The 113,569-nt window shown below is 65.9% G+C and carries 110 protein-coding genes, 2 tRNA genes, 1 pseudogene and 1 riboswitch (1 of these 114 cut by a window edge); of the genes and pseudogenes, 56 read left to right on the plus strand and 57 right to left on the minus strand.

Features of this window, described 5'->3' with window-relative positions:
- Positions 1-204: 204 nt before the first annotated feature.
- On the minus strand, positions 205-666 hold the full coding sequence (locus tag EH199_RS09790) for a transcriptional regulator (RefSeq protein ID WP_124809080.1): 462 nt from the start codon (positions 664-666) through the stop codon (positions 205-207).
- 350 nt (positions 667-1,016) lie between these two features.
- On the opposite strand from EH199_RS09790, the gene EH199_RS09795 reads away from it, so the two are divergent.
- Both EH199_RS09795 and EH199_RS09800 read left to right on the plus strand, forming a co-directional pair.
- The gene (locus EH199_RS09795; RefSeq protein ID WP_124809081.1) at positions 1,017-1,229 is read left to right on the plus strand and encodes a hypothetical protein; all 213 of its coding nucleotides are present in this window, start codon (positions 1,017-1,019) and stop codon (positions 1,227-1,229) included.
- Entirely contained in the window at positions 1,226-1,882 is a 657-nt protein-coding gene (locus EH199_RS09800; protein WP_073977371.1) for a lytic transglycosylase domain-containing protein, read from the plus strand. Before EH199_RS09795 ends, EH199_RS09800 begins: the two co-directional genes overlap by 4 nt.
- 87 nt (positions 1,883-1,969) lie before the next feature.
- Here the strand turns inward: EH199_RS09800 and EH199_RS09805 are convergent, their stop codons facing one another.
- Positions 1,970-3,241, minus strand: coding sequence for a site-specific integrase (locus tag EH199_RS09805; RefSeq protein ID WP_073977366.1), 1,272 nt, complete (start codon positions 3,239-3,241; stop codon positions 1,970-1,972).
- A gap of 520 nt (positions 3,242-3,761) precedes the next feature.
- Between EH199_RS09805 and EH199_RS09810 the strand changes: the two genes are divergently transcribed.
- From EH199_RS09810 to EH199_RS09820, 3 genes are read left to right on the plus strand one after another with little or no spacing between them, the layout of a single operon-like run.
- Positions 3,762-4,349 carry a TadE/TadG family type IV pilus assembly protein gene (locus EH199_RS09810; protein WP_124809082.1) on the plus strand — a complete coding sequence of 196 codons (588 nt, stop codon included), beginning with the start codon at positions 3,762-3,764 and terminating at the stop codon, positions 4,347-4,349.
- Positions 4,349-4,945: a TadE/TadG family type IV pilus assembly protein gene (locus EH199_RS09815; RefSeq protein ID WP_124809083.1), complete on the plus strand. Its 597-nt coding sequence runs from the start codon at positions 4,349-4,351 to the stop codon at positions 4,943-4,945. The genes EH199_RS09810 and EH199_RS09815 overlap by 1 nt, the downstream gene beginning before the upstream one ends.
- Before the next feature lie 14 nt (positions 4,946-4,959).
- On the plus strand, positions 4,960-6,543 hold the full coding sequence (locus EH199_RS09820; RefSeq protein ID WP_190287205.1) for a TadE/TadG family type IV pilus assembly protein: 1,584 nt from the start codon (positions 4,960-4,962) through the stop codon (positions 6,541-6,543).
- A gap of 74 nt (positions 6,544-6,617) precedes the next feature.
- Here EH199_RS09820 and EH199_RS09825 read toward each other — a convergent pair whose 3' ends face one another.
- From EH199_RS09825 to EH199_RS09840, 4 genes are all read right to left on the minus strand, one after another.
- Positions 6,618-8,027 (minus strand): DUF1254 domain-containing protein, encoded by a 1,410-nt coding sequence (locus EH199_RS09825; RefSeq protein ID WP_124809085.1) that lies wholly within the window; start codon positions 8,025-8,027, stop codon positions 6,618-6,620.
- Positions 8,028-8,049: 22 nt separating this feature from the next.
- Entirely contained in the window at positions 8,050-10,014 is a 1,965-nt protein-coding gene (locus tag EH199_RS09830) for an alkyl/aryl-sulfatase (RefSeq protein WP_124809086.1), read from the minus strand.
- Between the two features lie 116 nt (positions 10,015-10,130).
- Complete coding sequence (locus tag EH199_RS09835; protein WP_124809087.1) at positions 10,131-10,436, minus strand: hypothetical protein; 306 nt, start codon at positions 10,434-10,436, stop codon at positions 10,131-10,133.
- A 163-nt stretch (positions 10,437-10,599) separates the two neighbouring features.
- The gene (locus EH199_RS09840; RefSeq protein ID WP_124809088.1) at positions 10,600-12,909 is read right to left on the minus strand and encodes a TonB-dependent receptor; all 2,310 of its coding nucleotides are present in this window, start codon (positions 12,907-12,909) and stop codon (positions 10,600-10,602) included.
- A gap of 207 nt (positions 12,910-13,116) precedes the next feature.
- Here EH199_RS09840 and EH199_RS09845 point away from each other — a divergent pair, with 207 nt between their 5' ends.
- Entirely contained in the window at positions 13,117-14,094 is a 978-nt protein-coding gene (locus tag EH199_RS09845; protein WP_223806593.1) for a LacI family DNA-binding transcriptional regulator, read from the plus strand.
- A gap of 1 nt (position 14,095) precedes the next feature.
- Here the strand turns inward: EH199_RS09845 and EH199_RS09850 are convergent, their stop codons facing one another.
- A complete protein-coding gene (locus tag EH199_RS09850; RefSeq protein WP_223806594.1) occupies positions 14,096-15,412 on the minus strand; it encodes a sugar MFS transporter in 1,317 nt (438 codons plus the stop codon).
- A 146-nt stretch (positions 15,413-15,558) separates the two neighbouring features.
- Here EH199_RS09850 and EH199_RS09855 point away from each other — a divergent pair, with 146 nt between their 5' ends.
- Together EH199_RS09855 and pgmB are read left to right on the plus strand one after the other, a co-directional pair.
- A complete protein-coding gene (locus tag EH199_RS09855) occupies positions 15,559-17,754 on the plus strand; it encodes a glycoside hydrolase family 65 protein (protein WP_190287206.1) in 2,196 nt (731 codons plus the stop codon).
- Positions 17,751-18,392 (plus strand): beta-phosphoglucomutase, encoded by a 642-nt coding sequence (pgmB, locus tag EH199_RS09860; protein WP_124809090.1) that lies wholly within the window; start codon positions 17,751-17,753, stop codon positions 18,390-18,392. The genes EH199_RS09855 and pgmB overlap by 4 nt, the downstream gene beginning before the upstream one ends.
- 4 nt (positions 18,393-18,396) lie before the next feature.
- Here pgmB and EH199_RS09865 read toward each other — a convergent pair whose 3' ends face one another.
- From EH199_RS09865 to EH199_RS09875, 3 genes are all read right to left on the minus strand, one after another.
- A complete protein-coding gene (locus EH199_RS09865) occupies positions 18,397-19,317 on the minus strand; it encodes an AEC family transporter (RefSeq protein WP_190287207.1) in 921 nt (306 codons plus the stop codon).
- 100 nt (positions 19,318-19,417) lie between these two features.
- Entirely contained in the window at positions 19,418-19,885 is a 468-nt protein-coding gene (locus EH199_RS09870) for a GreA/GreB family elongation factor (RefSeq protein ID WP_124809092.1), read from the minus strand.
- Complete coding sequence (locus EH199_RS09875) at positions 19,882-21,204, minus strand: Hsp70 family protein (RefSeq protein ID WP_124809093.1); 1,323 nt, start codon at positions 21,202-21,204, stop codon at positions 19,882-19,884. The genes EH199_RS09870 and EH199_RS09875 overlap by 4 nt, the downstream gene beginning before the upstream one ends.
- Before the next feature lie 216 nt (positions 21,205-21,420).
- On the opposite strand from EH199_RS09875, the gene EH199_RS09880 reads away from it, so the two are divergent.
- A complete protein-coding gene (locus EH199_RS09880) occupies positions 21,421-23,166 on the plus strand; it encodes an amidohydrolase (RefSeq protein WP_124809094.1) in 1,746 nt (581 codons plus the stop codon).
- Between the two features lie 37 nt (positions 23,167-23,203).
- A complete protein-coding gene (locus tag EH199_RS09885; protein WP_223806595.1) occupies positions 23,204-24,562 on the plus strand; it encodes an amino acid permease in 1,359 nt (452 codons plus the stop codon).
- Positions 24,563-24,572: 10 nt separating this feature from the next.
- Here the strand turns inward: EH199_RS09885 and EH199_RS09890 are convergent, their stop codons facing one another.
- The 4 genes from EH199_RS09890 to EH199_RS09905 form a co-directional block, all read right to left on the minus strand.
- Positions 24,573-25,961, minus strand: a complete 1,389-nt coding sequence (locus EH199_RS09890) for an aspartate aminotransferase family protein (RefSeq protein ID WP_124809095.1) — start codon at positions 25,959-25,961, stop codon at positions 24,573-24,575.
- Between the two features lie 78 nt (positions 25,962-26,039).
- Positions 26,040-27,527, minus strand: a complete 1,488-nt coding sequence (locus tag EH199_RS09895; RefSeq protein WP_190287208.1) for a bifunctional 3-(3-hydroxy-phenyl)propionate/3-hydroxycinnamic acid hydroxylase — start codon at positions 27,525-27,527, stop codon at positions 26,040-26,042.
- Positions 27,528-27,531: 4 nt separating this feature from the next.
- Positions 27,532-28,374: a fumarylacetoacetate hydrolase family protein gene (locus EH199_RS09900; RefSeq protein WP_124809097.1), complete on the minus strand. Its 843-nt coding sequence runs from the start codon at positions 28,372-28,374 to the stop codon at positions 27,532-27,534.
- Positions 28,371-29,390, minus strand: coding sequence for a VOC family protein (locus EH199_RS09905; RefSeq protein WP_124809098.1), 1,020 nt, complete (start codon positions 29,388-29,390; stop codon positions 28,371-28,373). The genes EH199_RS09900 and EH199_RS09905 overlap by 4 nt, the downstream gene beginning before the upstream one ends.
- A 118-nt stretch (positions 29,391-29,508) precedes the next feature.
- Here EH199_RS09905 and EH199_RS09910 point away from each other — a divergent pair, with 118 nt between their 5' ends.
- Positions 29,509-30,156 carry a TetR/AcrR family transcriptional regulator gene (locus EH199_RS09910; RefSeq protein ID WP_190287209.1) on the plus strand — a complete coding sequence of 216 codons (648 nt, stop codon included), beginning with the start codon at positions 29,509-29,511 and terminating at the stop codon, positions 30,154-30,156.
- Here EH199_RS09910 and EH199_RS09915 read toward each other — a convergent pair whose 3' ends face one another.
- Genes EH199_RS09915 through EH199_RS09935 form a run of 5 tightly spaced genes read right to left on the minus strand, consistent with a single transcriptional unit; the run spans position 30,157 to position 35,206 of the window.
- On the minus strand, positions 30,157-31,587 hold the full coding sequence (locus EH199_RS09915; RefSeq protein WP_124809100.1) for an efflux transporter outer membrane subunit: 1,431 nt from the start codon (positions 31,585-31,587) through the stop codon (positions 30,157-30,159). It lies immediately after the preceding gene.
- Positions 31,584-32,513 carry an HlyD family secretion protein gene (locus EH199_RS09920; protein ID WP_124809101.1) on the minus strand — a complete coding sequence of 310 codons (930 nt, stop codon included), beginning with the start codon at positions 32,511-32,513 and terminating at the stop codon, positions 31,584-31,586. The genes EH199_RS09915 and EH199_RS09920 overlap by 4 nt, the downstream gene beginning before the upstream one ends.
- Before the next feature lie 28 nt (positions 32,514-32,541).
- Positions 32,542-32,751 (minus strand): DUF1656 domain-containing protein, encoded by a 210-nt coding sequence (locus tag EH199_RS09925; RefSeq protein WP_124809102.1) that lies wholly within the window; start codon positions 32,749-32,751, stop codon positions 32,542-32,544.
- Entirely contained in the window at positions 32,748-34,736 is a 1,989-nt protein-coding gene (locus EH199_RS09930) for an FUSC family protein (RefSeq protein WP_124809103.1), read from the minus strand. Before EH199_RS09930 ends, EH199_RS09925 begins: the two co-directional genes overlap by 4 nt.
- Entirely contained in the window at positions 34,733-35,206 is a 474-nt protein-coding gene (locus tag EH199_RS09935) for a MarR family winged helix-turn-helix transcriptional regulator (RefSeq protein WP_124809104.1), read from the minus strand. The genes EH199_RS09930 and EH199_RS09935 overlap by 4 nt, the downstream gene beginning before the upstream one ends.
- 200 nt (positions 35,207-35,406) lie before the next feature.
- Between EH199_RS09935 and EH199_RS09940 the strand changes: the two genes are divergently transcribed.
- On the plus strand, positions 35,407-36,291 hold the full coding sequence (locus EH199_RS09940; RefSeq protein ID WP_124809105.1) for an alpha/beta fold hydrolase: 885 nt from the start codon (positions 35,407-35,409) through the stop codon (positions 36,289-36,291).
- Here EH199_RS09940 and queA read toward each other — a convergent pair.
- From queA to EH199_RS09965, 5 genes are all read right to left on the minus strand, one after another.
- Positions 36,255-37,289: a tRNA preQ1(34) S-adenosylmethionine ribosyltransferase-isomerase QueA gene (gene queA, locus EH199_RS09945; protein ID WP_124809106.1), complete on the minus strand. Its 1,035-nt coding sequence runs from the start codon at positions 37,287-37,289 to the stop codon at positions 36,255-36,257. The genes EH199_RS09940 and queA overlap by 37 nt on opposite strands.
- A gap of 16 nt (positions 37,290-37,305) precedes the next feature.
- Positions 37,306-37,983 (minus strand): peptidylprolyl isomerase, encoded by a 678-nt coding sequence (locus tag EH199_RS09950; protein ID WP_124809107.1) that lies wholly within the window; start codon positions 37,981-37,983, stop codon positions 37,306-37,308.
- Positions 37,984-38,125: 142 nt separating this feature from the next.
- A complete protein-coding gene (gene coaD / locus EH199_RS09955; RefSeq protein ID WP_124809108.1) occupies positions 38,126-38,638 on the minus strand; it encodes a pantetheine-phosphate adenylyltransferase in 513 nt (170 codons plus the stop codon).
- Positions 38,639-39,526, minus strand: coding sequence for a polyprenyl synthetase family protein (locus tag EH199_RS09960; protein ID WP_124809187.1), 888 nt, complete (start codon positions 39,524-39,526; stop codon positions 38,639-38,641). It lies immediately after the preceding gene.
- A gap of 56 nt (positions 39,527-39,582) precedes the next feature.
- Positions 39,583-39,837 carry an exodeoxyribonuclease VII small subunit gene (locus tag EH199_RS09965; protein WP_124809109.1) on the minus strand — a complete coding sequence of 85 codons (255 nt, stop codon included), beginning with the start codon at positions 39,835-39,837 and terminating at the stop codon, positions 39,583-39,585.
- A 137-nt stretch (positions 39,838-39,974) separates the two neighbouring features.
- On the opposite strand from EH199_RS09965, the gene purL reads away from it, so the two are divergent.
- Positions 39,975-42,131 carry a phosphoribosylformylglycinamidine synthase subunit PurL gene (purL, locus tag EH199_RS09970; RefSeq protein WP_124809110.1) on the plus strand — a complete coding sequence of 719 codons (2,157 nt, stop codon included), beginning with the start codon at positions 39,975-39,977 and terminating at the stop codon, positions 42,129-42,131.
- Positions 42,132-42,167: 36 nt separating this feature from the next.
- On the opposite strand, the gene EH199_RS09975 is transcribed toward purL, so the two are convergent.
- Together EH199_RS09975 and EH199_RS09980 are read right to left on the minus strand one after the other, a co-directional pair.
- Complete coding sequence (locus EH199_RS09975) at positions 42,168-42,749, minus strand: GNAT family N-acetyltransferase (protein ID WP_124809111.1); 582 nt, start codon at positions 42,747-42,749, stop codon at positions 42,168-42,170.
- A gap of 20 nt (positions 42,750-42,769) precedes the next feature.
- The gene (locus tag EH199_RS09980) at positions 42,770-43,603 is read right to left on the minus strand and encodes a ubiquinone biosynthesis protein COQ4 (protein ID WP_223806596.1); all 834 of its coding nucleotides are present in this window, start codon (positions 43,601-43,603) and stop codon (positions 42,770-42,772) included.
- Between the two features lie 111 nt (positions 43,604-43,714).
- Between EH199_RS09980 and EH199_RS09985 the strand changes: the two genes are divergently transcribed.
- The gene (locus EH199_RS09985; RefSeq protein ID WP_124809112.1) at positions 43,715-44,305 is read left to right on the plus strand and encodes a hypothetical protein; all 591 of its coding nucleotides are present in this window, start codon (positions 43,715-43,717) and stop codon (positions 44,303-44,305) included.
- Here the strand turns inward: EH199_RS09985 and serB are convergent.
- Positions 44,295-45,179 (minus strand): phosphoserine phosphatase SerB, encoded by an 885-nt coding sequence (gene serB, locus EH199_RS09990; RefSeq protein ID WP_124809113.1) that lies wholly within the window; start codon positions 45,177-45,179, stop codon positions 44,295-44,297. The two genes, EH199_RS09985 and serB, sit on opposite strands and share 11 nt — an antisense overlap.
- Between serB and miaA the strand changes: the two genes are divergently transcribed.
- From miaA to EH199_RS10015, 5 genes are all read left to right on the plus strand, one after another.
- Positions 45,172-46,161 (plus strand): tRNA (adenosine(37)-N6)-dimethylallyltransferase MiaA, encoded by a 990-nt coding sequence (miaA, locus tag EH199_RS09995; RefSeq protein ID WP_124809114.1) that lies wholly within the window; start codon positions 45,172-45,174, stop codon positions 46,159-46,161. The genes serB and miaA overlap by 8 nt on opposite strands.
- A gap of 258 nt (positions 46,162-46,419) precedes the next feature.
- Positions 46,420-48,168 carry an acetolactate synthase 3 large subunit gene (locus tag EH199_RS10000; protein ID WP_124809115.1) on the plus strand — a complete coding sequence of 583 codons (1,749 nt, stop codon included), beginning with the start codon at positions 46,420-46,422 and terminating at the stop codon, positions 48,166-48,168.
- Between the two features lie 43 nt (positions 48,169-48,211).
- The gene (gene ilvN / locus EH199_RS10005) at positions 48,212-48,727 is read left to right on the plus strand and encodes an acetolactate synthase small subunit (RefSeq protein ID WP_124809189.1); all 516 of its coding nucleotides are present in this window, start codon (positions 48,212-48,214) and stop codon (positions 48,725-48,727) included.
- 149 nt (positions 48,728-48,876) lie between these two features.
- Positions 48,877-49,896 (plus strand): ketol-acid reductoisomerase, encoded by a 1,020-nt coding sequence (gene ilvC / locus EH199_RS10010; RefSeq protein ID WP_124809116.1) that lies wholly within the window; start codon positions 48,877-48,879, stop codon positions 49,894-49,896.
- 204 nt (positions 49,897-50,100) lie between these two features.
- On the plus strand, positions 50,101-50,490 hold the full coding sequence (locus EH199_RS10015) for an I78 family peptidase inhibitor (protein ID WP_124809117.1): 390 nt from the start codon (positions 50,101-50,103) through the stop codon (positions 50,488-50,490).
- An 18-nt stretch (positions 50,491-50,508) separates the two neighbouring features.
- On the opposite strand, the gene EH199_RS10020 is transcribed toward EH199_RS10015, so the two are convergent.
- Positions 50,509-51,642 (minus strand): epoxide hydrolase family protein, encoded by a 1,134-nt coding sequence (locus tag EH199_RS10020; protein ID WP_124809118.1) that lies wholly within the window; start codon positions 51,640-51,642, stop codon positions 50,509-50,511.
- 254 nt (positions 51,643-51,896) lie between these two features.
- Between EH199_RS10020 and leuA the strand changes: the two genes are divergently transcribed.
- The 3 genes from leuA (at position 51,897) to EH199_RS10035 (ending at position 55,811) form a co-directional block, all read left to right on the plus strand.
- Positions 51,897-53,567: a 2-isopropylmalate synthase gene (leuA, locus tag EH199_RS10025; RefSeq protein ID WP_124809119.1), complete on the plus strand. Its 1,671-nt coding sequence runs from the start codon at positions 51,897-51,899 to the stop codon at positions 53,565-53,567.
- Positions 53,568-53,687: 120 nt separating this feature from the next.
- Complete coding sequence (locus EH199_RS10030; protein ID WP_124809120.1) at positions 53,688-54,737, plus strand: amidohydrolase; 1,050 nt, start codon at positions 53,688-53,690, stop codon at positions 54,735-54,737.
- A gap of 93 nt (positions 54,738-54,830) precedes the next feature.
- Positions 54,831-55,811 carry a nitronate monooxygenase family protein gene (locus EH199_RS10035; RefSeq protein WP_124809121.1) on the plus strand — a complete coding sequence of 327 codons (981 nt, stop codon included), beginning with the start codon at positions 54,831-54,833 and terminating at the stop codon, positions 55,809-55,811.
- A gap of 3 nt (positions 55,812-55,814) precedes the next feature.
- Here EH199_RS10035 and EH199_RS10040 read toward each other — a convergent pair whose 3' ends face one another.
- The 4 genes and pseudogenes from EH199_RS10040 to EH199_RS10055 all read right to left on the minus strand — a co-directional run bounded on the left by EH199_RS10040 (position 55,815) and on the right by EH199_RS10055 (position 58,891).
- Positions 55,815-56,321, minus strand: a complete 507-nt coding sequence (locus EH199_RS10040; protein WP_223806597.1) for an AHH domain-containing protein — start codon at positions 56,319-56,321, stop codon at positions 55,815-55,817.
- Complete coding sequence (locus tag EH199_RS10045; RefSeq protein ID WP_124809122.1) at positions 56,312-57,052, minus strand: hypothetical protein; 741 nt, start codon at positions 57,050-57,052, stop codon at positions 56,312-56,314. The genes EH199_RS10040 and EH199_RS10045 overlap by 10 nt, the downstream gene beginning before the upstream one ends.
- A gap of 109 nt (positions 57,053-57,161) precedes the next feature.
- Positions 57,162-57,640 (minus strand): annotated as a pseudogene (locus EH199_RS10050) (NAD(P)H-dependent oxidoreductase).
- A gap of 6 nt (positions 57,641-57,646) precedes the next feature.
- Positions 57,647-58,891, minus strand: a complete 1,245-nt coding sequence (locus tag EH199_RS10055) for a hypothetical protein (protein WP_223806598.1) — start codon at positions 58,889-58,891, stop codon at positions 57,647-57,649.
- Between the two features lie 188 nt (positions 58,892-59,079).
- Here EH199_RS10055 and recJ point away from each other — a divergent pair, with 188 nt between their 5' ends.
- From recJ to EH199_RS10070, 3 genes are all read left to right on the plus strand, one after another.
- Positions 59,080-60,855: a single-stranded-DNA-specific exonuclease RecJ gene (gene recJ / locus EH199_RS10060; protein ID WP_124809123.1), complete on the plus strand. Its 1,776-nt coding sequence runs from the start codon at positions 59,080-59,082 to the stop codon at positions 60,853-60,855.
- A gap of 80 nt (positions 60,856-60,935) precedes the next feature.
- A tRNA-Glu gene (locus tag EH199_RS10065) sits at positions 60,936-61,010 on the plus strand.
- A gap of 60 nt (positions 61,011-61,070) precedes the next feature.
- A tRNA-Glu gene (locus tag EH199_RS10070) sits at positions 61,071-61,145 on the plus strand.
- A 59-nt stretch (positions 61,146-61,204) separates the two neighbouring features.
- Here the strand turns inward: EH199_RS10070 and EH199_RS10075 are convergent.
- On the minus strand, positions 61,205-61,390 hold the full coding sequence (locus EH199_RS10075) for a hypothetical protein (RefSeq protein WP_124809124.1): 186 nt from the start codon (positions 61,388-61,390) through the stop codon (positions 61,205-61,207).
- Positions 61,391-61,558: 168 nt separating this feature from the next.
- On the opposite strand from EH199_RS10075, the gene EH199_RS10080 reads away from it, so the two are divergent.
- Positions 61,559-62,014, plus strand: a complete 456-nt coding sequence (locus tag EH199_RS10080; RefSeq protein ID WP_124809125.1) for a carboxymuconolactone decarboxylase family protein — start codon at positions 61,559-61,561, stop codon at positions 62,012-62,014.
- 141 nt (positions 62,015-62,155) lie between these two features.
- Here EH199_RS10080 and EH199_RS10085 read toward each other — a convergent pair whose 3' ends face one another.
- Genes EH199_RS10085 through EH199_RS10095 form a run of 3 tightly spaced genes read right to left on the minus strand, consistent with a single transcriptional unit; the run spans position 62,156 to position 64,329 of the window.
- Positions 62,156-62,683, minus strand: a complete 528-nt coding sequence (locus EH199_RS10085) for a carboxymuconolactone decarboxylase family protein (RefSeq protein ID WP_124809126.1) — start codon at positions 62,681-62,683, stop codon at positions 62,156-62,158.
- 38 nt (positions 62,684-62,721) lie between these two features.
- A complete protein-coding gene (locus tag EH199_RS10090) occupies positions 62,722-63,486 on the minus strand; it encodes an SDR family oxidoreductase (protein ID WP_124809127.1) in 765 nt (254 codons plus the stop codon).
- Between the two features lie 42 nt (positions 63,487-63,528).
- Entirely contained in the window at positions 63,529-64,329 is an 801-nt protein-coding gene (locus tag EH199_RS10095; protein WP_124809128.1) for an SDR family oxidoreductase, read from the minus strand.
- A gap of 124 nt (positions 64,330-64,453) precedes the next feature.
- Between EH199_RS10095 and EH199_RS10100 the strand changes: the two genes are divergently transcribed.
- On the plus strand, positions 64,454-65,395 hold the full coding sequence (locus EH199_RS10100; RefSeq protein WP_223806599.1) for a GlxA family transcriptional regulator: 942 nt from the start codon (positions 64,454-64,456) through the stop codon (positions 65,393-65,395).
- A gap of 52 nt (positions 65,396-65,447) precedes the next feature.
- On the opposite strand, the gene EH199_RS10105 is transcribed toward EH199_RS10100, so the two are convergent.
- From EH199_RS10105 to EH199_RS10120, 4 genes are all read right to left on the minus strand, one after another.
- A complete protein-coding gene (locus EH199_RS10105) occupies positions 65,448-66,008 on the minus strand; it encodes an rRNA large subunit pseudouridine synthase E (protein ID WP_124809129.1) in 561 nt (186 codons plus the stop codon).
- A 77-nt stretch (positions 66,009-66,085) separates the two neighbouring features.
- Positions 66,086-67,195: a dihydropteroate synthase gene (folP, locus tag EH199_RS10110; RefSeq protein ID WP_124809130.1), complete on the minus strand. Its 1,110-nt coding sequence runs from the start codon at positions 67,193-67,195 to the stop codon at positions 66,086-66,088.
- Positions 67,196-67,227: 32 nt separating this feature from the next.
- On the minus strand, positions 67,228-68,373 hold the full coding sequence (locus tag EH199_RS10115; protein WP_370449681.1) for a site-specific DNA-methyltransferase: 1,146 nt from the start codon (positions 68,371-68,373) through the stop codon (positions 67,228-67,230).
- Positions 68,374-68,589: 216 nt separating this feature from the next.
- Positions 68,590-69,210, minus strand: coding sequence for a ribonuclease HII (locus tag EH199_RS10120; RefSeq protein ID WP_124809131.1), 621 nt, complete (start codon positions 69,208-69,210; stop codon positions 68,590-68,592).
- Between the two features lie 10 nt (positions 69,211-69,220).
- Between EH199_RS10120 and EH199_RS10125 the strand changes: the two genes are divergently transcribed.
- From EH199_RS10125 to EH199_RS10155, 7 genes are all read left to right on the plus strand, one after another.
- Positions 69,221-70,384, plus strand: a complete 1,164-nt coding sequence (locus EH199_RS10125; RefSeq protein WP_124809132.1) for a PQQ-dependent sugar dehydrogenase — start codon at positions 69,221-69,223, stop codon at positions 70,382-70,384.
- A gap of 32 nt (positions 70,385-70,416) precedes the next feature.
- Positions 70,417-71,094, plus strand: a complete 678-nt coding sequence (locus EH199_RS10130; RefSeq protein WP_124809133.1) for a pyrimidine 5'-nucleotidase — start codon at positions 70,417-70,419, stop codon at positions 71,092-71,094.
- A gap of 77 nt (positions 71,095-71,171) precedes the next feature.
- Complete coding sequence (dapD, locus tag EH199_RS10135) at positions 71,172-72,008, plus strand: 2,3,4,5-tetrahydropyridine-2,6-dicarboxylate N-succinyltransferase (protein ID WP_124809134.1); 837 nt, start codon at positions 71,172-71,174, stop codon at positions 72,006-72,008.
- A 13-nt stretch (positions 72,009-72,021) separates the two neighbouring features.
- Positions 72,022-72,375, plus strand: a complete 354-nt coding sequence (locus EH199_RS10140; RefSeq protein ID WP_124809135.1) for a hypothetical protein — start codon at positions 72,022-72,024, stop codon at positions 72,373-72,375.
- A 38-nt stretch (positions 72,376-72,413) separates the two neighbouring features.
- Positions 72,414-72,854 carry a cupin domain-containing protein gene (locus tag EH199_RS10145; RefSeq protein ID WP_124809136.1) on the plus strand — a complete coding sequence of 147 codons (441 nt, stop codon included), beginning with the start codon at positions 72,414-72,416 and terminating at the stop codon, positions 72,852-72,854.
- The gene (locus tag EH199_RS10150) at positions 72,851-73,267 is read left to right on the plus strand and encodes a DoxX family protein (RefSeq protein WP_124809137.1); all 417 of its coding nucleotides are present in this window, start codon (positions 72,851-72,853) and stop codon (positions 73,265-73,267) included. The genes EH199_RS10145 and EH199_RS10150 overlap by 4 nt, the downstream gene beginning before the upstream one ends.
- A gap of 8 nt (positions 73,268-73,275) precedes the next feature.
- Positions 73,276-74,028, plus strand: a complete 753-nt coding sequence (locus EH199_RS10155) for a sulfite exporter TauE/SafE family protein (RefSeq protein WP_124809194.1) — start codon at positions 73,276-73,278, stop codon at positions 74,026-74,028.
- Between the two features lie 3 nt (positions 74,029-74,031).
- On the opposite strand, the gene EH199_RS10160 is transcribed toward EH199_RS10155, so the two are convergent.
- A complete protein-coding gene (locus EH199_RS10160; RefSeq protein WP_124809138.1) occupies positions 74,032-75,246 on the minus strand; it encodes an MFS transporter in 1,215 nt (404 codons plus the stop codon).
- A 138-nt stretch (positions 75,247-75,384) separates the two neighbouring features.
- On the opposite strand from EH199_RS10160, the gene EH199_RS10165 reads away from it, so the two are divergent.
- Both EH199_RS10165 and EH199_RS10170 read left to right on the plus strand, forming a co-directional pair.
- The gene (locus EH199_RS10165; RefSeq protein WP_124809139.1) at positions 75,385-75,687 is read left to right on the plus strand and encodes an alkylphosphonate utilization protein; all 303 of its coding nucleotides are present in this window, start codon (positions 75,385-75,387) and stop codon (positions 75,685-75,687) included.
- A gap of 269 nt (positions 75,688-75,956) precedes the next feature.
- Complete coding sequence (locus EH199_RS10170) at positions 75,957-76,232, plus strand: hypothetical protein (protein WP_124809140.1); 276 nt, start codon at positions 75,957-75,959, stop codon at positions 76,230-76,232.
- 97 nt (positions 76,233-76,329) lie between these two features.
- Here the strand turns inward: EH199_RS10170 and EH199_RS10175 are convergent, their stop codons facing one another.
- Positions 76,330-76,896: a 2'-5' RNA ligase family protein gene (locus EH199_RS10175; protein WP_124809141.1), complete on the minus strand. Its 567-nt coding sequence runs from the start codon at positions 76,894-76,896 to the stop codon at positions 76,330-76,332.
- Positions 76,897-77,006: 110 nt separating this feature from the next.
- Here EH199_RS10175 and EH199_RS10180 point away from each other — a divergent pair, with 110 nt between their 5' ends.
- On the plus strand, positions 77,007-77,756 hold the full coding sequence (locus tag EH199_RS10180) for a GGDEF domain-containing protein (protein ID WP_124809142.1): 750 nt from the start codon (positions 77,007-77,009) through the stop codon (positions 77,754-77,756).
- Between the two features lie 5 nt (positions 77,757-77,761).
- Here the strand turns inward: EH199_RS10180 and EH199_RS10185 are convergent, their stop codons facing one another.
- From EH199_RS10185 to EH199_RS10200, 4 genes are all read right to left on the minus strand, one after another.
- A complete protein-coding gene (locus EH199_RS10185) occupies positions 77,762-78,157 on the minus strand; it encodes a nuclear transport factor 2 family protein (protein WP_124809143.1) in 396 nt (131 codons plus the stop codon).
- Positions 78,154-80,016 carry a phosphomethylpyrimidine synthase ThiC gene (gene thiC / locus EH199_RS10190; protein WP_124809144.1) on the minus strand — a complete coding sequence of 621 codons (1,863 nt, stop codon included), beginning with the start codon at positions 80,014-80,016 and terminating at the stop codon, positions 78,154-78,156. The genes EH199_RS10185 and thiC overlap by 4 nt, the downstream gene beginning before the upstream one ends.
- A 31-nt stretch (positions 80,017-80,047) precedes the next feature.
- A riboswitch (TPP riboswitch) is annotated at positions 80,048-80,163 on the minus strand.
- Positions 80,164-80,262: 99 nt separating this feature from the next.
- A complete protein-coding gene (locus tag EH199_RS10195; protein WP_124809145.1) occupies positions 80,263-81,789 on the minus strand; it encodes an NAD(P)/FAD-dependent oxidoreductase in 1,527 nt (508 codons plus the stop codon).
- Between the two features lie 384 nt (positions 81,790-82,173).
- Entirely contained in the window at positions 82,174-82,782 is a 609-nt protein-coding gene (locus EH199_RS10200) for a DUF2585 domain-containing protein (protein ID WP_124809146.1), read from the minus strand.
- A gap of 91 nt (positions 82,783-82,873) precedes the next feature.
- Here EH199_RS10200 and crtY point away from each other — a divergent pair, with 91 nt between their 5' ends.
- The 8 genes from crtY to EH199_RS10240 all read left to right on the plus strand — a co-directional run bounded on the left by crtY (position 82,874) and on the right by EH199_RS10240 (position 90,227).
- Positions 82,874-84,085: a lycopene beta-cyclase CrtY gene (gene crtY / locus EH199_RS10205; protein ID WP_124809147.1), complete on the plus strand. Its 1,212-nt coding sequence runs from the start codon at positions 82,874-82,876 to the stop codon at positions 84,083-84,085.
- The gene (locus tag EH199_RS10210; protein ID WP_124809148.1) at positions 84,082-85,560 is read left to right on the plus strand and encodes a phytoene desaturase; all 1,479 of its coding nucleotides are present in this window, start codon (positions 84,082-84,084) and stop codon (positions 85,558-85,560) included. Before crtY ends, EH199_RS10210 begins: the two co-directional genes overlap by 4 nt.
- Positions 85,557-86,138 (plus strand): TIGR00730 family Rossman fold protein, encoded by a 582-nt coding sequence (locus tag EH199_RS10215; protein ID WP_124809149.1) that lies wholly within the window; start codon positions 85,557-85,559, stop codon positions 86,136-86,138. The genes EH199_RS10210 and EH199_RS10215 overlap by 4 nt, the downstream gene beginning before the upstream one ends.
- A 38-nt stretch (positions 86,139-86,176) precedes the next feature.
- On the plus strand, positions 86,177-87,139 hold the full coding sequence (locus tag EH199_RS10220) for a phytoene/squalene synthase family protein (RefSeq protein ID WP_124809150.1): 963 nt from the start codon (positions 86,177-86,179) through the stop codon (positions 87,137-87,139).
- 113 nt (positions 87,140-87,252) lie between these two features.
- Positions 87,253-88,104, plus strand: coding sequence for a cytochrome b/b6 domain-containing protein (locus EH199_RS10225; RefSeq protein WP_124809151.1), 852 nt, complete (start codon positions 87,253-87,255; stop codon positions 88,102-88,104).
- Positions 88,101-88,850: a molybdopterin-dependent oxidoreductase gene (locus EH199_RS10230; protein WP_124809152.1), complete on the plus strand. Its 750-nt coding sequence runs from the start codon at positions 88,101-88,103 to the stop codon at positions 88,848-88,850. Before EH199_RS10225 ends, EH199_RS10230 begins: the two co-directional genes overlap by 4 nt.
- Before the next feature lie 266 nt (positions 88,851-89,116).
- A complete protein-coding gene (locus EH199_RS10235) occupies positions 89,117-89,695 on the plus strand; it encodes a hypothetical protein (RefSeq protein ID WP_124809153.1) in 579 nt (192 codons plus the stop codon).
- Between the two features lie 235 nt (positions 89,696-89,930).
- A complete protein-coding gene (locus tag EH199_RS10240; RefSeq protein ID WP_190287210.1) occupies positions 89,931-90,227 on the plus strand; it encodes a virulence factor in 297 nt (98 codons plus the stop codon).
- 132 nt (positions 90,228-90,359) lie between these two features.
- Here the strand turns inward: EH199_RS10240 and EH199_RS10245 are convergent, their stop codons facing one another.
- The gene (locus EH199_RS10245) at positions 90,360-91,265 is read right to left on the minus strand and encodes an IS1595 family transposase (RefSeq protein ID WP_124809155.1); all 906 of its coding nucleotides are present in this window, start codon (positions 91,263-91,265) and stop codon (positions 90,360-90,362) included.
- Positions 91,266-91,421: 156 nt separating this feature from the next.
- Here EH199_RS10245 and EH199_RS10250 point away from each other — a divergent pair, with 156 nt between their 5' ends.
- Complete coding sequence (locus EH199_RS10250) at positions 91,422-91,733, plus strand: hypothetical protein (RefSeq protein ID WP_124809156.1); 312 nt, start codon at positions 91,422-91,424, stop codon at positions 91,731-91,733.
- A gap of 108 nt (positions 91,734-91,841) precedes the next feature.
- Here the strand turns inward: EH199_RS10250 and EH199_RS10255 are convergent, their stop codons facing one another.
- The 4 genes from EH199_RS10255 to pgi all read right to left on the minus strand — a co-directional run bounded on the left by EH199_RS10255 (position 91,842) and on the right by pgi (position 96,650).
- Positions 91,842-92,858, minus strand: a complete 1,017-nt coding sequence (locus tag EH199_RS10255; RefSeq protein WP_124809157.1) for an aldehyde reductase — start codon at positions 92,856-92,858, stop codon at positions 91,842-91,844.
- Between the two features lie 25 nt (positions 92,859-92,883).
- Positions 92,884-93,606 carry an SDR family oxidoreductase gene (locus EH199_RS10260; RefSeq protein WP_124809158.1) on the minus strand — a complete coding sequence of 241 codons (723 nt, stop codon included), beginning with the start codon at positions 93,604-93,606 and terminating at the stop codon, positions 92,884-92,886.
- A gap of 56 nt (positions 93,607-93,662) precedes the next feature.
- Positions 93,663-95,018, minus strand: coding sequence for a glutathione-disulfide reductase (gorA, locus tag EH199_RS10265; protein WP_124809159.1), 1,356 nt, complete (start codon positions 95,016-95,018; stop codon positions 93,663-93,665).
- 111 nt (positions 95,019-95,129) lie between these two features.
- A complete protein-coding gene (gene pgi / locus EH199_RS10270; RefSeq protein ID WP_124809160.1) occupies positions 95,130-96,650 on the minus strand; it encodes a glucose-6-phosphate isomerase in 1,521 nt (506 codons plus the stop codon).
- Between the two features lie 159 nt (positions 96,651-96,809).
- Between pgi and lepB the strand changes: the two genes are divergently transcribed.
- From lepB to EH199_RS10305, 7 genes are all read left to right on the plus strand, one after another.
- Positions 96,810-97,706, plus strand: a complete 897-nt coding sequence (lepB, locus tag EH199_RS10275; RefSeq protein WP_190287211.1) for a signal peptidase I — start codon at positions 96,810-96,812, stop codon at positions 97,704-97,706.
- Positions 97,679-98,401: a ribonuclease III gene (gene rnc, locus EH199_RS10280; RefSeq protein ID WP_370449682.1), complete on the plus strand. Its 723-nt coding sequence runs from the start codon at positions 97,679-97,681 to the stop codon at positions 98,399-98,401. The genes lepB and rnc overlap by 28 nt, the downstream gene beginning before the upstream one ends.
- A 124-nt stretch (positions 98,402-98,525) precedes the next feature.
- Positions 98,526-99,461, plus strand: coding sequence for a GTPase Era (gene era, locus EH199_RS10285; protein WP_124809162.1), 936 nt, complete (start codon positions 98,526-98,528; stop codon positions 99,459-99,461).
- A complete protein-coding gene (locus EH199_RS10290) occupies positions 99,458-100,351 on the plus strand; it encodes an SGNH/GDSL hydrolase family protein (protein ID WP_190287213.1) in 894 nt (297 codons plus the stop codon). The genes era and EH199_RS10290 overlap by 4 nt, the downstream gene beginning before the upstream one ends.
- A 205-nt stretch (positions 100,352-100,556) precedes the next feature.
- Positions 100,557-102,155 (plus strand): glycosyltransferase family 39 protein, encoded by a 1,599-nt coding sequence (locus tag EH199_RS10295; RefSeq protein WP_124809164.1) that lies wholly within the window; start codon positions 100,557-100,559, stop codon positions 102,153-102,155.
- Positions 102,156-102,271: 116 nt separating this feature from the next.
- Entirely contained in the window at positions 102,272-103,720 is a 1,449-nt protein-coding gene (locus EH199_RS10300) for a mannosyltransferase (RefSeq protein WP_190287214.1), read from the plus strand.
- Entirely contained in the window at positions 103,717-104,340 is a 624-nt protein-coding gene (locus tag EH199_RS10305; RefSeq protein ID WP_124809166.1) for a hypothetical protein, read from the plus strand. The genes EH199_RS10300 and EH199_RS10305 overlap by 4 nt, the downstream gene beginning before the upstream one ends.
- Before the next feature lie 24 nt (positions 104,341-104,364).
- On the opposite strand, the gene topA is transcribed toward EH199_RS10305, so the two are convergent.
- The 6 genes from topA to plsY all read right to left on the minus strand — a co-directional run bounded on the left by topA (position 104,365) and on the right by plsY (position 111,012).
- Positions 104,365-106,956, minus strand: a complete 2,592-nt coding sequence (topA, locus tag EH199_RS10310) for a type I DNA topoisomerase (protein ID WP_124809167.1) — start codon at positions 106,954-106,956, stop codon at positions 104,365-104,367.
- A 121-nt stretch (positions 106,957-107,077) separates the two neighbouring features.
- Positions 107,078-107,761: a glycerophosphoryl diester phosphodiesterase membrane domain-containing protein gene (locus tag EH199_RS10315; RefSeq protein WP_190287215.1), complete on the minus strand. Its 684-nt coding sequence runs from the start codon at positions 107,759-107,761 to the stop codon at positions 107,078-107,080.
- A 20-nt stretch (positions 107,762-107,781) separates the two neighbouring features.
- Positions 107,782-108,786, minus strand: coding sequence for a hypothetical protein (locus EH199_RS10320; RefSeq protein WP_223806600.1), 1,005 nt, complete (start codon positions 108,784-108,786; stop codon positions 107,782-107,784).
- 113 nt (positions 108,787-108,899) lie between these two features.
- Entirely contained in the window at positions 108,900-109,247 is a 348-nt protein-coding gene (locus EH199_RS10325) for a hypothetical protein (RefSeq protein WP_124809169.1), read from the minus strand.
- A gap of 29 nt (positions 109,248-109,276) precedes the next feature.
- Complete coding sequence (dprA, locus tag EH199_RS10330; protein ID WP_223806601.1) at positions 109,277-110,422, minus strand: DNA-processing protein DprA; 1,146 nt, start codon at positions 110,420-110,422, stop codon at positions 109,277-109,279.
- The gene (gene plsY, locus EH199_RS10335; protein ID WP_223806602.1) at positions 110,419-111,012 is read right to left on the minus strand and encodes a glycerol-3-phosphate 1-O-acyltransferase PlsY; all 594 of its coding nucleotides are present in this window, start codon (positions 111,010-111,012) and stop codon (positions 110,419-110,421) included. The genes dprA and plsY overlap by 4 nt, the downstream gene beginning before the upstream one ends.
- Before the next feature lie 128 nt (positions 111,013-111,140).
- Between plsY and murI the strand changes: the two genes are divergently transcribed.
- The 3 genes in view from murI to hemA are tightly spaced (at most 27 nt apart) and all read left to right on the plus strand, a layout consistent with a single transcriptional unit that may run on beyond the window.
- Positions 111,141-111,968 carry a glutamate racemase gene (murI, locus tag EH199_RS10340; protein WP_124809198.1) on the plus strand — a complete coding sequence of 276 codons (828 nt, stop codon included), beginning with the start codon at positions 111,141-111,143 and terminating at the stop codon, positions 111,966-111,968.
- Between the two features lie 27 nt (positions 111,969-111,995).
- Positions 111,996-113,018: an MBL fold metallo-hydrolase gene (locus EH199_RS10345; protein WP_124809171.1), complete on the plus strand. Its 1,023-nt coding sequence runs from the start codon at positions 111,996-111,998 to the stop codon at positions 113,016-113,018.
- Positions 113,015-113,569 carry the beginning of a 5-aminolevulinate synthase gene (gene hemA / locus EH199_RS10350; protein ID WP_124809172.1) on the plus strand. Its footprint extends 666 nt past the window's final position, so only the first 555 of its 1,221 coding nucleotides appear in the window; the start codon lies at positions 113,015-113,017; the stop codon falls past the right edge of the window. The genes EH199_RS10345 and hemA overlap by 4 nt, the downstream gene beginning before the upstream one ends.

Here is a 113,569-nt window from a genome sequence, read left to right on the forward strand (position 1 = left end):
CTCAAAAGGTCCATGTCGATCACTCCTCGTTCCCCCGACCTGTCAGCCAGGGGGAAGGTCAAAACATGGGTCACTTCTCAGTGGAAATTTACGCCCCTCCCGGGTCAACTCTCAGCAGAAATCAACAGTGTGCGCTTCATCCAGTGTTGCATTCGGCATTGTTGATCTCATTCGCTTGGGTTCGGTCCCCTCCGAACTCTCAGGCTACCGTGACAGTGGCATCGTGATGTCTCGGCCCACGAAATCATCGATGTGCTTGGCAAGCATTCGTGCCACAAGCTGTGAGGTGCCGTTGGCCCACCGAGGCCGCAGATCCTCAATCCGCCGTCCGAGGGTCCGCTGAAGATGGACTGGGAGGCTAGTGAAGAACTCTTCGAGAAATTCGCCCATCTCGCCATGCATCCACTCGCAGGCGAGATCTTCCTGCCCGGCGAGTGCGAGGATCATGGATGCGCGGGGATGGGCTCCACAGGCGGAGAGCACACGTGCTGCTTCGTCGAGCCCGATAGGCCGCTCGCCGCGCGCAAGGCGAAGCAGGGTCTCGCGATGCATGCCGCATTCATTGGCAATCCGGTGGCGAGGTTTGCCAGCGGCTTCGATCGCATGGGCGAGCACGCGTGCCAGGCTTTCATTGGCCGGTCTGGCGGCGGCGGTTGGATGGTGCATGGTTGTCTCCTAGGTTCTGCACTGGTGCGACTCGCAGGCATAACGCGAAGCATCCCATGTAGGAAAACGAAAAGAACATAAACGGAACATCTCGTTTAGAGGCGAATCAGTTCCTTTATCCGAGTCGTCGCCAAATCCCGCCTCCCGGGACGGCGTTCACCGACACAAAATGACTGATGGTACGCCTTTATCGTCGATTTTATGCGTTGAACGGGAAAAGATGCGTCCGCATCCTTCCACCTCCAGGCGGTATTGCCGCTGAACACTTTCCTACGACCATTTCCTAGATGCATGTGGAACACACAGCGAACGCAAGAACGCTGTGACCACCCCTCCAACCGGAGCTTCACATGCAGTCTCTCACACTCCCCAGGCGCGCCAGCGTCAAGGGTCTCGGCAAGACCCTCAACATTGCCATCCCGGTCGCAATCGCGGCGCTTGCGGCGAGCGCCGCCTATGCCGGCGCTGACACGACCTTCACCCCTGCCCTCACGAAGTTCACCTACGTCATATGTTCTTTATATGTTCTCACTCGATTCGGCTATACAAGGATCGAGAAATGACAATGAAAGCTATCTTGATCGCAGGCATCGCGATCACCTCTGCTATCCCCGCCAGAGCCCAGGATTTGCCTGCGCCAGCCACAATCGAAGTGCCCGCCAGCCACACCGAAGGGTTTCGGATTGCTGAAACATCGAACGGCTTCCAGCTGGTCGAACATGGGCTCTGGCGATCTGCCCAAGACGACCCGGCACTTGTTATGACTGGGCCGCAAAATGCTCGGGTCAACCTGCCCTACAGATACGAGCCAAAGGCCCAACCTGGCCCATCCGGCTTCAGGCGAGCAAGCTACCTGCCCCACATCTATGCGGCGGAAGCGAAGTATTCACTGCCCGCAGGCCTGCTCGATGCACTCGTTTGGACGGAATCTCGCTACAACCCTTTGGCCGTCAGTCCGGCAGGCGCCGCGGGGCTTGGGCAGCTGATGCCCGCAACGGCAAAGGACCTCGGGGTCTTCAATCGCTTCGATCCAATGGCTAACATTTTCGGCACTGCGCGGTATCTGCGGCAGATGCTCGACAAGTTCGGCGTGGTTCACCTCGCGGTGGCTGCCTACAATGCTGGTCCAGGGGCGGTCGAACGCGCAGGCGGCATTCCCCGCAATGGCGAGACGCCTGGATATGTCCGCGAAGTCCTTCGCCATTGGCGCTTCTAGAGATCGGCTCGAAATGGCTGGAGCAAGGTCCATAGTCCTGCGTTTTCTGGCTGGGTGTTTTTTTAGCGGATTCAATCCCCTCTGAGATTAACCGTCTTTGGCCTCGGCTGGGTACTTGGCTGCGATCTGCATTACCTCCTTACCCCACAACGCCAGCGCCTCGCGTTTCTCGTTGGTATACTGGTGACGGTGATAGACCCCAGCGACGCCAGCCATAGCTGATCCTGACTGGTGATTGAGGACCGCCTCAGAAACGACCAAGGGTATGCCAAGACGCTGGAGACCGGTTGCCACCGTCCGTCGAATATCATGCATTGTGAAGTGACCGGCCTCATAACCGAGCTTCTCGTCCACGCTTGCCCTGATCCGCTTCCACGCCTTCGATAGTCCGCTGACGCTGTTCGTATTGGTGACCTTCGATGCTAACAGGATCTGGGATTGCTTGTGGGCCTCGTCGGGGTCGATGCCAGCCGCCATGAATATCTCGGTGATGACTGCCAGGGCTTGCGCGGATAGCGGCACCACATTCGCCTTGCCGTTTTTCGCTCGGTCGCCCGGAACTGTCCAGACTTTCGCCTTGAAATCAAACTCGTCGCACGCTGCATCGAGCACCTCGCCCCGGCGCTGAGCCGTAAGGACAAGCATCTGCACAAGATGACCGAATGGATAGCCATCCTCGACGGCAGACTGCCATAGTGCCGCTAGCTCGCGGTCGCTCAGTACACGATCTCGAGGTTCATTCCGCTTCGGGCGCCACGCATCCCGGCAGGGGTTGGCTGGCATATGCTCGAGTCTGGTGAGCGCCCACGTGTAGAAGGTCGAAAGATGGCGATACACGATGCGCGCCATCGTCAGGGTTTCCTTGCCCCGCTCGAACGCAATCTTCTCAACGAAGCGGCTCACGTCACTTCGGGTAATGGAGTCCGCGAGCCGGTCTCCAATCTCCGGCTCAATGTACTTTCGGAAGACCCGATCGAACTCCCTCGCGCTCCGTTTTTTGCCCTCGATCTGCTGAGCAAGGTACGTCTCGTAGAGCTCCGCGACTGTCCCGACGCCTTTTGATCCCTTCCTTTTTGCGCCCGCTTTTCTGGCGATGCTCTTGCCCTGCTCGACATCAACAAGCAGATCGCGCGCCTTCTTGCGGGCGTGGGCCAGGGTGAAACCCGGACCATGGCGTCCGATCGTCACATTCAACCACTTGCCCTGAACCCGCTTGCGCAGAATGTACGTCTTGATACCACTGGCACCCATGCGGAGCCTAAGGCCGGGGACGATACCATCGGCGAGCTCAATCTGACCCGCAGCCGGCGCCTTCAGTCCTGCGATCTTAGCGTCCGTCAAACCTACTTTGTTCGCCATATATACCCGCTACCTTAGGTAGCTTTTTGTAGTGGATACTGGCGAACATTTCAAGAACAATGCGGACTCTGAATCGCAGAATTCCGCCATTTTCGGACACATGCGGACATGCTAGGACCCTCTGATCATGGCTCTTAATCAGCGGGTCCTAGGTTCGAGCCCTAGTGCGTCCACCATCTTCCGCTCTTTAACCGACGGACCGCAGCGGTTTTCCCGCGCGTCCCGCCCCGGCACCAGTTGGTACGCCAACGTTAACGGCCCGCAGAGCATGGTTTCGAACCACCCTTCCTCCGCAGCGGCCAGAACGAAATCTCAACACGCATTTGCCGAAACATGATTTTCCGCTCCACCGCAGGGCACGGCGCGGCCGGATCGGCATGGCAGCCTAGCATCCGGCAGGCATTATCCGCGCCATGCCCCTCCCCTCCGAAACGGCCCTTATTCGCCGCCCGCAAGTTTACCACGCCTTAAGGCTGACCCTCTAATGTGAGCCTGCATTACTGGGCTCGGAGAATGGGGAATGGTCCGCGGTTGGACAATCGGACGGTGGCGTGGCGCGTTTCGCGCGGCGGTTCTGCGCGATGTGCGCGGGGCAACCGCGCTGGAGTTCGCGCTGGTGGCGCCCGTCCTGATCGCGATGATCGTCGCCATCTTCGAGATCGCGGTGATGTATTTCGCGCAGCAGGGCCTGGAAACCGCCACCGAAACATCCGCCCGCCTCATCCTGACCGGGCAGGCGCAGCAGAACTTCACCGGGGTCAAGGACGCGCAGGGCAACGTCACCAAGACGCCGCAGCAGCAGTTCAAGGAGGCCGCCTGCGCTTCCCTGCCCACGTTCCTGCAGTGCAGCCGGCTCTATGTCGACGTGACCAACGTCACCAATTTCTCCTCGGCCAACACCGCGTTGCCAACCTTCACCTACGATTCCAACGGCAACATCACCAATACCTTCGCCTATACCCCGGGGACGCAGGGCGCGGTGGTGGTGGTGCGGCTGATCTACAACTGGCCCACGCTGGCCGGCCCGCTGGGCTTCGACCTGTCCAACCGCCCCGGTTCGCAGCGCATGCTGCTGGCAACCTCGGTCATGAAGACGGAGGGTTACTGATGCGCCCGATGCCGCTTTTGCGCCGCCTGCACGCTTCGGTACGCCGCCTTGCCCGCGATGCGCGCGGCGTGGCGCTGGTGGAATTCGCCATCTGCCTGCCGGTGCTGATCCTGCTGTATCTGGGCGCCTACGTGATCAGCGACGCGATCACCTGCAACCGCAAGGTCACGCGGTCCGCCCGCGCGGTGACCGATCTCGTCTCGCGCTATGGCGCCGTGTCCTCGGCCGACCTGCAGACGATCATGGGATCGAGCGCGATGGTGCTCAGCCCGTATGACAACGGCATCGCCCAGATCCGCGTGAGCGAGGTGCAGGTCGTCGATGCCAACACCGCCAAGGTGGTGTGGAGCAAATCGACCACCAACTGGACACCGCTGACGGTGGGCAATTCGGTTACGCTGACCACCAACCTGGTGCCCCAGGCGATGCTGCCCGACAAGACGGTGACACCGAACAAGCCCGGCGCCTATTTCCTGATGGGCGAGGTTTCGTATCCCTACACGCCGCAATTCGGCCTGGGATTCATCTCAACGATCACCATGAACGATCGGATTTTCATGCTTCCGCGCCTGTCCGATCAGATTCCCCTCCAGTGATGAGGCTGCCCCCCATGCGACTGTTCCATTCGCTGCGCGAAACCGCGCGCCGGCTGCGCGATGACAGCCAGGGCAACGTGCTCATCATGATGGCCGCGCTGCTGATCCCGATGCTGTTCGCCGTGGGCATGGGCATCGACTATGGCCGTGCGCAAACGCAGCAGACGCGCATGAACGCGGCGGCGGACGCGGCGGCGCTGGCCGGAACCAACGCCACGCTGATGCAGCAATCGACCGATACCGCGCTGGCGGCCGCCCGCCAGATCTTCATTTCGCAGGTCAGCGGGCTGCAGGACATCCAGTTCAACGCCTCCACCGATCTCACCGTCAGCCTGGTCGATACCGGCGCGCTCAACAGCGGCCGCACGATCGTGGTGAGCTACACCGCGAAATCGGTGAACCTGTTCGGCGGCATCCTGGGCTATGCCACGCTGCCCATCGCCGGGTCCTCGACCGCCAACGCGGCGCAGGCCCCGCACATCAACTTCTTCCTGACGATGGACAAATCGCCATCGATGCTGCTGCCCTCGACCTCGAGCGGCCTTACCTCCATCCGCACTGCCACCGGCTGCGCCTTCGCGTGCCACGCGCAGGACCCGCGTGCCGACGGCATCAACATCAAGACATCCAACAGCCGTGACGTATTCCTGGACGGGAATTACTATAATTCGGGCAATACCGGGTACAAGACCTGGTATCAGATCGACAGTTCCAAGAACCTGTACGATCAAAACGGCACCAAGATCGGAACATCCGTTTCGGTAGCCAGCAACAGGTTCTCGTTTACGTACAAGAATCTCAGCAACCAGTCGAAATCCATCACCGGGTTTTATGCCGACGGTTACTGGCTGACGCACAACTATACCACGCTCTATCCCACCGCATCCCCCATCCCGCTGCGCATCGGCGCCGAGACGCTGGCGGCACAGGACCTCATTCCCTTCGCGCAGAACATGGCGACGAAGAACAACGTTACCTACAAGATGCAGGTATTCAGCTTCGACTGGACGCATCCGGGCTATTCGACACCGGTCACCACCCACACCTCGATGACGGACGTCCAGAACATGACGACGTCCAACATCCCCGATCTCGATAGCACGACCGACTTCTGGTACGCCAACGGCAAGCCGACATCGTCGACCAACATCAACGACAAGGCGACCGAGTTCAACAATATGCTTACCGCAATGAACTCGACGATGCCCAATCCGGGCGACGGGACCACGACTGCCAAACCGCAGGAAGTGCTGTTCATCATTACCGACGGCGTGACCGACGAGCAGATCGGATCAAGCCGCTGGAACCGTGAGCTGACGACCGCGCACTTCACCAACTGCACCGCCATCAAGAACCGCGGCATCAAGATCGCAATCCTCTACACGGAATACCTGCCCGATGCGCTGACAGGGGATTCCTGGTCGCAATCCAATGTCGCCCCCTATCTGACCAACGTGCTGCCGGCGCTCCAGAAGTGCGCCTCCGCAGCGCGCGACGGAACGCCGCTGGTCTATACGGTATCGACCGACCAGAGCATTTCCGACGCGCTGACCGCGCTGTTCGCGCTGACCATCCAGAGCGCGCACCTGGTGAAATAATCCGACCGATCGGAGCCGGCGTTCGCCGCTGTGACAAGCAGCGATCGCCGGCGCAATCGGGCCGGCGTCGCTCCTCAGGGCAACCGTTCCACCACCGGCATCGGCCAATCGCCGGACAGCGCTTCGGGCTTCGGGCTGTAGAGCCGCAGGTTCATGTCGAACGGCCCGCGCGGCACCGGCAGCCAGTTGGAGCGCTTGTCCGCCCCAGGATCATCCGCCTGGAGATAGAGGTCGAGCGAGCCGTCGGTGTTGAAGGACAGCTTGTCGCGATCGCCGATGGCATAGCGGTCGATCGCGTTCGGATCGGTATAGCTTTCCTTGTTGTACGCCGTCAGCGACCAGAACGCGCGGACCGGCGGCAACTGGCCGGCCTTGAAATGCACGACATAGCGGTTAGCCCCGTCCAGCGGCTTGCCATCCTTGTCGGCCGCTGCGCGTGGGTAGATGGCATCGACGGGGTGGTTGGCACCCAGGCCGGTCAGGGCCACCGCCGCGCGCTGGTCGTAATCGACGCCATAGGAGCCGATCGAGGTCGTCATCGTGCGCCAGCCATCGCGCTGCCGTCCGGCCTGTCCGACATAGCGGAGCAGATTGGCCGGCCCTTGCGCCTTGGCCTGGGTCAGGGCCTGCTGCACGGACGGCACAAGACCAGCGAAGCGGAACCCCTGCCCGGCCCGCAGGCCCACCATGCCCAGCCGCGCCAACTGGGGCTGGTCGTTAAAGTGCGGCGGATTGTCCACCATCAGCCGCATCGCCGTTTCGTAGAATTCCGCCGCGCTCATCGCGTTGACGATGGCCACGGGCGATTTGTCCGCCGGAACGGGCACATCAGCCGCGCGCGCAGGTCCCTTCGCGCCGGGGTTGAGCGGGGCCAGCGCGAACGCCTGCTGGATACGGTGCACGAAGGGATAGTCGGCAGGGCCGTTCGTCTGCACCCGGCCGATGATCCAGACATAGCGCGTGGGGGAATCGATCCGCTCCACGCCCTTGGGCAACGCGCCCTTCCAGCCGGGCGCGACTACGGCAAACCGGCCGCCTTCCGGTGCCAGCGTCTCGCTGCCCGGCACCGCGAAGGTATCGGTCCACATGTCGTAGAGCGGTAGCATGTAGTACCGCCCCTGCGTGTTCCCGATCGTCAGCAGGATCGGGCCATCCGCCAGATCCAGCCAGGCGCTCGAATAAAGCGTATCGAAATTGGGCCGCACCACCGCGCGGAAATCGCCCGGCGGGAACGCCTGGTTATGATGGAACGTGTTGACCGGTGCGCCCATGCCGGTCGCGCCCTTCTGCGTCGCCTGCCGCCGCGTCACGTCCATCACCACCAGCGGGTAAAGGTAGCTGTAGGCTTCCCGGGCGATCTCAGCCTCGCGGGCCGGCGCAGCGGTAGCGGCCGGCGCGGCCTGTGCAAGCACGGCGGCGGAGGGAAGCGCGAAGGCCAGCGCGGCGGCACATGCTCCAACGGCACTCTTTCTGCGAACAGTCATCATCCTTCTCCTTCCGGTGCCGTCATGGCGTGACGATCGCGAACGGCGGCGTCGGTTTGTCTATCCAGCTCACCAATTGCGCGAACGCGGCCATTTGCCCTTCGATCCTGGCTTCGCCCGAGGCGATCTTGGGCGCGAGCGGCTGGCCGCGGAGCAGCGCCGCGACGAGATCGGCGTACTTGATCGTCAGCGTTGCATCGGGCGTACCGACCACGCCCGGCCGGTGGACCAGCACGCCGTTGGCGACCGTGACCGTCACTTGCGCATTCCGGTCGGGGAACACGAACGCCAGACGCAGCTTCGCATCGCCGGCCTTCTCGGCCGCAAAGCGGACCGAGAGCACATCGAACAACTGGTCCGGCGTCAGCGAGCCGGCGATTCCGGGCGAGATGGCGGATGCGGCCGGAGGCTGCGCCCCGCGCAATTCGCTCGCGCCCGTCAGGTACATGTTGCGCCACAGCGAGTTCTCGCTCTGCCACGCGAGTTGCTGATAGCAGCGCGCCAGCAAATCGCGCGCGGCGGTGTCACCGGCATCGGCAAAGACCGCGCGGTTGAGCAGTTCCGCTGCCCAGGCATAGTCACCCTTGTCATAGGCCGCCTGCGCCAGCTGCCGCACCCGCGCCGCGCCGCCCAGCGCCTCGACATAACGGCGGCCGCCTTCCTCGGGCGGCAACGGAGCGAGATGCACCGGGTTGCCATCGTACCAGCCCATGTAGAATTGATAGACCGCGCGCGCGTTGAAGCTGAGCGAACCGTAGTAGGGCCGGTCGTACCATTCCTGCTGCAACGCCTTCGGCAGCGTCAGCTTCGCGGCGATCTCATCGCCCGTCAGGCCTTGATTCATCAGCCGTACGGTCTGGTCGTGCAGGTACGCATAGGCATCGCGGTGCTTACCGAGAAAGTCGGTGATTTCCGCCGCCCCGAAGCGCGGCCAGCCGTGGCTGGTAATCATCACGTCGGCACCGGCGAAGAAATCGATCGCCTCTGTCAGCCCCTGCGCCCACGCCTTGGCGTTGCGCACCACCGCACCGCGCGGGGTCAGGATGTTGTGCTGGGTGACATTGGCGTTTTCGGCAAGATCGGCCACTTTCCAGTCCGGGAAGCCGATGTTCATTTCGGCCGGGGCTTCCGTGCCCGGCGTCACCTGAAAGCGCAGCTTCACCCCGTCGAGCACGATCTCCGTGCCGGTTTTCGCGATTTCGCGATTGGGCGGAACAAGCCCCTGCGTGCCGGGTGCCACGGCCATGCCGATCCCCGAACCCATGTTGCCGGTGGGTCCCTTGGGCAGCGTCAGCCCGAACTGATAGATCGCGCGGCGCGCCATGGCCGGGCCGGCGATCACGTTTTCACCCACCGCCGCGTCGGTGAAGCCTTGCGGCGCCAGGATCGGCACGTCTGGCACCGCGAAAGGCAGAATGCCACCCGCGCCGCCGAAGTGGTCGATATGCGAATGGGTATAGATGATCGCGCTGACTGGCCGCTTGCCAAGTTGTTCGGTCACGAGATCATAGGCCGCGCGGGCTGTTTCGTCCGCCGTCAGCGGATCGATCACGATCCAGCCCTTGTCGCCCTTCACGAAGGTCACGTTGGCGATATCGAACCCGCGCACCTGCCAGATGCGGTCGGAAACCTTGAACAGCCCAGCGCGCGAAAGCACCTGTGCATGGCGCCACAGGCTGGGGTTGACCGTATCCGGCGCCGGGGCTTCGACGAAGCTGAAGGTATTGAGATCCCACACCACACGCCCGTCGGCGGCGCGGATCAGCGGGTCCTTGCGCGTCGCCACGAAACCGCGCGCGGCGAAGTCGTAATCACGCCGGTCCTGAAACGGCGCGGCGGCGCGCGCGGCCTCATTGACCGCCCTTGTCGTCGCGCTGGGCGGATCGGCAGCCCGGGCGGCGGCCGTCTGGGCGAATGCCGCCGAACCACCCGAACAGCACCCCGCCGCCAGCACCACGGCCAGCCCTTTCAGCATCCTGCGCCCCATACTCTCCACCTGCGTCTTGTTATCGCATGTCGAGCCTAGAGCACAGGTTATGGCAATGAAAGCGCCAATTGTTTCCGCACCCGATAGGGGCATCATCAATGGGCTGTCGGACGCCCTTACTGGATCGCGGCGAGTTCGCTTTGCGTCTTGGCCAGCATTTCGTCGGTGATCTTGCCGCTGGAATAGGGCTGCAGCGCCTTGAGGCTGATTGCCTTGAACATCTCGTATTCCGGCCGCGCGGTCAGGCCGGGGAAATTCCGCTCGATCACGGCCTTGCCCTGCTCGTTGGCCACGATGTCCTGAATCGGCGTATCGATCGTGAACTTCGCCGCGGTCGTCGCCGCAACCGCACCCGTATCGGCGGCATTTGCCGCAACCGGCGCCACCAGCGCCAGAATCATAGCCAACGCAACCTGCTTCATCGCAAACTTCCTTGCTTCGAATGCGCCCCCTGCGGGGCATAACCGGGCGGCGGCTGGCTGGCTATCCGCATCTCCGTCAAAAACACGCCGCAAAAGAAACGGGGCCGGAACCGAGGGAGGTTCCAGCCCCGAGAGGGGAGGGAATTGATGGCCAGGGTTTACGTCAGAAATCGTAACCCAGGCTGAACAGCACCGAACGCCCCAGGATCGGGCGGCCATTCGGCGTCGCCGGATTGCGCGGATCGCCTTCCGTCAGGCCATGGCTGTTGTTGAGGTTGTCCGCCCGCACCGAGAAGAACAGGCCGGAATCGAGCTTCGCCTGCGCGCCGAGATCCAGCTTGGTGTACGCCGGCAGGCGCGAGGAGTTGGCCAGATCGCTCCAGCGCGCCCCGATGAACGACGCCGCGCCGAACAGGCTGACCTTCACCGCGCCGACGGTCACGTCATAGCTGGGCGAAAGGCGGACCTGGTACTTCGGCTGGCGGAGCACTTCGTTGCCCACCTGTCCGGGGGTCGACGAAGCGGTGACCTTGGCGTTCTGCAAGGTCGCGAGGGTTGCGAACCCGAAGGCGCCGAGGCGCAGGTTGCCGTCCAGTTCGAGGCCATAGGCCCGCGTCTTGAACTGCGAATTCGCCACCACCGAACCGACGGTGGAGTCGAAATTGTTGTTCTTGTTATAGAAAACCGTGGCGTAGAGCGACAGGAGCTGGCTGGAATACTTCACCCCGCCTTCCAGCTGGCTGACACCGAACACGTTCGGATTGCCGTTCCGCAGATCATCGAAGTTCGGGTAGCGATAGCCCTTGGAATAGCGCAGGAACACGCCAAGGTGCGGGTCGAACGCATAGTTGGCCGCCGCCGAATAGGCGAACTTCTTCGCGGTGACGTGGTTGCGCTGGTTCACCGTGCCGTCCGGATAGCCGTAGGTTCCGGAGTCGTTGGAATCGATCACGTAATCGAGCGCCAGCCACTGGTGCCGCACGCCCAGATCGATCCGCAGCTTGTCCGTCACCTGCACGCTGTCGGCCAGGTAGATGGCGTTGACCTGCGCATCGCCCGACGAGCGGATGCCATAGTGGAAACAGCTCGATCCCGATCCCGCGCTGGCCAGCATCCCGCAGGTGATGCCGCTTTGCAGCAGATCGCCGTTCTGCACGTTCTGGACCGGCACGGCGTTGCCCAGCGTCCAGAAATCATCGGCAGACCAGTCCGCGCGATAGTAACCCGCGGTGAAGTTGTTGATGCCGGAATGGAAATTGACGCTGAGATCGTTGGTGAACGATTCGATCTTCTTCTCGACCACCCAGTGCCCGTAGTTCTGGATCCAGTCGTTGGCGTTCAGCGTCGCGCCGCCGGCCGTCTTGATCGTGCCCAGGCCCGGGTTGGCCGCCTGCAGGGCGCTGACGCGGATAGGCGAGCCGTCCGGCACGAAGCCGAGCGTATCGGCATTGCCGTTGGTGTAGGACAGGTTGTCGCGCACCGACCAGCCGCCGCCCAGATCGAACTTCAGGTTCAGGCCCGAAAGGCTGCCCTTCCAGCCGCGACCGCGCGCGAAGTCATAGGTCTTCGTCTCGTTCGGCCCGACCTGCAAGGTGGCATAGCGCGTGGCGTTGCCGAGCTGCGAGAACGTGCCCAGATCGTTGCCGGTGTTGAGCGCCATCGGCAGGTACCACTGGCCGTGATCGTCCGTCACGCGGGTCCAGATGCTGATTTCGCCGTTGTCGAACTTCTTGGTCAGCTGCGCGCTGATCTGGCGCCCCTTCTCCGACTTGAACTGCGCATCGCGGATGCCCGGCGATTGCTGCACATAGCCGCCGATCATGTAATAGAGATCGTGGCCCAGCGGACCGGAAATGACCGCATCGGCCCGCGCCGAGCCGTAGTCCGTGGCCGAAAGCTTGACCCGGCCCTCGGTGGTTTCGCCGCCCTTCTTCAGGTTGAAATTGAGCGTAACGCCGACTTCGCCGTTGGAGAACACCGCGTTCGGTCCGCCGTGCGCGGCTTCGGTGGAGGCGATCGTCTCGTCGGTGCGGAAGATCGAGCTGTTGTCCATGAACGACAGCGATTCCGTGCCGTAAATCGGCGCGCCATTGAGCGACATCGTCACCCACGGCGCATCGCTGCCGCCCGGCAGACCGCGCACGTCGATGTTCGCACCGGCCACGCCGCTGGAGCTTTCGGCCCAGACGCCGGGAACGAGCGTGAAGACTTCGGCCGTGCTCTTGGGCGAAATGCGTTCGAGCGCGGCTTCGTTGATGGTGGTAATGGCGTAGGAAGCATCCTGCTTGCGCACGCCCGCGCCGCCGGGGGTACCGATCACGACGATGGCGTTGGCATCGTCAACGGTTTCGGAAGCGGCCGCGTCCTGCGGGGCTGCGGCGTCCTGGGCCTGCACGGCATTCGCCGCGAGCGCCAGCGCGATCGCGCCTGCCGCCACACCGGAACGCACCATGCCATTCATGGAAAGTCTCATGCACCTCTCTCCCTTGATCATCGCCTTTGCGGCGAGTGCATGACAGCCCTTTAACGAGTCATGAAATGCATTTCAAGGGCAAGTTGCAGCTGTTCATTTTTAACCGGAACCCTGCAATAACGCGCGCGCAACACAAAAGGGCGGGAGCAACGGGTGGCGGACGAAGCGGGTATCCGGAAAAAACGGTCACGATCGATGGGGGTCAGCATGGCAGACATCGCCCGCATCGCGAACGTATCGAAGCCCACCGTCTCGCGCGTGCTTAGCGGCAGTCCTCTGGTGACCCAGGCCACGCGCGATCACGTGCTCGAGGTGGCCCGCGCGCACGGCTATGCGGTGAACCGCAACGCGCAGAAACTGCGGCAGACCCGCACCGACACGATCAGCGTGGTGCTCGACTTCGGCTCGCACCGGGGCGGCCGAATCGCCGACCCGTTCATCTTCGAACTGCTGGCCGGCGTTGCCGAAGCGCTGGCCGTCCGGAAGCTCGATCTTCTGCTTTCCCCGCCCGCGGCGCAGGACGAACGCGCCTATCAGGACCAAGTCAACGCACGCGTGGTCGACGGCTTCATTTTCCTGGGCCAGGGCGAACGCGATCCGATGCTGCGCGATCTGGCCAAGCTGGGCGTGCCGTTCGTGGTGTGGGGCGCGGTCGATCCGACCGAGCCCTATTGCGCCGTGGGCAGCGATAATCGCCTGGGCGGACGGCTGGCGGGCGAATACTTCCTGCGGTCGGGGCGCAAGGACTGGCTGTTCATCGGCGATACCAACCATGCCGAAATCGCGATGCGCCACGATGGGCTGAGCGAGGCGACGCACGGCAAATCCGCGTCCATCCGGGTGCTGCGCACGGGCGACATGTCGTACACCTCCACGCTCAACGATACCGCCGCCTACCTCGCCACGCATCCCGCGCCCGATGCCGTCTTCGCCTTTTCCGACACCGCGGCCATGGCGGTGATCGCCGCATTCAAGGAACGGGGATTGCGCGCGCCGGAGGATTTCGCGCTGGTCGGGTACAACAACATTCCGCCGGCGGCAGCCTTCACCCCGGCGATCACCACGGTGGAGCAGGAAACCCACATCGCCGGCGCGATTCTGGTCGAAAAGCTGATGCAGAAGATCGAAGGCGGCCGCGCCGCGTCCACCGTGCTGCCCACGCGCCTGATCGTGCGCGAGACCTAGGTCAGTCGACAGACACCCCTTCCTCGGCCAGCCTCTTCAGCACGATCACGCCGGCTGCGAGCAGCGCGATCGGCACCAGCAGGCTGTACAGAACGCGGGCGTCCGGAATAGCGGAGAACAGCTCGGCGACAATCCGCGATCCGGTGGTACCGCCCAGCGCAGAGAACACCACGATCAGGCCGATCAATCCCGGCTGCCGCGCCTTGGGCACGCTGCTCAGGATCACCGAGTTGAGCGTGGGATAGATCGGCGCCATGAAGAACCCGATCGCGGGCAATAATAGCGCCGGAAGCGGGATATCGCGCCATGACGTGACCAGCGCATGGGCATCCGTCCCCACCATACCTGGCACCGCCAGCAGGATCGCCGCCATGCCCGTCAGGCAACCGAGCATGAGCGGAAACCATCCTACTCGCGTCACCAGCAGGCCCGCAACGAGCCGCCCCAGCGCGATCGACATGGCGAAAGCCGACGCCGCCTGCACCGCGATCTGGCCATCGAGCCCCAGCACGCGGTGGTTGATCGTGGGTAGCCACGTCCCCACGCCCTGCTCGATGAGCACGTAGAGAAAGATCGCGGCGATGAAGACCTGCGTCAGCCGCAGCCGCAACAAGGCGAGCATGGCCGGAAACGCGCGCGGCGCGGCGGCATCGCCTTCCGGCTTCGCCACCAGCCCCCGCTCATCGATGCTTACGAAAGCAGCAGCCAGGGCTGCGACCAGGCACAGGCCGGCAAGAAGCCAGTAGGTATTCAGCCACGAAGGCGACGACGGATCCGTGGGATCGATGAAAGCCGCGAAAATCCAGGAGCTGGAGACGACCGCGGCCATGAAGCCGGATTCGATGATCCCCAGCAAGCGCGCATGGCCGGATGCCGATCCGGTCAGCAGGCCGACCGACGAATAGACCGCCACTTTCATGAGCGCGAAGCCAAGCCCGGTGGCGAAGAACATCAGCCGCATCGCCCAGAAGGAATCGCCCAGCGGCACCGCCACGCATCCCAGCCCGGCGATGAGCAGCGCGGCAACCATCGAACGCCGGATGCCAAAGCGCGGCAAGTGCGATGCCAGCGTGAACGAGGCCACGGCGATGGTGATATCCTTGAACGCTTCCAGCGTGCTGGCCGCGCGGTTGTCGACATGGAAATAGCCCGTCGACTGGAGAATCGCCGTTCCCACGCTGTTCAGGAGAATCGCGAACGTGGCGTAGCCGAGGCACAGCGCGAAGGTCACGAACCAGCCCGCCCGGGCTGCGGCGGCACCGCCGGCATTCCCCGCGGTTTCTTCCGGTTTCTGCGCACTGATTCCCGCAAATGCCACGCCTGCCTCTCCCTTATTGCGCATCATGCCGTCATGCGGCTTGAACGGAAGCTAGCATTTCGGTAATGAAATGCATATCATTAATGTGTTTCGGACCGTGTTCCGGCGCTTTCGTAGGCGCCTCAGGCACCCATGGGAGAGATGGAATGCACCCTGCCGACGGGGCTCGCGCAGACTTTTCGCAGGCCCGGATGATTCGCGACGGCTGGACCCTGGCCGCCCCGCTGGATCTGGGGCCGCAGGTTCCGGCGATCTTCGCGATCGGCAATGGCTTCATCGGCATTCGCGCCGAAACCGGCACGGACGATCTGCCGCGCGTCTATCTCAACGGCGTCTATGACCGGGTACCGATCGACTACCACGAGGGCGCGCATGGCTTGCCGCGCGGTGGCGACGTGCGCCTTTCCGTTGCCGACGGAACGAAGATCGCGATCGGCATCGACGGCACGCCGATCGCAATCGACGCGCCGCTCGAACTCGACATGAAGCGGGGCGTGCTGCGCCAGACGGTGCGGCACGGCGATGCGACGATCACGCTCACCCGTTTCGCCAGCATGGCGGAGCAGGCGCTGGCGGGCTGCGTCGTGGATGTCGTCGCCGGCGAGCGTGCCATTGATCTGACGATCAGCGGCGGGATCGAGGCCCCCCGGCTGGCCACGCCGCCGGCGGATATCGACGATCCGCGGATCACGCAGGCGATGGCCGACCCCTGGCACGAAGTGGCCGTGCCCGCCGATCCCCTCCCCTGCCGCGCCGACCGGCTCGAACGGAGCGGCTTCACCGTGGCCGTGGCCCGCAGCGCGCCGGTGCAGGTCCGCATCCCGGCGGGCGAGGCACAGCGCATCCCGGTGCTGACCGCCTATGTCGCCGAAAGCGATGCACCCGCCGACGAACTGGCGGCGCGCGCCCGCACGCTGGTCGGCACGGCCACAGCCGTCGGCGCCGACGCCCTGCTGGCGGAACAGGAGCAAGCCTGGAGCACAATCTGGGCTGGAACCCGCTTCGCCCTGGCCGATCCGGTGGCCGAAGGCGCGCTGCGGCATGGGCTGTTCCAGATCGCCCAGGCGGTCCGCCGCGACGGGCACGGCTCCATCGCCGCCAAGGGCCAGACCGGCGAAGGCTATGAAGGGCACATCTTCTGGGATGCGGAAACCTATGCCCTGCCCTTCCTGATCCATACCCAGCCCGCCATGGCGCGCGCGGCGCTGGCCTGGCGCGTGGCGGGGCTGGACGCCGCGCGCCAGAACGCGCGCGATCTGGGGCACGAAACGGGCGCGGTGCTGCCCTGGCGCACCATCGGCGGACGCGAATGTTCGTCCTATTTCCTCGCCGGATCGGCGCAGTACCACATCAACGCCGATGTCGCGCACGCGCTGCGGCTCTACGTGGAATCCACCGGCGACCTCTCGATCCTGCGCGAGGGCGGGGCGGAGCTGCTGGCCGAAACCGCGCGCATCTGGCTGGCGACAGGTTGGCACGATCCGGCGCGCGGTGATGCCTTCGTGATCAACCGCGTGACCGGTCCGGACGAATACACCGCGCTGGTCGACAACAATCTCTACACCAACCTGATGGCGGCCGAGCACATGCGCTATGCCGCCTCGCTCGAACAGCGCCACGGCATCGATCCGGGGCTTTCCCCGGCGGAGCGGCAGGCCATGCTGCGCGCCGCCGACACGATCTTTCTGCCCTTCGACGAAGCCCGGCAGGTCTTCGCGCAGGATGACGCGTTTTTCGGCAAGCAGCCATGGCCGATCAGCGACACGCCAACAGACAAGTTCCCGCTGCTGCTGCACTACCATCCGCTGCACATCTACCGCCATTGCGTGTGCAAGCAGGCGGACGCGGTGCTCGCCGTCGCGACGCTGCCCCACCGCTTCGCGCCGGATATGCGCAAGCGGATGCTGGATGTGTATGAGGCGCTCACCGTCCATGATTCCACGCTCTCCGCCAGCAGCTTCGCGGCGGCAGCGGCGCTGGCCGGCGAAACCGAACGCGCCGCGCGGTACTGGACCGACACGGTGCTGACCGACCTGCTCAACCTCCACGCCAATACCGCGCACGGGCTGCACATGGCCGCGCTGGGCGGTGGCTGGAACGCGCTGGCCTTCGGCTTCGCCGGGCTATCGACGCTCGACGGAGCGCTGGCGTTCTCCCCCCGCGCGCATCCCGTCGCCGGCGATTACGAACTCGGCGTGCGGTTCCACGGCCGCGCGGTTACGCTCACGGTCGCGAACGGCAAGGCCCGCTATGCGATCGAAGGCGAACCGCTGACCTTGTCCCATTGGGGCGAGACGGTGACCGTTGGCGCCACGCCGGTCACGCTGGATCTGCCGGCATGAGCGCGATCAAGGGCCTCGCCTTCGACCTGGACGGCGTGATCGCCGACAGCGCCACCCTGCACTTCGCGGCCTGGAAGCGGCTGGCGGACGAACTCGGCATCCCGTTCACCGCCGAGGACAACGAAGCGCTGAAGGGCGTCGACCGGATCAATTCGCTGCGGCACATCCTGAAGCTGGGGCAGCGCGCGTTGCCGGACGACGAGATAGAGCGCCTGGCCGCGCGCAAGAACGGCTTCTACGTCGATGCGATCTCCACGCTGACGGCGGACGCCCTGTTGCCCGGCGCGACCGCGCTGCTCGATGAAGCGGCCACGCGTGGATTGCGCATCGGCCTCGCTTCCGCCAGCCGCAATGCTCCCGCCCTGCTGGAACGGCTGGGCGTGGCCGAGGCGTTCGAGTTCATCGCGGATCCCGCCGATCACCTGCCCAAGCCGGCGCCGGACCTGTTCCTGGCCTGTGCCCGGGCCTTCGACTTGCCGCCGCAAGCGATGATCGGCTTCGAGGATGCCCCGGCCGGGATCGAGGCGATCCGCGCGGCCGGCTTCCGCGCGATCGGCATCGGCGAAACACCCCTGCCCCGCGCCGACGTGCAGTTCGCGACGCTGGCCGACATCGACCTCGCCGCCCTGCTCGCCTGACCGTTCACACGGGCGGGAACAGCGCGAACACCACCGGCGTTGCCGCCACCGAAAGAAGCGTGGTGATCGCCGACGCCTGCGCCGGCCCCATCGGGTCCACGCCATTGGACCGCGCCAGCAGCGTGGGCACCGCCCCCGTCGGCAGGGCGGATAGCAACACCGCCGCGCTGGTCCACACCGGCGGCAATCCGCATAGATGCGCCGCCAGCGCGGTCAGCGCCGGTTGCAGCACCATCTTGCCGGACACCACCATCCAGACCGCCAGCGATCCCGCGATCCGCGCACCCGCCATCGCCGCACCGACCGAGATCAGCGCGCAAGGCGTCGCCGCGCCGCCCAGCAGCGACAGCATATCGTGCAATGGCACCGGCATCGGCAGGCGCAGCAGGGACCAGCCGATCCCCAACACCGCCGAGACGACCAGCGGATTGCGGAACGTCACGCCCGCCAGCTTGGTCGAAAGCCCAGCCCTGCCGTCCTGCGATGGCAGCAGCACCAGCGCGGCCGCCACCACCGTCAGCAGAAGTATCATGCTGGCCAGCATCGCGGCGGAAATTCCGATCTGCCCCAGCAAGGCCCCGGCCAGAGGCAGGCCGAGAAACGCGGTGTTGGCATAGGACGCGCTCAACGCCCCGACGATCGCGCCCGACCGGTCGTGCGGGGACAGGCGCCGCAGCACCATCAGCGAAAGGGCGAAGGCCAGCATTGCCGCGCCCCCGAAGGCCAGCAGGAACCCCGGTTCGAACACCGCGTGCCAATCGGTATCCGCCCCCACCTTGAACAGCAGCGCGGGAAAAAACAGGTACATGACCGCCGTGTTGATCGCGGAAAGGCCCTCGACGCCCGGACGAGCCACTTTCCCGAAACCGAAGCCGAGAGCGACCAGTCCCAGGATCGGCAGACACGCGAACAGACTTTGCAGCACGGGAAACTCTCGGCAATCGGGAACGGCCGCGGACGCGTGGGCCATGCGGCGCGGTTAGCCAAGCGCAAAATGATGCCAGCGATTGCCTTTCCGCAGGAGATCAAGCAGCCGGAACGCGGATCTCCTGAATTTCGATCGCATCGGCCTCGCCGCCGAAGTCCGCGAAATCGCCTTCCTCCGCGCCCATCATCGCGCGGCTGAGCGGCGCGGAAAACGAGACAAGCCCATCTGCCGGGGCGGCCTCGTCATCGCCGACGATGGTGATCGTCTTCGCCTTGCCCCGCAGCGCGAAAGTCACGGTACAACCGAACTCCACCGTGGCGCCACCGGGCTGCGGCGCCAGTTGCGCGGTCGCCTGACGGGTGCTCCAGTACCGCAGTTCCCGCCGCACCTTCTTCACCTCCGCCTCGTCCGTCAGCGGCAGCAGCGCCGCCTCCAGCTCGGCCACCTTGCCGGCGATCAGCGCCAGGCCCCGCGCGGTGACGAGATTGGGACCGGGCGGGATCGGGATCTCGAATGTCGGTTCGAGATGCTCGTCATCGCTTTCCCTGCGAAATGCCACGCTCATGCCGGTTCCTCGTCCTTCACCGTCCAGATCGACAGATCGGGCTCCTGCCCGATCAGCGCAAGCCCGTGCGCGATCGAGGTCAGCTCCTCGCCGCTATCGATGCGCCCCGCATCGAACCGTTCGGTGAACAGGCGGCGCACGGCGGGAATGAGCGAGGAACCGCCGGTGAGGAACACATGGTCGATGTCCTGCGGCGCCAGCCCGGCGCTGGCGAGGGCCGCATCCACGGTTTCGCCGATCCGGGCCAGATCGGGCGCGATCCATTGCTCGAAATCCGCGCGGCTAACGTCGGCCTGCACTTTCAGGGCCGGGCTGTCGAACCGGAAGGTCGCCTGCTCCTCGCTCGACAACGCGCGCTTGAGCCGGCCGACCGCATCGTACAACGGATAGCCCAGCTCGTTTTCCACCACCGCGATCATCCGCCCGATCGCCTGCGGATCGCTGGCAGCGCGGCGCAGGCGCTCCAGTTCCTCCAGCGTCCGCCGGTTGCGCATCAGCGCCAAGCGCGACCAGTCGCCGAAATCGGTGAAGTGCCCGGCCGGGATTTCCAGCACCTTGTCGAACGAGCGATAGGTGCCGCCCTTGCCCAGCATCGGCAGCACAAGATGGTCCATGATGCGGTAGTCGAACCGGTCCCCGGCGATGCCGATACCGGCCGATCCCAGTGGCACGCACCGCTGCGCCGCGCCCGGCGCTTCCACCCGCACGATGGAAAAGTCGCTGGTGCCGCCGCCGAAGTCCGCCACGAGCAGCGTCGCGGGTTGGGTGAGACGCGCGGCAAAGCTGAAGGCGGCGCCCATCGGCTCGTACACGTAGTGTACCTCGCGCCCCAGCAGCGCGAACATCGCGTCGTACCGGGCGCGCGCCAGTGCGGGATCGGGTCGTGCCCCGACATAGCGCACCGGGCGGCCGACGATGATCCGTTCCGGCAGATCGTGCAGCGCGCCGGCGGAACGGGCGCGCAGGTGTTCCAGGAACACCTTGCCGAGATCCTCGAACCGCAGGCGCTTTTCGAAGATCGTGGCGTGTTCGAACAGGGCGTTGGCGGCAACGGACTTGAACGACTGGATGAAGCGGCTGCCATCGGGCATGTCGAGAAATTCGGCGATGGCCCACGGCCCGGCCTCGTGCGCCAGCCCGCCGCGCATGGCGCTATCTTCCCAGAAGCACAGGGCCGAACGGAAAACCGCGCTGGTCCCGTCGGGCGCGTCGAAGCGGACGAGCCCCGCCTCCCCAGCGCCGGCCGTCGTGGCGATGACCGAATTCGTGGTGCCGAAGTCGATGCCGACAGCGCGCGCGGTGGGCGTGCCAGTGGCCATGGAGGATTCCTTTGCAACGGGGTCGGGAAGCGGCCGGCGCCTATGGCAACGCCTGCCTATAATGGCAACCATTCGTTCGCGGGCAAACGGGAATGCGCGGACGGCAAACAAAGGTGGACGGGTGGATTGAACGGGGCGCGGATGCTGATAGCATTCCGGACAGTTGTTCAGTTTTTTGGTGTTCAGTTTCTGAGCGCGAGACGGGGGCATAGGGAAATGACGCATTTGACAAGGCAGCGGTTGCGCCTGCTCGGCACGGCTTTGGCGATCACCGCGGCATGGGCTGCGCCGGCCCTGGCAAAGGAGAAGGTCGATCTCCTGCTGCGCCACGGCCATGTGCTTACCGTCGACCCCTCGTTCTCGGTCCGCTCGGCGGTGGCCGTCCGCGATGGCCGCATCGTCGCCGTGGGGGGCGAGGAACTGGCGGATCGCTACACGGCCGATCGCACGATCGACCTGGCCGGCCGCACGCTGATGCCCGGCTTCACCGACACGCACCTGCACCCCAAGCCGATGGCGCCGAACGACATTGCCGTCCAGAGCGCGCACAGCGTGGCCGAAGTGCAGGACATGCTGCGCAAGAAGGCGGCGCAACTCGGCCCCGGCAAATGGATCACCGGCTATGGCTGGCAGGAATCGAACCTTGCCGAAAAGCGCAACCTGACGCGCGCCGACCTTGACGCGGCCACGCCGGACAACCCGGTGATGCTGGTGCGCGCCGGCGCGCATTCGGCGGTCAGCAATTCCGCCGCACTCAAGATTGCCAAGATCGATCGCACCACGCCCGATCCCAAGAGCGGTCTGATCGAGCACGACGCGGCCGGCGAACCCAACGGGATCATCCGCGAACGCTTCGATCTGGTCAGCGCATTCATCCCCACGCCCAGCTGGGAATCGATGCGCCCGGCCTATATCGGCTGGCTCAAGAACATCCTCTCGCTCGGCATCACCAGCTTTCATGACGCCAGCGGCACGATCGACGACGAACCCGTCGGCAAGGGCGGCGCGGCCGGCACCGATCCCGGCGCCTCGTGGGCCGGCGCCAACATGACGTTCCGCCGCGCGCGCGAAATCTATGCCGAAATGGGCGACCAACTGCCGCGTATTACGATGTACATCATCTACCCCGGCGCGGAGCGGCTGAAGGCGTTTCCCTATCACACCGGCTATGGCGACGAGCACGTCCGGCTCGGCGCAATCGGGGAGAACGCGGTGGACGGCGGCTTCACCGGGCCGACCGCCTGGCTGCTCGCCGACTACAAGGGCCAGCCCGGCTTCCGTGGCAAGGGGCGCTATACCGACGCGGAATTGCAGGAGATGGTGGATACTTCTGCCCGCCTCGGCTGGCAGATGGGCCTGCACTGCATCGGCGATGCTGCCATCGTCCAGACCATCCAGGCCTATGACAAAGCGCTGAACGCCATTCCCGATCCGGCGCACCCGATGGCCGACCGCCGCTGGTTCACCGACCATTTCACGATCATGCCGCCCGACGCGACGATGGCCACGATGAAGCGCGACAGCATCATGATCGCGCAGCAGCCGAACTTCCTCTACAATCTGGAGGACCGCTACATGCAGGTGCTCGACGACTGGCGGCTGGCGCACAACAACCCGCTGACCACGCCGGTAAAGAAGTTCGGCCTGTTCATGGCGTTCGGCAGCGACAACCTTCCGGTCAACCCGTTCGTGGGCCTTTACGCCGCGATCACCCGCAAGGGGCCGAGCGGGCAGGTTCACGGTGCGGACGAGGCGATCCCGCGCGAGGACGCGATCCGCATGTACACCGCGAATGGCGCCTACCTTTCGTGGGAGGAGAAGACCAAGGGCACGATCGAGCCGGGCAAGCTGGCCGACCTGATCGTGCTGCCGTTCGATCCGCTGACGGCCAGCCCCGAGACAATCCTGGCGGGGCAGGTTGACATGACGTTCCTGGGCGGCAAGCTCGTGTTCCAGCGCTGACCGGCGCATCCCCCGCCCTGACCCTCCCGGAGACTCCGTGTCCGCTGAAAACCCGCGCAGCCTCAGCACCGCCCTGAAATCCCGCCACGTCTCGATGATCGCCATTGGCGGCATCATCGGGGCGGGCCTGTTCGTCGGCAGCAGCACCTCCATCGCGCGCGTGGGGCCGGCGGTGATCGTCAGCTACGGCATTGCCGGGCTGGTGATCCTGATGGTCATGCGCATGTTGAGCGAGATGGCCAGCCAGCACCCCGGCGCCGGATCGTTCACCGAACTGGTGCGCATCGGTCTGGGCCATCGCGCCGGCTTCGTCTGCGGGTGGCTCTACTGGTACTTCTGGGTGGTGGTGGTCGCGATCGAGGCAATCGCGGGGGCGGTGATCCTGCACGGCTGGATAGACTTGCCGGTGTGGACGATCGGCGTGTTCCTTCTCGCCGGGCTGACGGCGGTGAACCTGATGTCCGCGCTATCCTATGGCGAGTTCGAGTTCTGGCTGTCGCTGACCAAGGTCGGCGCGATCCTAGCCTTCATCCTGATCGCCGGGCTGTGGGCCAGCGGCATCACCTCGCCCACCGGGCCGACGTTCGCCAACCTCGTCTCGCACGGGGGCTTCGCGCCGAACGGATGGGGCGCGGTGATCGCGGGCGTGACCAGCGTGATCTTCGCGCTGTGCGGCGCGGAGATCGCGACCGTGGCGGCTGCGGAATCGCAGGAACCCGCCAAGACCATCGCGCGCATCACCGGCAGCGTGGCGCTGCGCATCCTGCTGTTCTACCTGCTCTCGATCGGCCTGATCGTCTCGGTCGTGCCGTGGACCTCGATCGTGCCGGGCAAGTCCCCCTTCGCCGCCGCGCTCGATTACATGCACATCCCGCACGCGGGCGACATGATGAACCTGCTGGTGCTGGTGGCCGTGCTGTCGTGCCTCAATTCGGGGCTCTACGTCACCTCGCGCGTGCTGTTCGTGCTGTCGGAAAAGGGCGATGCGCCCCGCGCACTCGTCGCGCTGAACCGGCGCTCGGTGCCCGCGCGCTCGACCATCTTCGCCAGCCTGTTTGCTTATCTCGCGCTCGCCGCCTCGGTGCTTTCGCCGGAACTGGTGTTCAGCTTCCTCGTCAACGCCTCGGGCGCGCTGATGCTGTTCATCTACCTGTTCGTCTGCTTCGCGCAGGTGCGCCTGCGCAACCGCAACCAACAGGAAGGCGTGGCACCGCCCATCCGCATGTGGCTGCACCCCTACATCAGCTATGCCACGGCCGGGGCGATCCTCGCGGTGCTGGGCGCGATGGCGTTCAGCCCCAGCGCGCGCATCGAACTGGTCAGCAGCCTCGTGGTGCTGGGCATCGCCACCGCCGCCTCGTTCCGCAGCGATACGCGGGCGAGGGCCGCCGCCTAGAACCAGGCGCCTAACGCATCGCGGCGCGAATATCCGGCATCGCCAGCAACTGGTCCAGCGTGCGGTCGATCCGCGCGAAAATCTCGTCCATCTCGTCGTGCGAACAGCACAGCGCCGGCGCGAAGCCGATCGCGCCGTTGGCGAAGCAGCGGACGATCACGCCGTTGTCCCACGTCAGTTGCGCAAGCCGGCCGGCGACATCAAGCTCCGGCGCGAAATTGGTGCGCGCCTGCTTGTCCGAAACCAGTTCGATCGCGCCGAGAAGCCCGCGCGAACGCACGTCGCCTACCAGCGGATGGTCCTTCAACCGCTCGAAATGGGCGGCGAACGTGCCGCCCACGTCCACCCCGTTCGCCAGCAGCCCGCCTTCCTGATAGAGCCGCAGGCATTCCAGCGCCACGGCGGCGCTGACCGGATGGCCCGAATAGGTATAGCCATGGCCGATCGGCAGGGCTTCGGCGCCACCATCGGCGATCCCCTGATAGACGTGATCGGCCATCATCACCGCACCCATCGGCACGTAGCCGGAGGTCAGCCCCTTCGCCATGGTCATCAGATCGGGCGAGACGCCTTCCTCCAGACTCGCGAACATCGGCCCGGTGCGGCCGAAGCCGGTGATCACCTCGTCCACCACCATCAGGATGCCCAGCCGCGTGCAGGCTTCCCGCATCGCCTTGAGCCAGCCGCGCGGCGGCACGATAACCCCGCCCGATCCCTGGATCGGCTCGCAGAAGAACGCCGCGACGTTCTCCGCGCCCAGTTCCGCGACCTTGGCCTCCAGCGCACCGACACTGGCGGCGATCAGCGCGGCCGGATCGTGCCCTTCCGGGTGGCGATAGGGGAACGGCGAAGCAATATGGTGCTGCCACGGGCGCGGCAGATCGAAATTGCGGTGGAAGTGCGGCAGCGCGGTCAGGCCGGAACCGAGGCTACTCGACCCGTGATAACCGTTCACCTGCGCAATGAAGTGCTTCTTTTGCGGCTGCCCCACCGCGTTCCAGTAATGCACGATATAGCGGATGGCGCTGTCGACCGCGTCCGATCCGCCCAGCGTGAAATAGACATGATCCAGCCCTTCCGGCGCCAGCGCGCAGAGTTCTCCGGCCAGCCGGATCGCCGGTTCGCAGCCATAGTGGAAGAAGCCTGTGGCGTAGGGCAGCTTGCGGAGCTGTTCGGTCGCGGCTTCGACAAGGCTTTCCTGCCCGTAGCCGACATTGACGCACCACAGCCCGGCGAACGCATCGATCATGCGGCGGCCATCGATATCGGTCAGCCACATGCCCTGCCCGGATTCCAGAATGCGCGGCCCGTGCTTTTCGTGGCCGCGAAACGAAACGACGGGATGGATCAGGTTGTCGCGATCGATGTCGACAAGCGAGCGATTGGATAACGAGTTCATGCGCCGGACACTACGTCGACAGGCCCCGCCGATTAAGCGAAATGTGCGAGCAATCCGCCTCCTTTTTTGCGCGTCGGCCTATCCCCCGGCGGAAACCGCGTTCCGCCACGCTTGCGCCAGCACGGCGGCATCGCCGGTGCCGAACACGTAGCGATCCGGCCGCACCAGCACGGCCGGCGCGTCATGCGCATCCAGCCATGTTTCCAGCGCTTGCCGGAACGGGGCGAGCGCAGGATCATCCAGTCCCGCCGAACGAATGCCCTCTTCCCCGGCAGCGGTACCCCGCGCCAGCAGCCACGCCCCGGCTCCCAGCGCATCGTCAAGCCGCGCGCCGTCGGCAGTCGCCTGCGGGAAATAGCTGCCGGCACCCGCGCTTCCCGCCAGGACAACGCCGGTATCAAGCGGCGGATAGGCCGGCGCTCCATCGGGCGACTGGCCTGCCGCGCGGGCTGCCAGCATCTGCCGGTCGCGCTCGGCCGCCGCTGCCGGATCGGTGATGCAGACCGTGCGCCCCATCATGATCGCCATGCCGATGGTCGCGCGCAGGTTGGGCTCGCGCTCCGGCTGGTAACTGTCGAGCAGACTGTCCGGCGCGCCATCGCGGAGGATCGCGGCCAGTTTCCAGGCAAGGTTCGCCGCGTCGCGAATGCCCGAACACAGGCCCTGCCCGGCGAAAGGTGGCGTCTGGTGCGCGGCGTCGCCCGCCAGCAGCAGGCGGCCCTTGCGCCACTGTTCCGCAATCCGGGCGCGGAACGTATAGACCGCCTTGCGCTCCAACGTGACCGCACCATCCACTTTCCACGGCGCCATCAATCGCGCGATGGTGGCGTCCGCACTGATCTCCTCCGGCGTTTCCCCCGGCCTGATCATGAATTCCCAACGATGCCGCCCCTCGCCCATCAGGACGCAAGTGGTCGGGCGTTCCGGATCGCAGATCTGGAGGTTCACCGGCGGCAGGCGCGAAAAGTCCTGCACGATGGTATCGACCACCAGCCAGGGTTCCTCGAACCCAAGATCCTCGAAGCCGATCCCCGCGGCCTTGCGCATCGGGCTGCGCGCACCGTCCGCCCCCACCAGATAGCGCGCGCGCACCTCCTGCTGGCCATCGGGCGTGTCGATCTGGGCGATCACTCCATCGGCGTCTTCCGCGAACGACAGCACGTCCCAGCGCGTCTCCAGGCGGGCCGCCGGGTAATCCGCCAGCCTGTCCCGCAACACCCGCTCCACCGATGGCTGGTGGATCATGTTCGCGGCGGGCCAGCCACCCGGCCCGATCCGGTCCGATCCGGTGAACCGCAACAGGATATCTCCCGCCGCGTTGAGGAAATCGTAGCGGCTCGATTGCCGGCTCGAACGGACGATGGCTTCCGCCGCGCCCACTTCCTGAAACACGCGGATGATCTCGTGATCGAGATGCGCGGCGCGCGGCAGCGGATAGACCTCGGCTTCCTTCTCCGCGACAATCACCGAAACGCCCTGCCGGGCCAAAAGGAGGGCCAGAGTCACGCGGGTCGGGCCGCCGCCGGCGATGAGAACGTCACATTCGTGGATCGCGGCGGCGGCCATCGGCTCAGCCCTCCGCCGCCATCGTGCCCTCGATCGCGCCAAGGCCATCGATCTCGCACCGCACCACATCGCCGGGCTTCAGGAACTGGCGCGGGTCCATTGCCGCGCCCACGCCGCCGGGCGTGCCGGTGAAGATCACGTCGCCCGGCTCCAGCGTCATCGCCTGCGAAAGATGCTCGATCTGCTGCCACAGGTTGAACACCAGATTCCGCGTGTTCGAATCCTGCCGCTTCTCGCCATTGACGAAGCAGCGGATGCCCAGCGCGTGCGGATCGGACACGTCATCGGCGGTGGTCAGCCACGGCCCCATCGGCGCGTGCGTGTCGAAGCTCTTGCCAAGCGACCATTGCGGGCCGGCGTGCTGCCACATGCGCTCGGTCACGTCGTTGCCCACGCAATAGCCGAACACATGCTCCGCCGCCTTGTCCGCCGGGATATGCTTGCCCCCCTTGCCGATCACGGCGACCAGTTCGACCTCGTAGTCGTTGGTGACCGTGCCCTTTGCGATCAGGATGGGATCGAACGGCCCGTTCACGGACGTCTGCGCCTTGGTGAACCATACCTGCCGTTCGGGCGTGCCCATGTTCGATTCCGCGATGTGATCGGCATAGTTGAGGCCGATCGCGAAGATCTTGCCCGGCCGCTGCACGGGCGACGCCAGCCGCACCGAAGCCAGCGGGACGCCACCGCCCGCGGCGGCCTTCGCGGCCAGCCCATCCTTCACCGCATCCCAGTTTGTGATCAGATCGATCATCGATCCGGCGATGCCGGTATCGATCAGCGTTTCGTCCACCACGATCGCGGTGCGGATCGCGCCATCGGTGGCGTGATAGCTGGCAAGTTTCATGCGGCTTGTCCTTTCGGGTTGCGGCGGAACAGCCGCCGGATGCGCAATTGCAGGGCCATGACGAAGGCGAGTACCCCAGGCTTCGGCGCCATACGCCCCGCCAGCATCGGATGCGGGCTGCCCCATTGCACCGCCAGCAGGCTCGCGAACGGCATCTTTTGCGGCGGATCGGCCGCCGTCAGCAAGTCGCCATCGGTCCAGTGTTCGAGTTCGTGGCCCCAGGGGTCTTTCCAATAATCGAAGATCTGGCTCCCCATGATGTGCCGGCCCACGCCCCATGCCGCCGTGCGCTTGCGCGCCTTGAGGTGCGCGTGCCCCAGCATCAGGTCGTCGAAATTGGATACCTCGAACGCGGCGTGCAGGAAGCCCGGCTTCTGCGGCAGTTGCGCCAGGAACAGCGTGTGGTGATCGGCCGGCTTGTCGCCCCGGTCGCAGCGCATGAACGCGCCCAGCGGCAGGTTCGGCGCGGCTTCCACCTCGTCCGACGTCAGGAAGCCGAAACGCTGCTTGTACCACGCCTCCGACGTACGGAAATCCGCCACGTTGAGCACGCAATGGCCGATGCGCCGGACGTGCGCCGGCCCGCCTTCCAGCCGCACGAGCTGGCGAAAGCGCGGCTTCGCACTGGCGGTGTTGCGCACGGGATCGGCCATGGCTGGGCTTTCCGATTCCTTCGACTGGCCCGCCACCACTTCCACCATGAAACCATCGGGATCGCGCAGGCGGACGACCGAGCCGCCGCCGGGTTCATCGAGCGGTTCAACCGCCAAGCCTTCGGCACGCGCCAGCGCTTCCAGATCCTCGATCCGCTCCGCCCGGAAGCCCACGCCGCGAAAGCCAGGCTCGCCCGGTTCGGTCACATGGAGGAACGGCCGACCATCCTCGCCCCGGGCATAGAGCCGCCCATCCTGCTCGAAGCAGGCCAGTCCGAAATCCTCCAGAAAGGCGCGCATGGCTTGCAGATCGGGCGCGGCAAAGCGCACGTGGGCAATATCCTCGACGCGGATGATGCTCATCGCCATCGTCTCCCGGCATCCTCTGTCCGGCCGCGGTCTGAAGGCCGCGACTCAAACTTGACTTTTTAGTCAAATATCATGAATGACCAAACGGTCAAGAGCGCTGATGGACCGGACCATGATCGAACCCACGCTTTCCCCCCGCGCCGCGCGCACCCGCTCCGCCCTGCTCGCCGCCGGGCTGGAACTGCTGGCCGAACGCCCGGTGGACGCGATCGCCATCGACGAAGTGGTCGCCGCAGCCGGCGTCGCCAAGGGATCGTTCTTCAACCATTTCGAGGACAAGCACGATTTCGCCGGAGCGATCTCGCGCGCGATCCGCGTTGACGTGGAAGCCCTGGTGGGGCGCACCAATCGCGACATCGCCGATCCGCTGGAACGGCTGGCCGGAGGCATGATCGCCGCCGCCGCCTTCGCCCTGGCCGAGCCCAAGCGCGCGGCCGTGCTGACCCGGTCCTCCTCCGGCACCGTGGTCGAGGATCACCCGCTCAACCGGGGCCTGCTGGAAGACATGCGCGCCGCGCTGGCCGACGGCCTCGTTTCACCCGAAGGCGGGCGGGCGGGCGTGCTTTACTGGCTGGGCTGCTGCCAGATCGTCATGGCCAGCAGCGTGGTGCAACGGGCCTCGGTCGATCACGCGGCCGGCTTCGTTGCCGACATGCTGGCGCTGGGCTTGCGCGGCCTTGGAGCATCGGCCAGCGCGGTGGCGCGCATCGCCGATCCAGAACGTGTGCGGCGGCACCTCCGCGCGATCACAAGCGCCTGATTACACTGCGTCGGCCTGCCAGCCACCGCCCAGCGCGAGGAACACCGCCACCTGATCGCTGGCAAGCGCGGCGTCCGATGTCGCGAGCGTCATTTCCGCCGCCGAAAGCGTGCGCGCGGCGTCCAGCCCGGTCAGCGCGTTCTCGCGCCCGGCCGCGCGCATCCGCTGGACCTTGGCCAGCGCCGCCGCCGCCTTGTCGCGCGCCTCGCGCAACGAGGCGTTGCGCTGGAGTTCGTGGGCATAGGTGGTCAGCGCGCTTTCCGTCTCGCGCAGCGCGCCCAGCATCACGCCGTCGAAGCGTGCCAGCGCCGCATCGCGTTCGGCTTCGGCCGCCGCGATTTCGGCATGGGCGATCTTGCGGTTGGGAAAAGTCCACGACAGCAGCGGCCCCAGGCCGAACGAGAAGCCGCGCGGTGTTCCCGGAAACTTGAACGGGCTGACGTCCTCCACGGAAGCGCCGAAGCGCACGGTGGGATAGAGCTCCGATCGCGCCACGCCGATCCGGTCGAGCGAACCCGCGACCGTTCGCTCCGCCGCGCGCACGTCGGGCCGGCGCCGCAGCAAGGCGGCACCATCGCCCACCGGCAGCACGCTGGTCACGCGCGGCGGTTGCACGCAGGTCTGGATCTCCCTGGGAAAGTCGGCCGGCGGACGCCCCAGCAGCGTCGCCAGCCGGAACAGCGCGTTTTCCTGCGCTGTATCGAATCCCGGCATCTGCGCCTCCAGCTGCGCCACCAGCACTTCGGCGTTGTCGCGATCGAGCGGCGTTCCGCGTCCAGCCGCGATCAGCCGGTTGGTGAAGTCCAGATTGCGCCGCAGCAGACCAAGGCTATGCTGCGCCCGCGCGCGCAGCATTCCCGCAGCACAGGCATCGGCATAGGCCCCGGCCACGCCCGCCGCCACGTTGACGCGGGTCAGGTCGTAAGCGGCCTGCGCGGCATCGCGGTCATGCCCGGCCGCAGCCGTCAGGCTGCGGATGCGCCCGCCGACGTCGAAATCGTAGGTGAGCGAAGCACCGCCGCTGACCAGCGGATAACCCTGAAAACTTTCGAAGGCGACCGGATCGCGGTTGACCGTCGCCCCGGCGTTGAGGTTCGCCAGAACCGTTCCCTGCGCATGGGCCTGCCGGATCATGGCACTGGCGCGGTCAATGTTCGCCGCCGCCACGCGCAAATCGGTGTTCGCCTTGAACGCCTCCTCGATCAGACCGTCGAGCTGGGGGTCGTCGTAGAGCTTCCACCACTGGCCCGGCACAGGATCATCCCGGAATGGTCCCTTGTCCATGCTGACGAAGGGCGCATTGGCGGCCGGCGCTTCGGAAAGCGCGGTCTGGGTCCGGTCGCGCTCCATCGGCACATGCACACAAGCGGACAGCACCAGGGTGGGCGCGAGCAGCACCGCCAGGCGAGTCAGGCAACCGATCCGGTTCACGACCGGCCTCCCGCATGGACGGTGCGCCCGGCGCCATCGATCACGTCGACGGTGGCGGTCCTGCCGGCGATCAGGCGGATATCCTGCGGCACCCTGACCAGCGCGATCCGCACCGGCACGCGCTGCGCCAGCCGCACCCAGTTGAACGTGGGATTCACGCTTGCCAGCTGGTTGCTGGCATTGGTCCGCTCGCGATCGTCGATGCCCGGCGCGATGCTTTCCACCCGCCCTTCGATCGGGCTGGTTTCGCCCATCAGCAACACCCTTGCGCGATCGCCAACGTGGATGCGCGGCAGCTTGGTTTCCTCGAAATAGCCGTCGATCCACATCGTATCGGCATCGACCACGGCCAGCCCCTGCGCGCCAGCGGCCAGATAATCGCCGGGCTTGAGCAGCAGGTTGGCGACGTAGCCGTTCACCGTCGCACGGACGAGCGTGCGCTCCAGGTTGAGGCGCGCCACGTTGACCGCGACCCGCGCCGCCTCAAGGCTGGCGCTCGCTGTCTCCGCCTTGGCTTCCAGCGCCTCGCGCTCCTCTGCGGAGACGAGATCGCCCAGCATCCGTGCGCGGCGCAACTGGGAATGCGCGTCGGCGGCAGTCGCCTGCGCGCTTGCCACGGCGGCCTGCGCCTGGGCCAGCGCCAGCCGGTAGCGGGGCGTGTCCACCTCGAACAGCACCTGCCCCTTCGTCACGCGGTCGTTCTCCCGGACGAGCACGCGTGTGACCAGCCCCGGCACGTCGGACGAGACCTTGACGACATCGGCGCGCACGCGGCCATCGCGCGTCCACGGATCGACCTCGTAGCGCTGCCACATCGCGCGCCCGGCCACGAACGCCAGGACGACCACCGCCAGCGTGATGGCAACGCGCAGGATGCCGATCAGGATCGGCCGGAACGAGGCAGGAGCAAGGGATCGGGGAGACATTTGGGGTTCGCCTGATGGGAAAGGAGTTTCAGTGAATGAAGGTTAGCGGAAGGCCGGAGACGGCGCCGGTCAGCGCCACGAACAGCGCGATCTCGAACAGCGAGCGGTGCCAGACGAAGCGGTAGAGCCGCCACCGCCGCATCGCGATCTGGATGAACAGGAACGGGACCAGCGCCACCGCCGCAGTCGCGAACAGGTGCGGGAAGAACACGCCGTAAAGATGCAGTTCGGGCGTCATGCGGCTTCGGTCCTGACGTCTGCGGGAACAAGCGTGCGGTCCAGCCCGGTCAGCGCCAGCAGCGCCTCGCGCCGGGCAGGCGTGGGTGGCGTGGCGGCCACTTCGCGGATAGCCTCGGCAATCCGGGCGTGCAGATCGCCCTCGCCGCGGCCGCGCCAGTAGCGGCGGAGCGCATCGAGCAGGCGCCCCACGGCCGGCGCATCGGCGCGCGGCGGCCCCACGCGGCGCAGCGTCAACAGGTTGAGACCGACCCGCATCGTCCGCAGCGTCTGCGCCACCAGATCGTCCGGATCGCCCCGCACCGCCACGCGCGCGCCCAGCAGGCCCACGCGGTCCACCATCAACCCGGTCCAGGCCGGCACCGCGAGCGGCGGTTCGGTCCGCGTCTGGCTGGCAAGATCCCGTTCGGCGAGGCGGACGATCCGCCGCGCCGAGAAATCGGCCCCCACCGATCGCACCAGCCGAGTCACCAGCGAGGCTGTCAGCACGCCCACGACCGAGGCCAGCGAACTGTTCACGAAACCGGCAAAGCTGGGGGAGAAGCCCTCCTGAATGCCCAGCGTGCCGTTGATCCCCATCGCCAGGGGCACCATCCGCATGGTCCATCGGGGAATAGCCATAAAATAGCCGATGACTAGGAACGTGGGCGCCAGCACGAGCATCAGCGTGGAGAAATCGTGAACCTGCGGCACGATGCCGAACAGGTAGATGCCGGTGACGACGGTGGCATAGCTCCACCAGATCGCCACCTTGTTGATCTCGCGCGAGGGATCATCCATCCCGGCAAAGAAGCTGGCGAAGATCGACGCCATCATCACCGCCGTACCGCCATCGGGCCAGCTCGTAGCAATCCAGAACCCGCAGAGCAGCAGGATCGCCAAACTCGCGGTGAGACCCGACCACACCGCCATGCCGTAATCGCGGTGCAGCCGGCGCGCGCGCTCGTCGGCGAGCACCGCGCGCAAGGGCGCCGGTGCAGTTCCGCCATCGCGCAAATGCCGCGCCAGCACCGCGCAATCGCGCCAGGCCTCGATCATTTCCGCGAGCCGCGCATGAAAACTGGCGCGCAGCAATTCATCATCGGACGGCATTTCGCCCAACACCGGCTCCAGCCCGCGCGCGCGCCGGGATAGCGCCGCGGCGAGATCGAGCGAAGCCGTATCCGCCGCAACCACCCACGCCCTCACATCGGCAATTAGCCGGTCGCTGGCGGGCGAGAGCACGCCCCCCCCGTGCCGCAACGCATCGAGCCGGTCCCCCACCGATTGCGCCAGTGGCAGCAGCATCGCCATACGTTCCGCCAGCTTGCCCACCTCAAGGCTGCGATCGTGGTAATGCGACGTGTCGAACGGCAGATGCGTGGCCAGGATGTGCAATTCGGTGATGTCGCCAGCCAGCTTGTGGACATCGCGGTTGTGCGGATCGTGAACGCCGGCCAGCGCATCCAGCACCCAGGCCTGCGCATCGTGCAGGAACCCGTCGATCCGCGCTTCGAGCGTGCCGGCAATGCCGCGCGGCAACACCACGCTGTGGATCAGCGTGGCACAGGTGATGCCAAGGCAGATTTCCTCGACGCGGGCCACGGCGGTGGTGAACACCGTGCCTGGCGCGCTGACCGAAGGGAAGCCGATCAGCGCGGCGGTATAGCCGCTCAGCATGAACACATAGGCGCGGGGCGTGCGGTCGAGCAGCGAGATGGCGAGGCACAGGCCGACCCATACCGCCAGCGTCAGGCTGAGCAGTTCCGGCGCGTCCACCAGCAACGGCACCGCGCCGACCGCAACGGCCGCGCCCACCACCGTTCCGATCACACGATAAAGCGCCTTGGAACGGACCGACCCGGCCTGAGGCTGGCTGACGATATAGACCGTCATCGCCGCCCAGTAGGGATTCATCAGCCCCAGCCCCAGCGCGATGAACAACGCCAGCACCGCCGCCGCGAAGCTGTTGAGCGAAAAGACCATGCGGGAAGCATGCGCGTTCAAGCGCCAGCTCCCTCATCGTTTGACAGGAAGGCGCTGGCCAGATCGAGCCGGTCGAGCGCGGCACCAACCTTGTCGACCACCGACAGGAACACCGTCACGTCCTCATCCGTCACGTCTGCCATGATCACGTCGCGCAGGCGGTCAAGCGCTTCCTCAAGCTGGAACACCAGCGCCTCGCCCTTGGCCGTGAGATGCAGCCGGCGCAGGCGCTTGTCCTCTTCGTCGATGTGGCGCGTCATCAGGTTCATCGCCACCAGCCGGTCCACCACGCGCACGAGCGCCGGCCCGCCGATCCCGCTGCGCTCGGCCAGCTCGTTCTGACTCAGCCCGCCGCCGGAGCGCCCCAGGTAGATCAGCGGCGCCCCCAGGGATTCGGACAGGCCGAACGGGCGCAACGCATAGTCCACCGCTCTCCGCCAATTGCGGGCAAAGGGCAGCAGGGAGCCGGTCAGGATGCGTCGATGGTTCATGGGAAATCTCGCTCTCGCCAATTAGTTCGTTTGTAAACGAATTACAACGAGTCGGGCCGGCTGACGAGATGCAATGTGAAGCCGGTCAGTTGCAGAAAACGCGCGTGAGGCGATGATCGTGGCCGAGGCCGCCCTTCCATCGGCGAGAAGAGTTGCTACGGCCGCTTCAGCCCGCCCGGGCGGGGTTGGCAGGAGCTGATATGACCACAACGCTGTTTACCGCGTCCGGCGTAAGGCTACGCTGCCGAGGCAGGCAGGCAGGCCTCCTCAACTGGCTGTTTCTGCCCGGTGGCCCGGGAATAGGTTCGGAAAGTCTCGAGGAACTGGCGTCGGCGCTCGACCTGCCGGGTGCCGTATGGCTGGTGGACCTGCCCGGCGATGGCTCCAACCGGAAACCTCCGGGCGCTCCGGCCGATCCCTATTCGGTATGGCCGCAGGTCCTGGTCGAGGCGGCGATGGCATTGCCGAACGTTGTCTTCGCGGGGCATTCCACCGGCGGCATGTATCTCCTCGCTACGCCGCAGCTTGAACAGCACATATGCGGTCTGGTGCTGCTCGACAGCGCACCGGACGCGGCATGGCACGCAAGGTTCGTCGGGATGACGCAGCGGAACCCCCTGCGCGCGGTGGAGGCAGCAACAGCCGTTTACGAGGCTGATCGCTGCGACGAGAACATCGCCGCCATCGCGGTCGCATCCGCTCCATGGAATTTCACCCCGTCTGCCATTCCCGCCGGACAAGAATTGCTTTCCCGCATGCCATACAACAGCGCCGCGGTTGAGTGGTCCGACGCTCACTTCGATCATACCTATCGCGCGGCATGGTGGCCCCGGACGCTGCCGGTGCTGGTACTCGCGGGTGCGGAAGACCGGATCGTCTGGCAAGGTGGCAGGGATTCCCCGCGTTATCGCGGCGCCAACGTCAGCCATGCTTCAATCCGGGCAGCAGGGCATTTCCCGTGGATCGAAAACGCCCAAGCCGTATCGGAAGCATTCAGCGCCTTTTCCGCAAGGCTGGCTAAAACGTCCAGCGAGGATGCCGGGTTGCCTCATCCCTCCGGCAGCAGCAGGCTCGAGTCCCCGTAGCTGTAGAACCGGTATGCGTTGGCGATGGCATGGGCATAGGCCGCTTGCATCGTCTCCAGCCCCATCAGCGCACTGACCAGCATGAACAGCGTGGAGCGCGGCAGGTGGAAGTTGGTCATCAGGCCGTCGATCGCGCGGAAGCGGTAACCGGGGGTGATGAAGATCGAGGTATCGCCCGCAAACGGGCGGATCACGTTGTCTTCGCCCGCCGCGCTTTCCAGCAGGCGCAGGCTGGTCGTGCCCACCGCGATCACCCGGCCGCCGGCGGCGCGCGCGCGGTTCAGGCGATCGGCGGTATCCGCCTCGATCCGCCCCCATTCGGCGTGCATCCGGTGATCGGCCGTGTCTTCCGCCTTCACGGGCAGGAAGGTTCCCGCGCCGACATGGAGCGTCAGCGTCTCGTGCGCGATGCCCGCCTGCGCCAGCGCGGCCATCAGCCCGTCGGTGAAATGCAGCGCCGCCGTGGGCGCGGCGACCGCGCCATCGCGCGCGGCGAACATCGTCTGGTAATCGCGCCGGTCTTCCTCGTCGGTGGGCCGCTTGCCCGCGATATAGGGCGGCAGCGGCATTCGGCCAGCACGCTCCAGCAGCACCTCCACCGGCTCGTCTCCGGGGAAGAACAGGGTCCAGCTGCCGTCATCATGGCGCTGTTCGGCCGTGCCGGACACATCGGCGCCAAAATCGATGACATCCCCTTCGCGCAGACGCTTGGCATTGCGGACGAAGGCCTGCCAGCGGCGCAGGTCGATCCGCTTGTGCAGCGTCGCCCCGATCTTCGCTTCGCCGCGCCGTCCTTCGAGTTGGGCGGGGATCACGCGCGTATCATTGAACACCAGCACGTCGCCCGCCCGCAGCAGGGCGGGCAGATCGCGCACGACATGGTCGGCCAGCGTGCCGTCACCCTTGGCCAGCAACATCCGCGCCGCATCGCGCGGCCGCGCGGGACGCAGCGCTATCCGTTCGGGCGGCAGCTCGAAATCGAAGAGATCGACGCGCATCGCCCGGGGCAGCGGATCAGTTGGACTGCGAGTGGCTCAGCATGTCGGCCGTGATCGCCGGCGCGGCAACGGGCGCGGCAACGGCCGGCCGGGCCTTGTTGTCGGCCGCGATCGAGGCCTGGACGACCTTGGTCGGATTCGACGGCGGTTCGCCGCGCTGGATCGTGTCGACGTATTCCATGCCGGAGATCACGCGACCGAAGTTGGTGTATTTGTGATCGAGGGCGAAACGCGGATAGAACACGATGAAGAACTGGCTGTTGGCCGAGTTCGGCTCGTTGGTGCGGGCCATCGATACGGTGCCGCGCAGATGCGGCGCATCGTTGAACTCCGCCTTGAGGTCCGGCAGCTTGGAACCGCCCTGCCCTGTGCCCGTCGGGTCACCGGTCTGCGCCATGAAGCCATCGATCACGCGGTGGAAGATGACCCCGTTGTAGAAGCCCTGCCGTGCCAGTTCCTTGATCCGCTCGACATGGTGCGGCGCCCACTGCGGCATCAGCCGGATCGCCACGCGGCCACCGTTCGACAAATCCAGCAGCAGGATATTATCGGGATCGTCGTTCAGCGAGGTATCGACCGCGTACTGCATGGGCGGCGTGTCCGGCTTCACCGACAGTTGCTTCTTCTTGGCCATGGCGGGGGTGGCGAGAACCACGGCGCCAAGCGCGATCGAGGCAAGGAAGCGCGAAACCATCTGCAAGACCACCTTCAGCGTTCATCCGGGCAGAATAGAATGCGGGCCGGAAACCGCATCCGTGGCCGATAGGCCGGGCGCGCTGTCACTGCAATGAACGAATTGCAGTTCCGCACAGGACCAGCCCATCGGAACGGGGCGATCAGTAGTCGCCCAGCCGGCCCGTCGTTTCGATGCGGGCGATCACATCGTCCCGGACATCCGGCGTCACGAAGTCGGAAATGTCGCCGCCAAACATGGCGATTTCCTTGACCAGCTTCGACGCGATCGGCTGGAGGCTCACGTCCGCCATCAGGAAGATCGTCTCGATCTGGTCGTTGAGCTGCTGGTTCATGCCGGCCATCTGGTATTCGTATTCAAAGTCCGCCACGGCGCGCAGGCCGCGCACGATCACGGTGGCGCCCTGCCGTTCGGCGAACTTCATCAGCAGCGCGTTGAAACCCACCACCGAAACGTTCTCGATCCCCTGTGTCGCCATTTCGCGCTCGACCATGGCGATGCGTTCGTCCGGCGTGAACATGGGGTTCTTCGACGGATTGGTGGTCACCCCGATAATCAGCCGGTCGACCAGCTTGGCACCGCGACGGATGATGTCGAGATGCCCCAGCGTGATCGGATCGAACGTGCCGGGGTATACCCCGATCCTCTCCCCCATTTAATGATCCCTTTCGACGATGAAGCGCGCCACGGCACGAAGCACGTCCGCCTCCGGTCCGTAAGACGCAAGGTGCTGCACGGCTTGTTCGACCAGCATTTTCGCCTGTTCGCGCGCGCGCTCCACGCCCAGCAGCGAGACGAAGGTTTCCTTGCCGCGTTCCGCATCCTTGCGCAGCGCCTTGCCGGCCACCGCTTCATCGCCTTCGGTATCGAGCAGATCGTCCGCGATCTGGAAGGCCAGGCCGATATCGCGGGCATAGCCGCGCAGGTGCGTGCGCCCTTCCGGCGGAACGCGCCCGAGAATGGCCCCCATCTCGACACCGGCTGCCAGCAAAGCGCCGGTCTTCAACTGCTGGAGACGGGTAACCGTCGGCAGGTCGAAGCTGGCGGTTTCGGCGGCGATGTCCATCATCTGGCCACCGGCCATGCCGTTCGCGCCGCTCGCCATGGCCAGCGTGCGCACCAGTTCGATACGCACGAACGGATCGCCGCTCATCGCGGGATCGGACAGCACTTCGAACGCAAAGACATGCAACCCATCGCCAGCAAGCACGGCAGTAGCCTCGTCGTAGGCGATATGCACCGTGGGCTTGCCGTGGCGGGTCGCGTCGTTATCCATGCACGGCAGATCGTCGTGGATCAGGGAATAGACGTGGACCGCTTCCAGCGCCGTCCCGGCACGCACCGCGCTGGCGCGATCGACGCCAAACATGCCCGCGGTGGCGGTCAGCAGCAGTGGCCGCAGCCGCTTGCCACCGCCAATCGCGGCATAGCGCATGGCCTCGATCAAGCGATCGCGCGGGTCGCCGGCCACGGCCAGCAGGGCGTCGAAGCTGGCGTCGATATCTTCGGCGATCTGCTCCAGCGCGGGCTTGAGCACAGCCATCGTGCCGCTTTCGTCGGCGGAGTTCTGTTCAGCGGCATCCTGGTCGGAAGTGGTCGTCATGCCGATGCTGCCTCGTCAAAGGGGCGGGTGCCGGTGGGGCGGCCGTCGCGATCGGTGACGATCGCCTCGATCCGTGCCTGCGCCGCATCGAGCCGGGCCTGGCAATGCGCGCGCAGCTTTTCGCCGCGCTCGTAAAGGTCCATCGATTCGTCGAGCGGTGCCTCACCGCTTTCGAGTCGGCGCACAACGTCTTCCAGCGCCTTCAGCGCCTCCTCGAAACTGAGCGACGCGATATCGGGATTAGTAGCCATCGCACCCAGCTTTGGCGGCGGGAACGGCACCGGTCAAGCTCGGAACGGGACTTGCCCGTCAAGGCAAATGTTTCCGCCGCACGGCAACCGCCACGGCGGGGCTAGCGAGACTCGCCGCGCGCCGCTAAGGGCCGCGCATGGCCGAAAGCACCGCACCGCAGATCACGCCCGATGTCGTCGCCGCGCACGGGTTGTCCGAGGATGAATACCAGCGCGTCCTGAAAGCGCTGGGCCGCGAGCCCAACCTCGTGGAACTGGGCATCTTCTCGGTAATGTGGTCCGAGCACTGCTCCTACAAGTCGAGCCGCCTCCACCTGAAGAAGCTGCCCACAGAAGCGCCATGGGTGATCTGCGGCCCCGGCGAGAACGCCGGCGTGATCGACATCGGCGACGGGCAGGCCGCCATCTTCAAGATGGAGAGCCACAACCACCCGAGCTACATCGAACCGTACCAGGGCGCGGCAACCGGCGTCGGTGGCATCCTGCGCGATGTGTTCACGATGGGCGCGCGGCCCATCGCCAACATGAACGCGCTGCGCTTCGGCCGCCCCGATCACCCGAAGATGAAGCATTTGGTGCAGGGCGTCGTCGCCGGCATCGGCGGCTATGGCAACTGCGTGGGCGTGCCGACGGTGGGCGGCGAGACCAATTTCCACAAGGCTTACGACGGCAACATCCTGGTCAACGCGATGACCGTGGGCGTCGCCGATACCGACCGGATTTTCTATTCGGCCGCCACCGGCATTGGCAACCCGATCGTCTATGTCGGCTCCAAAACCGGCCGTGACGGCATCCACGGCGCAACCATGGCCTCGGCCGATTTCGACGAAAAGTCGGAAGAAAAGCGCCCGACCGTGCAGGTGGGCGATCCCTTCACCGAAAAGCTGCTGATCGAGGCCTGCCTCGAACTGATGGCGACGGACGCGATCGTGGCGATCCAGGACATGGGCGCGGCAGGGCTGACGTCCTCATCGGTCGAAATGGCCTCCAAGGGCGGCGCGGGCATCCGGCTCGACATGAACAAGGTGCCCTGCCGCGAAGAGGCGATGACGCCCTACGAGATGATGCTGAGCGAGAGCCAGGAGCGCATGCTCATGGTGCTGCAGCCCGGCAAGGAGCCGATGGCCGAAGCGATCTTCCGCAAGTGGGAACTCGATTTCGCGGTGATCGGCGAAGTGACCGATACCGGGCACATGGTGCTGGAATTCGATGGCGAAGTGGTTTGCGACATTCCGCTCGCCCCGCTGGCCGACGAAGCCCCGCTCTATGACCGCCCGCACGTGCCCACGCCCAAGCCGGCGCCATTGGCGAACGTGCCCGAAAGCGCGGACATCGGCGCCGATCTGCTCAAGCTGATCGGCTGCGCCGACCTTGCTTCGCGCAAGTGGATCTGGGAACAGTACGACAGCCAGGTGGGCGCGGACACCTTGCAGAAGTCGGGCGGCGATGCGGCCGTGGTGCGGGTCCACGGCACCGAAAAGGCGCTGGCGATCAGCACCGACTGCACCCCGCGCTATTGCTTCGCCGACCCTTACGAAGGCGGCAAGCAGGCGGTGGCGGAGACCTTCCGCAACATCTGCGCGGTCGGCGCCACGCCGCTCGCCATCACCAACTGCCTCAACTTCGCCAACCCGCAGCGTCCGGAAATCATGGGCCAGGTCGTCGGCTGCCTCGAAGGCATGGGCGATGCCTGCCGCGCGCTCGATTATCCGATCGTGAGCGGCAATGTCTCGCTCTACAACGAATCCAAGGCCACGGGCGGCGGTTCGGCCATTCTGCCCACCCCCGCGATCGGCGGCGTCGGCCTGATGCTGGACCATGAAAAGATGGTCACCGTCCGTTTCAAGGCACACGGCGACGGCATCTGGCTGGTCGGCGGCGAAGGCACGCACCTGGGCCAATCGCTGTGGCTGCGCGAGATCCACGGGCGCGAGGAAGGCGCGCCACCGCCGGTCGATCTGGCCGACGAGCGCGCCAACGGCGAACTCGTGCGCGAATGGATCAGCGACGGGCGCGTGACGGCGGTGCATGACGTGAGCGATGGCGGCCTGCTTGTCGCGCTGGCGGAAATGGCCATGGGCAGCGGCCTTGGCTGCACGCTCGACATCCCGCTTACCGCCGCATCGGCGTTCGGCGAGGACCAGGGGCGCTACATCGTGACGGCGCGGCCCGGCGTCATGCTGGAAGGGGCGGTTCGCATCGGCACGGTCAATGGCAGCACGGTCGCGGGCGTGGAAGTGAAAGCGCTGAAAGCCGCCAACGAGGCGTTCTTCCACGACTGGATGGAAGCCTGACCCTGACGGATTGCGAGCGCGGCCGGTTTGGGGCGATCAACCCGCCGGCCGCAGCATCGACCAGAATCGCGGCCCTCCGCCCGACACCGTCCACGTGTCGATGACCTCGAAACCAAGCCTGTTGTAGATGCCGATGTTTCCTTCGGTGGCGGTTTCGAGATAGCAATCCTCCGTCCGCCCGAAGCGATCGAGACCCGCGCGGATCGCGCCGCCGCCCAGCCCCTTGCCCTGCGCCGCCGGATCGCATCCGGCGATGTGCAGATACCAGAATCGCCCGCTTGGCATGTGGCTTTCGATCGCGTGCGACACCCGGATCGCGCGCGCCACCGCCGGGCCGAGCGCGGCCAGGAAGGCGGGCGCGCCCGCGACCGTTTCCATCAGCGGCACTTTCGTTCGGCCGGGCGCGCGCCACAGCGTCGCCGCGCGGTAGCCCTCGTATGCGAAGACCGTTCCCGCTCGCGCGTCGCTGGCATAGAGCAGCCGGAACAGGTGCGGCATCCGGCGCGCGCGCACGGCGGCGTCGGGGAAGATGAACGCCATCGCCGGATCAACCGCGAAGGCGCGGGCCAGCATCGCGGCGATGGGATCGCGTTCCCCAAGACCCGCTTCGTGGAACATGGTCTGGGGCTGGACCGCGATCAGGCCGCCTGCTGGGCAGCCGCCAGCAGATCGTAGGGGTCGATTCCGGCCGCACGCCACTTGGCATGCGCTTCGGGATAGTAGCGCGCCGCGCGAATGCCGAGCATCCGGCGGGCTTCGTCCAGCGGCATCGCCAGGACATCGCGGATCGGCATTTCGGCCAGCCGTGAACACGCCTTGCCCATCTTGTGCCCTTCGCGCACCGCGCGGAAGATAGGCACCTTGACCCGGCCGCGCCGCGAAATCTCCATGGCTCCGGCATAGCCGAGGAACAGGTGCGCCAGCGCCGGCTGCTGACCATAGGTGAACGCCAGCACGCACTGTTCGCCCAGCGCATCGCGCCCATAACCGGACAGCACGTGCATCAGATCGTGCGTATCGCGCAGGCGACGCATATACCAATCGACCTGATCGTCGAACCGCGAATTGGCCGGGCGGTACTTTTCCAGTTCGTCGACCAGCCCCTGCGCCGACAGACCTTCCCGCTCCATGAAGTCGCAATAGACCTGCCCGACAGACCCCGCCGGCAGCTTGCGCAGCGCTTCATGATCGTCGAGAATCGTCACCAGCGACGGCTCGCTCGCCCGGATACGCTGACCGCGATCCGTCGACAGGAACGCGCGCGCGGCATCGTAGACCCCGCGCCACGGCAGCGCCTCGAAGATGGGGAACACTTCGGCGGTGTTCTCCTTGTCCTTCACCAGTTCCCGGAAATGGCGCCACGCCTTCGCGAAATCGTATCGCATTTTCGGGCGGCCGGGCAGCATGAACGGAAGATCGTTGGTCCCGCGCGTCGCGGTATCGGTCATCGAGGCGGTAGCGAGCGTAGCCATTCATGCACCTGCGAGTTACTTACACCACTGTCATTTAGCAATCTTGCCTCGCTATGGCAAATAGGTTTCAAATCGACTACCTAAATTCCGACAAAATACCGGGAGGGATCGATGAAGCAACGCTGGCAGGTGCTGCTTGGCATATCGCTGGGGCTCGTGGCGCTCGCGGCGGGCCTGCTGGCCGGGCGCTCGTCCACGGAAGGCTGGCAGCTTGCGGCGCGCTGGACCGCACGCGCCGGCTTTCCGCTGCTGATCCTGACCTACAGCGCATCCTCGCTGGCACGGCTATGGCCCGGCCCGCAAACGCGGGCGCTGCTGCGCGAACGGCGTTTCTGGGGCCTTGGCTTTGCCGCCTGCCACATGATCCACCTGGCGGCGCTGATCACGTTCCTGCGCCTGTCCGGCACGCAACGGCCCTTGCAGACCCTGCTGGGCGGAGGTCTGGCCTACGTGCTCCTCTTCGCCATGGCGCTGACCTCCACCGACGCCGCGATGCGCCGGCTGGGCAGGTGGTGGAAGCGGCTGCACACGGTCGGCATCCACTGGCTGTGGTTCATCTTCGCCTTTTCCTACGTGGGGCGCATCGCGCGGCCGGAAACGCGGATGATCGGGCTGATCGGCGGCGGCATCGCCATCGCCGCGCTGGGCCTGCGGATCGCGGCGCGGGTCAAGACCCGCCGCCCCGCTGCCCTCAGTCGTTGACCCATTCCTCGCGCGGGATGCCGAACAGCAGCAGGATCGCGGTGAGATCGCCGCGATCAATCCAGCCATCGGCCGCCGCGCGCGCCTTGGGCTTGGCGCGATAGGCAAGGCCCCAATGCGCCGCCTCGATCATCGGGATGTCGTTGGCACCGTCCCCGGTCGCGAGGCTGGTAGCCCCCTCGCCCAGCCGCGCGGTTTCCTCCAGCAGCACGGCTTTCTTCACGCCGCTGTCGGTAATTCCGCCGACAAGCCCGCCGGTCAGCGCGCCATCGCGGATTTCCAGCCTGTTCGCCACGACGCGCTCGAACCCAAGTTGTTCGGCCACGGGATCGGCGAAGCTGTGAAAGCCGCCCGTCACCAGCACGGTGTGGCATCCCCGCGCCTTGAGCGTGGATACCAGCGTCCGCGCGCCCTGCATCGGCGCGATCCGTTCGGCAAGGCACTGGTGGATCGCGGCTTCGGGCAGGTCACGCAGCAAGCCCACGCGCTCACGCAAGGCGGCCTCGAAATCCAGTTCGCCCTGCATCGCGCGTTCGGTGATCGCGGCGATCTGGTCCTTGATCCCCGCGAAATCGGCCAGTTCGTCGATGCATTCGGCCTGAATCATCGTCGAATCCATATCCGAGACGAACAGGCGCGGCGCCTCGATCGGGTGGAGCGACAGCAGCAGGTCGCTGTCCGGGAAGTGCGCGTCGAGAATGCGGCGGACTTCGGCCGGATCGCCCTCCAGCACTTCGAGTTCGAGGACCTCCTCGCACCCTTCGAGCATCCCCGCGCCGGCCACTTCCCAACCGCGTTCCTCGATCGCTTCCATCGCGCGCGCAAGATTGTCACCAAGCGTCTCAGGCTCTGCTATCAGGCGGGCGATGAGCACCGATAATTCCCTTTCATTCCACGATACCGACCTGGACGCTGGCGAGCGCTCGCCGGCCAAGCCACGGCTGGCGCTCATTGCAGGGCCGACGGCCAGCGGCAAGAGCGATCTGGCGATAAAGCTGGCGCTGCACGAACGCGCACAGGGGCGCAAGGCCGTGGTCATCAATGCCGACAGCGCGCAGGTCTATCGCGATCTCGCCGTGCTGAGCGCGCGGCCGACCGAGCAGGAGATGCAGGACATACCCCACCGCCTGTTCGGCGCGTGGGACGGCGCGGTGGCCTGCTCCGCCGCTGACTGGGCCGACGTGGCACGCGCGGAAATCGCGCAGGCCCATGCCGACGACGCCCTGCCGATCCTGGTGGGCGGAACCGGGCTTTACATCCGCACCCTGCTCGACGGGATCGCGCCCGTGCCACCGATCGATCCCGCCATCCGCGCGGCGGTGCGCGCGATGCCGGTCGCGCAGGCGTGGGAAGCGCTGCGCGCCGAAGACCCCGAACGCGCGGCCCGGCTGGCCCCGGCCGATACCACGCGGGTCGCCCGCGCGCTGGAAGTGGTGCGCTCGACCGGCCGCCCGCTGGCCGCATGGCAGGCCGAGCGCAGCGGCGGCATCGGCGGCGAGGTCACCCTGGCCCCCGTGATCCTGCTGCCCGATCGGCAGTGGCTCTATCACCGCTGCGACCTGCGCTTCCGCCGGATGTGGCAAGGCGGCGCGATCGAGGAAGTGCGGACGCTGCTCGCGCGCGGGCTGGACCCGGCCCTGCCCGTGATGCGCGCCATCGGCGTGCCGGAGATCGCGGCATTTCTGCGCGGTGAAAGCGATGCCGAGTCGGCCATTGCGGCCGGACAACAAGCCACGCGAAACTACGTCAAACGGCAGTTCACCTGGCTGAAACACCAGAATCCGGCGGAATGGCCCGGCCTTGCGAACGAAAATTACCTTGACAGACGCGATATAGCAGGATTATTTCAAACATAGCTGCTTGACATGGCATTTTATATCAAGTAGCAGGCCGTCAACTGCCCGACTTGTGTCGGGTGCCCGGAAGGGAGAGACGGCCCGGCGCAGCCAGCTCTGCGCCGGGCCATAATTTTTCGGCCGACAGTGTATTTCCGGCCCCGGTCGGAGCAAGTGCCGTCCTCTTCCGGGGATGGAAAAACGATACGTTGGATTGTTCGCAGAGTTGCAAGACAGGCGAAGCTGGAACCCAGATCGCCCAACAAGGGACGAAGTACCGTGAAAACCGAGCGCAGCGGCGCGGAAATCCTGGTCGAAAGCCTGGTCGCCAAGGGCGTCGAATTCGTGTTCGGCTATCCCGGCGGTGCGGTACTCCCGATCTATGACGCGCTGTTCGGCGATGAACGCATCCGCCATATCCTCGTCCGGCACGAAGCCGGCGCCGCCCATGCGGCCGAAGGCTATGCCCGCGCCACCGGCAAGCCCGGCGTGGTGCTGGTGACGTCCGGCCCCGGTGCGACCAACGCGGTCACCGGCATCGCCGACGCGTTCATGGATTCGATTCCGCTGGTCGTCATCACCGGCCAGGTCGCCACCGCGCTGATCGGCTCGGATGCCTTCCAGGAAGCCGACACCATCGGCATCACCCGGCACTGCACCAAGCACAACTATCTGGTGAAGGACCCTTCGCAGCTCGCCGCGACGATCGACGAAGCGTTCCGCATCGCCACCGAAGGCCGCCCCGGCCCGGTCGTGATCGACATTCCCAAGGACGTGCAGGTCGCCTCGGCCACGTGGACCGAGGTCGCGCCGCAGCAGCGCAACCGCTATGCCCCGCAAACCGAAGGCAACCGGCAGGACATCGCCGAGGCCATCGCGATGATCGCGGCCGCGGAAGCGCCGATCTTCTACACCGGCGGCGGCGTGATCAATTCCGGTCCCGAAGCCACGCGCCTGCTGCGCGAGCTTCAGGCGCTGACCGGCGCGCCCGTCACCTCCACGCTGATGGGCCTGGGCGCGTTTCCGGCCGATCATCCGGCGTGGCTGGGCATGCTGGGCATGCACGGCACGTACGAGGCCAATCTGGCGATGAACCGGGCCGACCTGATCGTCGCGGTGGGTGCGCGCTTCGATGACCGCGTCACCGGGCGCCTCGATGCCTTCGCGCCCAAAAGCAAGAAGATCCACATCGACATCGACCGCGCCTCCATCAACAAGACGGTGCGCGTGGACCTGCCGGTCATCGGCGATTGCGGCAAGGTGCTGGCACAGCTGATCGAGGCCTGGAAGGCTGGCGGCCACCAGAAGGCGGACCTTCAGGAATGGTACGCCCGCATCGACGGCTGGCGCGCGCGCAAGAGCCTGTCCTATCCGAAGCGCAGCAAGGATATCATGCCGCAGTTCGCGATCGAGCGCCTCTATGCGCTGACCCGTGATCGCGATCCGATCATCGCCACCGAAGTCGGCCAGCACCAGATGTGGGCGGCGCAGTACTTCCACTTCATGAAGCCGAACAAGTGGCTGACCTCGGGCGGGCTCGGCACGATGGGCTATGGCCTGCCGGCCGCGATCGGCGCGCAAGTGGGCTTCCCCGATGCGCTGGTGATCGACGTGGCGGGCGATGCCTCGATCCAGATGAACATCCAGGAACTGGGCACCGCCACGCAATACCGCCTGCCGGTCAAGGTCTTCGTGCTCAACAACGAATGGATGGGCATGGTCCGCCAGTGGCAGGAACTGACCTATGAAAGCCGCTATTCCAACTCGTACTCCGACAGCCTTCCCGATTTCGTGAAGCTGGCCGAAGCCTATGGCTGGAAGGGCATCCGCATCGAGGACGAAAGCCAGCTAGACGCCGGCATCCAGGCGATGATCGACCATCCCGGCCCGGTCATCGTCGATTGCCTCGTTGCCAAGGAGGTGAACTGCTTCCCGATGATCCCGAGCGGCGCCGCGCATACCGAGATGCTGCTTTACGGCGATGCGGTGAGCGGCACGATGGACGATGAAGCCAAGGCGCTGGTCTGACGGCGCGGACCGACGATTGCGCCCAGAGGAAAACCTTACAGTGATGAAGATCAAGGAACAGGCGTCCGAACGCCACGTCCTGACCGTCATGGTCGACAACGAAGCCGGCATTCTTGCCAAGATCGCCGGCCTGTTCACCGCGCGCGGCTATAACATCGACAGCCTGACGGTGGCGGACATCACCGACGAGCACGACGTGAGCCGCATCACCATCGTGACGCACGGCCCGCCGGAAATCATAGACCAGATCCACGCCCAGCTGGAACGGCTGGTGCCGGTTCACAAGGTGACCGACCTGACCGAGGTGGGGCCTTACGTCGAACGCGAACTGGCGCTGATCAAAGTGGCCGGCACCGGCGACGCGCGCGTGGAAGCGCTGCGGCTGGCCGACGTGTTCCGCGCCAAGGTGGTGGACACCACCACGCACAGCTTCGTGTTCGAACTGACCGGCACGCCGGACAAGATCAACACGTTCGTGGGCCTGATGCGCGAACTGGGGCTGGTCGAGGTCGGCCGCACCGGGATCGTCGGCATGATCCGGGGCGCGAACGCCGCCTGAACGTCAAACCGATCCTGCAACGGACATTCTGAAGAACTACGTCACCCCGGCTTGTTTCGGGGTCCATTTTTCCCGATAGGGCGGCGCTGAACGGCCCCGATGGATGCTGAACCCGCTTCAGCATGGCGAACTGGACGAGGGAAAGCACAATGAAGGTTTATTACGACGCCGATACCGACCTGAACCTGATCACGGGCAAGAAGATCGCCATCCTGGGCTATGGCAGCCAGGGCCACGCCCACGCGCAGAACCTACGCGATTCGGGCGTGAAGGAAGTGGCCATCGCGCTGCGCCCCGGATCGGCCAGCGCCAAGAAGGCCGAAGCCGCCGGCTTCAAGGTTCTGGCGAACGCCGATGCCGCCGCCTGGGCCGACGTACTCATGATCCTGGCTCCGGACGAACACCAGGCCGCGATCTACGCCGCCGACCTGCACGCCAACCTGAAGCCCGGCGCGGCGCTCGCCTTCGCGCACGGCCTCAACATCCACTTCGGCCTGATCGAACCGCGCGCCGACATCGACGTGATCATGATCGCGCCCAAGGGGCCGGGCCACACCGTGCGCGGCGAATACGTGAAGGGCGGCGGCGTGCCCTGCCTTGTCGCCGTGCATCAGGACACCACCGGCAACGCGCACGACATCGCCCTCGCCTATGCCTCGGGCGTTGGCGGCGGCCGTTCGGGCATCATCGAAACCAACTTCCGCGAGGAATGCGAAACCGACCTGTTCGGTGAGCAGGCCGTGCTCTGCGGCGGCGCCACCGCGCTGGTCCAGGCCGGGTTCGAAACGCTGGTTGAAGCCGGCTACGCGCCGGAAATGGCGTACTTCGAATGCCTGCACGAACTGAAGCTGATCGTCGACCTGATGTACGAAGGCGGCATCGCCAACATGCGCTACTCGATCTCGAACACCGCCGAATACGGTGATATCAAGACCGGCCCGCGCATCATCACCGATGAAACCAAGAAGGAAATGAAGCGCGTTCTGGCCGACATCCAGTCGGGCCGCTTCGTCAAGGACTTCGTGCTCGACAACCGCGCCGGGCAGCCCGAACTGAAGGCTTCGCGCATCGCCGCCAAGCGTCACCCGATCGAGGAAACCGGCGCCAAGCTGCGCGCGATGATGCCCTGGATCGGCGCCAACAAGCTGGTCGATCAGACCAAGAACTGATGGCGAGGCACCGGGGCGCCGCCGCTGGCGCGCCCCGGCCCTTCCGGGCTTCGGTGTGCTGCCAATGCACGTATCCCAAGGGTGCGGGCACGGTCCGCACCGTTTTTATTCCACAAACATCTCCTCCATTCGACGAATGGCAATGGACCAGTAACTTCTGTCTGATTATCTCCATTCTGGAGACATCACGAAGGATAACTATCCATGGTTCGCGCACTGGCCGTTTCGGGCGGGCTGGTCCTGTGCAGCGCTCTTGGCGGGTGCGATTCCAAGCCGTCGCAACAAGCCGAGGAATCGGGCGCGAAGGCTTATGAAGCCGTCGGCGCTTTCGAAGACGCTCCCCCAAGCGCGGGCAGCGAAACGGCGGAACTTGCCGACCCCCTGCCCGCGGCCAGCTGTGGCGCGGAAAAGGTGCAGGGTGTTCTCGGCAAGCGCGAAACGCTCGATCTCCACCTGGCGGTGCGCAAGGCGGTCAACCACGAAGTGATCCGCTGGGTTCACCCGGGCAACGTCGTGACCGAGGATTTCGCGCCCGAGCGCCTGAACGTGATGGTCAACGAGAACGGCTTGGTGGTCTCCGCGCGCTGCGGCTGAACCGCGCGGTCTGTCCGTTCAGCGCATCTTGCCGAATGCGATCCGCAGTTCGCGTACGAACGCTTCGGGCTGCTCCCATGCCGCGAAGTGCCCGCCCTTCTCCATGTCTCCCCAGTGGACGAGTTTGCGATAATGCCGTTCCGCCCACTTGCGCGGCGTGGGCAAAATCTCCTTGGGAAACGCGCTGACCGCTACGGGCAGATCGATATCCTTTGCCGCGAAACTGCCAAAACTTTCCCAGTACAGACGGGCGGAGGAAGCACCGGCCGCCGGCAGCCAGTAGAGCATGATATTGTCCAGAATGGCGTCCCGATCGAGCGCGTCTTCGGCCCGTCCGGCATTGTCCGTCCACGCCCACATCTTTTCATAGATCCAGCCGGCCTGCCCCACGGGCGAATCGACCAGGCCATATCCCACCGTCTGCGGGCGGGTCTGCTGCTGCTTGGAATAGCCCGAATCCCAGTCCTGATAGTGCTGGAGCGCGGTCAGCGCGCGCACTTCGGTGGGCGAAGGCGCGGCAAGGTCTTCAGGCTGCGGCCGCGCGATAGGCATGTTGAGGTGGATGCCGGCGCATCCCTCGACCTTCTGCAGCGCAATCGCGGTCGTCACCGCCGATCCCCAGTCGCCCCCTTGCGCGAACCAGCGCGCATAACCCAGCCCGCGCATCAGTTCGCCCCAGGCCCGCCCGATCCTTTCGACGCCCCAGCCAGCCTGCGTCGGCTTGCCCGAAAAACCGAAGCCCGGCAGCGCGGGAATGACGACATGGAACGCATCCTCCGCCGTGCCGCCGTGCGCTTCAGGATCGGTCAGCGCCGCAATGCAGTTGCGGAACTCCAGGATCGAACCCGGCCAGCCGTGCGTCAGCACCAGCGGCGTGGCGTTTTCGTGACGCGAACGGACGTGCAGGAAGTGGATCGACAGTCCGTCGATCCGGGCGGTGAACTGGCCGGTCGCGTTCAGCCACGCCTCGCACCGGCGCCAGTCGTACTCTTCGCGCCAGTAGCGGACCAGTTCGCGCAACGCCGCCAGCGGCGTGCCCTGCGACCAGTCGTCCACCGTTTCCTGTTCGGCCCAGCGCGTCATGTCGATCCGCCGGTGAAGGTCGTCGATCTGCGTCTGCGGAACGTGGAGCGTGAACGGTTCGATCTGCATGTGCGCGGGTATCCTCTCCTGATCGCAGGTGCAGCCCGCACCCGTCTTTCGTGCTCCATTCATTCTGGACAAGCGCTTGCGAATTGACCATAGGCTTGTGCCATGATCGCTCGGCTGGACCTTACCCTTCGACTTATTCGCCCTTGGGCGTGAGCTGACGCGTCGGTCCCACGGCGTGCGCGGCGCCCAGGGGACACAAATCGCACGTCACATTACAGGGCCACAGCGGCCTGCAAGCTCCGAGTTTTCCCGAGATGACCATGTTGAAAGACCCTTCGGTCAAGTACCGCCCGTTTCCGCAGATCGACCTGCCCAACCGCCAGTGGCCCAGCCGCACTATCACCAAGGCGCCGCGCTGGCTTTCCACCGACATGCGCGATGGCAACCAGTCGCTGATCGATCCGATGGATGCCGACAAGAAGCAGCGCTTCTTCGATCTGCTGGTGAAGGTGGGCCTCAAGGAAATCGAAGTCGGCTTCCCCAGCGCCGGCGCGACCGAGTACGATTTCATCCGCGGTCTGGTCGACGGCGGCCACATTCCCGATGACGTGTTCGTCCAGGTACTGACCCAATCGCGCGACGACCTGATCAAGACCTCGTTCGAAAGCCTGGCCGGGGCCAAGCAGGCGATCGTCCATGTCTATAACGCGGTATCGCCGCTGTGGCGCACGGTGGTGTTCGGCATGGAACCGGCGCAGATCAAGGACATCGCCATCGCCGGGGCCAAGAACCTGCGCGATCAGGCCGCGCGCTTCCCGCAGACCGACTGGCATTTCGAATACAGCCCGGAGACCTTCTCCACCGCCGAACTCGATTTCAGCATCGCCTGCTGCGAAGCGGTGATGGACGTGCTGCGGCCCACGCCCGAAAAGCCCATCATCCTGAACCTGCCGGCGACGGTGGAAGCCGCGACGCCGAACATCTACGCCGACCAGATCGAATATTTCTGCCGCAACCTGCCGAACCGCGAAAGCGCGGTGATCTCGCTGCACACCCACAACGATCGCGGCACCGGCGTCGCAGCCGCCGAACTGGGCCTGATGGCCGGCGCCGATCGCGTGGAAGGTTGCCTGTTCGGCAATGGCGAGCGCACCGGCAACTGCTGCCTCGTCACCGTCGCACTCAACTTGTACACGCAGGGCGTTGATCCGGAACTGGATTTCTCGGACATCGACCAGGTGATCCAGACGGTCGAATATTGCAATCAACTGCCCGTGCCGGCCCGCCATCCCTATGGCGGCGAACTGGTGTTCACGGCCTTTTCCGGATCGCACCAGGATGCGATCAAGAAGGGCTTTGCCGCGCAGGAAGCGCGCAACGACCAACTCTGGGCCGTGCCTTACCTGCCGATCGACCCCGCCGATCTCGGCCGCAGCTACGAAGCGGTGATCCGCGTCAATTCGCAGTCCGGCAAGGGCGGCTTCGCCTGGGTGCTGGAACAGGACCAGGGCCTCAAGCTGCCCAAGAAGATGCAGGCGCACTTCAGCCGGCACGTGCAGGAACTGGCGGACGAGGTTGGCCGTGAACTGCAGGCGGGCGACATCTGGGATGTGTTCCGCAAGGTCTATCGCCTTGAGTCCCCGCAGCACTTCCAGCTTGTCGACTATGAGGAATCGCGCGCGCCCGATGGCACCCGCGTGTTCGCCGGCAAGATCGAGATCGACGGCCAGATCCAGACCGTCAGCGGGCGCGGCAACGGCCTCATTTCCTCGGTCGTGGCTACGCTGCGCGAGGGGTTCGGCGTGGACATCGAGATTCGCGATTATTCCGAACACGCCATGGGCAGCGGCACCAATGCGCGCGCAGCGGCCTATGTCGAATGCGCGCTGCCCGACGGGCGCGTGATCTGGGGTGTGGGCATCGACGAGGACGTGGCCACGGCCAGCGTCCGCGCCATTCTCAGCGCGGCCAACACCGCGCGCTGATAGCGTTTCACCGATCGGTTAAAATTCCGACGGCATCCCCCCTTGCCGCTCTTGCTTCTTGTGTGGCCTGCTCCATAGTTCGGCGCAGGCCCGCAAGAGGCCGTGCATTTGGGAGCCGACATGCCTGAAGCGATTCTGGAACCTGATCTTCCGATCATCGACCCGCACCATCACCTGTGGGATCTTTCGCCGCTTCTGGCCGCCTTTCCGGAACCGCATCACCCGTTCATCCAGGCGGCGGCGCTTTCCCCGCTCTACGTGTTCGATCATCTGCGCGCCGATGCGCAGAGCGGGCATCGCGTGGTAGGCACCGTCTATATGGAATGCGGCGCGTTCTATCGCGCCGACGCCCGCGCAGACTTGCGCCCCGTGGGCGAAGTGGAATTCGTCAACGGCGTCGCCGCGCAAAGTGCCAGTGGCATTTATGGCGATCTGCGCGCCTGCGCCGCGATCATCGGCCACGCCGACCTGACGCTGGGCGATGCGGCGCAACCCGTGCTCGAAGCGCTTGCGGCAGCCGGCAACGGCCGCTTTCGCGGCATCCGCCACCAGGGGGCGTGGGATGCCGACCCCGAAGTGCTCGGGCCGCCGTTCCACGCCCCGCCCGGCCTGCTCGCCAGCGATGCCTTCCGCGCCGGTTTCCGCCACCTCGCCCCGATGGGGCTGACGTTCGATGCCTGGGTGCTGGAACCGCAATTGCAGGACGTGATCGATCTGGCGCGCGCCTTTCCCGATACCACCATCGTGCTCGATCACTGCGGCACGCCGCTCAACATCGCCAGCTATCGCGGCAAGCTGCCGGACCGGTTCGATACCTGGCGGTCGGCCATCCGCACGCTGGCCGAATGCCCGAACGTGTCGATCAAGCTCGGCGGCCTTGCCATGGCCTTCTGCGGGATGCCCGAGGAAGGGCCGGCCGAGGGCTTCTCTTCGATCGCGCTCGCCGCGATGTGGCGGCCCTATATCGAAACCTGCATCGATGCGTTCGGGCCGCACCGCGCCATGTTCGAAAGCAACTTCCCGGTCGACAAATGGGGCGCTGACTACGTGACCCTCTGGAACGCGTTCAAGCGCCTGTCCGCCGGCGCTTCGGCGGCGGAAAAGCGCGCGCTCTTTGCCGGAACCGCCGCGCGGGTTTACGGGATCGAAGACGTCCTGCCGGCCGGCTGAACGCCACGCCCGCGCGAACCTTTGACTTGACGCGCGCGACTGCATATGCAGCCGTTAATCGATCGATTAAACGAATTGCGAGAGAGCTGATCCATGCCGTTGCCCGCCCTGTTCCAGAACCTGCGCCTCCCCGTCATCGCTTCGCCGCTGTTCATCATTTCCGGGCCAGAGCTGGTGATCGCCCAGTGCAAGGCGGGCGTCGTCGGCAGCTTCCCCTCGCTCAACGCCCGGCCGATCAGCCAGCTTGACGAATGGCTGCACCAGATCACCGAGGAACTCGCTGCGCACAACCGCGCGCATCCGGATCGGCCGGCCGCTCCGTTCGCGGTGAATCAGATCGTCCACCGCACCAACAACCGCCTCGATGAAGACATGGCACTGTGTGAGAAGTGGCAGGTGCCGATGCTCATCACCTCGCTCGGCGCGCGCGAGGACGTCTATCAGGCGGCGCACCGCTGGGGCGGCATCGTGCTGCATGACGTCATCAACGACATGTTCGCGCGCAAGGCGATCGAAAAAGGCGCGGACGGGCTGATCCCGGTGGCGGCCGGCGCGGGCGGCCACGCCGGCGCGCAGTCCCCCTTTGCGCTGGTGCGCGAAATCCGCAGCTGGTTCGATGGCCTGATCGCGCTGTCGGGCGCCATCGCCCACGGCAATTCGGTGCTGGCCGCGCAGGCGCTGGGCGCCGACTTCGCCTATATCGGCTCCGCGTGGATCGCCACGCACGAAGCACGCGCGATCGATGCTTACAAGCAGGCCATCGTCGACAGTTCGGCCAGCGACATCGTCTATTCCAACCTGTTCACCGGCGTTCACGGCAACTATCTGCGCAGCTCGATCCAGAACGCTGGCCTCGATCCCGACAACCTGCCTGTCAGCGATCCGTCGAAGATGAACTTCGGTTCGGGCGGGAACACCGACGCCAAGGCATGGAAGGATATCTGGGGTTCGGGCCAGGGCATCGGCGCGGTCAAGGCCGTCGAATCCGTGGCCGAGCGCGTCGCCAGGCTGGAACAGCAATACAAGGCGGCGGCCAGCGCCTTGGCGGCGAACACCGCACCATTCCTGTCCTGACTTTCACGCGGCGGTCCCGCTCCACAGGAAATCCGCCATCCTGTCGAGGTGGCTGAAATCCAGAGCGGGATCGCGGCGGTTGAGTGGCGCCCCGCGCCATCGCGCGGGATCCAGCAGACGGCGACGCAACGCGCGCTGCAGCAAGTCGAAACGCATAAGCGCCTCAACATCCGCCCGGTCGCCATGCCGGGCACGCACCTTGCGCCAATGGAACTCGATCTGGCCGGCCCGGTCGACCACCACCTCGTTATAGCGCCGGTGCGGCCCGCGATGCAGCGGAAGGCCGATCCTTTGCGCGGCACGTTCGGTCGCAGGCAATAGCAAGCCGTTGCGGCGGAAATCCTCGAAGCCGAGCCGGTCCGATCCCAGATACCGGATCATACCCTCCAGCGAGCGCTGCCCCAGCAACTGGCGGGGCAGAAGATGGTGCCGCTGAAGGCCGGGCGCATAGCCGGGAAGGCCCGGTGAATTGACCAGCCGGAACGGCAATGCCGGACGCGTCAGCGGCACCGCACCAGGAGCTTGTCGCTGCCATCAGGCTCGATGCGCACCGCGCCGCCGCCTGGCAGCAAGGCATCGCAAGGCCCGTCCACGCGCCCGTGCGCGACCAGCCAGTCCGTGAGCCGCACCGCCACGCGTGCATCCTGATCGACCGAAACGCCAGGCCGCGGACGCAACGCGAACTCCTGCCCTGTCAGGAACGCCAGCCCCTCGCTGGCAATGCCGCCATCCCGCCCCCGGTGCAGCGCCGTCAATGCCAGAGCGGGGAACGGCCCCCCCGCAAGCCACGCACCGCAAGCCTCGGTGAACCACGCCGGCGACATGACCGTGCGGGCGGGACACCATGCCACCGCCCGCAATCCCGGCAGGGTGGTCAAATCGATAAGCAGGTCCGCCATTACCCGAAGCACAGGCAACAACCTTCCGGCACCCGCCAGGTGCGGCGAGGGAAGGAGATCGACGGCGTACAGTGCATCTACGTCCAGGTCTTGAGGCAACTCCACCCGATGCACCAACCCGTCAATGTGGAGCGCCTGGGCTGGGCACAAATGCCCCATGTCGAAGGTCAACCCCTCGTGCAGCAGTTCCACGATGCCGGCATGCTCATCGGACCAGTTGGAAACGGAAAAACGCCCGTGCAGTGCCGAGAGATCCGCGATCTGCCCCGCGTCGGGCCGTGCTTCCGGGTCGAACAGCAGCGCGGCAAGCCGGATTTGGCCCTTCGTTCGCTCACCCGTCAATGCCTGCTCTCCCGCACACCCTGCACCAAAGCGATGGTATCACCGCACCACGGCGGGTCCATCCCGACTTAGGACCGACTTGGACAGCATCGCGGCAGGCAGGCGACCTTCAGAATATCCCCATCTCCAGCCCCCGTGAAAGCGCTTCTCCCAGCGCTCCGGCCGCTTCGAGGTGTTCGGGCGGCACGGTCTTCACCTCCTGGATGCGTTCCGGCGTCTGCGCATCGAGCAGGACAGTGAAAGGATCAGCCACGCGGCGCAGCCGCCAGCCGGTGGCGATCCGGTCGATCTGCCGCCGCGCGCCTTCCCCGTCCGATCCGGCGGCGATGATCGTGGCATAGGGCCGCCCCTCGATCCGGCCCAGCAACGGGTAATAGGCGCAATCGAAAAACTCCTTCATCGCGCCGGTCATCGCCCCCAGATTTTCCGGGCAACAGAACAGATAGCCGCCGGCATCCAGCAGCATGTCGGGCACGGCGTCGGCTGCGGCGATCAGACGACCGGCCCGCCGCGCGACGCGCCGCCATACGCGGCGTGCGCCAGCGCCCGCGCCGCGCCGGTCCTGCTATGCCAGATGATCGCCAGCATTCGCGGTCAGCAGCCGTCCTGACCGCCCGTGGGTGCGCCCAGCGCGCCGCCGATCAGCCCACCCAGCCCGCCGAGGCCACGCTTCTTCGGCTTGGTTGGGCATTCGCGCTGCGGCTGCGCCCCGTTCGCCGCGCCAAGGCCTTCCATGCCGACGAGGAAGCCGGTCATCGAACGGTGGCGAATACGCGCGGTCCATTCCGGCTTCCACGCGATTTTGGGATCGGCGGGACGCGGCGGATAGGCGAAGTCCTCCTCCGGGCCATAAGCGTAGATCGAGCCGAACATATAGTCGGGCGCGGCCTGCTTGACCTCGGCCGGCACGGTGCAGGTCGTCGTCTGCGGCGACAGCACGGTGCGGTTGGCGACCAGCCGCGCGACGGTGGCCGGCGCCAGCCAGTCCGCCAGACCGCCACCGAACTCGCGCGTCGCGCTGGACGACCACCACACGATATCCACCGGCTGGTTGCTGCCGCGCCCACCCTGCTTCCCCCCGATGATCGAGGCGTGATAGCCGGTCGCGCCGGGCAAGGCGTTCCAGCGCAGCAGCGTGGCTCCGCCCGGCTGCGCGGCGGACGATCCCTGCAACGCGCCCATGAAGTCCTTGGTCAGCGTGAAGTTGATGTCGGGCGCGTAATTGCCGGCGATACGGTGCGCGCCGATCAGCGAACTGTCAGGCCGGGCCGACTTGCCATCATCCGACGGCCACTGGCCATAGGTCCGGCTGTTGGCCGGCGTGACATAGCGATCGAGCGGCACCGCGCTGGACCACAGGCCCGGCGGCATCTGCCCCGCCGCGATCTTGGCGAAATCGATAATGACCGGCTGCCCCTTGGGCGCGTGTTCCCCGCAGCCCCAGAAGATCAGCATCCGTCCGGTGGGCCGCTCGAAATGCGTCTCGCCCGGCGCGGTCGGCGTGCGCTCCGGCGTCTTCAGCGCCACCGATTTGCCCAGCCGCGCGCCGGCCGGCATGAAATGGTCCGCCTTGGGCTTGCCATCGGCCGCGGTGCGGCTGGAGCCGAGTTCCAGCCACAGCTCATGCTGCGCGCCGCCTCCCCCGCCGCCAAAGGCCATGCCCAGCGCAGCACCCATGCCGCCGCCGCGCATCCCCGCCATGCCGGATATGGTGCCGGCGCGCATCTCGTAGCGCGCGACCGGCGCGGCCGCGTTCTGCGCGGTCAGCACGCTGCCACCGGCGATCAGCAACAGGCCGCCGCAGGCCAGCATCCGCTTCGTCGTCATCAGATTGCCCATGTCATCCCCCGTGGTCATCCCTCGTGGCAGCGCGGGAACCGGAAGCAGGCTCCGGAAGTCCGCGTGTGATCCTGCGCGACCATCATGGCGTTCTTTTGCGCCGAATTATGTGACTCAAGGCATTGTCCGCCATTGATTACAGTCAACCGCTTTGCGGCCCTTTGGCAATAGGCTAGCGCATCCGGATCATGATCCCGATTTCCGCTGTCACCCATTCCTTCTCCGGCCTCGCCTGGCGCTGGCGCGGCGGCAACATGGACCTTGGCGGCTGGCACGGCAGCCTGGCCGACGATCTCGTCAACCAGCTCCTTCTCTCGCGCGGCGTCGCGCGCGAGGATCTGGAGCGCCACCGCCGCCCCACGCTGCGCGATTTCATGCCCGACCCCTCGCTGTTCCGCGACATGGACGCGGCGGCCGAACGGCTGGCTTCCGCCGTGACCGCGCGCGAGGCGATCACCGTCTATGGCGATTACGACGTCGATGGCGCCACCAGCGCCGCGCTGTTGATCCGCCTGCTGCGCGACCTTGGCGTGGAGGCGCGCGCCTATATCCCCGACCGCCTGCTCGAAGGCTATGGCCCCTCGGGCGAGGCGCTGGTCCGGCTGGCGCGCGAAGGCTCCTCGCTGATCGTGACGGTCGATTGCGGGGCGATGGCGCACGAAGCGCTGGCCGCCGCCCATGCCGAAGGCGTGGACGTGATCGTCGTCGATCACCACAAGTGCCCGCCAGAGCTTCCCATCACCGCCGCACTGGTCAATCCGAACAGGCTGGACGAAAGCGACGAGGCGGCCCTTCACGGACACCTTGCTGCTGTCGGCGTCGCATTCCTGCTGGCCGTCGCCACGGTCCGCACGCTGCGCGCGCGCGGCTATTTCGACGGTCGCCCCGCGCCGGACCTGATGGGCCTGCTCGATCTCGTCGCCCTGGGCACCGTGGCCGATGTGGCGCAGTTGAAGGGGCTCAACCGCGCGCTGGTGGCGCAGGGTCTCAAGGTCATGGCCAAGCGCGAGAACACCGGCCTTGCCGCGCTGATCGACGCCAGCCGGCTCAACCGCGCGCCCACCTGCAGCGATCTGGGCTTCGCGCTCGGCCCGCGCATCAACGCAGCGGGGCGCATCGGCGATTCCTCGCTCGGCGTCCGCCTGCTCACCACCAACGACGCGGAAGAGGCGCGCGACATCGCGACGCGCCTGTCCATGCTCAACGACGAACGCCGCGCGATCGAACAGGCGGTGCAGGAAGCGGCCGAAATGCAGGTCGATGGCCAGCACAACCGCGCGGTCAACGTCCTGGCCGGCGAAGGCTGGCACCCCGGCGTGATCGGCATCGTCGCCGGCCGCATCAAGGAAAAGACCGGCAAGCCCACGCTGGTCATCGCGCTCGACGCCGACGAAGCCGGCAACGGCAAGGGATCGGGCCGTTCGATCGCGGGGGTGGACCTGGGCGCTGCGATCATCGCCGCGCGCGAGAACGGGCTGCTGGTGGCGGGCGGCGGGCACGCCATGGCCTGCGGCCTCACCATCGATCCCGCCACCCTCCCCCGGCTGGCCGACTGGCTGGACGAACGGCTGGCGCGCGATGTCGCCTCGGCGCGCGCCACGCAATCGCTGCTGCTGGACCTGTCGCTCAACCCCGGCGGACTGACGCCCGATCTCGTCACCACGCTCGAAGCCGGCGGGCCGTATGGCGTGGGATGGCCGGGGCCGCGCATCGCCGTGGGGCCGGTGCGGCTGGTCAAGTGCGACCTGGTCGGCACCGATCACGTCCGCATGGTGGCAAGCGGGGCCGATGGCCGGTCGTTCAAGGCCATCGCTTTTCGCGCCGCCGCCAGCGAGCTGGGACAGACGCTGCTTCACGGCACCAGGGGCCGTCAACTCTGGCTCGCCGGACGCGCCCGGATCGATGACTGGGGCAGCCGCCCCACCGCCGAATTGCACGTCGAGGACGCGGCATTCGCCGACTGAGGAAAATGATGAAATCGGCGCTTGACGGACCGCCCTCACCCCCGTAGAGGCGCGGTCCTGCCCAGCGGCGCTAGCCCAGTGGCCCCTTCGTCTAGCGGTCAGGACGCGGCCCTTTCACGGCTGAAACACGGGTTCGATTCCCGTAGGGGTCACCACTAGCTTCCGCCCGATCAGGCGCGGCATGGTGCTTTTTCATCGCCCGCCCGACCTACATCGGCCCCTTCGTCTAGCGGTCAGGACGCGGCCCTCTCACGGCTGAAACACGGGTTCGATTCCCGTAGGGGTCACCAAAAAATCAATGGGCGATCGTCGACGTAGTGGGTCCTGCCCCCACCCGATGCAGGCAACTTCAGGAAAGCGTTCGACGCTCACCAGCTTGAGGTCGCCAGTCATTCTCGGCGCCCCATACCCACAAAAGTGCATCGGACATCGGTTCGTGCGGAGAATGAAGCCGAAACGCTTCGGTGATGTCGCGCGCCGGTTCCTCACGCTCTGCTGGGGGAACTCCGTAGCATTCCAGGATGATGCGATACATCGGCTGCCCTCCGGGTTGCTGGCACCTTTCCAACCACGGCCTATCCGGCTGTGAAATGATCCCGCCCCCACCCCGGCAAAAAAATCGACGGGCGTGTCACATTGCGCGCCCCTGCGTCGTCAAGTCGATGATCCCCTCTGGGCGGCACCGAAGACGAAGGAAGCTATCATGAACGAAACCACCAGGCTGACCTGGCATGAGATCGCCCCGCAGGGCGCCAAGGCGCTATACGGCGTCCACCATTATGTGACCACGGGCACCGATCTGCCGGATGAGCTGATCCATCTGATCTCCCTGCGCGTGTCGCAGATCAATGGCTGCGCCCATTGCATCGACCTGCACACGCGCGATCTGCTGAAGACCATGGCGGTCGACAAGGTCGTCCTGCTGCCGGTCTGGGCTGAAGTGCCTCACCTGTTTTCCGACCAGTATCGCGCGGCCCTTGCCTGGGCCGAAGAGGTGACGCTGGTCAGCGAGACTCATGCATCGGATGAAGCTTACGCAGCGGCGGCGGCGGCGTTCGCGCCGAAGGACCTGGTCGATCTCACGATCACGATCGCAGCCATGAACGCTTTCAATCGGCTCGGGGCGCCGTTTCGGTTGCCGGTGAAGGCGCAGACCTGATCCCCATCGCCTTCTCCCGCGCCGCGCCACCTTTCCTGACGTTAGCTGCCACTCGATAAGGTCGCAGCACCATGCGGTTTTCAAAACGCATGGTGCTGCGAAAATTGCCGGCTTTGGTTGCGACAACCTGGGATCGTGGCCCTAGATCGAGGGGAAATCCACGTCCGTGCCAGCCACGTTGTTGATCAGGTTGGTGAAGAAATTCTCCGCAACGACGGCCACTATTTCCACGATCTGGCTGTCGCTGAAACCGGCCTGGCGGATCGCCGCGATATCTTCTGCCGAAACCTTGCCCCGAGCCTCGGCCACCTTGCGAGCAAAGGCCGTGGCCGCAGCAGCATGAGGATCAGCGGAAGTGCCCTGCCGGGCAAGATCCACTTCCTCCTTGCTGAGCTTGGCGAAAGTGTAGCCGGTGAAGGTGTGTGCGGCGTCGCAATATTCGCAACCGTTCACCGCCGCCACGGCAAGGGCGATCCGCTCGCGGGTCTTGAGGTCAAGCGCCTTGCCCAGCCCCTGGTTGAGCGCGGCGTGGGCATTGATCACCGCCGGGCTGTTGGAGAGCACGCGGAAGAAGTTGGGCACGCGGCCCAGCTTGCCGTTGATCGCGCCCAGCGTGGCTTGCGATCCTTCGGGGGCCGCTGCGGTTTCGGGAATGCTAATGCGGGACATGATACGTTCCTTTCGTCTTTCTGACTGTCGACCGCGCCTCAGGCGCCGGTCGGGATGGGGTTTTCGACAAGGCTCTCGTTGAAGGCTTCGAACAGGGCGTGTTCGTTGGCGCCGGGGTTGTCGCGCATGGCCTTGATCCCCTCGACGATCACCTCGGGCGCGTCGGTCGCCAGCGCCACCAGCGTCTGCTCGATGAAGTCGGGCAGCGGCATCGCGCGGGGATCGCCGCTCTTGTAGATCAGGTCGGTATCGACCCACGGCGGCGCGATTTCCTGCACCCGGACGCCGGTGCCACGCAGCTGGAACCGCTGCGACAGCGCATAGGAATGGAGCGCGGCCTTGGTCGCCGAATAGATCGCATTGCTGGCGATCGGCACATAGGCGAGCACGCTGCTGGTGTAGAGCACGGTCGCCTCCGCCTTGGTCTTGAGATGCTCGATCAGAGCGGATGTCACCCGGATCGGCCCGAGCAGGTTGGTGGTGATCAGTTCTTGCGCCAGGTCGTCGTCCACGGGGCCGGCAACGTCGTCGAAGGGCATGAAGCCGGCGTTGTTGAAGACGACGTTGAGGTCCGGGAAACGCTCGATCAGTTCACGCGCGGCGCCCTGGATGCTTTCGAGGCTGGTCACGTCGAGCTGGATCGACGCCATGCCGGGGTTGGCGGCCGTAACCTCGTCGAGCAGCGCGGTGCGGCGGCCCGAGATGATCACCTGATTGCCGAGCTTGTGAAGCGCCTCGGCTAGGCCACGGCCGATACCGCTGGTGCCGCCGGTGATGAAGATAGTGTTGCCGTTGAGTTTCATGGGAATGGGCCTTTGATCTGGAGAGGGTGTGAGGCCGGAGGGTCAGGCCGCGACGTGGAAGCGCGGGGCGGAGCGAGTGGCGGAAAGCTGGGGACCGAGCGCGGCGCGGGCGGCCTCGAAGGCGTTCCACAGTGCGATGTCGCGCAGCGCAGGGATCGTGGCGGTCTCGCCCTGGTCAAGGCCGGCCAGCGCGGCATCGACCATATCCTCGGCATCCATCACGATCTCGGTCGGCAGGTGCTCGACCGGCAGCCCGCCCAGGGCCCAGAAGTCGGTGCGGGTGGCGCCGGGCAGGACGGCCTGGGCACGAATGCCCTTGTCGGCCAGTTCGTGATTGAGTGAAGTGGTGAAGGCCTGCACGAGGGCCTTGGTGCCGCCATAGACGCCGTTGAGCAGTTCGGGCGCAACCGCGACGATCGAGGCGATGTTGATCACCGTGCCGCCCCCACGGGCAACGAAGCCCGGCACCGCGGCGTAGGTCAGGCGCATCAAGGCCGTGACATTCAGCTGGACCATCGCCGCCATCTTCTCGACATCGCTTTCCAGCAGCGTGGTGTGGGTGCCGATCCCGGCGTTGTTGACCAGCGCCGTCACGCTGGCATCCTCGCGCAGCACTCTTTCGACCCGGGCCAGGTCAGCAGCATCGCCGAGGTCGGCGGCCAGCACTTCTACCGATCGGCCGGTCTTGTCCGAGATCTGTGCGGCAAGTGCCTGCAGCTTGTCCCTGTTGCGGGCAACGAGAATGAGGTCGTAACCGCGTGCCGCAAGGCGGTCGGCGTAGATGGCGCCGATGCCGGTCGATGCGCCGGTGATGAGAGCGGTTCCTTTGTTCGTGGTGCTCATGGTCCTGGTCCTTTTGTTGTGGGGAGAGCGCCATCGCTCTCGACACGGACCTTATGGACGCATCGGCGCATGTCTGATATGACGTATAAACTACGTTTTTAGGACATCGTTTTCGGAGCTGCGCATGCCACACGTTTCCATGGTGCTCACCCCCGGCTTCCAGTTCCTTGCGCTGGGCGTGCAGGCGGCCTTCGAACTCGCCAACGCCGTGAAGGGAGAGGATTACTATACGCTCTCGATAGCATCGGTGAATGGCGGCCTCGTCATGTCGTCCAGCGGCTTTGCCATTCCCACCGTCCCGATCGCACAAGTCGGCCAGGTCGACACCCTGCTGCTGCTCGCCGGCCTTGCGCCTCCGCCACGGCAGGACGAACCGACGCTAGAAACGCTGCGCACGATGGCCCGCGAATCACGCCGGGTGGCCGGGCTCTGCACCGGCGCGTTCCTGCTCGCGCAGATGGGCCTGCTCGATGGCCATCGCGCCACCACGCACTGGTCCTATGCCCGCCAGATGCGCGAGGATTTCCCGAACGTCCGCGTCGAGGACGATCGCATCTTCATCAACGAGGGTGCAGTCTGGACATCGGCCGGCCTCACCGCCGGGCTCGATCTTGCGGTGGCGTTGATCGAGAAGGATCTCGGGCGTGACGTGGCAGGCGCCATCGCCCGCCGGCTTGTCATGCACCACCGTCGCGCCGGGGGGCAGTCGCAGCACTCCGAACTGCTCGAACTTGCCCCCAGCAGCGACCGCATTCAGAAGGCGTTGATCTTCGCCAAGTCCCACCTCGCCAATCCGCTGACCGTCGAGGAACTGGCTGAAGTCGCGGCCCTCTCGCCCCGCCAGTTCGCGCGCGCCTTCCGTGCCGAAACCGGCCACACCCCGGCCAAGGCGGTCGAACAGATGCGTCTGGAGTCGGCGCGGCTGATGATCGAGGAGACGCGGCACCCCATGGACCAGATCGCGCGAGAGGCTGGCTTTGTCGACATTCGCCGCATGCGCGAAGCCTTCATGCGCCAATATGGCCAACCGCCACAGACCCTGCGCAGGCTGGCAAGAGCAGCCTGACGTTCAAATTCGTGCCGGCCGTCCCGTTCAGGTGCGTTCCGGATCGCGAAGGTCACCTTCCCTTTTCGGGCATGGCGGCATCGCACCAGTGCCCGGGCGCCAGACCGTCGAGCGTCCAATCACCGATTCTCCAGCGCACCAGACGGAGCGTCGGATGGCCTACCGCGGCCGTCATGCGGCGCACCTGGCGGTTGCGCCCTTCGCGGATCGTCAGGCGCAGCCAGCAGTCCGGCACGCTCTTGCGGAAACGGACCGGAGGATCGCGCGGCCACAGGGCGGGATCATCGATGCGCTCCACTTCGGCGGGCAGGGTCGGCCCGTCCTTCAGCCGCACGCCACGGCGCAAAGCCTGCAACGCCGCCGCGTCGGGATCGCCTTCGACCTGGACGAGATAGGTCTTGGGCATCTTGAAACGCGGATCGGCGATCCGCGCCTGCAGGCGCCCATCGTCGGTGAGCAGCAGCAGCCCCTCGCTGTCGCGGTCGAGCCGCCCTGCCGGATAGAAGCCCGGCCGGTCGATATAGCTGGCCAGCGTCGGCCGTTCCGGACCGGTGCCTTCGTCGGTGAACTGGCACAGGACGCCATAGGGCTTGTTGAAGAGGATCAGGGCCATCGTCCTCCCTTGGACCGCCGCGTGTGGCAAGCGCAAGAGCGCGTCGCCAGCGCGGTTGTCCGGCCCTGCCCGCCGGTTCAGATCATCTGCGAAAAATCGGTCAGCGCGGCGTCGCGCAACCCGCGCCAGATGCGAAAGGCCTGCGCCGTTTCCGCCACGTCATGCACCCGCACGATCTGCGCCCCGGCATCGATCGCTTTCAGCGCCACCGCCAGCGAACCGCCCATGCGCTGGTGCGCCGGTGCCTCGTTCGACAACGCACCGATCATGCGCTTGCGGCTGGCGCCGAACAGGATCGGCTGGCCCAGCGCATGAAACAGCGGCAGCGCGTTGATCAGCGCAAGGTTTTCGGCCAGCGTCTTGCCAAAGCCGATGCCCGGATCGAGCAGGATCTTCTCGCGCGCGATGCCCGCCGCCAGCGCCGCATCGCGCCGTTCGCGCAGATCGTCGAACACGTCGAGCACGACATCCGCATAAGCGCCATCGGCGTGAAGATCGTCGGCCCCGCCCGGCGCGTGCATCAGCACCACGGGCACGCCGCTGCGCGCGACGATCTCGGTCGAGCGCGGATCATGGCGCAGCGCCGAAACGTCGTTGACGATATGCGCGCCGGCGGCCAGCGCCGCCTCGATCACGGTGGAGCGGCGGCTGTCGATGGAGACCGCCGCGCCCGATCCGGACAGCCGCTCGATCACGGGGACCACGCGCTTGGCCTCATCCCCTTCCCACACCGCCGCCGCGCCGGGGCGGGTCGATTCCCCGCCGACGTCGATGATCGCCGCGCCCGCTTCGAGCATGGCGGATGCGTGTTCGATCGCCGCATCGGGCTTGTCGAGGAACTTGCCGCCGTCCGAAAAGCTGTCGGGCGTGACGTTGAGAATGCCCATGACCTGCGGCTGATCGAGCCGGATCGTGCGCGGACCGCACTGGAGCGGCGCATGGACCTGCCGCAAGGCCGCCCATTGCGCTTCGCCTTCGCGCGCCAGTGCATCGGGCAGCGCCGTCAGCGCGTCCGCCATTTCCGGCACGGACAGCCGCCGCCGCGATACCAGCCGCGCTCCATCGCGCAACAGCAGCGCGAAACGGCTGGCATAGACCAGCCCGCCAGCGAGACGGACCGCCTCGCCCTCCTCGCTCTGCGGACTCTCAGCGAAAGTGATTGGACGGATATAGAGCTTCTGGACCATGGCTTACGCCCTAGGACAGCCTGGTCAGCGCCTCAATCCTCGACAGCCAGCAGATAGAGCTGGCGCAGCGCGTCGATCGGCTTGATCTCGCCCTCATGCTCGATGTGCCAGAAGGTCCAGCCGTTGCACGAAGGCGCGCCTTGCGCCTTGGCGCCAACGCCGTGGATCGACCCCGTATCAGTGCCCAGCGCGAGCGACCCGTCGGCGCGCACGCTGGCCACGAAGCGGCGCTTCTTGTCGAAAAGCTGTGCGCCCGGCGCAATCCAGCCGCTTTCCACGAGCTGCCCGAACGCCACCTTGGGCGCGGACCGCTTGCTCTGCATCGTGGTCAGCGCGGATTCGTCGAGTGGCAGCGCCATCTCGATCCGCTCCTCGGCCACTTCGATATAGCTCGGCTCGCGCTCGCAGCCCAGCCAGTCGCGACCCAGGCGCTTGGCCACCGCGCCGGTGGTGCCGGTGCCGAAGAAGGGATCGAGCACGAGATCGCCCTTGTTCGTCGTGGCCAGCATCACGCGATAGAGCAGCGCTTCGGGCTTCTGGGTGGGATGTGCCTTGGCGCCGTTGCGCCGCAGTCGCTCCTGCCCGCTGCATATCGGGAGAACCCAGTCCGAGCGCATCTGCAATTCGTCGTTGAGCGTCTTCATCGCGCGATAGTTGAAGGTGTACTTCGCCTTCTCGCTCTTGGCCGCCCAAATCAGCGTTTCGTGCGCGTTGGTGAAGCGCGTGCCCTTGAAATTGGGCATCGGGTTTGCCTTGCGCCAGATGATGTCGTTGAGGATCCAGAAGCCCAGGTCCTGCAGGATCGCGCCGACGCGGAAGATGTTGTGGTAGCTGCCGATCACCCACAGCGAGCCATCGGGCTTGAGGATGCGGCGCGCTTCCGCCAGCCAGTCGCGCGTGAAGCTGTCATAGGCGGCGAAGCTGTCGAACTTGTCCCAATCGTCGGTCACGGCATCGACGTGGCTGCCATCGGGCCGCGCGAGATCGCCACCGAGTTGCAGGTTGTAGGGGGGATCGGCAAAGATCATGTCGATGCAGGCATCGGGCAGCTTGCGCATTTCCGCGATGCAATCGCCGCGCAGGATGCGGTTGACGGGTAGCGCTTCGCTCCGAAGCGCCTGCGCCGGAGCCGCGCGCAAAGCCCGCGCCCGCTCTTTCGCCAATGTTGCCGTCGTCACGATCGAAAATCCCCCTGCTGACAGCCTATAGGGTGTTGCATCGGGACTCCCGCGTCAAGCCACGACTCGCCGAAATCAGGCGAGTCGCAGGCGATCCAGAAGGAGAACGGAACGAGTCCGGATCGATATGTTGAGTCCGCGCCACAAGGAACGACTCAACATCTTGTGGGGGAAAGACGGCCGAAAAAATTTGCCGATGCTACAGCAGGCCCGATGCTACAGCAGGCAAAGCTGCGCCACGGGCGCGAAGCTGCGGCGATGCAGCGGCGTAGGCCCATGGCGGCGCAACGCGGCGAGATGTTCGGGCGTGCCGTATCCGGCATTGCGCTCCCAGCCATACTCCGGATGAACGCCCGCCGCTTTGCGCATGATCCGGTCGCGATGTTCCTTGGCTATGATCGAAGCGGCCGAGATGCACGGCTCGATCGCATCCCCACCCACGATCGCGCGCGCCGGCCAGCACCATTCCGGCCGACGCCCGTGCGGCGTCAGGTTGCCATCGACTCTCACCTCGCCGACCGGCCCTTCCAGCTGCGCGTGCAGCGTACCGACCGCCAGCGTCATCGCCAGCATGGTGGCGCCGAAGATATTGAGGCGGTCGATGTCCTCGACCTCGACCACGCCCACCGCCCAGCGGCAATGGAGCTTGATCTGTTCCTCCAGCACCCCGCGCCGGGCGGCGCTGAGCTTCTTGGAATCGGCAAGCCCTTGCGGCGGCGCGTCGCCGAGCACGACCGCGGCGGCCACCACCGGCCCCGCCAGCGGTCCGCGCCCGGCTTCGTCCACGCCGATGACAAAACCGTGCAAGGATGTGGCACTGACGGAAGAGATGTGCATTGATGGCGGCATGAGCAGAACGTTCCTCTCCGCCCTATCGCCCCTCGCCCTCGTCCTCGCAAGCTGCGGTTCGCCGATTTCGGCCCAGAAAGATGCGACGCACGATTCCGCGTCGCACGAGGTTCCCGCCGGGTCGGAGCCGTTCACGGTGACAGACGTTGCCACGTTCGACGAACCCTGGGCCATGGCCTTCCTGCCCGGCGCGGCCTCGGCGCTCGTTACCGAGCGCGCGGGCAAGCTGAAGCTGTGGCAGGCCAGCGGGCCGGTGCTGGACGTCGCCGGCATTCCCCCGGTCGATTACGGTGGACAAGGCGGCCTCGGCGATGTGGCGCTGGCACCCGATTTCACCACGACCGGCACGGTCTACCTGAGCTGGGCCGAAGCCGGCACCAACGACACGCGCGGCGCGGCCGTGGCGCGGGCGAAGCTCGTCACCGATGGCGGCAAGCCCCGGCTGGAAGGACTGCAGGTGATCTGGCGGCAGGTGCCCAAGGTGACCGGCCGGGGGCACTATTCGCACCGCATCGCCTTTTCGCCCGATGGCCAGTACCTGTTCCTCTCCTCGGGCGAACGGCAGAAGTTCGATCCGGCGCAGGACCTGGGCGTCAATCTGGGCAAGATCATCCGCCTGCTGCCCGATGGCACGCCCGCTCCGGGCAATCCGTTCGCCGATCGCGGCGGCGTTTCCGCGCAGATCTGGTCCTATGGCCACCGCAACGTGCTGGGCCTGAAGTTCGATGCGCAGGGCCGGTTGTGGGATCTCGAACACGGACCGGCGGGTGGCGACGAATTGAACATCGTCAAGCCTGGGCAGAACTACGGCTGGCCTATCGTGTCCAACGGCGATCACTATGACGGCCGCCCGATCCCGCGCCATGCCACGCGCCCCGAATTCGCCGCCCCGGCGGTCAGCTGGAACCCGGTGATCGCGCCGGGCGATTTCCTCTTCTATTCGGGCAAGGCTTTCCCGGCGTGGAAAGATCAGGCGCTGATCGCGGGGCTGGGATCGGAAGCGCTGGTCCGCGTCGCCATCGACGGCGAAAGCGCGCGCGAAGTGGAACGCTACCCCCTTGGCAACCGCCTGCGCGAGATCAAGGAAGCACCGGACGGCACAATCTGGCTGCTGGAAGACGGCAAGGATGCCAAACTGCGCAAGCTGTCCCCAAAACCCTAGGGCCGGCCCTGCTTCGCTGTTAGAGCGGCGCCATGGTTTTCGATCCCTCCATCGTCGATTGCTGGTTGTTCGATCTCGACAACACGCTCTACCCGGCCACCACCCGCATGTTCGACCAGATCGATCATCGCATGGGCGCGTACATCGCCAACCTGCTGGGCTGCGACGACGACGAGGCGCGGCGCGTGCAGAAGCTCTACTTCCACGATCACGGCACCACGCTTTCGGGCCTGATGCACTATCACGAGGTTGCGCCGCACGAATTCCTCGAGTTCGTCCACGACATCGACATGACTCCTCTGGCCACCGCGCCCCGGCTGGCGGACCGGATCACGCGCCTGCCCGGCCGCAAGATCGTGTTCACCAACGGCGATGCGCCCTATGCCGAGAAAGTGCTGGCGGCGCTCGACCTGTCGGATTGCTTCGACGGGATGTGGGACATCCACGCCATGAACTACCGGCCCAAGCCGGAGCCATCGGCCTACCATGGCGTAATCGAGGCGTTCGGCATCGTTCCCGAGCGCGCGGTCTTCGTCGAGGATTCGGCCCGCAATCTCGCCCCGGCCAAGGCGCTGGGGATGCAGACGATCTGGCTCGATCTCGCGACCGAATGGGGCGACCGCGCGATGCACCCCGCCGCGATCGACCTGGTCATCGATGACTTTTCCGAATGGCTCGACGCGCTTGCCCGCGACGGTGTGCTGGGCTAGGCGGCGCTCCTGAATTTCAGGCCTGTTCCGCAGGCGCCGCCCGCACTTGCGGGCAATCCAACAGTGGGGAGACCAAGATGACCGCCCAGCTCGAAGCTGCCATCGAAAGCGCATGGGAAGCGCGTGACGGCGTGACGCCCGCCAGCAGCGACGTGCGCGCGGTAGTCGAACAGGCGCTGGAACTGCTCGATTCCGGCAAGGCCCGCGTGGCGGAAAAGATCGACGGCGAATGGCGCGTCAACCAGTGGCTCAAGAAGGCGGTGCTTCTTTCCTTCCGCCTCAACGACAACGCGGTGATCGATGGCGGCGCGGCCGGCGCGCCCGCGTTCGACAAGGTGCCGTCGAAGTTCGAAGGCTGGGGCGAGAACCGCTTCCGCGACGCCGGCTTCCGCGTGGTGCCGGGCGCCGTCGCCCGCCGGGGCGCGCATATCGCCAAGGGCGTGGTGCTGATGCCCAGCTTCGTCAACATCGGCGCCTATGTCGATGAAGGCACGATGGTCGATACCTGGGCCACCGTCGGGTCCTGCGCGCAGATCGGCAAGAACGTGCACATTTCGGGCGGCGCGGGCATCGGCGGCGTGCTGGAACCGCTGCAGGCCGGCCCGGTCATCATCGAGGACGGCGCCTTCATCGGCGCGCGTTCGGAAGTGGCCGAAGGCGTGATCGTGGGCCAGGGCGCGGTACTGTCCATGGGCGTGTTCCTGGGCGCGTCGACCAAGATCGTCGACCGCGCGACGGGCGAAGTCCACATCGGCCGCGTGCCGCCCTATGCGGTGGTCGTGCCCGGCTCGCTGCCCGGCAAGCCCCTGCCCGATGGCACGCCCGGCCCTTCGCTGTACTGCGCCGTGATCGTCAAGACGGTGGACGCGCAGACGCGCAGCAAGACCGGGATCAACGAACTGCTGCGCGACTGAGTTCGCACGGATCATGCCCGTCGGCTGGAAGCTGGAGGAACGCTGCCGCGCGGCGCTGCTTCTCCGCTTCCCGCCGCGCTATCCGCGCGTGATCGCCGACCATGTCACGCTCAACCTGCATGATCGCGCGCCGCCATGCCCGGTGGGCGAAGCGCTAGTTATCGGCCGGTGCGACGACGATGCCGGCGTGGAAGCGCTCGTCGTGCGGATAGACGGTTCGACTGCGCGGCCGGACGGACTGGTCTGGCACATCACCTGGTCGCTTGCCGATGGGCGTGCGCCCCGGGAAAGCAACGGGACCATCGCCACCCTCGGCTGGATACCCGTCGAACCCTTTCCACTCGGGCTTGTCCCCGCGCTCTGGTAGGCGTTGACGGCAGGCGGGCGCGCCGGCAAGGCAGCACCATGGCTGCCGCCCCCTCTCTCATCGCCACGCTGGGGCTGTCGCCACACCCCGAAGGCGGCTGGTATCGTGAGACCTGGCGCGCACCGGCACAGCCGGGCACGCGCGCGGCCGCCACCGCGATCCTGTTCCTGCTGGAAGCGGGGCAAGCGTCGCACTGGCACCGGGTGGACGCCGCCGAAATCTGGCTGTGGCACGGCGGCGACGCGCTGGACCTGCGGATCGCCGCGCACGACCACGCCGCTCCGGCAACACACCGGCTCGGCCCCGATGTCGAGACTGGGCACAGCGTGCAGGCGGTGGTGCCCGAACAGCACTGGCAGGCGGCCTCCCCCGTGGCCGGAGGGCCGCACGGCTATACGCTGGTGTCCTGCGTGGTCGCCCCTGCCTTTGAGTTCTCCGGCTTCACGCTCGCCCCGCCGGGCTGGGAACCGGGCGCATGAAGGACAGCATCGCGCGCATCGCCTCCCGCTTCCTGCTGGCGGCGTTCTACGCGCTGGCCGGCGTGCTTCATATCGTCCGTCCAGCGCCGTTCCTTTCGATCATGCCGGCGTGGGTTCCCGCGCCCGAGTTGGTCGTGATGCTGACCGGATGGGCGGAATTGCTGGGCGCCATCGGCCTGGCCCAGCCCGTTTCGCGCGGCCTGCGCCGCGCCGCCGGGATCGGGCTGGCGCTCTACGCGGTCTGCGTGTTCCCCGCGAACATCCACCATTTCGCGCTGGACATGGCGAAAGCGGATCACGGTTTCGGCTTTGCCTATCATATTCCCCGCATGTTCGCGCAGCCGGTGCTGGTCTGGCTGGCGCTGTGGGTCGCCAACGTGATCGACTGGCCGTTCGCGCGGCGCAAGGGTTGAATTCCACGATGCTGCTGGCCGATCCCTTCACCCTGTTCGTTTGCGCGCTGGCCGTGGTTCTCGTGGGCATGGCCAAGGGCGGTTTCGCCGGGCTTGGCGTGCTGGCGACGCCGCTGGTCGCGCTGGCGCTGCCCCCGTCCCAAGCCGCCGCGATCATCCTGCCGATCCTGATCGCGCAGGACGTGATCAGCGTTTGGTCGTTCCGGCATAGCTGGGACCGCTGGATCGTAGCCTGGATGCTGCCGGGCGCGGTGGTGGGGATCGGCATCGGCTGGGCCTTCGCCGCCTGGGTCAACGAGAACGTGCTGATGGCTGCGCTGGGCGCCATCACGCTGGGCTTCGGGCTTTACCGGCTGTGGCTGGAGCGCGGACATCGCGTGGTCGCCGCATCGACCTCACCCGGCTGGGTCGGCCTGCTGTTCGGCGCCACCACCGGCCTCACCAGCCAGATCGCCCATGCCGGCGGCCCGCCGTTCCAGATATGGGTGGCGCCGCGCAAGCTGCCGCACGTGACGTACGTCGGCACCAACTCGATCCTGTTCGCGGCGATCAACTGGCTGAAGTTGCCCAGCTACATCGCGCTGGGCGTGATGACGCATCAGGTGCTGGTGGCCGCGCTGATGCTGCTGCCGCTGGCGGCGGCCAGCACGCTGGTCTCGATCCGCCTTTTGCGCCGGCTCAAGCCCGACCGGTTCTATCACATCACTTACTGGCTGATGGTGTTTCTCGGCGCCAGGCTGGTGTGGTCGGGCCTGTTCTGAACCTCAGGCGCGCACGCCGGTGGGCAGGCGACGCAGCAGCACGAGCGCGATCAGCGCGAACCCGGTCGAGATCAGGAACGGCACGCCGGGGAAATAGACCGGCGCGGCGGGGCCGGTGAACCAGGCCATTGGCCAGGTCAGCACCATCGGCGCGATCACGCCGGCGATCCCCGTCGTCATGGAGGCGATGCCTTGCACTTCCCCCTGCGTTTCCGGGGTGGCGCGGGATGAGAGCATGGCCATCACGCTCGGCTGCACCAGCGATTGCACCGCCACGGCGGCCAGGATGGCGAAAGCGACGATCGTGGAGGTGGTGAAGGCATACGTCACGAAGCCGATCGCCGCGCCGATGATTCCCACCGTCGCCGCATCGCGCTCGCCCAGGCGGCGCACCGCGCGGCCGGTCAGGAACACCTGAGCGAAGGCGATGGTCACGCCCACGGCCGCCAGGCTGAGGCCGATCATCCGGTCCGACCAGCCGAACTGGGCAATGCCATAGAAGCTCCAGGTCAGCGGATAGACAAGGCCAGCCAGTTGCCAGAACAGCAGCACCAGCGCGACGTTCAGCATCCCCGGCTGCGCGCGCAGCACCCGCCAGGACCCGAGCGGATTGGCGCGCGACAGCGTAAACGGCCGGCGGTTTTCATGCGCCAGCGTTTCGGGAAACACCGTCAGCCCGTACAGGAAGTTCAGGCCGGCAAGCACACCCGCCGCCACGAAAGGCGCGCGATCGCCCCATCCCGTCAGCAGCCCGCCCAGGGCCGGTCCGACCACGAAGCCCACGCCGAAGCCGGCGCTGACCATGGCGAAGTTGCGCGCGCGATCCTGTGGCGCGGTGACGTCGGCAATGGCCGCCTGCGCCGGCGCGTAGCTCCCGCCGAAAAGGCCCGACAGCACGCGCCCCAGGAAGATCAGCGGCAGCGTGTGCGCCAGCGCGAGCAGGGCATAGTCGACCGCCAGCCCGCCCAGCGCCGCCAGCAGAACCGGTCGCCGCCCAACCGCATCGCTGAGATTGCCCAGCACCGGGGCCGCAATGAAGCTTGCCACCGCCATGGCCAGCCCCATCCATGTCCCGACGCCGATGGCCTGCGCCAGATCCAGGCCGCCCACATCCATCAGCAGGCGCGGCAATACCGGCATGACAAGGCCGAACCCCATCGCGTCGATGAAGATGGTAGTGGCGATGAAGGTGACGGTATGGCGGTTCGGGGAAGTCATCGGCCTTGCTTGCCTGATTACATCTGGGAACAAAAGAAATACATGCGCCATGATGACGGCGGCAGACCGGAAACACTGGCCATAGGGTCAACGGGCTGCCATGGGCACAGGCGATCCCCTCATTACAGGATGCCGGACATGAGCGACGACGAATACGTCTACGATGAAGACAGCGGCGAATGGATGACCGCGGCCGATCTTGCGGCGAAGCGCGCGGCGGAAAGCTCCATCGAAGTACGCGATGCGGTGGGTAACCTGCTAGCGGACGGCGATCAGGTGACGCTGATCAAGGATCTGGACGTCAAGGGCGCGGGGCAGACGCTCAAGCGCGGGACGCTGATCAAGTCGATCCGCCTGACCGGCGATCCTCAGGAAATCGACTGCAAGTTCGACGGCATCAAGGGACTCGTGCTGCGCGCCGAGTTCGTCCGCAAGCGCTGACGCGACACCGCACCGCAGCATATGGCGGCGCGACGCCCCGTGCCCTACGGCACTCCGGCCGCCACATCCCGTTTTCAGGACGCGGTTTTGGCAACGGCCTTTCGCCAATACGCTTATGTTTTCGTTAAAAATCCCGAGTGAATTGCATCTTTTGCAATCAGACCGTCCGCAAATACACTTGCTCGCACACGCACAATCATTATGTCGCCTAACAACAAGATAACGGGTGCCCAAGGCAATCTTTCCTTCCTGAGACAGGGGATATTGCCATGATCAAGACCACTTTCGCTTTCGCCGCCGCGCTCGCGTTCGTTCCCGCCGTGGCGCAGGCCGACGAAATCGCCAACACTGAAGCCTTCACCCACAAGGGCGTGGACTACAGCTACACGACCGAAGTGAAGGGCGACACGAAGATCGTTCGCGGCACCGCCTATGCCGGCAAGGTTCCGTTCGAACTGCGCGTGAAGAACAAGAGCGTCGACGGCACGTTCAACAACCGCCCGGTTCACTTCGAACTGCGCGACGTGCAGAAGCTCGGCCTCTAAGCGTTCTCCGGGCGCCAAGACGCCTGGAAACAAGCTGAAAACGGCCCCTTCCCGCCCCTAGGCCGGAAGGGGCCGTTTGCGTTGCAACCTTCGCCGCTCAGAATGCAAAGCTAGCTTGGCGTACCGGTGGCGGCACCAACGGCCAGCGGTCCAGCACTTCGTGGCGACGCAGGCCGACCAGGCTGTGGATGAGCAGCACCTCCGTCACCTGCCATCCGAAACCCAGCTTCCGCAGTCCTCGCGATGTCAGGGCCGTATCGTAAGACAGCGTCATGTGCGGACTATAGCGCACCTTGGGGCGCAACGGCGCCCGCATCCCCGCCATGGCCTGCGCGATGCAATCATAGACGGCCTTCCCTCCCGCGTGGCCTTCCCCCGGTTGAGCCAATATCGATTCTTTGCCGACGACAATTTTGCCCAGCATCATCTCGAACGGCGCCGCGGCAATCCTTCGGCCCGCGCGCAACAGCGTCTCGACATAGGCCGGCGGGCACTCTCCCTGATCGAAGTCCTTTGTAATCGCCAAGGTCATGTGCAAGCGGTCCGCCGTGACGCGCGCGCGCTTCAACCCCATAGCGCGCGCGTGCGCGGCGATCCGCTCCGCGGTTTCGACTGGTGGCACCACCGCGAAGAAGAAGCGATCCTGAACGCGCGCGGGTTTCATGAGATGGACGCCAAGACTCGCATTTGTTCACTATATGTTCTTTTCAATCCTTCGTCCACATCCGGCGGTCTTAGCGATTTGGAAACCAGAAGCCGCCATGCTGTCCGGTCATGAACGGCCTGTCCGAAGCCAAGACGATCCGGCGCCTGGTCCTTACCGGGCTGCTTGTCGTGGGCGGCTCGGTTATCGCGTCCGTGGTTTGCACGCACATTTCCTTCATGGACGGCAGCGCCAACCCCATATTCTATCGCGATGCGATGTTCTTTGCCGTTCTGATTCCGCTGCTCATCGCACCGGTCGCCTATGGCTACATTGCCTGGCTGACCTGGCGACTGCATCACACCTATGCCGAACTGGAAGTGATGGCGCACACCGACGCCCTCACCGGCCTGCCCAACCGGCGCGCCTTCGTCGAAGACATGGAAGGCCGGCTCAGACGGGCCGAGGATAACGTGCTGGTCTTCGCGATGGTGGACCTCGATCACTTCAAACGGATCAACGATTCGATGGGCCATGCCACGGGCGACCTTGCGCTGCGCCATGCCGCCGAAGTGCTGCGCGACAGCGCCCCCGCCGGCTCCGTCGTCGCACGGCTGGGCGGCGAGGAATTCGCGGTGCTTCTCGCCCAGGCGCCGGACAGCGCATGCGGGACGGAGCCGGAAGCCCAGCTGGACGTCATGCGACAGCGCCTGGCCGACCTTCCCCTCATCGTGCCTGGCGGCGTCGTCCGCATGACCGCCAGCTTCGGCATGGCCGTGCCCCTGCCCGGCGAAGCGCTGGACAGCCTTCTAAGGCGCGCGGACAGCGCGCTCTATCGCGCCAAGGCGGATGGGCGCAACCGGGTGACCCGCGCCGCCTGAGGGCCTCACGCCAACGTCACGAAAAGTTCGGCTTCCAGCAGCCACGCGCCGCCCACCTCGCGCCATTTCGCGCTGTAGATGCCGGAAGCGGCGACCTGCTCCGATCCCGCCACCACGCCGCGCCAGGTGCCCTGCTCCATGGCCACGGGCTCGACCGCCGATGCGGCGACACTTTCAGGCACGCGCTCGTACACCATGCGCGGGCGCGCCGAAAACTCGCGTTTCCATGCGGTCAGCTGCGCCTTGCGCCCGGCGATCACCGCGCTGTCGGAGCCGGTGACCAGCACCACGCCAGGCGCCAGGATCGGCCCGATCGCAACGAGATCGCCCTCCGCCAGCGCGCGGTTGAACGCGGCGCGGCGCAGGCGGATGGCAAGTTCGGCCGCGCCCGGCTGGTTCACTCCGCCGCCGGGATATAGAGATCGCCCGCCTCGCGGTACTTCTCGCTCATCTCGGCCATGCCCTTTTCCGCCTCGTCCGCCGCGATGAAGCCGGTGCTGGGCTGGTTCTGCTTAGCCGCGAAATCGCGCACTTCCTGCGTGATCTTCATCGAACAGAACTTCGGACCACACATCGAGCAGAAGTGCGCGGTCTTGGCGCCTTCGGCCGGGAGCGTCTGGTCGTGGTACTGCTCGGCCGTATCGGGATCGAGGCTGAGGTTGAACTGGTCACGCCAGCGGAACTCGAAGCGCGCGCGGCTCAGCGCATCGTCGCGCAGCTTGGCGGCCGGGTGCCCCTTGGCGAGATCGGCGGCATGGGCGGCGAGCTTGTAGGTAACGACGCCCACCTTCACGTCGTCGCGGTCAGGCAGGCCCAGGTGCTCCTTGGGCGTGACATAGCAGAGCATCGCCGTGCCGAACCAGCCGATCATCGCCGCGCCGATGCCGCTGGTGATGTGGTCGTAGCCCGGCGCGATGTCGGTAACGAGCGGCCCGAGCGTGTAGAACGGCGCTTCGCCACAGGCGGCAAGCTGCTTGTCCATGTTCTCCTTGACCTTGTGCATCGGCACATGGCCCGGTCCCTCGATCATCACCTGCACGTCCTGTTCCCAGGCGCGCTTGGTCAGTTCGCCCAGCGTGTAGAGTTCGGCGAACTGCGCCTCGTCGTTGGCGTCGGCCACGGAACCGGGGCGCAGGCCATCGCCCAGCGAATAGGCGATGTCATAGGCCTTCATGATCTCGGTGATTTCGTCGAACTTCTCGTAGAGGAAGCTCTCGCGGTGGTGCGCCAGGCACCACTTGGCCATGATCGAGCCGCCGCGGCTGACGATGCCGGTCACGCGCTTGGCGGTCATCGGGATGTAGGGCAGGCGCACGCCGGCGTGGATCGTGAAGTAATCGACGCCCTGCTCCGCCTGTTCGATCAGCGTATCGCGGAACACTTCCCAGGTCAGATCCTCGGCAATGCCGCCGACCTTTTCCAGCGCCTGGTAGATCGGCACGGTGCCGATCGGCACCGGGCTGTTGCGCAGGATCCATTCGCGCGTGTCGTGGATGTTGCGGCCGGTGGAAAGGTCCATCACCGTGTCCGCGCCCCAGCGGATCGACCAGACCATCTTGTCGACTTCGTTGGCGACGTTCGACGCCACCGCCGAATTGCCGATGTTGGCGTTGATCTTCACCAGGAAGTTGCGGCCGATCGCCATCGGCTCGCTTTCCGGGTGGTTGATGTTGCTGGGAATGATCGCCCGGCCACGCGCCACTTCCTCGCGCACGAATTCGGGCGTCACGTAATCCGGAATGCTCGCGCCCCAATCCTGCCCGTCGCGCGCTAGCGCTTCCTTGAGCTGCTTGCGACCCAGGTTCTCGCGGATGGCGACATATTCCATCTCGGGGGTGATGATACCCCGGCGAGCATAGTGCATCTGCGTGACGTTCTGCCCGGCCTTGGCCCGCAGCGGCGCCGTGTTCACGTTGGGGAACGGCGGGACGCCGCCAGACCGGTCGGGGCCGAGCTGGCCATTGTCCTCGGGCTTCACTTCGCGCGCGGAATAGGTCTCCACATCGCCGCGCGCCACGATCCAGTCGCGGCGCAGCGGAGCGAGACCCGCGGCGATGTCGATCGTGGCGGCGGGATCAGTATAGGCGCCCGAGGTATCGTAGACCCGCAGCGGCGCTTCGCCCGAGGACGGCTCCAGCGCGATTTCGCGCATGGCGACCTTCACCCCCGGGAAGTTCGGCGATTCGACGTAAATCTTGCGGCTGCCGCGAATGGGGCCGGTCGTCACGCCGATTTCCAGGGGAGAGTTGATGTCGGCCATGGCACGCTTCCTTCCTGGGACGGACGAAGAGCGCCAAGACGGCCGCCCTTCCCTCCGCCCGTGCTAACGGGTTCAGGTTCGACGGGTCGTGGGCTGCGAAACCCACCTCTCAGCCTTTTGGAAACGCAGGCTCCCCGGGGTGTGAGCCAGCATTAGGCGCATTGCGACGGCGCGTCCAGCCAATGAACGCCGGATGCGCCGCCGCAACGGCAAGCGGACGGTCAAATACGACGGGAAGCCGCGCGATCAGGCCGCGACCGGTTCCTCCGCTTTCGCCGAGGCCGTCCGTTTCACGCCATCATAGACGAATTCCGTGCCTTCCAGATCGATCGCCGGGATTTCCACGCGTTCGGCCCAATAGTCCTGATTGTGCCGCCATTCCGGCTTGTCGCCCCCGCGCGGCAACTCATCCAGTCCGCGCATGAGATAGCCGGGATTGAAGTTGTCGCGCTCGATCCACGGCCCAAGCTCCATCCCCTCGTCCTCGGGCCGTAGCGCCACGTCGATCCGCTTCGCACCGCGCGCGTCCATGTGGTTGAGCAGCTTGCACACGAAATCGCCCAGCATGTCGACGCGCAGCGTCCAGCTCGCCCGGAAATAGCCCATGACCCAGACGAGGTTGGGAACGCCGGTGAACATCATGCCGCGATAGTTGACTGTATCGTGCCAGTTGACCGCCTTGCCATCGACGGCGAAGGGAATGTCGCCCATCACGGACAGGCGGAAGCCGGTGCAGGCGACCACGATATCGGCCTCCAGTTCCTCGCCCGAGGCCGTCCGCACGCCCTTTTCGGTAAAGCGGTCGATCGTGTCGGTCACCACCCGCACATGGCCAGCCGCGGCGTGCTGGAACAGGTCGCCATCGGGGCAGAACGCAAGGCGCTGCTGCCACACGCGATACTTGGGGGTGAAGTTCGGCTCGAACGCGAAGTCCTCGCCCGCATAGGCACGCACCAGCGCCTTCAGTTCCTCGAACACCACGTCCGGTTCGGTCTGGCAGCGCTTCGTCAGCACGTCCTGATCGTGCATGACCTGGGCACGCACGACGCGGTGAACGGTCGGTTCGTCGATGCCGATCTGGCGCAGACGGTCGGCCAGCTCGTTCTGGTTGGGATGGCAGAAGAAATAGGTCGGCGAACGCTGGAGCATCGTCACCTGCGCCCCGGCATCGCAGAACGCCGGAACGACCGTGGCGGCGGTCGCGCCCGATCCGATCACCAGCACCCGCTTGCCCTTGACGTCGATCGCCGGGTCCCACAGCTGGGCGTGGATGAACGTGCCCTTGTAGTCCGAGAGGCCAGCCCAGTCGGGCACATAGGGCTTCTCGTGATCATAATAGCCCTGGCACATCCACAGGAAATTGGCGGTAAAGGTCACCTTGGCCCCGTCCGCCTTGCGCGTGGTTTCCACGGTCCACAGGTTGTCCGCGCTGGACCAGTGGCAGCCGGTGATGCGGTGGCCATAGCGGATGTGTTCGCCGATGCCGTTCTCGTCGATCACCTCGCCCATGTACTTGAGGATTTCATCGGCGCTGGCGATCGGCGCGCCGATCCAGGGCTTGAAGCGGTAGCCAAAGGTGTAGAGATCGGAGTCCGAACGGACGCCGGGGTACTTGTGGGTTTCCCACGTCCCGCCGAACGTGTCCTTCGCCTCGATCACGACATAGCTCTTGCCGGGGCACTGGTCCTGCAAGTGATAGGCCGATCCGATGCCGGAAATGCCGGCGCCGACAATCAGCACGTCAACGTGATCCGTCTTCGCTTCCTGAGCCATCATACCTCTCCATGAGCCGGCTTATGGATGCCGGCTTTTGCCGGTTCACCTGCCTTGCTTCGGCAGAAGAGTGCCTTGCGCATTGACTGGGATCAAGAACATCGCGTCACGCGCGGCGCGCGATCGGCCCAAGAATTAACGAACGTTCATGCGCCGGATCATCCTGCGTCATGTGCAGCCGTGCAAGAACCGCTCGCAACGGCAGACCGAACCGACGCAAGGACGGTCCGATGCCGTAGCGGAATTTGATCTTTCGAATTTCCAGCCTTGGGAGCGGCCCCCCCGGACCCGCTCCCGCTCCGGGGGCGGGCAGACCACCCTTCATCCCGCCCCCGGAAATCTTTCCAGGCGCCCGGAAAGGTTCCGAAACCAGCCGCAATGCGGTCAGGCAGCGGCCTGCCAGTGGCGAATCGCCTCGATCGGCCATGCCAGCATGAGGACGTTGAGCGTCAGATTGTCGCGGATCATTGCCAGCGTGAACAGTTCGAACGCGATCGCCAGCCCGATGGTGGCCCATGCCGGCAGGCGCGAGGCGACAATAAAGCCAAGGGCCATGAAGCCGATGTCGCTTGCCGAATTGAGCACGCTGTCGCCGGAATAGCCCCACGATACCGTGACCGACCGGTAGCGATCGATGATGATCGGCGAGTTTTCGAGCAGTTCCCAAGATCCCTCGATCAGCACGGCGAATGGCAAGGCCCAGCGTGACGAAACCCGCCGGGCCAGCGCGGGCACGCGCCACAACAGCCGCGCCGCGCCATAGAACAGCATCCCGTGAATGAGGTGGCTGAAGCTGTACCAGTCCGAAACCTGCTGGCTGTTTTCGGGCGATTCCACCACGCCCTGCCATAGGCGTACCACGCCACACGGGCAGATGGGCGGCCGCCCTTCCCCCAGCAGGATGCCGACGATCAGCGCCGCGATCAGCAGCGCCACGACTGTTCTTGCCCGGTCGGGCGTCAGCGGCAGAGGGGATGCAAGGCCGGCCTTCATCGCTCCCCCTTAGCCTTACGGCGTTGCCAAACCATTGATAGGCCCCATGGTGCAGTTGCGCCGTTCCGGTCGAACGCCTAGGTGAGACGGGATGAGTTCGCAAACCTGCGACATCGTTATTCTTGGCGGCGGCCTTGCGGGCGGTCTGGCGGCGCTTGCTTTCGCACGCGCGCGGCCCGACCTGTCGCTGCGCCTGGTCGAACAGGGCGAAACGCTGGGCGGCCACCACGTGTGGTCGTTCTTCGGCAGCGACGTGGGCAAAGCCGGGCGCGAGCTGCTCGCGCCGCTCGTCGAGGCGGCCTGGCCGGGATACACGGTCCGCTTTCCGCAATACGATCGCCAGCTCGATACGAGCTATTACGCGATGACATCCGCCCGCCTGGACGCGGCGCTGCGCGCCGCACTGCCGGCGGAGGCGATCCTGTGCAACCGGCGCGCGCTGGCCTGCAGCGAAACGGCGGTCACGCTATCCGACGGCACGCGGCTGGAAGCTGGCGCGGTGATAGACGCGCGCGGGGCGCGGCTGGCGGGGCACCTCACCGGCGGCTGGCAGAAGTTCGTGGGCCAGCGGCTCAAACTGAAAGCCCCGCACGACTTGGAGCGGCCCGTCATCATGGACGCCACGGTCGAGCAGATCGATGGCTACCGTTTCCTCTATTGCCTGCCCTTCGCGCCCGACGAGGTGTTCATCGAGGACACCTACTACGCCGACGGCACCCACCTGGACACGTCCGCCATCCATGCCCGGATCGAAGCCTATGCGCTGGCGCGCGGCTGGCGCGTTGAGGCGGTGCTGGACGAGGAGACCGGCGTGCTGCCGGTTGTGGCTGGCGGCGATTTCGATGGGTTCTGGCGCGCAACCGGCGGTCAGATCGCCCGCGCCGGCGGCCGCGCCGGCCTGTTCCACGCGGTCACCAGCTACTCGGTCCCCGATGCGGTGCGCTTCGCGCTGGCGCTGGCGCGGCAGGACGATCTCTCGGGCCAGGCGCTCGCGGTGTTCAGCGAGGAATGGGCAAGACGCCACTGGCAGCGTGGGCGGTTCGACCGGGCACTTTCCGCGATGCTGTTCGCCGCTGCGGAGCCACGGGACCGCTATCGCGTGCTGCAACGCTTCTACGGTCTGGACCAGCGCCTGATCGAACGGTTCTACGCCGGACGGTCGACCCCGCTCGACAAGATGCGCATTCTGGCGGGGCGCCCCCCGGTCTCGATCAGCAAGGCCATCGGCGTGCTGACCGGACTGGGCGCCAGGCCCCAGCCGCTGCATCATTCCAGCCAATCGCCATCGGGAGTGCGCAAGTGAAACGAGCCTGTGTGATCGGCGCCGGGTTCGGCGGACTGGCGCTCGCCATCCGCCTCCAGTCGGCCGGCATCCAGACCACCGTCATCGAAGCACGCGACAAGCCGGGCGGGCGCGCCTGGTACTGGGAACGCGATGGCTTCACGTTCGATGCCGGACCGACCGTCATCACCGATCCGCCGTGCCTTGAGGAGCTGTGGAACCTCAGCGGGCATCGCATGGCCGACGACGTGGACCTGATGCCGGTATCGCCGTTCTACCGGCTCAACTGGCCCGACGGCACCGTGTTCGACTATTCGAACGACGAAGCGCACCTGCGCGCCGAAATCGCCCGCATCTCGCCCGGCGACGTGGTGGGCTACGAGGATTTCCTGCGCTATTCGGCCGGCGTGTTCGAGGAAGGCTACGTCAAGCTGGGCGCGGTGCCGTTCCTCGATTTCTCCAGCATGATCAAGGCCGCCCCCGCGCTGGCGCGCTATCAGGCATGGCGCTCGGTCTATTCGATGGTATCGAGCTTCGTCGAAAGCGAAAAGCTGCGCGAGGCCTTCAGCTTCCACACCCTGCTGGTCGGCGGCAACCCGATGAACACCAGCGCGATCTATGCCCTGATCCACAAGCTGGAGAAGGATGGTGGCGTGTGGTGGGCCAGGGGCGGCACCAACCGCCTGATCGCCGGCATGGTGCGCCACTTCCAACGGCTGGGCGGCGAAGTGCGGCTGGGCGATCCCGTGGCGCGCGTGGAAACGCTGGGCAGCCGGGTAACCGGTGTGCTGACGCGCAGCGGCTGGCACGCTCCGTTCGACGCGGTCGCCTCCAATGCCGATCTGATGCACACCTACCGCGATCTTCTGTCCGACAATCCGCGTGGGAAACAGCAGGCCCGGTCGCTGGCGCGCAAGCGGTTCTCGCCCAGCCTGTTCGTGGTGCATTTCGGCGTGGAGGGCACCTGGCCCGGCATTCCGCACCACATGATCCTGTTCGGTCCGCGCTACAAAGGGCTGCTCGACGACATTTACCAGCACGGCGTACTGCCGCAGGACTTCTCGATCTATCTGCACCATCCGACCGTGACCGATCCGTCGATGGCCCCCGAAGGCATGAGCACGTTCTATGCGCTGGTGCCCGTCGCCAACATGGGCAAGTTGCCGGTCGACTGGAACGAGATCGGCCCGGTGCTGGAAAAGCGGATTCTCGACGAAGTGGGCCGGCGCCTGATCCCGGACATCCACGATCGCATCCGGACGAAGTTCCACTACGCCCCGGCCGACTTCGCCACCGACCTTTCCGCCTATCAGGGCAGCGCGTTCAGCCTGGAGCCGTTGCTGACGCAGAGCGCGTGGTTCCGCGCGCACAACCGCGACGATGCGATTCCCAATTTCTACCTGGTGGGCGCCGGCACGCATCCGGGCGCCGGCATCCCCGGCGTTGTCGGCAGCGCGAAGGCCACCGCACGCCTGATGCTGGAGGACATGAAGTGAAACGCCTTGCCGTCTATTGCGGCTCCGCCTCGCCCGCTGATTCCCGCTACGTCGAACTCGCCCGCCACGTCGGCACCACGCTGGCCCGGCGCGGCATCGGGCTGGTCTATGGCGGCGGCAGGCTGGGCCTGATGGGCGCGGTGGCAAGCGGCGCGCTGGAAGCCGGCGGCGAAGTGATCGGCGTGATCCCCGAAGCGCTGGTCAGCGCCGAGGTTTCCAATACCGACTGCACCGAGCTGCACGTCGTCGCCAACATGCACCAGCGCAAGCAGGCCTTCACCGACCTTTCGGACGGCTTCCTGACCATCCCCGGCGGCGTCGGCACGATGGACGAATTGTGGGAAGCGGTAAGCTGGGCGCAGCTTGGCTATCACGCCAAGCCCGTGGGACTGCTCAACGCCTTCGGCTTCTACGACCACCTGATTGCCTTCAACCGCCACATGATCGAGGTGGGCTTCATCCGCGAAGCGCATCGCGACATCATCATCGCGGAGCCCGATCTCGATCTGCTGCTGGCGCGGATGGCGGCGCACGTGCCGCACACCCCGATCTTCGCGATGAAAGCCGCCGATTTGTGACGGAAGGTCGCGAGGCCGGAACTTTTCACGACCGCGGCGTGAGAGACGCCCTCGTCGCCCACGCCCGGCAATCGATCCTGCGCGGATCGAAAAGCTTCGCCGCCGCCAGCCACTTGTTCGATCCGGCCACGCGCGAACGGGTCTGGCTGCTCTATGCCTGGTGCCGACGGTGCGATGACATAGCCGACGCGCAGGACCATGGCGGCACATTGGGTACGCAAGGTACGCCGGGCGATGGCGCGGAACGCTTCGCCACGATCCGCACGCTGACCGCACGGGCTTTCGCAGGAGAGGCAACCGGCGATCCAGCCTTCGATGCGCTGGGCGTGGTCGCGCGCGAGACCGGCCTAACGCCAGCCATGGCCGAAGACGTGATCGCCGGCTTCGCGCTCGATGCCGCCGACTGGCACCCCCGCAGCGAAGCCGACCTGATGCGCTATTGCTGGCATGTCGCCGGCGCGGTTGGCGTGATGATGGCGGTGGTCATGGGCGTGGCGCCGGACGACGAGGATACGCTTGATCGCGCCTGCGACTTGGGGCTCGCCTTCCAGCTTGCCAACATCGCGCGCGATCTGGCCGAGGATGACGCCGCGGCGCGCTGTTACCTGCCCGCCGAATGGCTGGCGGAACACGATGTTCCGCCGGGCGAACAAATGAAGCCGCCCTACCGCGCGACGATGGCGCGGCTGGCCGCGCGGCTGTGCGAACGGGCGCAGGCGCACCGCTGTTCGGCGCGGATCGGCGCGGCGCGGCTCGCCCCCCGCCAGCGCTGGGCGATCCTGGCGGCAGCGGGCATCTATGGCGAGATCGCCGTGGAAGTCGCCCGGCGCGGCGCGAAGGCGTGGGACAGCCGCACGGTGGTCGGCAAGGGTCGCAAGATCGCGTGGATCGGCAAGGCGGGTGCGCAGGCGCTGCTGCCCGTGCCCCGCTCCTGCCATGCCAGCGCGGAGACGCGGCGCTTCACCCGCCTCGATCTGATCGCGATGACGCGACCACGGTAACATTTCCCGTAACCATTCCGCCCGCTGCTGCGAATGCCACGGGCGGACTGTTCATAGCTTGCACCCACGCGAAGCTGTGTCATGCTGCCTTCGGGCTGACAGGGGAGAGCGGGATGGAACACGCGAACGCGGACAACCGGATGCAACCGGAAGCGCCGCTGATCTACCGCACGAAACTGCCGGTGCGCATCTGGCACTGGATTAACGCGTTCAGCATCTTCGTCATGCTGATGAGCGGCATGTCGATCTTCAACGCCCACCCCCGCCTCTACTGGGGCCAGTACGGCGCGAACTTCGACCAGCCGTGGCTGGTGATCGGCAACCACGGCGACCGCGGCTTCGTCAACCTGCTCGGCCTGGAACTGCCGGCCGGCGGCCTGTTGGGCGTCTCGTCCGAAGGCGCGCGGGCATTTCCGCCGCTGCTGACGATCCCTTCTCATTACGATCTGGCCGGCGGCCGCGAATGGCACTTCTTCTTCGCCTGGGTGCTGGCGATCTCGGCCACGCTGTTCCTGCTCTACGCGCTGGTATCGCGCCACTTGCAGCGCGATCTTGCGCTGACGCGCGCGGAAATGCGCCCGTCACACTTGTGGCATGACATCAAGGAGCACGCCCGCCTGCGCTTTCCCACCGGCGAAGCGGCGCGGCGCTACAATCCCTTGCAGAAAATCGCCTATCTGGCGGTGATCCTGATCCTGATCCCCACCGTGATCCTGACCGGCCTGACCATGTCGCCCACCATGAATGCGGCATGGCCCTGGCTGCTGGACCTGTTCGGCGGGCGGCAATCGGCGCGCTCCATCCATTTCCTCTGCGCGCTGGGGTTCGCGGCCTTCATCGCGGTCCATCTGGCCATGGTGGTGCTGGCGGGGCCGATCAACGAACTGCGCTCGATGATCACGGGCTGGTACCGCCTGCCGCAGGCGAAGGGGCCGACAACCATCAGGACGGAGGACGCGGCATGACCATCATCACCCGCCGCAACGCGCTGATCGGCGGCGCCGGATTGCTGCTTTCGGGCTGCGACCGCATCGCCGCGTCGCCCTCGGTGCGCGAAGTGCTGACGCTGGGCGAAAAGGCCACGCGCACCGCGCAACGGCTCGTCACCGATCGCAACGCGCTCGCCCGCGAATTCACCCGCGCCGATCTTTCGCCCGTGTTCCGCGAAAATGGCACGCGCAATCCCGGATCGCCGGACTATGCCGCACACGCGGCCGAGCGGTTTGCCAATTGGCGTCTGGTGGTGGACGGCATGGTCGCCCAGCCGCTCGCGATCGGCCTGGCGCAGATCCTCGCCGCGCCGCAACGCACCCAGATCACCCGGCACGATTGCGTGGAAGGGTGGAGCGCGATCGGCCAGTGGACCGGGTTGCCGCTGGGCCTGCTGCTGCGCCGCGCCGGGCTATCCGGCAACGCGAAGTACATCGTGTTCCACTGCGCCGATCTCTATGACGGCGCGCCCTATTACGAGAGCATCGATCTGGTCGATGCGTTTCACCCCCAGACGATCCTGGCGCACAGCCTGAACGGCCAATCGCTCTCCATCGGCCACGGCGCACCCCTGCGCCTGCGCGTGGAACGGCAGCTGGGCTACAAGCAGGCCAAGTACGTGATGCGCATCCAGGCCGTGAGCAGCCTGGCCGAGATCTACGGCGGCAAGGGCGGCTACTGGGAAGACCACCATGACTACCAATGGTACGCGGGGATTTAGGCGGCGCGGTCCAATTCGGGCGTGGCCGGAGTTGCAGCTATCCGACATCTTTCCGCAAGAACAGCATGTCCGGACACGACGCCATTGCGGACATTCTACGGAACAGCCATAAATATCTCATGAGCAAGCTCACCCTTAGATATGAGTACCCGTTTATCCCCTTGACGCATGTAGAACAGAATCGTTCCGATTAGTCGTTACGGCCCCGTCATGTGGATAACGTATCATCCCTTCCCATGCGCGAAGGCGTCTGCTATGTAAAAAGCATGGACGCAGATACCCTCGAAAAAATCCGCCGCGAGGAAGCCGATCTGACGCAGAAGCTGGAAGCTCTGCGTATGATTTTGCGCGCATATGGAGCAGACGCCCCCATCGCCGCGCTTTCAGCCGCTCCAACAATCGTGGCGCCCACAATCGAGGTGCCCAACGGCCCCGTCGCAGCAGCGACACTAACCCCAAAAACAGGCCGTGAAAAAGTGTCGCTTGATCGTTTTGGCGACTATGGGCGCTCAGTGGTGCAAGCGGCAATCGATGAATGCCGTAGTCACCTAGGAAGGCCCATCGCATCCCGCGATATGGTTACCCTCGTCGAACGGAGGGGGATCGAGGTTCGAGGAAACGATAAGGTCAATGCCATTTCTGCGCTACTGGCGAGAAGTATCGATCTAAAGCCGAACGGCCGAAAGGGTTGGACTCTTTCGGAAGAATATCACGAGAACGAGCGACGTCTCGCCGCAAAGCTTCTCGGAGAAGAGAATGCCCCGCAGGACTTCGATGAAATCCTCGGGGCAGACGCCGGAAAGACAGACGCCCCAACGTCTCCTTTCCATGGGATTAACCTCTAACAAGCCTTCGCGAGCAGAAAGAGAGAAACCCTATGTGGCAAGCCGCCTTGTTAGGTTAACGCAGCGGTCTGCGCCTAACGGAGATCCATTAGGCGCAGACTGACTAGCAAAATCCACTGGACTCGTCTAGTCGGTTTGCGTGTTTTCGCGCTTTCCGAAAGGGGTTCATATGACCTTCACCCCGATACGCCGGAGGAGGATGGAGGCTCCGGCGTCCTTCACAAGGAACAACCGAGTGTATGCTATCGCATACGACCTGAACGCTGAGGCTGCTATGCGGCATGGCGCGTATGAGAAGATCGCACGCGTCCTTGCAACGCATGGCTTTAGCCGCCAGCAGGGTTCGGTTTTCTATGGCACTCATGAAACGCAGGCTTCGCACTGCTTCAAGGCTGTCCTGGAAATTCACCGGAAGTTCCCGTGGTTCTGGGAAGTCGTCAAGGACATGCGCATGTTGCGCATCGACGAAAATGACGATCTGCTTTCCGTTGTACCGCAGGAGCTGCGCTTCGATAAAGGCGAGGCGGCCTAATGACTGCGCCCGTGCGATTAACGCTGTCCGAAGCCTTAGCGCACGGGCGCCTTCAGGATTTTATCGCGCAAGCCGAAGCCGACGGCATTGGCCCCGCTGATCGCGCTCAATTCGAAGCGATGATGGGACGCGTCACAGCGCCCCAACCAGAAGGTCAAACATCCCGTTCACCCGCCCCCGGTTCGAAGCGCGGAAAGTGAACTCGTCCAGATAGCGCTGCATATGCTTGGCGCTAATCTGCACATGGGTTGACCTCACCGATGCCTTGAACAGCCGCCAGAAGCCTTCCACAGTGTTGACGTGGAACGTCTCGCCCGAGCGATGGTCGTAGTGGGCGTATTCCTTCTTGCCGTGCTTCACCGCGCCATGCGTGAAGCCATCACCCGCCAGTAAGTTGTACGACACCAGTTCGTCGGTAGAAACGACCGAACCGGGTTCCACGTTATCAAGCACCACGTTGCGAAGGGTGTCCTTCTTAACGTCAGGGATCACAACAGCCTTCATGCGGCCATCACGTTCGGCAAGGCCCATAACGATGGTTTTGCCGGGAGCGCCACGGCCGCGCTTACCGCCCGAACGGCGACCGCCGACATAAGCCTCGTCCAGTTCCACGTGACCGGCAAGCAGCGCGTCAAAACCCTGCGCCTTGCTGGTGAGAACGCGGATTTGCTGGCCGATCCGGTAGGCAGTCTTGTAGGTCACGCCAAGTTGCCGTTGCAGTTCCTTGCCGCTCACGCCGTGGCGCGTCGTGCAGAACAGATACATGGCATAGAACCATGACACGAGCGGCGTGCGCGTATCATGAAGGATGGTGTTTGCAGTCGGGTTCACGTGGTGACCGCAGTTGGCACAAACGAACGTACGGCGGGCTGCCAGCTTGTGGTGAGTGCTTTCCTTCCCGCACGAGGCGCACTCAAAGCGGGTGCCACCGAAACGAACCTGCATGATGTGGGCAAGGCAGGCGTCATCGTCAGGGAAGCGCTGGAAGAACTCGCGGACCGAGAACTCAGGGCTGGCAGAAGGGCTTTTCGTCGTCATGCCATTCTAATGGCACAATCCCATACATGCGTCAAGGGGATAAACGGGTATGAGTATGACCGAAGTTTCTTTGATCAGACACTTCTTCCTGACGACTTAGGCCGACTATCTATCGCGGTCGAGACCGACCACTTCGCTGGTCGAGGAGGCTTCTCGGTGCAATGGCAAGCCTTAAAAAAGTTCGGCGAAGCGCTTGCCACATACCCTATTGAGCCGGACTCGCCGATCAAGGCGCAATGGGGCTTTAACATGCTGGAAGGAGACGATCTGATCCTAGGGATTGAGATTGCCCCAGCCAATAAACGCGGTGATCTTATAGCCCGGATTGAGGTTGCTTACGATCGCGAACCGCAGCAGCGAGTCCGAGCATCATTCATGACGAACTATCCTCAACTGGAAACATTCGGCGCGGAGATTGCAGGATTGATGAACGCCGGATTCGGCGAGGCTGTGCTAACCGGAAGTTGAGTCCGCTAGTCCCGCCATTCTGTGCCTTGTCGACAACCGCGAATAGCGGTCATCCCTCTAGCGCGGAATTGTCCAAGCGCCCGAGGGTCTTGCCCCCTGACAGGTTCCTCAGACCTTCACGATCCCCCGCTCGATCAGGCTGCGCGCGCAATCGAGGATCGATTCCTCCACCGGCCGCGTGCGCCAGCCCAGCCGTTCGAGCGCATGGGCCGCGCTGGCATCGCGCACATTGCCCAGTTCGCCGGTGATCTGGCGGATCATCGGATTGAACAGCGCGGAAAAGCGCACCAGCCAGCCCGGCAGCCGGCGCGTGGGCACCTTGCGCGCCTGAGCCCCCAGGTTGTCCTTGAGCACGCGCGCCACGTCCACCAGCTTCAGGAACGGCCCCGCGCTGATGAAGCGTTCACCGTCAAGGCCCGGTTCGGTCAGCGCGCGCACGTGCAGGTCCGCGCAATCGCGCACGTCGACGATGCCGAAGCCCAGGTCCGGGCACCCGGGCAAGGCCCCGGCGAGCAACTGGCGCACGACTTCGATCGAGGGCGAGAAATCGTCGCTCCACACCGGTCCCAGCACGGCGGCGGGGTTTACCGAGACGAACTCCATTGCGCCGCCGTTGGCCGCCACCCAATCGCGCGCGGCGCGTTCGGCGATGGTCTTGGACTTGACGTAGGCATAGACGTCTGGCCCGTCCACGTCGGTCCAGTCGCTTTCGGTGAAGTGATGCTGGCCCTTGCCATGGCCATAGGCGATGGCGGCGACGGACGATGTCTGCACAAAACGGGTCACGCCCGCAGCACGCGCGAACCGCAAGGCGCGCAGCACGCCTTCGCGCGCGGGAACGATCAGGTCATCCTCGTGCTTCGGCGCGTTGGTAGAGAACGGCGAGGCGACGTGGCACACGTGGCTGCAGCCGATCACCGCATCGGCCCAGCCCCCGTCCGCCATCAGGTCCGCCGCAAAGAAGCGCAACGTGTCGGGCGTTCCACCCAGGCGCGGTCGCAGTTCCGCCTCACGCGAAAGGTTGCGCACGGTGGCATGAACCGTCCAGCCCTGTTCGAGAAGCTGCCGCACCACGAAGCCGGCGATATAGCCGCTCGCGCCGGTCACCAGAACCTTGCCCTTCATTGCTCTTCTCCCCGTCCGCCCGCTTTCAGAAGCGGATCATGATCCTGCGCGCCAGCGCCGGCGAGATGGAATGCACCAGTTGCAGCAGCTTGACCATGCCGACGCTGGCCTCGTCCGCGTTGCGCTCCATCGCCGTAATGATCTGGCGCGCGCATTCCTCCGGCGGCATCTTGCGGTTGGCCCGCCCCGCCGTCATCTGCGTGTCGACCACCGGCGGCAGCGCTTCCAGCACATGGATCGCGGTGTCCTTCAGCTGATAGCGCAGCGCCATGGTATAGCTGCGCAAGCCCGCCTTGGTCGCGCAATAGACCGCTCTACCGCCGTTGGGCGCGATGCCGAGGCCGGAGGTGACGTTGACGATCATCGCTTCGGGCTGCGCGCGCAGCACCGGCATCAACCGCGCGATCAGGTGGATCGGGGCGTGAAGGTTGAGGAAGATCGTGCGGTCGGTGGACGCGAGATCAGGCGCGCCATTGCGGAAATCATGGTCGGTCCCCGCCCCGGCGTTGTTGACCAGAATGGCGATCTCACGCCCGGCAAGACCCGCGAGCACCGCGTCCACGCCTTCGGGCAGGGACAGGTCGGCCTCGATCACCTCGAACCCATCGGCCCGGGCGGCGGCGATCCTGTCCGCCGTGCGTCCGGTGGTGATGACGGTAACGCCCTTGTCGCGCAACTGGCGGACCAGACGGGCGCCTATCCCGTCGGTGCCACCCGTGACCAGCGCAACCTTGCCCTGCAACCGCATGTCCTGCCTCCCCGTTCGTGCGGGAAAACTAGCACATAAGTTGCAACTTGCAACCTTTAACGCATGAGGACGAGTTCTTCCGCCATCGACGGATGAAGCGCGACGGTGGCATCGAAATCGGCCTTGGTCAGCCCCGCCTTCACCGCGATCGCCGCTGCCTGCAGAATCTCGGGCGAATCCGGGCCGATCATGTGGATACCCAGCACGCGGTCGGTCTGGGCATCGACGATCATCTTGTACAGCCCGCGTTCCGGACGATGCGCGAAGATGTTCTTCATCGGCCGGAAATCGGACGAATAGACCTTCACGTTGCCATAGGCGTTGCGCGCCTGTCCCTCGGTCAGACCAACGCCCGCCAGCGGCGGCTGCGAGAATACCGCGCTGGGGATGCAGGCGTAATCGATCCTCACGTCCTTGCCACCGAACACCCGGTCGGCGAAAGCGTGTCCTTCACGGATGGCAACGGGCGTCAGTTGCACGCGATCGGTCACGTCGCCCACGGCATAGATGCTGTCGCACGTGGTCCTGGCGGTATCATCGACCCTGATCTCGCCCCGTTCACCCAGTTCGACGCCGGCAGTCTCCAGCCCCAGCCCGGCAACGTTCGGCCGGCGACCGGTGGCCACCAGCACGGCGTCGGCCGGAATCGGGTCCTGCGCGCCTTTCACCCACACGTGCAGGCAGCCGTCCTCCTGCTTTTCCACCTTGGTGATCGGGCAGTTGAAACGATAGGTGATGCCGCGCGCCATGGTGATCTGCAGCAGACGATCACGCAGCGTCTCGTCATACCCCCGCAGGATCGCGTCGCTGCGATTCACCACGGTTACCGCGCTACCCAGCGCGTTGAAGATGCCAGCAAACTCCAGCGCGATATAGCCGGCGCCCTGGATGACGATGCGACGCGGCAGTTCGGGCAGGTGGAAAACCTCGTTGGAGGTGATGCAGTGTTCGTTGCCTTCGAACTCGGGCATCAGCGGCCAGGCCCCGGTGGCGACGAGGATGTACTTCGCCGAAATGTCCCGTCCCGAAGCGAGCCGCACGCCGTGCGGCCCGGTGATCGTGGCGCGTTCGAGGAAGCGTTCGACCTTGTTGTTTTCCAGCGTGGTGGTGTAGGCGTCGTTCAGGCGATCGACATCCTTCAGCACCGCGTCGCGCAGCGTCGGCCAGTCGAAATGCATCTTCTCGACCGTCCAGCCGTAATTGGACGCATCCTGCAGTTCCTCGGCGAAGTGCGATCCGTACACGAGCAGTTTCTTGGGCACGCAGCCCCGGATCACGCAGGTTCCGCCGACCCGGTATTCCTCCGCCACGGCCACGCGTGCGCCGTGCGATGCCGCGATCCGGCTGGCGCGCACGCCGCCCGAACCCGCGCCGATGACGAAAAGATCGTAGTCGTATTCCTGCTCAGCCATGGTCTGCTCCTGTCGAGCGATGCATATGGCGGGCCGGTGACGGATTGCCAATGGCGGCGCGCAAGAGTTTCGTTTGCCAGACTAACGAAACTCTTGCGCGGCGGCCCTGCCCTATTCGCCGATGCCGGCCGCCGCCAGCAGCGCCTCGGTGGAAGGATCGAAGCCCTCCCCGCCGCCGGACTCGATCTGTTTCGCGATCGCCTTGCCCAGTTCGACGCCGAACTGGTCGAAGGGATTGATCCCCAGCAGCATCGCCGAAACGAACGTGCGGTGTTCGTGGAACGCGATCAGCGCGCCCAGCGTTGCCGGGTTGAGATCGTCGCAGAAGATCGTGGCCGAAGGCCGGTCGCCCGGATAGGCGCGCGCGCCGTCGTCGGAAGCCTTGCCCGCCATCAGCGCCGCCCCTTGCGCGAAACAGTTCGACAGCAGGATACGGTGGTGCGCCGGATCGAGATCGTGGCCCGGTACCTTCACCGCCAGGAAGTCCACCGGGATCAGGTGCGTGCCCTGATGGAGCAGCTGGAACACCGCGTGCTGCGCATCGGTGCCCACCCCGCCCCACGTCACCGGCGCGCTGGGCCGGGCCAGCGGCTGGCCGTCGGCCGTCACCCGCTTGCCGTTCGATTCCATCTCCAGCTGCTGGAGATAATCGGGCAGCAGGCGCAGGCGTTCGTCATAGGCAAACACGGCGCGGGTCTGGCACCCGCGCGCCTGGGTGTAATAGAGATCGGCGAAGGCCGCGCGGACGACCACGTTCTTGTCCAGCGGGGCTTCGATGAAATGCCGGTCGATCGCCGCCGCGCCTTCCAGGAACTCGCCAAAGGCCTGCGTGCCGAGCGCCAGCGCGACCGGGAAGCCGATTGACGACCACAGCGAATAACGCCCGCCCACCGTTTCCGAAAACGGCAGCACGCGCGTTTCGTCCACGCCCCATTCCACCGCCTTTTCCGGGGCGGCGGTCAGCGCCACCACCCGGCCATAGGGATCGTCGACCCCGCCATCGCGCAGCCATTCCAGCGCGCTGGCGGCGTTGGTCATGGTTTCGGTTGTGGTGAAGGTCTTGGAGGCGACCGCGATCAGCGTCGCCGCCGGATCGCAGGCGGCCATGGCGGCTTCCAGCGCGCAACCATCGATGTTCGAGACGACATGCACGTCGACAAGCGCGCTTTCGCGGGCCAGCGCGTCGATCGCCAGCGCCGGTCCAAGCGCGGAACCGCCGATGCCGATATGGATCAGGCTTTTGACCTCACCCAGCACGCCCGCGTGGATCGCGTCGACGAGCGCACGCATCCGCGCGTGCAGGGCGCCGGCTTCCTCGACGCTGGCATCACTGCCCACGCCACGCTGGGCGGCATGTTCGGCGGCGCGCCCTTCGGTGTTGTTGATCCGTGCGCCGGCGAAAAGCTGCTCGCGCTTGCCCGCAAGGTCCATCGTGCCGGCGATCTCGCCCAGCACCCGTTCCACGTCCGGCGAAAGGTGCGTCTTCGACCAGTCGAAGCGGATCGGCCCGCCCGGAAGTTCCAGTTCAGTACTGTAGCGCGCAAGACGCTCCGAATCGCCGAACAGGTCCTTCAGGGAAGGCCGCGCCAGCGCTTCCAGAGCGTTCCAGCCCGCAAGATCCTGTTCACTCATCGCGCCGGTATCCCTTTTCTTCGCAGTTGCGAAACTCCTCATGCCCGCTCGCAGGCCTTCCGCCAAGCGTCCCGTTCATCTCCGGTACGGGTGCGCAGACGTATTCCGGCACAGTGTATTGCACACACAACACACTTGACGAAAGCGCGCCCCCTCCACATGACCGCGACGATGACCGAGACTCCCGAGACTCCAGCCGCCCCAGAGAGCGCCGCCTCCCCCGCCGGAACGCCGGGTTCAGGAAGTTTGCCCCCGATCGCGGGCAAGCCGAAAAAGGAGAAGAAGGAGGACAGCTTCGCCGTCTTCCTGATCAAGCTGGTGCTCGTGGTCGCGATTTTCCGCAGCTTCATCTTCTCGCCGTTCAACATTCCTTCGGAATCGATGCTGCCGCGGCTGGAGAACGGCGATTACCTGCTCGCGGCCAAGTGGCCCTATGGCTTTTCCAGCTATTCGCTGCCGTTCGGCGTGCCGCTGCTGCCCCACCGCATCCTGGCCGGTACGCCCAAGCGCGGCGACGTGGTGATCTTCAAGGCGCCGCCGGGCAACGACGTGGACTACATCAAGCGCGTGATCGGCCTGCCGGGCGATACCGTGCAGATGGTGGGGGGCGTGCTGCACCTCAACGGCAAGCCCGTGCCCAAGCAGCGGATCGAGGATTTCGTGATCCACGTATCGGCCAACACCAACTGCATCTCGCCCGAGTTCGAGGCGGTGGAGAAGGACGGTTCGCCAAGCTGCCACTACCCGCAGTACCGCGAGACGCTGCCCGAAGGCAAAAGCTACAACGTGCTGGACCTCGGCTATCGCCCGCAGGACGATACTCCGCCCGTGGTCATCCCCGAAAACCGGCTGTTCCTGATGGGCGACAATCGCGACAATTCCATGGACAGCCGTTTCCCGGCGGTGGAAGGCGCAGGGATCGGGCTGGTGCCGATGGACAACCTGATCGGCCGCGCGACCATCGTCATGTGGTCCACCGATGGTTCCGCCAACTGGTTCCTGCCCTGGACCTGGTTCACCGCGGCGCGCTGGAACCGGCTTGGGGGGCTGTTCTGAGCAAGCCCCAACCCGTCCCGGCCGCACCGCTGGCCGATGATACGATTGCCTTCCTGACCGCCCTGACCGGCCATGCGCCTTTGCGCGACGACCTGTGGCGCGAGGCGCTGACGCATGGGTCGATGGGCGAGGCGCGCGATTACCAGCGGCTCGAATTCCTCGGCGATCGCGTTCTCGGCCTCGCCATCGCCGATTGGCTGCACGAAAAGAGCGATGCTGCCGAAGGCAAGCTCTCGCAGCGGCTCAACGCGCTGGTCAGCCGCGAAACCTGTGCCGACGTGGCGCGCACGCTGGGCGTGCCCGCGCACATCCGTCTGGGCAAGCAAGCGCGCGACGATGGCGGCGCGGACAGCGACAACATCCTGGGCGACGTGATGGAGGCGCTGATCGGCGCGTTGTTCGTCGACCGTGGCTTCGACGTGGCCCAAGCCTTCGTGCGCCGCGCGTGGGACAAGCCGATGGCCGGCGGCGCGGGCCAGCGCAAGCACCCCAAGGCCGCGTTGCAGGAATGGGCCGCCGGCAACCGCCGCAAGCCCCCGGTCTATACGCTGGTCCGCCGCGATGGGCCGGATCACGCCGCCAGCTTTACGGTCAGCGTGGAGGTTAAGGGCGTGGGCGTGATGGAAGCGCGTGGATCGAGCAAGCAGGAAGCGGAAACCTCCGCCGCCCGCGAATTCATGAACCGGTTCGCCTGAAAGGCCCGCCGGAAAGAGTTGCCTGCGGAAAGAATACCCGCCGGGCAGCTTGCCTTCTTCCGGCAACCGGCGCTTCACGCTAAACAGGAAACAGCCCCGCTGACTTGGGGCGAATGGAGTTATTTTGACGGAAACCAACGCAAGGGAACGCTGCGGCCTCGTCGCGGTGATCGGGGCGCCCAACGCGGGCAAGTCCACGCTGGTAAACGCGCTGGTCGGCCAGAAGGTCGCCATCGTCTCGGCCAAGGCGCAGACCACGCGCGCGCGGCTGATGGGGATCGCGCTGGAGGACCTGCCCACCGATGCGGGCGGGGTGGACCGGGTGCAGATCATCCTGGCTGACACACCCGGCATCTTCGAACCGCGCCGCCGGCTGGACCGCGCGATGGTTAGCGCCGCGTGGGAAGGCGCCGTCGAAGCCGATGCGATCCTGCTGGTGGTCGACGCGCGCAAGAAAAAGCGCGACTATCTCGAACCGATCCTTGCCGCGCTGGCCGAACGCAAGGAACGGAAAATCCTGGTGCTCAACAAGGTGGATTCCACCCCCAAGGAACCGCTGCTGGTCATGGCGGAGGAACTCAGCGCACAGGGATCGTTCGACGAGGTGTTCTTCGTCTCCGCGCTCACCGCCGATGGCGTGCCCGAACTCAAGCGGCGCCTGGCCGCACTGATGCCGGAAGGCGTGTGGCACTATCCCGAAGATCAGGTTTCGGATGCCAGCGAGCGTCTGCTGGCGACCGAGATCACGCGCGAGCAACTCTACCGCCAGTTGCATGACGAACTGCCCTATGACAGCGCGGTGCGGCCTGAAAGCTACCAGCACAAGGCCGATGGGTCGGTGGAAATCCACCAGCAGATCGTGATCGCACGCGATAGCCAGAAATCCATCGTGCTGGGCAAGGGCGGCGCCAGGATCAAGGCGATCGGCGAGGCCGCGCGCAAGGAACTGGCGGATTTGCTGGGCGTAAAAGTCCACCTTTTCCTGCACGTGAAGGTGGAGGAAGGCTGGGCCGACAGCCGCGAAATCTACGAGGAAATCGGGCTGGACTGGGTGAAGTGACGGCCTTGCGGGCGGGTATCCTTGCCCTTGCATCCGCCTTGGCCCTCCCGTCGGGCGCGGTGGCGCAAGGTCTGCCCGCCGGCGCACGCTATGTCGCCATTGGCGATTCCTTCGCGTCCGGCCTGCAGCTTGGCCCGCCCGACCCCGGCACGCCGCCGCGCTGTTCGCGCACGGCCGCCAGTTACGGCCATCTCGTGGCCCAGCGCCTGAACCTGGTGCTGGCGGACGCGACGTGCAGTTCGGCCAGGACGGAACACGTGCTGGGCAAGTGGGACGAACTGCCGCCGCAGATCGATGCCGTCACGCCGGATACCCGGCTTGTCACCGTGACGATCGGCGCCAACGACGTGCGCTATGTCAGCGATTTCTTCGCGGGACTGTGTCGCCTTTCCCCGGAAACCCGCGCCAAGCCCGAATGCGCCGTGCCGCCCCCGCTACCCGATCAGGCCGCCTGGACCGCACTGGAAGCCAACCTGCGCCTGATTGCCGCGCAAGTACGCACCCGCGCACCGGCTGCGCGGCTGGTGTTCGTCGATTATCTGGCGCTGCTGCCCCGCCTGGTCCTGTGCGATCGCACGCCCCTGACCCCCGCCGAAGCCGCCGACCGGCGCGCGGTGGGTGACCGGCTGCGGGAGGTGATCGCGCGCGTCGCCGGGCAGGAGGGAGCGCTGCTGATCGAGGCGGCCCGCATGTCACGTTCCCACACGCCCTGTTCCGTCATCCCCTGGGCCTCTGGCTATCCGGGTTTCGGAACGGGTCCCGCCTGGCACCCGACCGCGCTCGGCCACGCCGCCATTGCCGACGAAATCGTGCGACGGCTGGCCCCGGTGCCCGGCGCGACACCTGCCCCGCCGGTGTTCATCGTAACCCCACGGTCCCCAACACGCTGACCGACACTGCGGTATTCCCGCGGGAGCCCGGCGCGAGAGCCGTTCCTCCCACCGTTCCGCCTTGCGGTTTCCGATTGTCGTTCACGGGCGATACAGGTTATGGCGCCAAATGAGGGGCGTCGGCCATTATCGCGTTCGCAAGCGCGAAGGTATCGATTTGCTCGCCCGTTACAGGTCTAGCGTGCAGCAGCAACGGAGCGAATGAATGGTCGAAAGCGTCGGTGCCGTCCGGACGACGACAGTCCGCACCCAGGATGCACCGCCCCTGCTCTCGGCCACGCTTCCGGTCCGGGCCGCCGCCGCGTGGCGGCAGCTCCGCCTGCCGGACTGGCTGACGCTGGCGTTGAGCTACCTTACGCTGACGCTGCTGCTGCGCGCGCTGCTGATCGGCAATCCGGTGATCCACATCGACGAACAGTTCTATCTGCTCGTCGGCGACCGGATGCTGCACGGCGCGGTGCCCTATGTCGACATCTGGGATCGCAAGCCGATCGGCCTGTTCCTGCTGTTCGAGCTGTTTCACCTGTTCCCCGGCGACGGCGTCGTCACCTACCAGCTCGCGGGCGTGCTTAGCACGGTGGCGACGGCGATGGTGATCGAACGGCTCTCGCGCGAGATCGCACCGCGGGCGGGCGCGTGGCAGGCCGGGTTCGCCTACATCCTGTTCATGCCGGTGTTCAACTGCGTGCTGGGGCAGGCGCCGGTGTTCTTCAACCTGCCCGTGGCGCTTGCCGCCTGGGCCGTGGTCGATACGCTCAAGCGCCTTGAAGACCCGCAGCTGCTCTGGCGCGGCGCCGGCATCATGGCGCTGGTCGGCATCGCCATGCAGATCAAGTACACGGTGGTGTTCGAAGGCGTGGCCTTCGGCGCGCTGCTGCTCGGCCGCGCCTATGCCGATGTCTGGTCGTGGAAGAAGCTGGGCGCCGCCGCCGTGCTCTGGATAGGTGCCGCTCTGGCGCCGACGGCGCTCGCGCTCGGCATCTATGGCGCGATGGGCCATGCCGGCGCCTTCATGCAGGCCAATTTCTTCTCGATCATGTCGCGCCAGTCCGATGGCGAAGCCTGGTGGCGGCTGACCAAGGAAATGCTCACCCTCGCCCCGTTCTGGCTCGCGATCTTCCACGCCCCGCGCCATCTGGCGATGACCGGCGGTTCCTATCCGCGCGCGCGGCATGTGCTGCGGGCCTGGGGCGTGGCGGCGTTCGCCGGATTCCTGGCGTTCGGCACCTGGTACGATCACTACGTCGGGCCTCTGCTGGCCCCCCTGTGCATTCTGGCCGCACCCGCGCTGGGGCGGCAGATCCGCAGCGAGAAGTGGTATGCGCGGTTCATGCTGGGGCTGGGCGCGATCGGCGGCGTGGTCGTCCCCGCCTACCAGTTCTATCACCATGGCACGCTTGGCGATGTGGAACACGCAACCAGCCTTATCCGGGCTGAGCTGGGCGACGGCTGCTTCTACATGAACGAAGGCGATCCGGTACTCTACCAGACCACCAACGCCTGCCTTGCCACGAGCTATATCTTCCCCACGCACCTTGCCGGAGCGGTGGAAAGCCGTTCGCTGGGCATCGATGTGGAAGACGAGATGCGGCGGATCATGGCACGGCGGCCTAGCGTGGTGATGGTTGGCGTCAAGCCGCTGTCACGGCCAGCCAACCAGTCTTCGCGCGCGCTGCTGATGCGGCTGCTGGACCGCGACTACGAAACCTACGCCACGGTCGCGATCGGCACCCGCAACTTCCGCCTGTACCGCCTCAAGCCCGTTCAGCCCGAAATCGCCCCGCGCCACGCCGCCGATCGCTGACGCCAGCGCCTCATTCCCGCTGCCCCTCTTAACAGCATCGGCCTGTTCGGATCATGCCCGCGCCACGCGATTTTACTGACACAACCGGCCGCAAGATTCCGACGGCCTGGCGCGCTTTGGCGCCCATACTCGGGGTGGCGCTGGTGTTCCGGCTGGCGATGGCGAGCCAGACCATTGTCCACCAGCCGGATGAAATCTGGCAGTATCTGGAGCCCGCTTGGGGCCGCCTGACCGGCCACTGGATCGTGGCGTGGGAATTCCACGAAGGCATTCGCGGCTGGCTGGTGCCGATGCTGCTCACCCCTTCGCTCGCGCTCGGCCACGCGATCGCGCCGGACACGATGCTGCATCTGTGGCTGACGCGGGGCCTGCTGGGCCTGCTGTCGCTGGGCGTGGTCGCCAGTTTCTTTGCCATGGGCGAACGGATCAGCCGGCAACACGCGATCGTCGCCGGCTGGGTCGGCGCGATATGGGTGGAAATCTTCTACTTCGCGGCACGGCCTTCGGGCGACGGAATTGCGCTGACGCTGACCGTGCCCGCGCTCTGGCTGGCGATGCGGCTGCGTGAGCGCCCGTCGATGAGGCTTGCCGGGATGCTGGGTTTGCTCCTTGGCCTCGCCTTCATCGTTCGCTTCCAGTACGCGCCCGCGCTGGCGCTGATCGGTCTGCTCGCGGTCAGCGGCGATCCGCGCCGCACGCTTCTGCCACTCGCCGGTGGCAGCCTCGTCGCGATCGTCCTTGGCGCGCTCGCCGACATGGCGGCCGGCGCGCCGCCGTTGCTGTGGCTGTGGCGCAATTTCGCGATCAACCTCGGCGAAAACCGCAGTGCCTCGTTCGGCACCCAGCCGCCGTGGTGGTTCCTGACGCAAATCGGCGCGACCTGGCATATCGCCATGGTCATCCTGCTGCCGTCCCTGCTGACCGGCGCACGCCGCTTTCCGTTCGTGGCGGTCATCGCGCTAGTCGTGATCGCCAGCCACTCGCTGATCCCACACAAGGAATACCGGTTTGTCATCCTCGCCATCGCGCTGGGCGTATTCCTGGCGGCCATCGGGTCCGTCGATCTGTGGAAGGCACTGGCGGGGCGTTGGCGGGTAGCGGAGCGCATCAACGCCACCATCGCGCTCTGCGTGCTGTGGTTCCTGCTCTCCGCCGTCGTCGGCGCGACCAAGCCGTTCAGCGCCTATTGGGGCAACGGGCGCGCGGCCAACACCATGCTGGCCAAGGCCGGCCGCACTCCCGGCATCTGCGGCCTGGCGCTTTTCCAGGAGCCGGACCTGCCGATGGCCAACTATACTTACCTAAACCGCTCCGTTCCGGTCATGCTGCTGGAAGGCCGCCGATCGGCGGCATCGGCGCAGGCTATGGCTCCGGCTTTCAACGTCATCATCGCGCCACGCCTGTCCGCGCCCGAATTGCCTGCGTCCTATCGACAGGTGGAGTGCCTGCAACCGCACAAGGCGCCCGAAAAGCAGAAGTTCTGTCTGTTCATGCGGCCGGGCACCTGCACCGTGCCCCCCGGCGACTTCGATTACAACACCGTGCTGCGAAGGCTGGGGCATTGACGGGCCGGTTCCTCCTGCCCTTGGCGATGGCCTGCATCGCGTTGACGTCCTGCGCACCTGAACACGGCGGAGACACCAGCGCGGGCCGCAAAGCCCAAGCTGACCGGGCCTTTGCCGCCTGCCCCACGGCTGGCCTTTCGGAAGCCATGCTGGTGCAAGGCAGGCCGATAGAGGAAGCACCGGCCGGAACCTGCGTGGTCAAGGCAGCCGACGCCGGCAGCACTCAGGCAGCGCTTTTCCTCGGCGATTTCTACCGCGCCGCCACCACGCATCCCAACCGCGCGTGGGACCGCATCGATACGTTCGGCCGCGAAACGCACTGGTATCGCGAAGCGGCCAGGCGCGGGTCCGAACGCGGCCAGTTTCTCGTGGCGAGCGAAGGCGATCGGCATCCGTACATGCCGCTGCACGACAATCTGCTCGACTGGTACATCCAGGCCGCGCGGCAGGGGAACGATCAGGCCGCACTGGCCATCGCCCGGGCCTACAAGCTGGGACGCATCAAGCCCGCCGAGTTGCACGATTTCCGCACCTGGCTGGCGCAGAACGCCCGCCCCGGCACCGTCCAGGCGAACGTGGCGGCCACGCTGGAGGAGGACCACGCGCCGATCATCAATTGACCGGCGCGCCAGGACCTGCCCCGCCTATTCGGCAGCGGCCTTCTTCGCCGCGGGCTTCTTTGCCGCGGCTTTATTCTCGCCAGCCGCCTTCTTGGGCGCCGCTTTCTTCGGTGCCGCCCTTTTCGCCGGAGCCTTCTTCTTGCCCTTGGCCGGCCCCTTGGCGGCGCGTTCGTCGATCAGGGCGATCGCTTCCTCCAGCGTCAGCGCTTCGGGCTGCTTGTCGCGCGGGAGCGTGGCGTTGGTGGTGCCGTCGGTGACGTAAGGGCCATAGCGCCCCGCCATCAGCTTGATCTCGCCGCCCGAAGTCGGGTGCGGCCCGAAGGTCTTGAGCGGTTCGGCCGGCGCGCGCGATCCCCGCGCGGCGGCGCCGTTGGCGGCTTCGGCCAGCTTGACCACGGCCGCGTTCATGCCCGTTTCGAACACTTCGGCGGTCGAGCGCAGCCGCGCATACTTGCCGTCATGCGCCAGATAGGGGCCATAGCGCCCGATGCTGGCCGTGATCGGCTTGCCGCTTTCCGGATGCGCCCCGATCTCGCGCGGGAGGCTGAGCAGCTTCAGCGCCCATTCCAGATCGAGTTCGGGAATGTCCTTGGGGATCGAGGCGCGCTTGGCTTCCTTGCCTTCGCCGAGCTGGATGTAGGGGCCGAACCGGCCCGACCGGCGCACCACCTCCAGACCGGTGGCCGGGTCTTTGCCCAGCGCGCCATCCTCGTCCCCGCCTTCGCCGTCGGCCCCGCCGGGCTGCGCGAACTTACGGGTGAACTTGCATTCCGGATAGTTCGAGCAGGCGATGAACGCGCCATAGCGCCCGCCGCGCAAAGACAGGCGCCCTTCCCCGCACTTGGGGCACAGGCGCGGATCGGTGCCGTCCGCCTTGGGCGGGAACAGATAGTCCTCCAGGAATTCGTCGAGCGCGGCGGTCACCTCGCTCGGCTTCTTCTCCATCACCTCGTCGGACTTCGGTTTGAAATCGCGCCAGAACGCGGCCAGCACCTGCTTCCATGCCGCGCGGCCGCCGGAAACGTCGTCGAGTTCGTCCTCCATGCCGGCGGTGAAATCGTAGGCGACGTAGCGATCGAAGAAGCGTTCGAGGAACGCCGTCAGCATCCGTCCCGATTCCTCGGCGAAGAAACGGTTCTTCTCGGTGCGCACGTAGTTGCGGTCCTTGAGCACCTGCAACGTGGCGGCATACGTGGAAGGACGACCGATGCCGAGTTCCTCCAGCCGCTTGACGAGGCTGGCTTCCGAATAGCGCGGCGGCGGCTGCGTGAAGTGCTGGGTGGCGTCCACCCCGCGCTTGGCCGGGGTATCGCCCTTGTTCATCATGGGCAGCAGGCCGGAATCGTCGTCCTCCGCATCCTGCTTCTGGTCGCGCCCTTCCTCGTACACGGCCAGGAAGCCGGGGAACTTCACCACCTGCCCGGTGGCGCGCAATTCGTGTCGCCCGGTGCCCTCGCGCAGCGTCACCGTGGTGCGTTCGAGGCTGGCCGAAGCCATCTGGCTGGCGATCGCGCGCTTCCAGATCAGATCGTAGAGCCGCGCCTCATCGCCCGAGCCATAGCGATCCTTGGCAAAGTCGGTGGGGCGGATCGCCTCGTGCGCTTCCTGCGCGTTCTTGGCCTTGGTTTCGTAGTGCCGGGGCTTTTCGGGCAGGGAATGCCCGTCATAGCGGTCCGAGATCGCCTTGCGCGCCATGCTGATGGCGCTGGGGTCCATCTGCACGCCGTCGGTACGCATATAGGTGATCGCGCCGGCTTCGTAGAGCGTCTGCGCCACGCGCATGGTGTGGCTGGCCGAAAAGCCCAGCTTGCGCGCCGCTTCCTGCTGCAGCGTGGAGGTGGTGAACGGCGGATAGGGATTGCGCCGGGCGGGCTTGGTCTCGACCTCCTCGACGCGGAACGTGGCGCCTTCGACCGCCGCCTTGGCGCGCATCGCCACGCCTTCGTCGCCCAGACTCAGGCGATCGAGCTTTTCGCCGTCGAACCGCACCAGCCGGGCCTGGAACTCGGTGCCGCCCTGCTCCAGCCGCGCGACGACCGACCAGTATTCCTGCGCGCGGAACGATTCGATCTCGCGCTCGCGCTCCACGATCAGCCGCAGCGCCACCGACTGTACGCGGCCGGCGGACTTGGCGCCCGGCAGCTTGCGCCACAGCACGGGCGAGAGCGTGAAGCCGAACAGGTAATCCAGGGCGCGGCGGGCCAGATAGGCATCGATCAGGTCCTGATCGAGCGCGCGCGGGTGCTGCATCGCCTCGGTCACGGTGGCCTTGGTGATGGCGTTGAAGGTGACTCGCTCCACCTCCTTGGGCAGGGCGCGCCGCATCGACAGCAGTTCGCGGACGTGCCAGGAAATCGCCTCACCCTCGCGATCGGGGTCGGTGGCGAGAATCAGGCGGTCGGCTTCCTTCGCGGCATCGGTGATCGCCTTCACGCGCGATTGCTTGTCGCCGTAAAGCTCCCAGTCCATCGCGAAGTCTTCGTCCGGGCGGACGGAGCCGTCCTTCACGGGCAGGTCGCGGACGTGACCGTAGGAGGCGAGAACCTTGTAGCCGGGGCCAAGGTACTTCTCGATGGTTTTGGCCTTGGCCGGCGATTCAACAATAACAAGCTGCATGGCGGGTATATCGTGACCTTACGCGTATGTGTACGCGCGAGGGTGGCGATGCCGCACGCCGATCGTCAAGCCTTGCCTTGCGCCGATCATCCCACTGCCTTGATCGTCACGAACAAAGGCGTCACCCGAACACCTCGGCCAGCCGGTTGTCCGAATGGCCAAGCAGCCGGTAGAGCGCGAGCGTCAACGCGGTTCCGCCCACCGCCATCAGCGCGGCCACCGCGTTGCCGAGAATGGTCCCTCCGACTCCTGCGGTGATCGACGGACCGGACAGCGCGGAAGCCAGCCCTTGGGCAACGCCCACGCCCGCCAGCGGCACCACCAGCAACACCAGGCAGATCACATAGACCAGCGCGATCGACACCATCGAGGCGCGGGTGTGCCGCCAGCTTGCGCCCATCGCTTCGGTCGCGCGCATTCCCTGGCCGATGATGTAGGGCCAGGTCAGCGACCAGCGCGCCAGCAACAGCAGGCCCGGAACGATCAACAGAGCGAAACCCAGCATCATGCCCAGTGTGGTGAGAATGCTGGCGCCGACGACCGAGAGATAGCGTCTGCCCGTGACGGAAGGGGACAGCAGCCCATCCGCTGCAAGCATCTGCTCCATCAGATGATACTGGATCAGGAACGAGGCGATCGTACCGCCAAACTGCCCCCCGCTATCCCCGAGCAGGACATCGACGATCGAGGTGACCGCCACGATGCCAAGCCCCGCAAGCAGCGAAAGGCGGGCATGGCGGGTCAGGGTGCCGCCGAACTCGGAAAAGATCTCGCTTACGCTGACTTTCCGTTCTCCGTCCGCCATGCAACCCCGTCCTTCCATTCCTAGCGCAGAGAGACGATCTGCCCCACCATCTGGTCGTTCGCGAGCGCGGCCGCCTTGGTCGCCCCCTGTTCGTAATTGCCAGGCTTGGCGGTGAACTCGAACTTGCGCGTCTTGCCGAAGCGCATCCCGCCGAAGCCCATCGCCGCCATTACCCCGCCACCGACGTTGGCCGCCGCCTGCGTGGTCTTGTCGAGGTTGCTGGACGCATCCTGCTTGTCAACGAAATCTCCATCCACCGACACGCCACGGTTGAGCGTGACCGTTACGGTCTTGCCGTTCGGCCCCAGCGCCGTCATCCGCGAATAGCTTGGCGTGACGGAAAGGTTGGCGTTGACCTCCAGCCCGCCGAAGCTGAACGCGCCAGGCCGCTTCTGGTCGGAAAAGTCGATCAGGTAGGTCACGTCCAGCACGGGTACGCCGGCCGCCTTGGCGTAGTTCGACAGCGCGCCGCTGGCCTGCCCGGCTGACATGTTGAGGCCGATGCTGGACATGCCGCTACCGGTGAAATCGCCCGGCAGCAGGATCAGCGTGGGCAGCACCGTGGGCTTCATGTAGGTGGCCTTGCCCTTGCTGCCCTTTTCAAGCTGGATGCCGATTTCGACCGGCGGTTGCTGTCCATGCGGGTTGGCCAGTGCCGGCGCAGCGAAGACGGCGGCCGGGTCCTGCACCGTCAGGCCGGCGGCATTCAGCTTTGCGACGAAATCGGCGTAGGCCGCGTCGGCGATCGACTGCATCATTGCCGGGGTGACGCCTACGAGCGAACTCTTGGCCTTGGTCGCCCCTCCGAACGCCCCCATCAGGCCGCCCGAGGCCTTGGTCTGATCGGTCGATTCGAAAATGAAGCCAACGTTGAACGCGGCAATGGCGACCTGCGAGGCGCCTTTCACCGCATCCTTGCCCTGTACCTTTACCGGTGCGTCATCTCCCGCCCAGGCAACGGTGGGCGCGGTCATCAGGAAGCCTGCCGCCGCAACGGCAAGCACAAACGTATTGCGGAAATTCATGATAGTCCCCCATCCCGACAATCTTCCGCGACCCGTTTATGTTGCGAAACATTACGATGGGACGGAGCGCACGCAAGCGGATTTCACGAAAAGTAAGAGCAGCGGTCGGAAAATCAGGCCGTCTTCCGCCAGGCCAGCAGGAAACCAAGCCCGAGCAGCACGTCGATCGCCGCGAACACGGCCACGGCCGGCACGGCCCTCCCCTGCGCGAACAGCGCCAGCGCCGGCAGGCCAAACACCAGCTTTTCCCCCACCGCGCATGGCATTAAGGCCCGATAGCGCGCCGGATCACCGCCAATGATCCAGAACACCGCCTGGAACACCAGCGCCACCCCGATGAAACCCAAAGAGACTTCCGCGCCGCGTTCGGGCAGCGGCGCGAGATAGAGCGGCGCGAGCACCACGATCCCGTAGATCGCCGCCCAGCGGAACATCCGGCGTGCGAAACGGTGATCCTGCATCGTACCTCTCCTCAATCCCTTGTTGCCGCTTACACCAGCGAAACGCGGCCGGCGGCATGGCGCACGAGCCGTCCGGCGATTTCCAGCTCGATCAGCGCCATCTGCACCGCGCCCGGCGATGCGCCGCTCTGCCGGACCAGCTCGTCGACCGCGACGGGAGCAGCGCCCAGCAGGGCCTCGATATCGGCGGGCGCTTCGTCCTCCGGGAAGGATGGCGCAAGGGCTTCCGGCTCGCGCAGCAGCGATCGCGGCGCGCCGCCGAAGTCCCGCAGCAATTCCAGCACGTCCTCCGGCGACTGCACCAGCACCGCGCCGTCCCGGATCAGCTGGTTGCAGCCGTGCGAGCGGCTATCGAGCGGGGAGCCGGGGATGGCCATGACCTCGCGCCCCGCCTCCCCCGCCAGCCGCGCGGTGATCAGCGAGCCGGACTTCGGCGCGGCCTCCACCACCAGCGTGCCTGTGGCGAGGCCCGCGATGATGCGGTTGCGGTGCGGAAAATGGCGCGCGAGCGGTTCGGTGCCGGGCGGCATCTCGGCGATCAGCAGGCCCTTTTCCGCCACCTCGTCCTGCAAGGCGGCGTTTTCGGGCGGATAGGCGATGTCGATCCCGCTGGCGATGACGCCCACGGTGCCGCCGCCGTCGGCCATGGCGGCCAGCGCGCCCCGGTGCGCCGCGGCATCGATCCCGCGCGCAAGGCCGGAAATCACGGCGCAGCCAGCGCCCGCCAGCGCAGCGCCGAAATCGCGCGCCAGCTTGACCGCGCCGGCCGAGGCATTGCGCGCGCCGACGATGGCGACCGAAGGGCGCCGCAACAGCGCGTCGTCGCCGCGCACGGTCAGGATCGGCGGCGGGCTGTCCAGCGCGGCAAGCAGCGCGGGATAGGCGGGGGAATCGTGAAAGACATAGCGCGCGCCCAGCTGGCGGACCCGCGCGATCTCCGCGCTGATGCGATCTTCGGGCGCGGGGACCACGCGCCCGCCACCGCGCGCCGCCAGTTCGGGTACGGCTTCGAGGGCGGCCACCGCGCTGCCATACCGCCGCAGCAGATGAAAGTAGCTGGCAGGCCCGATGTGCGGCGTGCGCAGCAGGCGGATTCGAGCGAAAGCCTCCTCACGCGCAAGGGCGAACGGGGTATCGGCGGGCCGCGCAGGATCGGGCACGCCGCGCGCGCTCACTTGGCGCTGCCGCTCCCCGAACCGACCCGGGGTTCCGTGCCCGCGCGCAGCCGGGCTATATTGGCGCGGTGCAGCCACAGGATCATCACCGCCAGCACCGCGAGAACGGGGGCGTACTGCCCATAGCCCGCCGCGAACGCTGCCAGCGGGGCGGCCAGCGCGGCGCACATGCCGCCCAGCGAGGAAATGCGCGAGGCGAACAGCACGCCCAGCCACACCAGCGCATAGGCAAGGCCGATCGGCCAGGCGAGCGCAAGCGAAATGCCCATCATCGTGGCCACGCCCTTGCCACCCTTGAACCGCAGCCACACGGGGAAGCAGTGCCCGATCACCGCGAAGAACGCCGCCAGCGCTTCCGTGCCGGGCCAGACGTGCCGGGCCAGAAGCACGGCCAGCGCACCCTTTGCCAGATCCAGCAGCAGTGTGCCCGCCGCCAGCCCCTTGTTCCCGGTGCGCAGCACGTTGGTAGCGCCGATATTGCCCGAACCGATGCTGCGCAGATCCCCCGCACCGGCCAGGCGCGTGAGAATCAGCCCGAACGGAATTGAACCGAGCGCATAGGCGGCGAGCGAGGCGAGCAGGGCATCCACGACGGCACTCTTACAATTCATCGCGCGGGTTCGGAAAGGGGCGTCTTTCCTTTTCAGTTCGGAAACCGATAGAAGGCACCAGAGCCAGCAAAGGAAACCCGACAGGCGTGACAGCAACAGGCGCGACAATACAGGCCAGGCAACCGGCCAGACCCGCCGAAGTCGATGCCGCGGCGCCGTTGCTGGTGTTCGATTCCGGCGTGGGCGGGCTTTCGGTGCTGCGCAAGATCCGCGCGCTCCTGCCCGATGCGCCGGTGATCTACGCCGCCGACAACGCCGGCCTGCCCTATGGCACCAAGACCGAGGCGCAGATCGCCGCGCGCGTTTCCGGCCTGCTGGGCCGCATGACCGAACGCTTTCGCCCGCGCCTTGTCTGCATCGCCTGCAACACCGCCTCCACCATCGCGCTCGCTTCGGTGCGCGAGGTGCTGGAAGTGCCGATCGTGGGCACCGTGCCGGCGATCAAGCCGGCGGCGGCGATGACACGGTCCGGCGTGATCGGCCTGCTCGGCACCGAAGCCACGATCCGGCAGGTCTATGTCGACCGGCTGGAAGCCGAATTCGCGGCGGGCAAGACCCTGCTGCGCCACGGCGCGCCGGAACTGGTGCAGGCGGCCGAAGCGCAATTGCGCGGCGAACCGGTCGATCCGGCGGTCTATGCCCGCGCCGCCGCCGCGCTGCGCGCCATGCCCGGCGGCGACCGGATCGATACAGTGGTGCTGGCCTGCACGCATTTCCCGCTGGTGCAGCCGGAACTGGCGCACGCTTTCGGCGGAGACGTGCGGTTCGTCGATGGATCGGACGGCATCGCCCGACGGGTCGCCGCATTGACCGAAGGGCAGACCTGGAACCGCGAGCAGGACGACGTTGCGCTGTTCACGCGCGGGGGGCAGGATGTGGAACGCCTGCGGCCCGCTCTGGCGGCCTATGGCCTGGGCCGCGTTGCTATACTTTAGGCGCGCGCTTCAAGGGGGGGACGGTTCTTGCGCACGGGATGGAAGATCGCTGCTGTCCTGTTGCTCGCCGTGGTGGGCGCGGCCTACTGGCTGCTGATCGACAACCGCACCGGGCCCATCGCCGAACGCCCGATCGACATCGGCGCACTGCGTCGCGCAGCGGCTGCGATGCCAGGGCCGCGCCCGGATGCGATCGATCTGGAAATCGTGGCGCAGGGCACCTCGCCCGCCACGCTGCTGGTTGCGGGCGGCGGTTTCGGCAAGGCGGGGATCGCGGCGGTCGCGTTCCGCGTGCGCGGCCCCGGCGGGACGGTGCTGATCGACAGCGGTCTGACGCGCGAACAGGCCGGGACGCTCGACATGACCGACTACGACGCCGCCGCGCAGCAGCGCGTCGAGGCCGCGATGGACTCGGCTGACCACATCGTCTTCACGCACGAACACTACGATCACATTGGCGGCTTTGCAGCTTCACGCGGCATGGCCAACAACGCGGCGAAGCTGTTCCTGCCTCGCACGCAGTATCTCCCGCTGGCGGCGGAGCTTGGCCGCGCGGGCAAGAGCGCGCAAGCCCTGCCGCCGCCGGTCGAGCGGCAGGGCGCCACGGCGCTCGCGCCCGGAGTCGCAGTCATGCCGATGCCGGGCCACACGCCGGGATCGCAACTGATCTACGTGGCGCTAGCCAGCGGGCGCGAATATCTGTTCCCTGGCGACGTGACCTCGATGGAACGGAACCTGTCCGAAACACGGGGTCGTTCGCGGCTTGTCGCGGATTGGCTTGCTCCAGAGAACCGCAGGGCGGTGATCGGCTGGATCAAGGGCCTGCGCACGCTGCAGGCGCGCACGCCGGGCCTGACCATCGCTTTTCAGCATGATCGCGACTGGCTTTTGCGCCAGCGCAATGACGGTGCCTTCCATATCGGCTTCGGCGATCCCGCACGGGTGCAGGCGCGAAAACCGGCTGGCCAAGCACAAACAACAAGCGTACAAGCCGCGCCATTCGCCGATGGCCCGGCATTTTCGAGCCTGACACAAGGAGCGGCGGGGTGAATTACGATCAAGTTTTCGACCAGGCGATCGACCGTCTGCATTCCGAAGGCCGCTACCGGGTTTTCATCGACATCCTCCGTAACAAGGGCGCTTACCCCAACGCCCGCTGCTTTGCCGGCCACAACGGCCCGAAGCCGATCACGGTGTGGTGTTCCAACGACTATCTCGCCATGGGCCAGCATCCCAAGGTGATCGCGGCGATGGAAGAAGCGCTGCATGACGTGGGCGCCGGTTCCGGCGGCACGCGCAACATCGGCGGCAACACGCACTACCACATCGAGCTGGAGCGCGAACTGGCCGACCTGCACGGCAAGGACGGCGCGCTGCTGTTCACCTCGGGCTATGTCTCGAACGATGCCACGCTGTCCACGCTCGCCAAAATCCTGCCGGGCTGCGTGATCTTCTCGGACGATCTGAACCACGCCAGCATGATCGCGGGCATCCGCAATTCGGGCTGCGAGAAGAAGGTGTTCCGTCACAATGACGTCGAGCACCTTGAAGAACTGCTCGCCGAAACCGATCCGGCGCTGCCCAAGCTGATCGCGTTCGAA

It is taken from the genome of Novosphingobium sp. LASN5T (assembly GCF_003856955.1).
Classification (GTDB): domain Bacteria; phylum Pseudomonadota; class Alphaproteobacteria; order Sphingomonadales; family Sphingomonadaceae; genus Novosphingobium.

Bases quoted from the DNA above. Each gene is read 5' to 3' on its own strand.
- EH199_RS09790 (WP_124809080.1), bottom strand. From the start codon at position 666: ATGCACCATCCAACCGCCGCCGCCAGACCGGCCAATGAAAGCCTGGCA.
- EH199_RS09795 (WP_124809081.1), top strand. From the start codon at position 1,017: ATGCAGTCTCTCACACTCCCCAGGCGCGCCAGCGTCAAGGGTCTCGGC.
- EH199_RS09800 (WP_073977371.1), top strand. From the start codon at position 1,226: ATGACAATGAAAGCTATCTTGATCGCAGGCATCGCGATCACCTCTGCT.
- EH199_RS09805 (WP_073977366.1), bottom strand. From the start codon at position 3,241: ATGGCGAACAAAGTAGGTTTGACGGACGCTAAGATCGCAGGACTGAAG.
- EH199_RS09810 (WP_124809082.1), top strand. From the start codon at position 3,762: ATGGTCCGCGGTTGGACAATCGGACGGTGGCGTGGCGCGTTTCGCGCG.
- EH199_RS09815 (WP_124809083.1), top strand. From the start codon at position 4,349: ATGCGCCCGATGCCGCTTTTGCGCCGCCTGCACGCTTCGGTACGCCGC.
- EH199_RS09820 (WP_190287205.1), top strand. From the start codon at position 4,960: ATGCGACTGTTCCATTCGCTGCGCGAAACCGCGCGCCGGCTGCGCGAT.
- EH199_RS09825 (WP_124809085.1), bottom strand. From the start codon at position 8,027: ATGACTGTTCGCAGAAAGAGTGCCGTTGGAGCATGTGCCGCCGCGCTG.
- EH199_RS09830 (WP_124809086.1), bottom strand. From the start codon at position 10,014: ATGGGGCGCAGGATGCTGAAAGGGCTGGCCGTGGTGCTGGCGGCGGGG.
- EH199_RS09835 (WP_124809087.1), bottom strand. From the start codon at position 10,436: ATGAAGCAGGTTGCGTTGGCTATGATTCTGGCGCTGGTGGCGCCGGTT.
- EH199_RS09840 (WP_124809088.1), bottom strand. From the start codon at position 12,909: ATGAGACTTTCCATGAATGGCATGGTGCGTTCCGGTGTGGCGGCAGGC.
- EH199_RS09845 (WP_223806593.1), top strand. From the start codon at position 13,117: ATGGCAGACATCGCCCGCATCGCGAACGTATCGAAGCCCACCGTCTCG.
- EH199_RS09855 (WP_190287206.1), top strand. From the start codon at position 15,559: ATGCACCCTGCCGACGGGGCTCGCGCAGACTTTTCGCAGGCCCGGATG.
- pgmB (WP_124809090.1), top strand. From the start codon at position 17,751: ATGAGCGCGATCAAGGGCCTCGCCTTCGACCTGGACGGCGTGATCGCC.
- EH199_RS09870 (WP_124809092.1), bottom strand. From the start codon at position 19,885: ATGAGCGTGGCATTTCGCAGGGAAAGCGATGACGAGCATCTCGAACCG.
- EH199_RS09875 (WP_124809093.1), bottom strand. From the start codon at position 21,204: ATGGCCACTGGCACGCCCACCGCGCGCGCTGTCGGCATCGACTTCGGC.
- EH199_RS09880 (WP_124809094.1), top strand. From the start codon at position 21,421: ATGACGCATTTGACAAGGCAGCGGTTGCGCCTGCTCGGCACGGCTTTG.
- EH199_RS09890 (WP_124809095.1), bottom strand. From the start codon at position 25,961: ATGAACTCGTTATCCAATCGCTCGCTTGTCGACATCGATCGCGACAAC.
- EH199_RS09895 (WP_190287208.1), bottom strand. From the start codon at position 27,527: ATGGCCGCCGCCGCGATCCACGAATGTGACGTTCTCATCGCCGGCGGC.
- EH199_RS09900 (WP_124809097.1), bottom strand. From the start codon at position 28,374: ATGAAACTTGCCAGCTATCACGCCACCGATGGCGCGATCCGCACCGCG.
- EH199_RS09905 (WP_124809098.1), bottom strand. From the start codon at position 29,390: ATGAGCATCATCCGCGTCGAGGATATTGCCCACGTGCGCTTTGCCGCG.
- EH199_RS09910 (WP_190287209.1), top strand. From the start codon at position 29,509: ATGATCGAACCCACGCTTTCCCCCCGCGCCGCGCGCACCCGCTCCGCC.
- EH199_RS09920 (WP_124809101.1), bottom strand. From the start codon at position 32,513: ATGTCTCCCCGATCCCTTGCTCCTGCCTCGTTCCGGCCGATCCTGATC.
- EH199_RS09925 (WP_124809102.1), bottom strand. From the start codon at position 32,751: ATGACGCCCGAACTGCATCTTTACGGCGTGTTCTTCCCGCACCTGTTC.
- EH199_RS09935 (WP_124809104.1), bottom strand. From the start codon at position 35,206: ATGAACCATCGACGCATCCTGACCGGCTCCCTGCTGCCCTTTGCCCGC.
- EH199_RS09940 (WP_124809105.1), top strand. From the start codon at position 35,407: ATGACCACAACGCTGTTTACCGCGTCCGGCGTAAGGCTACGCTGCCGA.
- queA (WP_124809106.1), bottom strand. From the start codon at position 37,289: ATGCGCGTCGATCTCTTCGATTTCGAGCTGCCGCCCGAACGGATAGCG.
- EH199_RS09950 (WP_124809107.1), bottom strand. From the start codon at position 37,983: ATGGTTTCGCGCTTCCTTGCCTCGATCGCGCTTGGCGCCGTGGTTCTC.
- coaD (WP_124809108.1), bottom strand. From the start codon at position 38,638: ATGGGGGAGAGGATCGGGGTATACCCCGGCACGTTCGATCCGATCACG.
- EH199_RS09960 (WP_124809187.1), bottom strand. From the start codon at position 39,526: ATGGCTGTGCTCAAGCCCGCGCTGGAGCAGATCGCCGAAGATATCGAC.
- EH199_RS09965 (WP_124809109.1), bottom strand. From the start codon at position 39,837: ATGGCTACTAATCCCGATATCGCGTCGCTCAGTTTCGAGGAGGCGCTG.
- purL (WP_124809110.1), top strand. From the start codon at position 39,975: ATGGCCGAAAGCACCGCACCGCAGATCACGCCCGATGTCGTCGCCGCG.
- EH199_RS09975 (WP_124809111.1), bottom strand. From the start codon at position 42,749: ATGTTCCACGAAGCGGGTCTTGGGGAACGCGATCCCATCGCCGCGATG.
- EH199_RS09980 (WP_223806596.1), bottom strand. From the start codon at position 43,603: ATGGCTACGCTCGCTACCGCCTCGATGACCGATACCGCGACGCGCGGG.
- EH199_RS09985 (WP_124809112.1), top strand. From the start codon at position 43,715: ATGAAGCAACGCTGGCAGGTGCTGCTTGGCATATCGCTGGGGCTCGTG.
- miaA (WP_124809114.1), top strand. From the start codon at position 45,172: ATGAGCACCGATAATTCCCTTTCATTCCACGATACCGACCTGGACGCT.
- ilvN (WP_124809189.1), top strand. From the start codon at position 48,212: ATGAAGATCAAGGAACAGGCGTCCGAACGCCACGTCCTGACCGTCATG.
- ilvC (WP_124809116.1), top strand. From the start codon at position 48,877: ATGAAGGTTTATTACGACGCCGATACCGACCTGAACCTGATCACGGGC.
- EH199_RS10015 (WP_124809117.1), top strand. From the start codon at position 50,101: ATGGTTCGCGCACTGGCCGTTTCGGGCGGGCTGGTCCTGTGCAGCGCT.
- EH199_RS10020 (WP_124809118.1), bottom strand. From the start codon at position 51,642: ATGCAGATCGAACCGTTCACGCTCCACGTTCCGCAGACGCAGATCGAC.
- leuA (WP_124809119.1), top strand. From the start codon at position 51,897: ATGACCATGTTGAAAGACCCTTCGGTCAAGTACCGCCCGTTTCCGCAG.
- EH199_RS10030 (WP_124809120.1), top strand. From the start codon at position 53,688: ATGCCTGAAGCGATTCTGGAACCTGATCTTCCGATCATCGACCCGCAC.
- EH199_RS10035 (WP_124809121.1), top strand. From the start codon at position 54,831: ATGCCGTTGCCCGCCCTGTTCCAGAACCTGCGCCTCCCCGTCATCGCT.
- EH199_RS10055 (WP_223806598.1), bottom strand. From the start codon at position 58,891: ATGGGCAATCTGATGACGACGAAGCGGATGCTGGCCTGCGGCGGCCTG.
- recJ (WP_124809123.1), top strand. From the start codon at position 59,080: ATGATCCCGATTTCCGCTGTCACCCATTCCTTCTCCGGCCTCGCCTGG.
- EH199_RS10075 (WP_124809124.1), bottom strand. From the start codon at position 61,390: ATGTATCGCATCATCCTGGAATGCTACGGAGTTCCCCCAGCAGAGCGT.
- EH199_RS10080 (WP_124809125.1), top strand. From the start codon at position 61,559: ATGAACGAAACCACCAGGCTGACCTGGCATGAGATCGCCCCGCAGGGC.
- EH199_RS10085 (WP_124809126.1), bottom strand. From the start codon at position 62,683: ATGTCCCGCATTAGCATTCCCGAAACCGCAGCGGCCCCCGAAGGATCG.
- EH199_RS10090 (WP_124809127.1), bottom strand. From the start codon at position 63,486: ATGAAACTCAACGGCAACACTATCTTCATCACCGGCGGCACCAGCGGT.
- EH199_RS10095 (WP_124809128.1), bottom strand. From the start codon at position 64,329: ATGAGCACCACGAACAAAGGAACCGCTCTCATCACCGGCGCATCGACC.
- EH199_RS10100 (WP_223806599.1), top strand. From the start codon at position 64,454: ATGCCACACGTTTCCATGGTGCTCACCCCCGGCTTCCAGTTCCTTGCG.
- EH199_RS10105 (WP_124809129.1), bottom strand. From the start codon at position 66,008: ATGGCCCTGATCCTCTTCAACAAGCCCTATGGCGTCCTGTGCCAGTTC.
- folP (WP_124809130.1), bottom strand. From the start codon at position 67,195: ATGGTCCAGAAGCTCTATATCCGTCCAATCACTTTCGCTGAGAGTCCG.
- EH199_RS10120 (WP_124809131.1), bottom strand. From the start codon at position 69,210: ATGCACATCTCTTCCGTCAGTGCCACATCCTTGCACGGTTTTGTCATC.
- EH199_RS10125 (WP_124809132.1), top strand. From the start codon at position 69,221: ATGAGCAGAACGTTCCTCTCCGCCCTATCGCCCCTCGCCCTCGTCCTC.
- EH199_RS10130 (WP_124809133.1), top strand. From the start codon at position 70,417: ATGGTTTTCGATCCCTCCATCGTCGATTGCTGGTTGTTCGATCTCGAC.
- dapD (WP_124809134.1), top strand. From the start codon at position 71,172: ATGACCGCCCAGCTCGAAGCTGCCATCGAAAGCGCATGGGAAGCGCGT.
- EH199_RS10140 (WP_124809135.1), top strand. From the start codon at position 72,022: ATGCCCGTCGGCTGGAAGCTGGAGGAACGCTGCCGCGCGGCGCTGCTT.
- EH199_RS10145 (WP_124809136.1), top strand. From the start codon at position 72,414: ATGGCTGCCGCCCCCTCTCTCATCGCCACGCTGGGGCTGTCGCCACAC.
- EH199_RS10150 (WP_124809137.1), top strand. From the start codon at position 72,851: ATGAAGGACAGCATCGCGCGCATCGCCTCCCGCTTCCTGCTGGCGGCG.
- EH199_RS10155 (WP_124809194.1), top strand. From the start codon at position 73,276: ATGCTGCTGGCCGATCCCTTCACCCTGTTCGTTTGCGCGCTGGCCGTG.
- EH199_RS10160 (WP_124809138.1), bottom strand. From the start codon at position 75,246: ATGACTTCCCCGAACCGCCATACCGTCACCTTCATCGCCACTACCATC.
- EH199_RS10165 (WP_124809139.1), top strand. From the start codon at position 75,385: ATGAGCGACGACGAATACGTCTACGATGAAGACAGCGGCGAATGGATG.
- EH199_RS10170 (WP_124809140.1), top strand. From the start codon at position 75,957: ATGATCAAGACCACTTTCGCTTTCGCCGCCGCGCTCGCGTTCGTTCCC.
- EH199_RS10175 (WP_124809141.1), bottom strand. From the start codon at position 76,896: ATGAAACCCGCGCGCGTTCAGGATCGCTTCTTCTTCGCGGTGGTGCCA.
- EH199_RS10180 (WP_124809142.1), top strand. From the start codon at position 77,007: ATGAACGGCCTGTCCGAAGCCAAGACGATCCGGCGCCTGGTCCTTACC.
- thiC (WP_124809144.1), bottom strand. From the start codon at position 80,016: ATGGCCGACATCAACTCTCCCCTGGAAATCGGCGTGACGACCGGCCCC.
- EH199_RS10195 (WP_124809145.1), bottom strand. From the start codon at position 81,789: ATGGCTCAGGAAGCGAAGACGGATCACGTTGACGTGCTGATTGTCGGC.
- EH199_RS10200 (WP_124809146.1), bottom strand. From the start codon at position 82,782: ATGAAGGCCGGCCTTGCATCCCCTCTGCCGCTGACGCCCGACCGGGCA.
- crtY (WP_124809147.1), top strand. From the start codon at position 82,874: ATGAGTTCGCAAACCTGCGACATCGTTATTCTTGGCGGCGGCCTTGCG.
- EH199_RS10225 (WP_124809151.1), top strand. From the start codon at position 87,253: ATGGAACACGCGAACGCGGACAACCGGATGCAACCGGAAGCGCCGCTG.
- EH199_RS10230 (WP_124809152.1), top strand. From the start codon at position 88,101: ATGACCATCATCACCCGCCGCAACGCGCTGATCGGCGGCGCCGGATTG.
- EH199_RS10235 (WP_124809153.1), top strand. From the start codon at position 89,117: ATGGACGCAGATACCCTCGAAAAAATCCGCCGCGAGGAAGCCGATCTG.
- EH199_RS10245 (WP_124809155.1), bottom strand. From the start codon at position 91,265: ATGACGACGAAAAGCCCTTCTGCCAGCCCTGAGTTCTCGGTCCGCGAG.
- EH199_RS10255 (WP_124809157.1), bottom strand. From the start codon at position 92,858: ATGAAGGGCAAGGTTCTGGTGACCGGCGCGAGCGGCTATATCGCCGGC.
- EH199_RS10260 (WP_124809158.1), bottom strand. From the start codon at position 93,606: ATGCGGTTGCAGGGCAAGGTTGCGCTGGTCACGGGTGGCACCGACGGG.
- gorA (WP_124809159.1), bottom strand. From the start codon at position 95,018: ATGGCTGAGCAGGAATACGACTACGATCTTTTCGTCATCGGCGCGGGT.
- pgi (WP_124809160.1), bottom strand. From the start codon at position 96,650: ATGAGTGAACAGGATCTTGCGGGCTGGAACGCTCTGGAAGCGCTGGCG.
- lepB (WP_190287211.1), top strand. From the start codon at position 96,810: ATGACCGCGACGATGACCGAGACTCCCGAGACTCCAGCCGCCCCAGAG.
- EH199_RS10295 (WP_124809164.1), top strand. From the start codon at position 100,557: ATGGTCGAAAGCGTCGGTGCCGTCCGGACGACGACAGTCCGCACCCAG.
- topA (WP_124809167.1), bottom strand. From the start codon at position 106,956: ATGCAGCTTGTTATTGTTGAATCGCCGGCCAAGGCCAAAACCATCGAG.
- EH199_RS10315 (WP_190287215.1), bottom strand. From the start codon at position 107,761: ATGGCGGACGGAGAACGGAAAGTCAGCGTAAGCGAGATCTTTTCCGAG.
- EH199_RS10320 (WP_223806600.1), bottom strand. From the start codon at position 108,786: ATGAATTTCCGCAATACGTTTGTGCTTGCCGTTGCGGCGGCAGGCTTC.
- EH199_RS10325 (WP_124809169.1), bottom strand. From the start codon at position 109,247: ATGCAGGATCACCGTTTCGCACGCCGGATGTTCCGCTGGGCGGCGATC.